Genomic DNA, 115,343 nt, shown 5'->3' on the forward strand with positions numbered 1-115,343 from the left:
TGCGCCACGGGGTCGACCGAGGTCATCCTGCACGGGAGGATCACGGGCAACACCCCGACCAGTCCCAGCACCGACGGGGGCGTGAAGGGCGGAGTCCACACCAAGCTGTGCTTCGACGCCGCCGGGAACCTGAGCCTGCTGCCTGGGCAGAGGTTCAAGCTCTGATCCACCACGGCTGAAGGTGGGCGCCCCATCGCCCGCCTTCGGTGTCAACGAGACGTGGCGAGGAGGTCCCCCGCAAGAGGACCTCGAGGGGCGGGGCTTCGGCCCCGCCCCTGCTCGCTCGGTCGAACGACTGCGTATGTCATGCACGGGGAAGGCGGGGGAACGACTGGGACCCCCGGCACGGTTGTCACCGTCCGGCTCTCAGCTCTGCCGTCTTCCCCGTGGGTGGCGTGATCACGCTCCACCAGGTCCGACTGCCCCTGGTCGGTTCCATATTCCGTCCTACGGAGTGGTGAGCGTGTCGGTGTCCCATGCCCACCGGATGGTTCGATCCTGCGTGGGCACCCGGGTCAACCCCCAGCTGCGCGCCTTCTCGCCCGCATCCCGGAGGGACCCGTCGAGACCGGTGACGGTCCCGTCGGCGTAGTACACGATGATCCGCATGAGTCCGGCCTCCTCGTCCCCCGGGAGGGAGGTGATGACACGCTCCACCAGGGGACCGAGGCCAGGTTGCGCGAACGCCTGGCGTCTGCCGCGCAGGGTCGACTGCATGCCTGCAGCACTCACGCGCGCACCCGCCGGCGATTCGCCACGCCCAGCAGCACGATGCCCGAGACGAGCAGGAGGCCGCCGACCAGCAGCGGCAGGCGAGGATCGAATCCAGTGACCGCAAGACCTGTCGGTGTGGGCGATCCCGACGCGCCCGGAACCGCCGTGCCGGAGCCGAGCCCGTTCCCGGTGGGTGTGGGGGCCGTCACGCCCGTGTTCGTGTGCGGCGTGGCGGTCACCGCCGCGCACGTCTGGGCCGTGATGGTGTTGTGGTCCAGCGTGACCGCGCCGTTGCGGGCCAGCAGCCGACCGTCGATGGTCGCCCCTGTCGTGGCGGTGATGGACGTCAGGGCGAGGACGCTCCCGACGATGTGCGAGCCGGTCCCGAGCGTCGCGGAGCTCCCGACCTTCCAGTAGACGTTGCACGCCGTGCCGCCGTTGAGCACGATCACGGAACTGCTCGACGCCGTGATGAGGGTCGACGACGCCTGGAAGATGAACACCGCAGCCGGGTCACCCAACGTGTTCAGCGTCAGGGTGCCGGTGAGCCCGAGGGTGGGACTGGTGTAGACGCCGGGGGTCAGGGTCCGACCGCCGAGCTCGGTGGCCACGGCCGTGGCGGGGCCGGCGCCGGCAGCAGTGTTGTAGCCGGTGGTGAGGTCCGTCTTGGCCTGCTGTGTCACCGCGTCGCCGACATGGTTGGTGCCGCCGAGTGTCACCGATCCGAACCCCGTCTCCGACGGGGTCGGGAACGTCCCGACGTCACCGGTGATCGTGGTCGGCCCCGTGTTCGTGATCCCCGCACCGGACAGGACGGCGAAGGACCCGGCGCTTCCCAGGCCGACCGGCGCTTGCGCGGCGTCGGCGGGGAGGCTGGGAAAGAGGACGGCCGTACCCACCACCACGACGGCCAATGACGCCAACGGAGCCAGGTGGTGATGCCCGCGCGGGCCGGAACGGATAGAGCGGTGTGGGCGATCGAGCCGCATGACGTACCTCATCACTGTCGGGAGAGGTCACGTCGAGCCAGGTGGCGGGTTTCCGATCCTCCGGAATCCTGTCCGAAACCAGGCGCCCCTCTCGGGGGGTCTGCCTGCTGATATCGGCACAACAGCGTGCCTTCTTGAGCAGGAGAGTGGAGCCTTGTCACGCGACAGGGGTGCCACGACCCCACCGACCGAAGCTTGCGGCTCCTTACGTCTTCGACCGGTTCCGGGCCGACAGCGCCCCTCTCACCGCTGCTCTGGTGGTCGACCGTCGACCCACAGCTGTTCCCGTGCATGGGAGGGCCGCCGCCTGTCACCGAGCCGAAGGGCACCGAAAGCTCCGGACAGGGGTGCATCTTTCCGTCCGATCAGTACCCACCTGAGCCGGCGCGGCGCATCCGCCAGGAGCAGCATGGCGAGGCCGAGCACGATGAGAACCCCGCCTGCAGCGACGATCCAACCGGTGGCCGCCCCGGGGCCGGTGAACGCCAAGACGCTCGACGAGGCCCGGACCACGGGCGACGCCGTCGACGACGGCCCCGCGGGGTCGCCCGTCGTCGAGGACGACGCCTTGGTGGCCGCCGCCGCGGTCGTGGTCGGGGACGTGCTCGTGGACGCCGTCGAAGTCGTGGCTCCGGGGCCGGCCGTGGTGGAGGTGCTCGCCGGGTCGGAGGTGGTGGTCGTGGCGCTCACCGGTGCTACGGGTTCGGTCGTGGTGGGCCCCGCCCCGGGCACCGGCGGCGTGGTGGTCGGCACCGGTGGCTGCGAGCCCGGGAACAGGATCGGGGCCGTGGCGCTGTCACCGGCCGCGTCGCCGTACCGGAGGCTGCAGGTCGCGCCGGCGGCCTGCTGGGCCGGCGTGGGCGGGCAGGGGTAGTTGGCGGCGTCCGCCGCCGGGTCCTGTCCGGCGCTGTCGGTGCCCGGGCATGAGGTGATGATGTCGGCCGACGAGCCGCACGGCGGCCCGACCGTGCCGGTGGCGACGGTGTAGGTGGTCGACAGGTCCCCGGTGGCGGAGGTGGTCACCAGGTTCAAGGTGGGCGCAGTGCACCCGACCGGCACGGCCGAATCGACCGGCGAGCCGAGCGACACCGTCGGCTGACCGGGGGTGTCGTTGCACTCCAGGACGTTGCCCGGGGAGCCGTCGGCGAATCCGCTGCCGGTCACCGAGACGCTCGTCCCGTCTTGCAGGTCGGTGAAGGGGCTCACGGTCAGCGTCGGCGCCCCCGTCACGCCCACGGTGGCGATCACCGGCGAGACGGGCGTGCCCACCGGGAACGTCGACACGATGCCCGTGGGCTCCGTGTTGTTGGGGTAGGCGGCGCACCGTAGCGTCAGGTTGCTCCCCGACACGACCAGGACCAGTTGGACGAACCCGTCCTGGGTGATGGTGATGGCACCTCCCGACGCCGTGAACGGACCGATGGTGGCAGCGGGTGACGGCAGTGTGAGGGGGACGCCGGTCGGGGGCACCGGCGACGGGATCGGGGCGTTCAGGTTCATCGTCCCGGTGGAGATCTGTGCCGGGGTGGCACCGCTGGCGTCGACGGTGGCCGTCGCCGTCCCGGTGATGGCGCTGTTGCCCAGCGCGGCTGCGGCCGAGGCGATGCTGGCCGGGATGGTGAGCGTGGTCTGGTAGCCAGTGAGGTTGAACTGGTCCCCGGGAGCCGGACCGGCCGGCGTGATCGTGCCCGTGGTGAGGACGTTGTTCAGGGCGATGTTACCGACCGGCGTGCCCGGGCAGTACAGCTCGTAGGATCCCGGCGGTCCGGGCGGCGGCGGCGGGGGAGGGATGGAGGTGGCGCTGCCCGTGGCGATGAGGGGATTCGTGTACCCGGTGTTCGGCTGGCGCAGGGACAGGCCCGTGGGCACGGTGTCGTTCACCAGCGTGGTGCAGAACAACCCGAAGCGATCGCCGAAGGCGGTCACGTCGAGGTTGGCGCCGGACGCCGACACGTCGATGGGACCACCGCCGGCGGTGAACGTCTCGGGTTGGGACCCCGGCGCCGGCGTGGCGGTGAACTGCACCCCCGAGGCCGGCACGGGCGACGGCAGGGTGACGTCGAACGACATGTCGTCGACGCCCGGGTAGGGGTACGGATACGGGCCCGGGTAGGGGTACGGGCCCGGGTACGGCCCGGGGTACACGACGGTCGTCGTGCTGGGTACGGGCCCGGGCGAGGTGGTCGCCGTCAGCGCCGGGGTCGGCGCCACCGAGATCCCGGGGCCGGGATAGCCGGCGAACTGCGTCCCGGTCACGTTCAGGAACAGCGACAGGTCCCCGCTCAGCGTGGTGAGCCCGAGGTTCTCGGCCTGCTGGGCCACGCTCTGGGGGATGGTGAACTGTGTCTGCAGGTTGGTCACCTGGAATTGGTCGCCCTCGTTCAGCGACGCCGGCGTGATGGACGCCGTGGTGACGACGTCGTTGAGGCCGATGTTGCCCACCGGTGTGTTCGGGCAGTACAGCTCGTAGGGGGCGCCCGGCGTCTGGTTCCCCGTCCCGGGATTCCCCGGCACCGAGGTCGTGGTCGTCGTCGTGGTCGGCGTCCCCGAGGCGCTGGCGGTGGCGATGATGGGCCGGATGGGCGTGGCCGCCGGTGGCGTGCCGGTGGAGCCGGAGGTGGCGATGCTGTCGTTCGGGAAGGCGGTGCACGACATCTTGAAGGCCTTGCTCGACAATTTGGCCACCACCAGGATCGACTGGTCCTGGGCGATCGTGATCGGCCCGCCGCTCGCCGTGAAGGGACCCACGCTGGTGGGCGACGACGGGATGTCGAGCGCCAGCCCCGTGGGGGGGACCGGGTTCGGTATGGGCAGGTCGAATCCCATCGAGCCCGTGGGCACCTGGGACTGTGTCGTCCCGTAGGCGTCCACCTCGCCGGCCGCCAGTCCGTCGAAGCTGCTGTTGCCGAGACCGGCGGCAGCGGCGACGTCACCCGACGGGACGGGGATGTCGGTCTGGTAGCCCGTCACCTGGAACTGGTCGCCCGCCGCCAGGGTCCCGGGCGAGACGGTGGCCGAGGTGGTCACGTCGTTGAAGACGAGGTCACCCACCGGCGTGTGCGGGCAGTACAGCTCGTAGGGCCCGGTGACCGCCCCCGCTGCCGATGTGGTCGTGGTCGACGGGCTCCCCGCGGCGGCGATGGCGGGCGACAGGGGGAGCCCCGGCGGGATCCCCTGGGCGAAGCCCGTCGGCAGGACGTCGTTGGGGTACGCCGAGCACTCCAGGGGAGGGAGCCCACCGGGAATGGCGATGTCGTTGAACGTCAGCGTGATCGACGACCCCAGCGACAGCGCGATGTTGCTGCTGGTGGCGGTGAAGGGGCCGATGGTCGCCGGCGTGGAGGGTACGGCGAGAGGCAACCCCGACGACGGGACGGGGGTCGGGATCGCCGTGGTGTAGGCGAGGGACCCGGTCGGCATCGACGTGGGCGTCGCACCATTGGCCACGATCGTGGCGGAGGCGGTCCCGGTGATCATCGTGTTCCCGACGGCGGTCGCCGCCTGGATGATGTCGGCCGGGACGACCAGGTTGGTCTGGAAATTCGTCAGGCTGACCTGCTGTCCGGGCGACGGCGACGCCGGCGAGAGGCTGCCGGACATGACGACGTCGTTGAACACCAGGTCGCCGATGGGCGTGTTCGTGCAGAAGAGCTCGAATGCCGAGGTGTCTGCGAAGGCGGGCGCAGTGAGGGCCTGCACGGTCACGCCGACAATCATCAACGAGCCGGCGAGGAGCGCGACGGCACCGGCCACACCGATGCGGGCGGCGACGACTGGAGAGCGTCCCATCGGACCCCCTGTTCGCTCGGACCGGACGCGCAAGACGCCGCGGGCCCCCCGTGTCATCGGATCAGAGTGCCCGCCCCGGAACATCCCCAATATTGAGGAAACGCTGGCAGGGTCCGACCGGTGTCGGTCCGTGGTGTGCCACTCCGAGCCTGCTCTCCCCATCGGGCCGGCCGCCGGCGACCGTGCCCAGGGATCGCGATCGACGGGAGGGGGCCGTGCCCTCGGGGTGCTTACGGGGCTCGGCCGTCGGTCCGGAGTCGATCAGCTCGACGGTGCACGTCGGCGCGTACCAGCGGCCGCCCCACGCGTACTACTTGCCCACGCGTACTACTTGCCCACGCGTACTACTTGCCCACGCGTACTACTTGTAGGTGAATTGGTCCTTCGGGACCGACGAGCTCGTGCCGAGGGGGGTGCTGACGGTGATGTCGACCGTCCCGATGATCCCTGCGGGTGCCTTCGCCAGAACGATCTTGCCGGAGATCACCCTGACATTGGTAGCCGGGTTGGGGCCGAAGTCCACCTCGGTCGTCCCCATGAGGTTATGACCGGTGATGGCCACGACCGTCCCACCGGCGGCGGGCCCGTGCCGGGGGGCCACGTGCGTGACGACCGGGGCCACGTTGGTGTACGTGAACTGGTCGCCGGTGGTCGGCACGCTCGTGCCCGCGGTCGCCGTCACGATGACGTCGACCGTCCCGGCCACGCCCGGCGGTGAGGTCGCGGTGATCAGGTGGCTGGTGATCACCGTGACGTCAGTGGCCGCATTGGCACCGAAGGCGACAGTTGTGGCCCCGGTCAGGTTGTACCCGCGGATCGTCACGGCGGTCCCGCCTGCGGTCGATCCCCGGTGGGGGGTGACGTGGGTGACGGCCGGCAAGGGCGACCTGTACGTGAACTGGTCCTTCGGCGTCACCAGGCTCGTGCCGAGCGGCGTCGTCACCGTGACGTCCACGGTCCCCGCACCGGCAGGCGCCTTCGCCGTGATGATGGTGTTGGAGAACACGGTGACATTGGTCGCCGGGGTGGTGCCGAAGTCGACCGCCGTGACACCGTTGAGATCCTTGCCGAGGATCGTGACCGTCGTGCCGCCCGCCGGACGGCCGTGGTTCGGGTCGACATGCGACACGACGGGCAGGAGCACCTGGTAGGTGAACCGGTCCTTGGTGCTCATCGCGCTGGTGCCCGACGGGGTGGTCACGGTGATGTCGACCGTGCCGGTCCCGGCGGGAACGGCGGGAGACTTGGCGATGATGATGTGATGCGACACGACCCTGAAGGTCCTAGCGGGCGTGCTGCCGAAATCCACGCCGGTGGCGCCGTTCAGGGCGGTCCCGGTGATGGCGACCGCCGTACCACCGAGCGCCGACCCGTGGCGCGGGGCGACGTGCTTGACCACCGGCGCGGCGGCCGCGGCACTGGCGACTCCCGGCGCCGCCGCCAGGACGATGCCGACTGGCAACACGATGACGGCCGCGCCCAATGCGAGCTTGCGAAACATGGCCCACCTCCCAAGAAACCCCGCTCATCATGGCCCGCCGGGGATGCAGTGTCCACGGCTCCGGACCACGAGGGGAACGTCATAACGCTTCCATAACAGTGGCTGGGAAGCTTCGGTGACGTGCCTGGGAATATCGAGACAATTGCCACGTCTCGTGCCGTGAGCACCACCATCGCGAGTCACGAGGGGCGCACGGCCCGGATCACGGCATCAATGGCTTCGGCCTCGCCGGCATCGGTCGCGACGGGTCGCCGCACCCGCTCGGCTCGCTCGACACGTAGGGACGGCACGAGGTCGTCGGCAACCTCCTCGGGCGTGAACAGCACGGACGCGTCCTGCGGGCCCCCGACACCTTCGGACAGGTTGGACGCGTCGTGACCGATGACAAGAAGGACACCGCCGGGTGCCAGTGCCGCCGCGACGTGTCCGAGCACCGTCCGGCGGCGGTCGGCGGCAAGGTGGAGATAGAGCACGATCACGAGATCGAAGGCGCTGGGCGGGGGTTCCCACGCCACGAGGTCCGCTTCGATCCACGTCACGTCGACCTGCCGGTCGGCCGCCAGCCGGCGCGCCTTGGCCAGGCCGGTCGAGGAGAAATCGACGCCGACGACGTCCCAGCCCCGCGAGGCCAGCCACACCGAGTTGCGACCTTCGCCGCATGCCACGTCGAGTGCGCGCCCGGGAGCCATCGACCCGACTTCCTCGACCAGGAACCGATTCGGCTCCGCCTTCCATATCAGTTCGTCGGTGCCGTACCGCTCGTTCCAGTCACTGCGGTCCACGATTCCTCCTCGTACGATATCGCTGTCCGTGCTCATCGCTCTCGGAATACCGGGTGGGAGATCCGGTTGACACTCGTGGCGGGATCTCCCGACGAGGGCTCGCATTCGAGGTGCCGCGTTGGCCCACAACCCAGGTAGCGCGTCGACGGGGGAGCTTCCCCGGGCGGCCTCGGTCCTGGCGGTGTGCGCTCACCCCGACGACGAGAGTTTCGGGCTCGGTGCAGTCCTCGCCGCATTCGCGGAGGCTGGATCGCGCACCGCGGTGATCTGCTTCACGCACGGCGAGACGTCGACGCTCGGCGCCGACGCCTCGGAGCTCGGCCGGATCCGCTCCGCAGAGCTGGCCGACGCCGCGGCCGAGCTCGGCGTGGGCCATGTGGAGCTCCTCGACTACCCCGACGGTGCACTGGCCCACCAACCCCTGGCCCCGCTCACCGAACACGTCTGCCGGGTGGCCACGCGGGTCGGGGCGGACCTCCTCCTCGTCTTCGACGAAGGCGGCATCACCGGGCACGCCGACCACGATCGAGCCACCGAGGCCGCGCTGCGGAGCGCTGAACACACGCACCTGCCGGTCCTGGCCTGGGCCGTGCCCGAACGAGTGGCGACCGCCTTGAACGCCGAGCTCGGCACCGAGTTCGTGGGGCGCGCGACGGAGCATCTCGACGTCGTGATCGAGGTCGATCGCCGGCGTCAGCACCGGGCCATCGCCCGGCACGAGAGCCAGGCGACGGACAACCCCGTCCTCCGGCGTCGGCTCGAGCTCCAGGGTGACCATGAAGCGTTTCGCTGGCTCCGGCCGCCCCGCCGATGACGGGCCACCTCCGCCCCGATCGGCCGGCGGAGCCGGCATCCCGCCCACACGCGGTCCCCCCTCGGGGGCGAGGCGCGTGCACACGGGCTCGCCCGCTGCGGTCAACCGACGGGGGTGGCGGTGAGCCTCGCCAACGCGGCGGTCAAGCGGGCGGCCGCATCGGCGGCCAGCTCGGAGAAGGCCGGACCGGCCATGAGCTCGCGTGGGTCGGCGATGGAGATCGAGGTCCTGCCGTCGTCCTCGCGTAGCACCACGTTGCACGGGAGCACCAGCGCCGCTGCGGGGTCGAGCTCCAGGGCCCGATGAGCGAGCGTCGGGTTGCACGCGCCGAGGATCTTCATCGGCGGGCCGTGCACGCCGAGTTTCGCCTCGAACGTGGCAGCCACGTCGATCTCGGTGAGGACACCGAAGCCCTCCGTCGCCAGGGCTCCGCGCACGGCTTCCTCGACGCGGTCGAGGGGCTCGTCGATCACGGCATCGATGGAGCGCACCGGTGCCGCCTCAGCTCGACCCGAGGCCGAGGTCGACCTCGATCTGCCGCCGTGGCTTGGCACCGACGCTGGCGGCAACCGCCTCACCGTCGCGGAACAAGGCGACCGTCGGGATGCCTTGAATCCCGTAGCGCGCCGCCACCGAACCGTTGGCGTCGACATCGACCTTCACCACCTTGAGCGAGTCGCCGTGCGCCGCGGCCAGGGCCTCGAGCTCGGGCGCAACGGCGCGACACGGGCCGCACCAGGCGGCCCAGAAATCGACGACCACAGGCACCGTGGCCTGCAGGACCTCGACGTCGAAGGTGGCGGGATCGTCTGCGTGGGTGATCGTGGACATGGTGGGAACGCTCCTCTCAGGCGAGCTTCATGAACATCTTCTGGACAGCGTCGATCGGATAGCCGTCTGCCTCGGCGTCCTCGGGGTGCTCGAGGCAGTAGGAGAGCCCGGCTGCCACCAGGCGGAATCCGGCCTGCTCCAGCGCCTTGGTGGCAGCCGACAGCTGCGCCACGACGTCGCGGCACTCACGACCTTCGCCCAGCATGCGGTCGACACCCTGGACCTGGCCGGCCACGCGGCGCAGCCGCTTGCGCACATCGTCGACGACATCCTCGGGCAGCTGCATCAAATCTCCTTCCGTCGCGCGTCCGGATTGCTCTCTGGCGGGGTCCGTGCGGGGCTCAGCCCGACACCGAGCAGCGGTTCGGGCCGACCTCGAGTGGTCGCAGGGCGGCCAGCGCCACATCGGCGCGACCCAAGTTCGCCTGCACGATCTCGACGTAGTTCGGCGGCCGGGGCGTGGAGCGGGCGGTCGCCCACGTCACGAACTCCGCCTCGTCGTACGACAGGGGGGCGAGTGCGCTGCGCAGGTCGCCGATCGACGCACCGACAGGGCGGTCGGGCCGCACGACGACGTCGCTCCCGTAGTGCCCCGGCAGCACGAGGACGTCGTCGGACATCGAGAGCACGCGGTCGTGGAGCGACCGGTACAGGTCGTGGGCGAACTCCTCGGCCCGCTCCGCCAGGTCGGGGCGGCCCACGCTCTCGACGAACAAGGTGTCACCGGACAGCGCCACCTGGTCGGAGACGACGTATGTCGTCGACCCGCGGGTGTGGCCGGGCGTGTGGACGGCGACGACACCGACGAACGCGCCGCCGGGAAGCTCGAACCGGTCACCGTCGCCGAGCGCCTCATAGGCGAACTCGAAGGGGTCGGCCGGATTCAGGTGCAGGGTCGCGTTCGCCTCTGCGGAGAGCAGGCGGGCGCCACTCAGATGGTCGGCGTGCAGGTGGGTGTCGAACACCCGGGTGATGCGCCATCCGTGCTCGTCGGCCAGGCGGATGTACACCGCCGTGTCGACCGACGGGTCGATGACGAATGCTTCGTCCCCAGCTCCCACGACATAGGACAGGCACCCCTTGCCGCGCCGGCGCACCTGGACGACACGCACGCCGTCGAGCTCGAGGGTCACCGAGTCGTAGACCAGGGCCCACGCCGCCATGCCGCCCGACAGGTTGGCTGCCCGGCGCCCGTCGTGGCTCAGCACCTCGGCCGCCGAGGACGACCGGTTTCCGGTCGCACAGACGGTGACGACCTCGCAGTCGGCCGGGACCTCGGCGATCCGGGCCGCCAGCTCATCGAGCGGGATGTTGACGGCGCCCGGGATCGACCAGGCGGCGAACTCACTCGGCTCGCGCACGTCCAGGACGAAGGGCTCGGCCGCGGTGCCCAGTCGGGCCGCCAGCTCCGCGGCTTCGGCGTCTCTGTACATCACCCACTCCTCGGCGGTTCGGGCCCTCGCGGACCTCGGCGGCACGATCACCGGTTGCAACCGGTACCCCAGGGGGTATATTCCGTGGGTACCACGATACCCCACTGGGTATCAGGTCGACGACAGGACCCGGGAGGCTTCACGTGGGCTGGTTGCGGAAGATGGCAGGCGGCGGTGCAGGAATCGGTCCCGGGGACGCCGATGTCCTCCTCCGTTCGGGCGCCGTCCTCCTCGACGTCCGGGAGCCCGCCGAATGGCAGGCCGGGCATGCCCCGGGGGCCCGGCACATCCCCCTCGGCGCCCTCACGAGCCGACTCGACGAAGTCCCGCGCAGTCAGCGGGTGGTGGTCGTGTGCAGGTCCGGGAGCCGTTCGGCCCGGGCGACGGCGCTCCTCGCCCGATCGGGGTTCGACGCCGTCAACCTGGAGGGCGGCATGCTGGCCTGGGCATCGGCCGGCCTGGCGGTGCACGCCCGCGACGCCTCGCCGGGAACGGTCCTGTGAGGCTCCTGCTCACCTTGCCCCTGGGCGTGCTCATCGGCCTCGCCCTCGGCGCCGTGGGCGGCGGAGGGTCGATCCTGGCGGTGCCGGCCCTCGTCTACGTGGTGGGGCTCGGCCCCAAGCAGGCCGTGACGACATCGCTGGTCGTCGTGGGAGTGGCCGCCCTCGGCGGCATGATCGGGCATTGGCGCGGCGGGCGGGTCGCCGTCGGGGCCGGGCTGTGGTTCGGCCTGGCCGGCGTCGCCGGCTCGTTGCTCGGGACGCGCCTGAACCGCGCCGTCGACCCCAACGTGCTCCTCGCCGCCTTCGCCGGTCTGATGGCGATCGCCGCGTGGCGGATGTGGGCGACGGCGCGTGGGCGTGACCGCCGCGCCTCCGGCCCCGCCACCCAACCTCCGGCCCACGCTGCCGCCTCGCCCGCCTCGCCCTTCTCACCCACGGAGTCGATGGTCGCCGGCGGCGGCCCGGAAGCGCTGCCGACGGCGTCGGGCGACCGTGCCCTCGCCATGGGCCGGACGTCCACCGGGGCGGTCCCGGCCGCACCCGCAACCCGTGTCCGCATGTCGACCGTGGCCAAAGTGGTCGTGGCCGGCTCGCTGGTCGGGTTCATGACCGGGTTCTTCGGCGTCGGTGGGGGCTTCATCATCGTGCCCGCGCTCGTGCTGGCCCTGCGCTTCGACATGCCGACGGCCATCGGGACCTCGCTCCTCGTCATCGCCGTCAACTGCGGGGTCGCGCTCACGTCCCGACTGGCGACGACCGGCGTGGTCTGGCACGTGGCCATCCCGTTCACCGTCGCCGGCCTGGTGGGCGCGGTCACGGGCAACCACATCGCCAATCGGATGCGCGCTCCGACCCTGGTGCGCTGGTTCGTCGTCCTTCTCGTCACCGTCGCCGCCTACACGCTGGCCCGCTCGGCCGCATCGCTCTGACACCGCATCGCTCTGACACCGCATCGCTCTGACACCGCGCCCCACCGTTTCCAACGACCCGACCCCTTCCGACGACCCGACCCCGGAGATTGAGGAGCCCCACCGTGGCACCGAACCAAGACACCCTGGCGATCGAACCCGCACCTCCGGCCGGCCCGACGGCCGCTCCGAGGCCGAAGAGGGGCCCGATGGCCCGCCTGGGGGCGTGGTCGGCCACGCACCTGCGCGCCGTGCTGCTGGTGTGGCTCGCGGTGCTCGCCGCCTTCGGCGTCTTCGCCCCCCAGGTCGAGCATGCCCTGGCCGGTGCCGGCTGGCAGGACTCGACGAGCCAGTCGGTCAGGGCCCGGGCCGTCATCGAGCGGGACTTCGCCGGCCTGGGCGCCACCGCTCTGCAGGTGGTGGTGGTCGACAGTCACCACCCGATCGCCACCGACCCTGCTGCCCGGGTGGTGCTGGCCAAGGTGACGGCGCTCCTCCACGCCGACCGCCGGGTCTCGGCCGTGGTGGCGCCTCGTCCCGGCAGCTCCCTGTCCGCCGACGGCAGGACCGGCATCGTGACAGCCGGTGCCGCCGCCGATGCCAATGCCATGGTGCGCGCCGCCGACGCGCTCGCCGGCCCGCTGCACCGGCTGTCCGAGCCGGGGCTCTCGGTCACCCTGACCGGTGACAGCGCGCTGTGGGCGAACTTCAACTCCGCCAACCGCAGCGCCATGCTCCGCTCGGAGATGCTCTCCTGGCCGGTCACGATGGTCATCCTGGCCATCGCCTTCGGCAGCCTCGTCGCGGCAGGGCTCCCCCTCATGCTCACGATGGTGGGATTGCTCGTCGCGGCAGGCGCTCTCGTCCTCGCCACGCACGTGGCGCCGGTGTCCATCTGGGCGCTCAATTTCGCCCTGATGTTCGCGCTCGCGCTCGGGATCGACTATGCGCTCTTCCTCGTGGTGCGGTTCCGGGCGGCCCTGGAGCGCCGGGGAGTGGGGCCCGACGACCGGGTCGGCGTCGTCGCCGCCGTGGCCGAGACCGTGGACACCGCGGGCAAGGCCGTCGCCTTCAGCGCCCTGACCGTGCTGGCCTCGTTGGCCGCCATCCTGCTCGTGCCGAGCCCCGCCTTCCGGTCCATGGCACTCGGCATCATGCTGTCGGTGGTGGCGGTCCTGGCCGCCACCCTGACGCTCCTGCCCGCGGTCCTCGGGCGCCTCGGAACCCGGATCAACGCCGGCCGCATACGGCTGCGGCGTCGTTCCCGGCCCCGGGGCCGGGGCCTCGACGCCCGTCTTCACGCCTGGGGCCGCCTCCTGTGGCGCCACCCCGTCCCGGCGGCGCTCGGCGCCCTCGCGGTGCTGCTGTTGGCGGCCGCGCCGGTTCTGGGGCTCCGGACGAACATGCCCTCGATCACCATCGTGCCGGCATCCGCCAACGCCCGGATCGGGTTCGACCAGGTCACCCGGGCCTTCGGCGCAGGCGCCCCGGGGACACTGCAGGTCCTCGTCCCGACCGGCCGCCGGCAGACCGCGCTGGCCACCCTCACCCACACCGCCGGCGTCGCCGGGGTCGTGCCCGGCCCGAGCCACGCCGGCTGGACACTCGACCAGGTCGTGCCGGCCACCGGGCCCTCGACAACCGCAACCGGGTCCACCATCGACCGGATCCGGAGGGAATTGCCGGCCGGCACCCTCGTCGGTGGGGCCGCGGCCGAGAACCACGACCTTCAGCAGTCGCTGACCGCCCACACTCCGCTGGTATTCGGGGTCCTCGCCGGGATCGGCTTCATCCTGCTTCTCATCGCCCTCGGCGCTCCACTGGTCGCCGCCGCCGGTGTCGTCATCACGGCCCTGTCGGTGGCGGGAGCATTCGGGGTGGCGCGCCTCATCTTCCAGGACGGGCACCTCTCCGGCCTGCTGAACTTCACGCCCCAGGGATTCGTGGACGCCTGGGCCCCGCTGTTCTTCGGGGCGATGGTCTTCGGTGTCGCCATGGACTACACGCTGTTCCTTCTTTCCGCGGCGAAGGAGAGCTACGAGACGCACGCCGATCCCGAGCACGCCATGGTGGGATCGGTCCGCACCTCGGGACGAGTGGTCCTGTCCGCCGCCGCCGTCATGATCGCGGTCTTCCTGACGTTCGCGCTGTCCGGGCCGCTGGCACCGAAGGAGATGGGCGTCATCCTCGCCGTGGCGGTCGCCCTCGACGCCATCGTCGTCCGCCTCGTCCTGCTACCCGTGCTGCTGCGCTTCGGGCACCACCGGAGCTGGCACCTGCCACGGTGGCTGGCGCGGATCCTGCCCCGTATCCGCTTCTCCCACTGACGCCCGTGGACCACGACGGCGCGTCCGGGAGCCGGCTGCTGATGCGGCGCCGCGTGCTTCGGTTGCCGGTTAGCCTTCCGACGTGAGCTTCTACCGGGAGCAGGTCCTTCCTCGCCTCGTCGACCGCGCGTGCGGAACGAGCGGCCTGCGGCGCTGGCGTGCCGGGGTCACCGAAGGGCTGACAGGTCGCGTCGTCGAGATCGGGTTCGGATCGGGCCTCAACGTCGAGTACTACCCGTCCACCGTCGACCGGGTCCTCGCCGTGGAGCCCGCCGCTGTCGCCCGTCGTCTTTCGAGCAAGCGCGTGTCCCGGTCGGCTGTGCCCGTCGACCATATCGGCCTGGACGGGCAGGCGATCCCCCTCGACGACGACAGCTGCGACAGTGCGCTCTCGACCTTCACGCTGTGCACGATTCCCGACGTGCACCAGGCGCTGGCCGAGCTGATGCGTGTGATGCGTCCCGGTGCCCGGCTCCACTTCCTCGAGCACGGGCTGGCGCCCGATCCCGGCGTGGCCGCCTGGCAGCGTCGGCTCGAACCGCTGCAGCGCCGCCTCGCCGACGGATGCCACCTCACCCGGGAGCCGGCTCGCCTGGTGACCGAAGCGGGGTTCACGATCGAGCACGTCGAGGAGCGGTACGGCAAGGGCCCGAAGCCGTGGAGCTGGTTCACGTCCGGGTTGGCACTGAAGCCCTGATACCCCCCTGTGACCGGGGCCGGACGGTCAGCGGGGGCAGCCGTCGGCTCAGCGCGCCCGGGGCGCCACCCGCTCGAGGAACAGGGCCCGGCGGGGGCAGTCCCGCACGGCGCGTTCGGCCAGGTCCGCCAGACGCGGCGGCACCGGGCCGGCGCCGATCACCGGAAAGCCCCACTCGTCGAGAGACACGACCTCGGGCAGCAATTCCGCGCAGTACCCGAAGGCGTCGCAGGTGACGGGATTGACGCGCAGGTGGACCTCGACGGCGGTGATGGGCACGGCGGCGTCACCTCCCCCGTGGTCGCCCGTGGCGCACGGCGTCGACGGCCGATGGCGGCACGGGGAGGACCGGCGCCGCGCTCCAGGCCCGGCACGGGCGGCGCCGGCCGTGCTCGGCGAAGTCCGTGGCGAACACATCGAGGGCACTGCGCACCATACGGACGACGCCGTCGGGGTGACGGCAGGCGCCCCGGCCCTCCACCTCGCCCAACCGGTGGCGGAGGCGGGCGAGGGTGTGGCGATCGCCGTCGGCGCGCGCCAGGTCGACCAGGTCCCCGGCCACGGCGTGCAGGCCGAAGATGCACGGCCCGCACTGCCCGGCGCTCTCGTCGGCCATGTACGTGGCCACACGTGCCGTCTCGGCCACACCGCACGACGAGGCCGGTAGGGCGACCAGCACACCGGCGCCCACGGAGGCCCCGACGGCGGCCAGGGGCCCCGGCGCGTACGGCGTGCCCAGGCGCTCGGGCGCCAGCCACGAACCACCGTACCCCCCGACCAGGACGCCGCCGACCGGCTGGTGGCCGACGCGGCGCAGGATGGCGTCGATCGTCGTCCCCAGCTCCACCTCGTAGACGCCGGGACGGTCCACCGCACCCGAGGCCGAGACGAGGCACGTGCCGGGCGCGTCGGGCGTGCCCACGGCGCGGAACCATTCCGGTCCGTGCCGGGCCACGAGGGCGACGTGGGCGAGGGTCTCGGCGTTGTGGACCAGGATCGACCGGCGCCCGACCGACAGGGGCACGCCCTTGGCCGCACGGAACTGGGGATGGGCGAAGCCCCCGGCGAGCCAGGCCGCCAGTGCCGACTCCTCGCCCGTGATGTAGCGCCCGGGCGGCCGCACCACACTGCCGGGTGTGCGCATCAGCCCGGCCGCCACGCGCTCGGCCAGCGCAGCGCGCACGCGCTGGGCGCTGTCGTCGCGGTCGTCGGCCACGCACACCGTGATCTCGCGCGCCGACACGGCCATGGCCACGAGCTCGGCGCCGTCGAGCACGAGGTGCGGGGCCACGTCGAGCAGCGCCCGGTCCTTGCGGCTGGCCGGCTCGCCTTCCATGGCGTTGACGATCACGGTCGGCCGTCCCCGGCGACCCTGGACCACGTCCCATTTCCGGGCCGTGGGAAAGCCGCCACCGCCCCGGCCGGTGAGCCCCGACGAGCGCACCGCGTCCACCAGGGCCGCCGACCAGCTGGCGTCGTGGCGGTGCGGGAGCGGCACCGGGCCGTGGGCGGCGACATGGCCGGCCAGGTCACGGCCCGCCTGGTGGGCGGGAAACACCCGAGCCGTCCACTGGCCGTCACGGGCGGGCGCCACCGCGCCGGCCGACCTACTGGCCGGCACCGAGACCCCCGTCGTCGCCGGTCCCCGTGGCGGAGACGAACGTGCCCGACACCTGCGAGCCGTTGATGGTCACGTCGACGACCAGGTCGAGGCTCGATGCCGCCCCGTCCCGCAGTCCCAGGACGATGCGCGCGCCGTCGAGCTGGACGATCTGGCCCCGGTACTGCGTCGGCGCGCCCGGCGAGCCGAAGGTCGCCCGGCTCTGGTCGAGCACGACGCCGCCCGACCCGTCGGGGGCGCCGTTCATCACGATGTCGAGGACGGCGGAGAGCGTGCCCGCGGTGCGGGCCCTGATCTCGATGCGGACGGACCCCCCTGCCTGGCTCTGCTGGGCCAGGGTTCCGGTGAACGAGGCCCGGTAGGGGGGCGCCGGCAGCGCCCCGGCGGCCGGGGACGCCGCGGCCGGGGACGACGTGGTCGGCGACGACGTGGCGGGGGAGCTCCCCGCCCGGACCACGGCCGCCGCCGGCTGGGCGTGGCCGAGCAGCGACCGCGGGGTGCCGGCCCGCGCCGCCCACCCCGGCCGCAACGGACCGGTGGCCGTCCACGCCGCCAACGTCAGCACCGCCACCACGCTCACCGCGCCGGCCGCCACCCGGGCGCCGACCTGGGCCCGGCGCGTCACGGCCAGGCGCCAGCCGATCGACGCCAGCACCGACCCCACGCACACCACGACCAGCGCGATCACCCACCGCAGGCGGGGGTCCGTGCCCGTGCCGAGGCCGTGCACCACGGCGAGCGGCCAGCTGGCGTAGGAGAGCCAGTGCAGGGCCCGCCACGTCCGGGGATTGATCCGCTGTCGCAGCAGGCTCGAGATGGTGACCGCCGCCAGCAGGTCGACGGCGACGGTCCCGAGCCCCAGCCACAGGCGCCGGTACGAAGACGTGAACGGCACGACCACCGACAACCACCCGATCGGCGCGTAGGAGTCCGACACCGTGGTGACCACGTGGAGGGCGAGGAAGACGACGGCGAGCAGCGAGATCCGCCGGTGCAGGTCCCCGACGGCGAAGCGCGGCCAGCTCACCGTCGCGAACCGCATCGACGTGAGCACACCCAGGACCACGGTGCCGGTGAGCAGCACGAGCGCCACGATGCCCGTGGCCCTCGTCGTGTACCACAGCAGCTGCGAGGACGTGACGGCCGTCACCACGTGCCGGTCACCACCCGGTGCCGCCCGACGCCACCACGGGGGCGCTCCTCGTAGGGGCGGGCGCCGGCGCCGATCCGGTGCCGGTCACGCCCGCGCCGGTGTTGCCCGTCGTACCGGTGGCGCCCGTCGCGCCGGTGGCGCCCGTCGAAGCGACGGCGGGCCCCGTGGCACCGGCCCCACCCGTGGCGGCCGATCCCGACGAGCCGGAGCGACCCGGGATCTGGTGCGCCACCACGCCGATGATGACGGCCACCGCCGCGGCGGCACCCGCGGCGGTCACGCGAGACGTCCGGCGGACGCGTTCGAACACCTCGCTGCGCTGATCGTGCCGCCCCATCCCGTAGTGGGACGTGGTCATCGGGCATCACCTCGCCCCCATCGTGCACGGCGCACCATGACCGCATCATGAAGATCCCCTGAGAGGTCACTGAGAGCCCGCCCGGTTCGTGGTCGGCCCGGCGCAACGCGGGCCGAGCGAGAGATCACCCATGTCGCGCCGGCGCCCTACGCGAAATGGGAGGGCCGAAGCCCTCCGATCTCGCAGGGGGAGTGCGTCACATGCTCCCGGACACGACCGTAGGCGCAGGGGCGCCCCGAGGGCCACTGACCGTGGGGTCAGCGCGCCGCTTGCCGATGTCCGCCCGGACGGGCACCCACCGACCGCCCCTCAGGGCCGGACGATGACCTTCCCGGCGTCGGGGTCGCGCTCGAGCCGGGCGAAGCGCTCGGGGAGCTGCTCGAGGCTCACGGTCTCGGTCACCATCGGCAGGGCGTCGATGCGATGGCTGTCGAGGGCGTCGAGGGTGCTCGTGAAGTCCTCGCGGCCGTAGTAGATCGAGAAGCGCAGGTCGAGCTCCTTCCCGATGGCCCAGAACGGGAAGATCTCGTCGGTCTGGGGGCAGATGCCGACGACCACCACGCGCCCGTCGACCGCCGCCATCTCGATGGCCTGCTCGATCAGGCCCGGGCGGCCGCTGCACTCCACGACGACGCTCGGGCCGCCCCCGGTGGCCTCGGCCACCGCTCCCGCCACCGGGCCGTCACCGGGGTCGACCACGGCCGTCGCCCCCAGGCGCAGCGCCAGCCGGCGTCGCAGGGCCGACGGCTCGCTCACGGCCACGGACGCCACCCCCGTCGCCCGTGCCCAGGCCACCGCGGCCAGGCCGATGGGGCCGGCACCGAGCACGGCCACCCGGTCCTGCGCCGTCACCTGGCCGCGCCGGAAGGCGCGCCGCACCACGGCGAGCGGCTCCACCAGCGGCTGTTCGTCGGCGCTCACGGCCGCGGGGAGCGCGAAGAGCTCGTCGCTGCGCACCGTCACGAATTCGGCGAACCCCCCGGGCCGTTCCAGCCCGATGAGCTGGAACTGGGCACAGTGGTCGGCCCGGCCCCCGATGCAGTACGGGCACCGCCCGCAGCCCGAGAACGGCCGCGCCACCACCGCCGTGCCGGTGGGCCACCTCGACGCATCGACGCCGTCGCCCACGGCGGCCACCTCGGCGGCGATCTCGTGGCCCAGCACCGCGCCGGGCTCGGCCAGCTGGCTGGCGAGGTGGAGGTCGCTGCCGCAGATGCCACAGCCGGTGACCCGCAAGAGGGCCTCGCCCGGCCCCGGCGAGGGGGTGGGCACCTCCGCCATCTCCAGGCGGGGCCGTTCGGCGCTGAGGACGGCGGCGCGCACCGGTCAGGCGCCGATGACCACGACGGGGGGATCGGAGACGCCGTGCTGCTCGGCGCAGGCCGCCAGGTAGAAGGGCAGGATCCCGTGGGCGTCGATCACGAGCTCGACGTTGCCCTCGGCGTCGAGGTTGAGGTTCGCCCCGTGGATGGCGAACCACACGTCGGTGTCCCCGTCGTTGGAGGCCGGGACGTGCAGGGTGTGCACCGAGCCCGCCGGCTCGTAGAGATAGGAGCCGGCCCGGTTCACCACGTCGGGGTACTCCTGGTAGAACCACGAGCCCGTCTGGGTGAAGGCGAGCACGTGCCCGGTGTGCTTGTGGGTCTGGATCGTCGTGTCGGGCGGGAAGTGGTTCCGCACGATCCACACGCCGTTGGCCAGGTCGACCTGCAGGAGCTGCAACGTGGCCCCGTCGCCGATGTCGACGAAGGGCAGCTCGTCCTGGCCCCGGTGGATGGCGGTGGGCGGCATGTCGGTCACGGTCATCGGACTACCTCCTGATGGTCACAGGTGCTGGTGCTCACGGGACTGGTTCCTCACGGGTGCGGGCCGTCAGCGACGCGCCCGACGATAGCGAAGGCGCGAACGCGCCGGTTCAGTGGAAGGCGACCACCCGGTCCGCCGACGCCGCCAGCAGCAGGCCCGCCCCCACGGAGGGGGTGGGGAAGTGGTTCGCCGGGGCCCCCACGGTCAGCTGCACGGCCACCCGCCCGTTCTTCTCGCGCAGCCCGTAGAGCACGCCGTCGCGGTGCAGCGTCCACACGAGGCCGCCGGCCACGATCGCCGGCCCCGTCGACCCGGTGCGCGTCCTCCACATCACGTGCACCGCGTCGTGGGGGGTGATCCGCACCGCCTGGAGGCCCTTCAGGCACGGGATGTACAGCGCCGTCGAGGTGACGGCCACGCCGCCGTCGACGGTGCTCCCGCAGAACGACCGTTTCAGGGAGACCTGGTGCCCGACGCCCCCGAGGTTGAAGGCGTTCAGGACGTAGGCCGTGCGCGACTTGCCGGCCTGGAACACGAGCCCGTTCCCCAGGATCGCCGGGGCCGAGGAGCCCAGGTCGGCGTCGACGGCGTTGTCGTTCTGCCACGTCGACGGCGTGAAGGACTGCAGGACGTGCAGCGCGGGCGAGAGCTCGATGACCGAGTCGCTGCCGTCGGGCGACGCCCCCGAGGTGTTGGAGCCGTTCCCGGTCGTGACCCAGATGTTGCCGCCCGGGTCCACGACGGGGCTGGCGCCGCCCATCCAGATGGCGCCCTCGTGGTTGCCGAGGGAGGCGTCCACCTCGAAGTCGGTGGGCGAGGCGCCCGTCTCGGGTGCCGAGACCAGCCAGCCGTGGTACGTCGAGCAGTCGCCGGCGTTGCCCCCGAAGGCGACGAGCACCGCACCCTGGTCGAGCGCCAGGGCCGGCCGCTGCAGCTGCGCCGCCGTGGTCGTGCCGGGTGGGTCGACGACCTCGTCCAGCAGCACGTTGCCGGCGGCCGTGCCCAGCCCGACCAGGTGATGCGTGATGGTGGCGCCGCTGAGCTCGTCGGCCACCACGAACACCTCGGAGCGCGCCGCGTCGATCACCGGCGTGGAGGTGATGCCGACCGTGGGCGAGATGTCGCCGCACGGCAGCGAGGTCGCCGGTACCGCGGTGCCCACCGACGTCGACCAGGCGACGGTGCCGTCGGAGGCGTTGAGCGCGTAGACGGTGTCGTTCTCGGTGGCGACGAGGACGAGACTGCCGAGAACCAGGGGCTCGCCGAAGAGCTGGCCGTCGAGGACCGGCGAGGTCCACGCCCGAGTGGGGTTGGTGAAGGTGGCGGTCGAGGGCGACACGCCCGTGCTGAGGGGATCGCCGTGGTACGTCGTCCAGTTCGTGAGGGACCCCGCCGCGGCCGGGCCCGCCGGGGCGGCCACCATGGCCGGCACGACGACGGTCGTGGCCAGCACGACGCCCCAGACCGGCGCCAGCCGGCGACGCACGTGTGGCCGGCGTGGGCCGGCGCCGTGCACCCGGCCCGAGAACGGCGGACGTCGCAGCATGACCCGCACCCCCCCCTCATGCGACCACCCGTGCCGGTGGCGGCGGGCGTTCATGCTAGGCCACGACACCGGTGGCGGCCCGGGCCCGAGGACCCGGTCAGGGAGCCGGCCCGCCCGAGGGGCTCGGGATGCCGTCAGGCCGCGTCGGGCACCTGGAACCCACGGGAGCGGGCGTCGTGCTCGGCGCAGTGGCGACAGTGGCTCACGGCGAAGACCGACCGGCACGACGCCACCGTGCGGTGCCGTGAACGGAGCAGATCACCGAGGCACCTGCGGCCCCGGGCCCGCTCTGTGCAGAACATGACGTCTCCGTCCTCGTGGACCAGGAGCACACCGCGGCAGGGGGTTTCGACCATCCTCGGAGTTGTCGGCGCGGCGGCGCCGCACGCGGAGAGGCGAGCGACCCGATCGTGAGGGCCCACGGACCCTTGACCGGTGTCCGGTGTCCGGTGTCCGGTGTCCGGTGTCCGGTGTCCGGGTCGGTGCCCGGGGACGCTCGGGGCTCTCAGCGAGCCCACAGCGGGCCGTCATGGCCCCGTAAGGAACGGGGCCCACACTGGAGAAGCACCGGCACCCCGCGAAGCCGACCGTGGCCGCGGACCCGCCTCCCGGTCACGGTCGCGCTTCGCCCCCGCCCCCCGACGGGGTTGTGCGTCGCGTGGTTGTCCTGCCCGGCCCCGTCCGTAGAGTGAGAAGGGTTCGCCCGTCGCCAGCGAGCACCCCGGACACCCCCGCTCCCGTCGGTGCCGTCGACCCCCGGCGTCGGGACGCACGGAGCGGCGCCCCGCGCACCATCGTCGGGGCGCTGTTCCAATTCGGGTCCAATTCGGGGCGGTAGCGTCGGCGTCCATGGCCGTCTACGCACTGGGGGACGTGGCGCCCCGGATCGACCCGCACGCCTTCGTCCACCCCGACGCCGCCGTGATCGGCGACGTCACCCTCGGGCCCGACACCACGGTGTGGCCCGCGGCCGTCCTGCGCGGCGACTACGGCACGATCGTGGTCGGCGCCCGCACGTCGATCCAGGACGGCACCGTCGTCCACGCCGGGCCGGGGTTCCCCACCCTCGTGGGGTCGGGGTGCGTGGTGGGCCATCTCGCCCATCTGGAAGGGTGCACCCTCGAGGACGAGTGCCTGGTGGGGTCGGGGGCCGTCGTCCTCCACCACGCCCTCGTGGGCACCGGCGCCACGGTGGGCGCCGGTGCCGTCGTCCCGCGCCAGATGCATGTCGCGCCGCACGGGCTCGCGCTCGGGGTCCCCGCCGTGGTGCGGCCGGACGCGTCGCGCATCGAGATGATCAAGTTGGCCGCCGCCGAGTACGTCAGCAACGGCCGACGCTACCGAGCCGAGATGCGTCGTATCGACTGAATCCCGCCGACCGGGACCCCGGACGGTCGACCCCGGACGGTCGACCCCGGACGGTCGACTCGGAACGTCAGCCGGGATGATCGTCCCTGTCCGGGCGTCCGCGCAGCACCACCGCCACCGGTGGGGCCGGGTACCCGCCCACACCGGGACGCCATCCGGCGGCCAGCTTCTGCTCGGCCGGGCCGCCGTCGGCCCACACGTGGCACGTGTTGCGCGAGAACAGCCCGGGCCGCTCGGTGACGGGGGCGTCGAGCGCCGCCCAGTCCCGTGCCTTGGCGCGGCACGAGGTGACGGCCTGTACCACCACCGGCCCGAGGGCGCGCGCCAGCTGGTCGAGGTGCGTGCACCCCGCTACGCCGCCGAAGCGCTCCTGCACGGCGCGCGTGTAGCCCCGGCCCACGCGCAGACCCACGAGGGTCGCGAAGTGGGGGGTGATCGACGGGCACTCGGCGTGCGGGAACCTGTCCATCGCCGCTTCGGCCGCGACGATGGTCTGGTCGTCCTTGCGCACCGCCACCCGCAGGGACAGGTCGTGGACGTGTTCGACCCCGCCGGCGCCCGCCGCCCACGGACGCTCGTCGCGCAGCCGGGCGAGAACGGACACCTCGTCTCCGTCTTCATAGGCCTCGAAGTCGATGGTGCGCCGGTGGATCGGGATGCGCTCGCCGCCACCCGGCCCCTCGTCGTCGTCGGACCCGCCGGTTCGGGCGGTACCCCGTGCGTCGTCGCCTGCTGCGGTCATGGGCGGATCTTGGCCGCACCCACCGCCGAGGCTCAAGGTGAGGTGGATCACCCTCTCGTAGAGGTTGAGACTTCGGAGGAGCCGCTGGTCAACGTGGGCGCCGTCTGCGGGCCGTCGAAACGGCGGCGGGCCCCGGTCCGTCGGGTCCCCGCCGTGCGACATCCGGGCCGACGGGGGGCGCGCCGACGGGAGCAGTTTCTCCTTGCGGCCCACGTGTCTTCCGGGATCGCACGCCTTCTTCCCGGGGACCGCGGCACACCTTCTTCCCGGGGACCGCGAACGGACGGGGCCACGGCCGCGATCCGCCCACGGTGACAGGCCCGTAACTACCCTGATGTCACATCTCGGGCTACGATGAACCTGCACCTGAGGTGGAGGAGGATCCCCGATGGCTCACCGCGCGTCGCAGGCCGCCCAACTGCCGGGCATGTCCGAGCCGATGCACGACGTGGACGGATTCCGCGGGCCGCAGGTGTGCGCGCTCGTCGGCATCTCCTATCGTCAGCTCGACTACTGGGCACGTACCGGTCTGCTGCGCCCGTCGATCGCCGACGCGCGGGGGAGCGGCACGCAGCGCCGCTACGCCTACACCGACGTCGTCGAGCTGAAGGTGATCAAGCAGTTGCTCGACGCCGGCATCTCGCTCCAGCGGGCTCGGCGCGCCGTGGAGTGCCTGCGCGGCGGGCTGGGTGCCGACCTGGCGTCTGCCAACCTCGTCCTCGTCGGCACGGACTCGGTACTGGCGCACAGCGACGGTGAGGTCGTCGACCTGCTGAAAGGCGGGCAGGGCGTCCTCAACATCGTCCCGCTCTCCGGTGTGCTCGAGGAGCTCGACGCCGCCATCCTGCGGATCGACCGACCCGACGCCGGGGCGCCACCCGCGGCCCGCTCGGTGGCGGCCGTCCGGGAGGCACGAGGCTGACCGTGGACGCTCCCCGGACGGACCGGAGGTCGGTGGGGGTGGTCTTCGCCCACGACTCGGAACGGCACTTCGCGGAGCTGCTCGCCTTCTACGGGGTGCGGTGGGAGTACGAGCCGGTGGAGTTCGTCCTGGAGTGGCACGCCGACGGCTCGCCCCGGGTGGCGTTCCGACCCGACTTCTACCTGCCCGACCACCGCTGCTTCATCGAGCTCACGACCCTCAGCCAGAAGCTCGTGACCAGAAAGAACGCCAAGGTCCGCCGCCTGCGGGAGCTGCACCCGGGTATCGAGGTGAAGCTGCTGTACCAGCGCGACTACCAGGCGCTGCTGGCCAAGTACGGCTTTACCAGGCCCTCCTCGCCCGCCGCCTAGTCTGACGGCGTGGCGCCTGCAGAACCGGCTTCGACCTCGGCCGACGCGCCCTCGCCGGCCGGCGGTGCGGCCGGGCAACCGCTGCACCGGTCGCCGCTGCACGACGCCCACGTGGCACTGGGGGCGAAGCTCGTGCCCTTCGGGGGATGGCTGATGCCGCTCGTCTACGCCGGCGGAACCATCGCCGAGCACACGGCGTGCCGACGCGACGCCGTGGCCTTCGACGTCAGCCATCTGGGCACGGTGCACGTCGCAGGGTCGGCGGCCTTCGAGCTCTTGCAGCACGAGCTCAGCAACGACCTTCGCAAGGTGGCACCGGGCCGCGCCCAGTACACCCACCTCCTCGACGACGCCGACGGCTCGGTGCTCGACGACATCATCGTGTGGTGGGTGGCCGACGGCGCCTTCGACGTGATGCCCAACGCCTCGAACACGGACCGGGTGCGCGCTGCCGTCGGGGGCGAGGACACCACCGCCGGTCGCGCCGTCGTCGCCGTGCAGGGGCCGTCGGCCCGCCGGCGGCTCGGGTCGGTGGCACCCGACGCCGCCGCCGTGCCCAGGTTCGGCGTGACGCACTTTTCGTGGGGCGGTGTCGAGTGCGTCGCCGCCGGTACCGGCTACACGGGCGAAGACGGCGTGGAGTGCGCCGTGCCCGCCGCAGCGGCGCCGCGCTTCTGGCACGAGGTCCTCGGCGCCGGCATCCTCCCCGCCGGCCTCGGGGCGCGCGACACGTTGCGGCTCGAAGCCGGCCTGCCCCTGCACGGCCACGAACTCGGGCCCGGCATCACGCCCCTGCAGGCCGGCCTGGGCTGGGTGGTCGGGTGGGACAAGGGCGACTTCCGCGGCCGGCGCGCCCTCGAGGCCGAGCGCGCCACCGGGCCCCGCCGGCTGCTGCGGGGCCTCGTCACCGACGGGCGCCGGCCGCCGCGCCAAGGGGCCGCCGTGCTGCAGGGGACCGCACCGGTCGGTGCGGTCACGAGCGGGAACTTCTCGCCGGTGCTCGGCCGCGGCATCGCCCTGGCTCTCCTCGACACCGCCGGCGCCGTCACCGAGGGGGACGACGTCGACCTCGACGTACGCGGCCGCCGGATCCCCGCCCGGGTCACCGCCCTGCCCTTCGTCCGGGCCGGCGAGGTGGCGGCCGGCGCCGAGGCCGCGTCATGAGCGGCTACACCCCGCACACCTCGGCGGAGATCACCGCCATGCTCGGCTTCCTCGGGCTGACGTCTGTCGACGAGCTGTTCGCCGTGGTCCCCGACGCCCTGCGCCTGGCCGGGGGACTGGACCTCGCCCCCGGGCTGCCCGAGCCCGACGTCGCCGACCGCATGCAGGACCTGGCAGCCGCCAACCGGCCCTGCGGACGCGACCTGGTGTGCTTCGCCGGCGCCGGCGCCTACGACCACGAGGTCCCGCCGGTCACCCGGGCGCTGGCGTCGCGCTCGGAGTTCGTCACCTCCTACACGCCCTACCAGCCCGAGGTGGCCCAGGGCGTGCTCCAGGCGGTGTTCGAGTTCCAGACCCTCGTGAGCCGCCTGTCGGGCATGGCGATCTCGAACGCGTCGCTCTACGACGGCGCGGCCGCCCTCGTGGAGGCGGTGAACCTGGCCGTGGGCGCCACCGGGCGCCAGGACGTGTGGGTGTCGCACGGTGTCAACCCCACCTGGCGGGAGGTCCTCGTCACCTTCGCCACCGGCACCGGGCACCGCATCCGCGACATCCCCTTGCGCGGCGGTGCGACCGACTGGGCCGCCACCGTGTTCGACGACGCCGACGACCACCATGACGCCGACGGCCCCGGCGCCGTGGTGGTCGCCTACCCGAACTTCCTCGGGTGCCTGGAGGACCTCGCCGCGGCCCGCGCCCTGTGCGACCGCACCGGCGCCCTGCTGGTCGTGGCGTTCGACCCGGTGTGCGCCGGCATCCTGCGCGCCCCGGGGGACTGGGGCGCCGACGTCGTGGTGGGGGAGGGACAGGCCCTGGGCATGCCTCTGAGCTTCGGCGGCCCCTATCTGGGGCTGTTCGCCTGCACGGCCGACCACGTGCGCCGCCTGCCGGGCCGCCTCGTCGGCGAGACCGTCGACGCCGAGGGGCGGCGCGCCTACGTCACGACCCTGCGCGCCCGCGAGCAGGACATCCGGCGCGAGAAGGCGACGTCGAACGTCTGCACCAACCAGACGCTCATGGCCGTGACCGCCGCCATCCAGCTCGGCTGGCTCGGCACGTCGGGGATCGCCGAGATCGCCCTCCGCTCGGCGCGCGGCGCCCGCTACTGCCGACAGGGACTGCTCGCCGTGGCGGGCGTGGAGCCGCTCACCACGGCCCCGGTGGTGCGCGAGTTCGCCGTGCGCCTCCCGACCGGGGCCGAGCTCCTGGTGGAGCGCATGGTGGACGAGGGCTTCCTCGCCGGCGTGGCGCTCGACGACAGCTACAGCGACGGGCGCGCCGACGCCCTGCTCGTGGCCGTCACCGAGCGCCGCACGCGCGCCGAGATCGACGCCTTCGTCTCCGCGTTCGAGAAGGCCGTCCGCTGATGGTCGACGACCTCGTCCCCGGCCCGGCCGCCGGCGGCCGGGCCGCCAGCGCGCCGCTGCTCGGCCGCGACACCGAGCCCACGTTGTTCGAGCTCTCCGAGACCGGTCGCCGGGCGTGGCAGCTGCGCACCACCGACGTGCCCGAGGTGGCGCTCTGGGACCTCGTCCCCGAGGAGCACCGGCGCACGGGGCCCGTGCAGCTGGCCGAGGTCTCCGAGCGCGACCTGGTCGGCCACTTCACGCGACTGAGCCATCGCCAGTTCTCCGTCGACCTCGGGGCCTACCCGCTGGGCTCGTGCACCATGAAGTACAACCCGAAGGTGTGCGACGCCGTGGCCGCCCTGCCCGGCCTGGCCGACGTGCACCCGGCCGCTCCCGCCTCGTGCATCCAGGGCTGGCTCGAGCTCCTCGTCGAGCTGGAGGAGGCGCTGTGCGAGATCACCGGCATGGCGGCCGCCACCCTGCAGCCCGCCGCCGGCGCCGCCGGCGAGCTGACCGGCCTGCTGCTCATGCGGGCCTGGCACGAGGCCAACGGCGAGCGACGGCACAAGGTCGTGATCCCGGACTCGGCCCACGGCACCAACCCGGCGTCGGTCACCCTGGGGGGGTTCGAGGTCGTGACCGTCCCGAGCGACGCCCGGGGCTGCGTCGACGTGGACGCGCTGCGGGCCGTGCTCGACGAGGACGTCGCCGGCATCATGCTGACCAACCCGAACACCCTGGGACTGTTCGAAGAGGACATCGTGGCCGTGGCCGACGCCGTGCACCACGTGGGGGGGCTCCTCTACTACGACGGCGCCAACCTCAACGCCATCCTCGGCGTGGTGCGGCCCGGCGACATGGGCTTCGACATCGTGCACCTGAACCTGCACAAGACCTTCGCCACCCCGCACGGCGGCGGGGGGCCGGGCGCCGGGCCGGTGGCGGTGTCGCCGCGCCTGGCGCCGTTCCTCCCGGGCCCCCGGCCGACGCGCCTCGGCGACGCGTCGTCACCGCACTACGGCTGGTCGACGCCTCCCGATTCCATCGGCCGGATCCACTCCTGGCACGGCAATGCCCTCGTTCTCGCCCGCGCCCTCACCTACGTGCTCGTCCACGGCAGCGACGGCCTGCGCGAGGTGGCGCAGCTGGCGGTGCTCAACGCCAACTGGTTGCGGACGCGGCTGTCGGCCACGTTCGACGCCCCGTACGACCGCCCGTGCATGCACGAGTGCGTCCTGTCCGCCACGTCACTCAAGCGGGACACCGGCGTGCGGGCGCTCGACGTGGCCAAGCGCCTCCTCGAGGAGGGCTTCCACGCCCCGACCGTCTACTTCCCGCTCATCGTGGACGAGGCCCTCATGATCGAGCCCACCGAGACCGAGAGCCTCCAGACCCTGGAAGCGCTGGCCGCCGCCCTGGAGCGGATCGTGGCGGGCGCCGCCACCCCCGCGGGAGCGCTCGAGGCCACCGAGGCGCCGCACCTCACGCCGGTCCGCCGGGTCGACGAGGCGCGCGCCGCCCGCCACCTCGTCCCGACCTTCGACGCCCGCCCGCCCGCCACCTGACGGCGCCGGGCCGCGGCTCAGGACTCGGGGGAGGAGGCCGGCTCGCGCTGCGCGGCGCGCTCGGCCTGGTGGTCCGAGATGGCCTGCATGATGGCCCCCCCCACCGCGCCGATGAACTCGGGGCGGTTCTCCGCCGCCCAGTCCCGGGACCCCCGCAGCGACGCCAGGGTGCCCTTGAAGTGGGGCACGACCTCCCGGGCGAAGAGCTCGTAGGAGTGCAGAGTGGCCTCACGGTCGGCCCACTCGTGCGCCATGAGGAGGAAGGTGCCGAAGCCACCCGACTGCTCGACCAGGCGCTCGATCTGCGCAACGGCCATGGCCGGCGTCCCGATGATGGCGAAGCCCGTCTCCATGAGGGCATCGACCATCTTGTCGGGGTCGAGAGTCCCCGGTGCCAGGGGCAGGGCCGCCACCCGCTCGAAGTAGTCCACCCACTTCGCCAGGCCGAAGCGGACATCGGCGCGCGCCTGCTCCTCGGTCTCGGCGACGTGCATCGGCCCCACCAGTCGCCAGCGGCTCCGGTCGACGGTCGTGCCGAACTCGGCGGCACGCTCCTCCATCACCTGCCAGTGCGAGCCCAGCACGTCGAACCCGCCCGCGGAGGTGGCGCCGATCGACAGGAGCGACAACCCGAACCGGCCCGCGGCGCGCGGCCCCGCCGGCGAGATCTGCGCCGCCACAGCCACCTCGAACCGGGGATGGGTGTAGGGCCGCAGCTGCAGGCGGGCGTCGCGCAGCGTGAACCACGACGCCTGGCGCGTCACGGGCTCCCCGCCGTCGAGCAGGGCCAGGATCGCCTCGAGCGACTCCTCCATCATGTCGCGCTGGTTCATGGGGTCGATGCCCATCATGAAGGCGTCCGACGGCAGCGCGCCGGGGCCCACCCCGAACATGACCCGGCCACGCGTCAGGTGGTCGAGGAGCACCATGCGGTCCGCCAGGATGAGCGGATGGTGGTAGGGGAGGGAGCTCACCCCCGTGCCGAGGCGGATGTGCTCGGTCCGCTGCGACGCCACCGCGATGAACACCTCGGGCGAGGCGATGATCTCGTAGCCCGCCGAGTGGTGCTCGCCGAACCAGGCCTCGTCGAAGCCGAGCTGGTCGAGGCGGACCACCAGCTCCAGATCGCGCTCGAGCGCCAGGGTCGGGCTCTGTCCCACGGGGTGGAACGGGGCGAGGAAGATGCCGAAGTCGAGGGGCCGGTCCATCCGCGAAGTCTACGACGGCCCGGCTGCACGCAGCCGGGCCGGATGGGATCGGGCCGGATGGGATGATGTGTGCGTGGTGCCGCCCGTCGTGGGTGAGGGCACGACGCGCCTCCCGACGTTCGTGCTGGGCGTGCTGGCGATGCTGCTGGGCTTCGCCGTGATGGTCCGGTGCGCGGTCGTGCTGTTGGTGGACCTGGTGGCGAGCCCGGTCCGGATGGGCGCCGCGGCGGGCGCCCACTGGCTGTCGGCACCCGGCCGGCGGGGCCGCGTCGGCGACGGAGAGGCACGCCCCCGACAGCGTCCCCCATGAGCATCAGGGCCAGCGGGCCCGGGGCCGGGGGCCGATGATCCACATCGGGTCTCCTCCCGCCGGAGCCGTCCCGGGGCGGACAGATCGACTATGATATATACCATGGCAGATATAGCCGGGAGTCGGCCGGCATCCGCGATCCGGGGAGTGCGGGGGCACGGCAGCCCGCCCCGGCGCCCGGCGCCCGGCCGCGGCGCTGATGCCCTCGCCCGCTACGAGCGCACCCGGACCTCGATCATGGTCGGCAGCGCGGTGCGCGCCGCCCGCCTGCGTGCCGGGGTCAGCCAGACCGAGCTGGCGGCACGGGCGGGGACCAGCCAGCCGGCCATCGCCCGCCTCGAGAAGGGGATGGTGTCGCCGACGGTGATCTCCCTGGACCGCATCGCCCGGGCCCTCGGCGCCGACCTCGTGATCGACTTCGAGCCCCAGCGCTGAGAAGCCCGGCGCGTGCTTCCCCTCGGTTCGTCCGCGGGGGCGCACCCGGCCATCGGCCGACGAGGGCGAGGGAGCCCGCGGGGGTCCCCCGACAGCGCGTGCGGACCGGGGCGGCTACGACAGTGCGCCCAGCCCCAGCAGCCACGCCAGGTTGCCGGCGTAGAGCTGGTCGCCGGCGCGACCGTCCATCGGGCCGGCCACGCGTTCGTAGTCGGCCACAGGACGGGCGATACCCTCGGCGTGCGGATAGTCGCTCGAGAACATGAACATGTCCTCGCCGACCTCGTCCACCAGCCGGCGAGGATTCTCGTAGCAGAACGCCGCCACCCGGACGTGGCGCCGGATGAAGTCGCTCGGCCGCTGCTCGAGCCGTGCGAGGGGCCGGCCGTTGAAGCGGGCATGGAAGTCGAACCCTCCGTCCAGCATCACGAGGAACCACCCGACCCACACCGACGAGAGCTCCATCACCCCGATCTTCAGGTCCGGGTGCCGGGCGAACACGCCGTTGATCGTCAGGTCCGTGAGAGCGACCGCCGGCGCGCTCCAGATGAACACCGACGAGAGCACCGGGGCCACGGGGTCGGGGTCCGCCTCGTACCAGGCGTCGTGGAACGGCTGGGGAAAGGCGGCCACGTGGAACACCGGCACGATGCCGTGGTCCACGAACGCCGCCCAGGCGCGGTCGAGGTCGGGATGCGACAACGGTCGTCCGTCGACGAGCGACGGCGCCATCATGGCCAGCCGCACGCCCGCGGCCGCCAGCGTGGCCAGCTCGTCCTCCAGCCAGTCGAGGGCGCGCAGCGTCACGTGCGCGACCGGGTACAGCCGACCGGCCGCGCCCCCGGCGACCTCGGCCGCCCACCGGTTCCACGCCCGCATGTTGGCCAAGGTCTCGGGCAGCCGGTCCTCGAGTGGCCGCTCCCACAGCAGCCCGTAGTTGGGGAACACCACGGACGCGTCCAGGCCGAAGTCGTCGAGCTGGCGGACACGGGCCTCGGGGTCCCAGAAACAGCGGGGGAGTGCCTCGTCGAAGGGGACGTCGGGTGGCTCGCCGCGTCGCACCCGTTCCCGGTAGGCGCCCATGGCGGTGACATCTCCTGGATGGTGGATCTCGGCCAGGTGGACGCGCCTGCCTCCCTGGACCAGCCACGGGTGCCCGAGGTCGTCGTCGACGATCCCGATGGCGTGGTGGCGGTCGGTCGGGTCCATGTAGCGCACCCACAGGTCACGGGTCTCGTAGAGGTGCGTGTCGGCGTCGATCCTCGTCCGTCGCACCAGGTGTCCCTCCGTGTCCGGGGCGGTGCACCCGGGGGTCGGCACCCACGACCGCCACCGCCGACCGCGATCCTCGCGCCCGGCGGTGACTGCTGCACGCAGACGGGGCCGCCGCGGGGATGCACTACCGTGGACCCGGATGCGCAAGACCGTCGTCGGGGTGGCCGTCACCCTCGTGGGGCTCACGGTCGGCGCCTGCGGGTCGTCGAGCACTGCGACGCCCACTGCGCACGTCGGTGACCTGGCGGGCAAGACGCCGGCGCAGGTCCTGTCGGCGGCGGTCGCCGCGGCCCGGGCCCAGCGAACCGCCCATTACGTCATGACCGCGCACAACGGCGGGCAGACCCAGACCATCAGTGGGGACGCCGGCCCCAGCGAGGGCCAGCAGACGGTCAAGCAGGGCACGCAGCAGATCAAGGTGGTCTACGTGGCGAGCGTCGCCTACGTCCAGGGCAACGCCGGCGGCCTGAGCTCGGTCATGGGCCTGAAGGCCGCCACCGCGAACACCTTCGCGGGGAAGTGGATCGCCATCCACAAGACCGACGGCGGTCTCTACAGCTCGATCGCCCAGAGCGTGACGCTGGTCAGCACCCTGACGCAGCTCGAGCCCAGCGGCAACCTGACCCTGACCGGGCTCGCCACCGTCGCGGGGCGGCAGGTGATCGGCGTGCGCGGCGGGCTGCCCGGCCAGGCCCAGTCGGGGGTGACGGGGTCGGCCACCTACTTCATCGCCACCACCCACCCCACGCTGCCGTTGCGCTTCAGTGGGCAGGTGAAGAGCGGCACGCAGTCGGCGCTCGACGACGGGTCGTTCAGCAAGTGGGGCGTTCCCCTGCACCTGAGCGCGCCGACGACGACGGTGCCGTTCTCGTCGATCCCCACGAGCTGACGGCCGCGGCCGTCGACGCCCGCCACGCTCCGGGTGCTGGTGACCGGTGCCGTCAGACCCGTGCAACAGACCGGTGCGGTCAGACCGGTGCGTTCAGACGGCGGCGGCCGCCGGCAGGGGAGCGGCGAGCCCGCGGCGGGGGAGGATGATGTCGTCGATGAGGCCGTAGTCCATCGCCTCGTGCGCCGTCATGAAGTAGTCGCGGTCGAGGTCCTGCTCGACCTGCTCGAGCGGGCGCCCGGAGTGATGGGCGATGACCTCGGCCATGCGGCGCGTCATCGACAACACCTCGCGCAGTTGGATCTCCATGTCGCGCGGCGCGCCGCGGGTCCCCGCGGAGCCCTGGTGGATCATGATCTTGGCGCTCGGGAGCGCCAGGCGCTTCCCGGGAGCGCCGCCGCACAGCACCATGGCGGCCGCCGACATGCCCATGCCGACGCACACCGTCGACACGTCGGGGCGGATGTGCTGCATCACGTCGTAGATCGCCATGCCCGCGTACGCCAGGCCGCCGGGGGAGTTGACGTACAGCGAGATGTCCTTCTCCGGGTCCTCGGCCTCCAGGTACAGCAGCTCGGCGATGATGAGGTTGGCGATCTGGTCGTCGACCTCCTGGCCGAGGAACACGATCCGCTCGCGCAGGAGCAACGAGTAGATGTCGAAGGCGCGCTCGCCGCGGGCCGACGACTCGAGCACGGTGGGGATGACCGACTGGAACGGGGCCACGGGATTCCTCCTCCTCGTCGCGGGTGGGCCCCACGATATCTCATTTGCGAGATATCACATTCGAGCTATGCTGGCCTCGGGCGTGGGGCACGAGGAGGTCCCGTGACGGCGCGTCGACATGAACCGGTGTTCCCCGGGTTCCGGGAGATGGCGCAGCGGCGCAAGGACCTCAGCGCCGAGCTGGTGACCAGGCGCCGGGCCATCGGTCTGTCGCAGACCCAGGTGGCGGCTCGCATGGGCACGTCCCAGTCCGCCGTGGCCCGGCTCGAAGCGGGGGAGGCCGACGTCCGGCTCTCCACCCTGGAGCGCTACGCCGAGGCCGTCGGCCTCGAGCTCGATTGGCAGCTGGGGGCGCCCCGACCATGACCGTGCCACCGGGCCCGGACGGCCGCGACGCCCCGTGGCGCCGGACGGCCCGTGACCAGCTCTTCGACCAGCGCGTCGTCTTCCTGTGGGGCCCGCTCGACGACGCCCACGCGGGGCAGCTGGCGGCCGAGCTCATGACCCTCGACGCCACCGGCGACGACCCGGTGCACCTCCACGTCGACAGCCCGGGCGGCTCCCTGGAGGCCGCCTTCTGCGTCATGGACGTCATCGACCTGCTGGGGGTGGAGGTCACGGCCACGTGTGTCGGCCAGGCGGCCGGGACCGCCATCGGCCCTCTGGCCGTGGCCCATCACCGCCGGGCCACCCCGCACGCCCGCTTCCGGCTGTCGGAGCCCGTCCTGGCCCACACGGGCACCTCGACGGACCTGGCGTCGTGGGCGGCCAGCCAGCACGACCAGTTCCGGCGGTTCTGCGAGCGGGTGGCGGCGGCGGTCGGGGGGGCACCGGAGGAGCTGGCGCGGGACCTGTCGAGCGGCCGTTCCCTCGACGCCGACGAGGCCCGCCGGTACGGCCTCGTGGACGAGATCTGCGGCCCGGTGGCACGCGTGTACCCGATGCCCGGCCGCCCGCTCGGCTTTCGCTCCCGGTCCTGACCGCCGCGGTGCGGGGGGGCGGGCCGAGGGCCCGGGCAACCCCTCTCGGCTCGACGACGCGACGACGACCCGTCATTTCGTGCCGGATTCGTGCCTAGTAACTTTACATAAGATACATTATCGGCGGTTCTGTGGGAGCAGCCGGCGTGAATCATCGGTGCGCCGATGTGCTGTTCCCACCGGCCTCCGGGGGCCGCCCCCGGGCCCCCGGGCCCTCGGCCCCGTGCAGCCGCGTGTCAGCTCGTGGCGAGATGCGCCCCGAACCACGCCAGGGTGCGCTGCCAGGCATCGGTGGCGGCGTCTTGCTTGTAGTCCGGACGGGCGTCGCAATGGAACCCGTGGCCGGCCTCCGGGTAGCGCACGATGTCGGTGTCCACGGGTGCGGCGGCCACGGCGGCACGCAGCTTCTCGACGTCCTCGACGGGGATCCCCTTGTCCTCGTCCCCGTACAGGCCGAGCCACGGGGCCTGCAGGTCGGCGGCCAGGTCGAGCTGGGACGCCATGCCGAAACGCCCCTCGGCGATGCCCCCGCCGTAGAAGGTCACGGCGGCCCCCACCCCGCGGCGCACCGCCACCAGGAAGGCCACCGTCCCGCCCATGCAGAAGCCGACCACCCCGGTCCGGGAGGGACCGAACCCGGCCTCGTGCAGATAGCCGAGGGCGGCGTCGACGTCGTTGAGGAGCCCCTCCTCGGACAGCCCCTGGAAGTGCGGCATCAGCTTGTCGAAGTCCCCGTAGCCCAGCACGGGGTCGCCGGTGCGGTGGAAGAGGTGCGGGGCCACGGCCCGGTAGCCGGCCGCCGCGAAGCGCCGGGTGACGGCCTCGATGTGATGGTTCACCCCGAAGGCCTCCTGCACCACGACGACCGCGCCGCGTGCCTCGCCGTCGGGCTCGACGTCGTACAGCCCCATGTCGCCGTCCGCAGTCGCCAATGTCACCGTCGTCGCCATCGACCCTCCTCGCCGTTGTGCCCGCGCCAAGGCTTCCCACGTGCACGCGCCGACCGACCCACGATCACGTACCCCTACGAAGGCTCGGCCAGCTCCTGGTCCATGGAGTCGAGCACCGACCCGACGAGGAGCCGACGACGAACCGGGTCCAGCGTCGGTTCGACAGCGTCCTCGCCCACACGCACACGGTACTCAGTGCCGGGGGACCCACATCGACCCACCACGCGTGTCCGGACGGACATATCATAATTGGTATTCCCTGCTGTCCGCTCCCCGGGGGCGCCCTCGGCACCGCGCCACGCCCCTCCCCCAGGGCCGGCGCCACCGCGCTCCTCGGTGGCTTAATCTGCCCGCGATGGCCACCGCCGTCTTCCTCCACGCCCACCCCGACGACGAGGCGATCCAGACGGGCGGCACCATGGCCCGCATGGCAGCCGACGGCCACCGGGTCGTCCTCATCACGGCCACCCGGGGGGAGCTCGGCGAGGTCCCCGACGGGCTGCTGGCGTCCGGTGAGACCCTGGCCGAGCGCCGGGCCCGGGAGCTGGCGGCGTCCTGCGACGTGCTGGGGGTGGCCCGCCACGAGTACCTCGGCTACGGCGACTCGGGGATGGTCGGTGAGCCCACCAACGAAGACCCGGCGTGCTTCTGGCGGGCCGACATCGACGAGGCCGCGGCTCGCCTGGCCGCCATCCTCGACGACGAGCGCGCCGACGTGCTCGCCACCTACGACGAGAACGGCGGGTACGGCCACCCCGATCACATCCAGGCGCACCGCGTCGGGCTGCGGGCTGCGGAGATGGCGGGGACCTCGCGCGTGTTCATGGCCACGATCAACCGCGACTACCTGCTCGAGCTGGCCGGGCGCGCCGACGAGATCGGCCTGCCGATGCCCGACGAGCAGCGCGACTTCCTGCACACCCTGGGCGTGCGCGGCCACCGGATCACCACCGAGGTGGACGTGAGCGGCTTCCTCGACCGCAAGCGCCGGGCCATGGAGGTCCATGCCAGCCAGATCGGTGACACCTCGTTCTTCCTGAGCATGCCGCCCGAGGCCTTCGCCGCGGTGTGGGGCACCGAGTGGTACGTCAGGGTCGGCGCCGTGGCGCCCCGGGGCGCCGCGCACCTCGAGGACTCGCTCCTCGGCCCGGCCCAGGGCTGATGGCGCCCGGCGGCGACGGCGACGGCGCCAACGCGCCGGGCATCGTCGCCGGGGAGCGCGACACCCAGCTGGCCTTCCTGCGCTATCTGCGCGCCGGCGTCGACCGCAAGCTCGAGGGACTGTCCGACGACGACGCCCGGCGCGCCCTCGTGCCCTCGGGCACCACCCTGCTGGGGCTGGCCAAGCACCTGGCTTTCGTCGAGGTGTACTGGGCGCAGCGGCGCTTCCTGGGGGCGCAGATCACCACCGACGGCGACGGGTTCGCGCTCGCCGACGACGACACCGTGGCCTCGGTGCGCCGCGCCTACGCAGAGGCCGCCCGACGCACCGACGACATCGTGGAGGCCTGCGACGACCTGGACCGGCCACTCGCCCGCGGCAGCCACGGCCTCACCCTGCGCTGGATGCTCGCCCATCTGGTGGAGGAGACGGGGCGCCACGCCGGGCACGCCGACATCCTGCGCGAGCTGCTCGACGGGGCCACGGGCCGCTGACGGCCGCTCCCCCGCCGGCCGCCTCCGTTCCCCCGCCGGCCGCCCCGGTCCCCCCCGACGCGACGGCACCGCCGCCGTGGCGTCAGCTGGCGGGGGCCAGCGCCAACGTCGCCGTCACGGTGAACTTCTGCTGGCCGCGGTAGATGGTGACCTTCACCTGGCGCCCCGACGCCGAGGCCTGCACGTCGTTGGTGAGCTCCTGGGCCGACCCCACCGCCTTGCCGTTGAACGCCACGACGACGTCGCCGGTCTTGATGCCGGCCGAGTCCGCCGGCGAGCCGGTCACCACCGACACCACCAGCGCGCCCGACGCCGGCACGAGCCCGTAGGCCTGCTGCTGCTGGGGCGTCTCGTCGGTCACCTCGACGCCGAGGTAGGGCTTCGACACGCCGGCGGTGCCCCCGCTGCGCAGGGTGCCGAGCAGGCCCTGGATGGTCGACGAGGGGATGGCGAAACCGATGTTCTGCGCCGGCGCGTTGCCCGTGCTCGACGAGGCGACCGCCGTGTTCATGCCCACCACCTGTCCCGCCGAGTCGACCAGGGGCCCACCGGAATTGCCCGAGTTGATGGCGGCGTCGGTCTGGATCATGTTGTGCAGCGTCTCGCCCGAGGTGCCCGTGTCGCCGGCCTGCACCGTGCGCCCGAGAGCCGAGACGATCCCCGACGTGACCGTGGGCGTGCCCGCCGACAGGCCGAGGGCGTTGCCGATGGCGATGACGGCGTCGCCGACCTGGAGCTTGGTGGAGTCCCCGAACGTCACCGCCTGGAGGTCGGCCGGCGGCGAGTCGATCTTGAGCAGGGCCACGTCGCTCGAGGGGTCGGCGCCCACGAGCGTGGCCGGCAGCGCGGTGGTCTGGCCGTAGAGGTTGACCGTGATGGTGGTGGCGCCCGAGATCACGTGGTTGTTGGTGACCACCTCGCCGGTGGTGGTGATGATCATCCCCGTCCCCTGGTCCTCGACCGGGCCGGCGCCGAAGAGCGCACCCCCGGAGGTTCCCGGGCCCTTGGCGTCGATGGAGACCACCTCGGGCAGGACGCTCTTCACGATCGTGGGGATCTGGGCGCCCCCGGCGAGCGCCGGCCCCGGCGACACCTGGCCGACCTTGACGGTGGGGGCGGGGCCGGAATTGCCGTTCCCCGTCCCGACGGCCTCGGCGATGCCCGCCCCGGCGGCCCCGCCGACGAGCGCGGCCACCACGGCGACCACCACCCATGACGGGGTGCGGCGCGCCGCCGGTGCCGGCGGCGCCGCCGGCGGCGCCCCCCAGGGCGTTCCCGGCATCGGGGGCGCGCCCGGCGTGACGGGAGGGACGCCCGGCGGCGGCCACCCCGGCGCCGGGGGCGCGTCGGCGGCCCGCCACACCGGGACGGTCGGGGTCTCGGCGGTGGGCGAGGCCCACGGTGTCGCGGGTGGGGCCGCGGGCGGCGTCCACGGTCCGCCCGGCACGGCCACGGGGGCGACGGCGGCGCCCGGTGCGCCCCCGGGCGTGGGCGGGGTCGGGGCGGGCGGCGACGCGGCGGGGGTGCCCTGCGCCGGCGCCCACTGCCCGGCCTGGCCGGGGATGGTCACGGGGGCGTCGAGGTGGCCTGTGGTGTCACCGAGCGCAGGGGGTGGGACGGGCGTCGACTCGGTGCCGTGGGCCGCATCGTCCTCGCGCCTGTCGTCCACGATCGCGCTCCTGTCCTCGGGCCGGGAATCGCCCGACCGGGCCCCTCGCCACCCGTCAGACTAGGGAACCGCTGCGGTCGATCGGGCGGGATTGGCCATATTCTCAGAACCTCCACAGCATCCGGACGACCTCGCGCCGGCGCTCTCACCCAGCAGGGTTCTCACGGTGTCGGCGCCGACGGTAGCGTGGGCGACCGGCATGTCTCGCAGAATCGACATCGAGCTCACCAGCAGCCGTGACGACGGCACGTGGACCTGGCGCGCCCCGGGGGCTCGCCAGCCGCGCGGAGCGCTCGACGGAGCCCTCCTCCCCGACGGCGCCAAGGTCGGCGACGTCCTGCGGGCCGACGCCGACTTCGACCTCGAGGGCATCGTCGTGACGTCCGTGCTGGCGCCCAAGGCCGAGGCGCGCCCCGAGCGCGTGGCGCGCATCGAGATCATCGGCTCCGGGCGCGACGCCGCGCCGGGCGGTGTCTCGGTGGTGCTGGCCCCCGGCGGGCGGCGGCGCGACGAGGGCGAGCGCGGGGCCCGCCCCCGGCGCGGCGGCCCGTCGCGCGGCCGCGAGGGACGCGGGGACGGCCACGACGGCGCCGGTCGCGACGACCAGCGCGGCCGCGGGCGCGACCTACCGGGCGCCCGCCCCGCACGCGAGGGCGGCGCGCCCCGTGGGGAGCGTGCCCCACGACCCGACGGGGCGGCGCGCGGCGACCGGCCCGAGCGCGGCGCCCGGCCCGAGCGCGGCGACCGGCCCGAGCGAGCCGGAGCCGGCGGTCGACCCGCTCGACCCGGGCGCGACGACCGGACGCGCCGGCTCCAGGTGGTGTCGACCAACCGCAACGCCGCGCTGGCCGAGCTGCGCCCCGAGCAGCTGCCGGTGGCGGAGCAGCTCCTGCGCGGCGGCATCCCCGCCGTCCGCCATGCCATCGAGGAGCAGAACGCCCGCGCCCGCTCCGAGGGGCGCGCCGAAGTGTCGCCCGAGCCCCTCCTCACCATGGCCGAGGAGCTCCTGCCTCGGATGAACCTGGCCGCGTGGAAGGACCGGGCCGTCGCCGCGCGCAATGCCGGCAAGGACGCCCCGCTGCGCGAGGTCCGCTCCGTGGTGGCGTCGGCGTCCACCGTCAGCCTCGACGACGAGGGCCGCGAGATGGTCGGCGCGCTGCGCGAGGCGCTCCAGGCCCGCGTCACGGCGCTGCGCGACGGATGGCTGGCGCGCATCGTCGCCGCCCTCGACGACGGGCGGGTGGCGGACGCGCTGCGCGTGTCGTCGCGCCCGCCCGAGCCCGCCGCCCGCGTGCCGGCGGAACTGGCCGTGCGCCTGGCCGAGGCCGCCGGCGGCGCCATGGCGCCCGGGCTCTCGGAGGCGGACTGGCTGGCACTGCTCGACGCCGTCGTCGACTCCCCCGTGCGGCGCACCGTGAAACCGGCGGGGCTCCCCGAGGGCGCCGGCGAGGAACTCCGTGTCGCGGCGCGACGCGCCGCCGGCATCGTGCCCGAGGTGGCCCGCCTGCTCGGGCTCCCGATCCCCCCGCCGCCCGGACCCCGACGGCCGACGGCGTCCGGCGTCCGCGGGTCGTGACCCGGCAGGCCTGACGGCCCGACGCGGGGGTCAGTCCAGGACGCCGTGCGCCCGGAGGAACTCCTCGAGCCCGTCCACGAGCGCCACCGCGGGCACCTCCGCCAGCGCTACCCACGCCACCGCGGCGGCGTCGTCCCCGGCGACCGGCGCGGGCGCGTCGCTCGGCACGTCGACCACGAAGTCGAGGATGACGAAGTGGTGGTCGGGCCCGATGCGCTCGACCCACCCGAGCATGGGCCCGCAGCGCACCACCACGCCCGTCTCCTCACGGACCTCGCGCTCGACGGCGGCGGCGAGCGCCTCACCGGGCTCCACCCGTCCGCCCGGCACCGTCCAGCGGCCGGCCTGGGGGGGGTTCGCCCGCTGCACCAGCAGGAGCCGGCGCTCGACGACCGCTACTCCCCCGACGGCCACCACCGGCCCCGCCCCCGACCCGGCCGGGGCGACGGGCATCGTCACCCCAAGAGCCGGTGCATCGTGATGAGGCGCGCCTTGAACCCGGCCGCCTCGAAGAAGCCCTTGGTCGACCGGTCGCCGGGCAGCGCGCTGGCGTCGACCCCCCGGCAGCCCGACGCCGTGAACCACGCCACGAGGGCGTCGAGCAGCGCCCGGCCCACGCCCACGCCGCGGGCACCCGCCGCCACGAAGCATCCGTCGACGATCCCGATGGAGGCCTCCCCCACGGGGTCCACCCGCCCGGTCGCCAGCCCCACCACGACATCGTCGATGGTCCCCACGAGCACCTGGCGACGGGGGTCGGCGAGCAGCCGGTCGAGCCCCCCCGGCCGCAGCAGCGCCTTGGCCAACAGGCCGCTCTCACGCCGCACGAAGAGCGCACCCCCGCGGGCCTCCTGGAGCTCGTGGAGCGCCTCGCGGCACAGCTCCGCGCAGCGGTCCCCGTCGTGGCGCGCCGCCGGGCGAGTCGCCTCCACGGACCCCCGCCTCGCGCCGGCCTAGGGCTGCGCGCCGTCCGCCCCGGTGAGCAGCTGCTCGACGCGGTGCAGGATGGTGCGCCGGTGGCGGTGGGTGGCCTCGTACGCACGCACGTCCTCGAGCTCACCGGGCGACAACCCTTCGAGGCGCTGCACCACCTGCGAGGCCGACAGGCTGTCGTAGCCGGGGATGGCGAGCGAGGGCGGCGGGCCGCTGCCGTTGACGGGCACGTGCCCCGGCGCGTGGTCCGGCGCACCGGGCCCGGGGGGAGGCACCGGTGCCTCGGCGGAGCGCGCCGGCGGCTCGGGCTCAGGTCGCGACACGGCGCCCGTGTCGCTCCCCGCCGCGCCGCGCCGCTCTCCGAGCTTCCCGAGTGTCTGCTCCACCTGGCGCCGGCCCATCTGGAACGCGACCTGCCCGACGAGGCGGGCGGTGTGCACCTGGCCCTCCAGGCGATGCCGGCCCTTCTCGACGAGCCCGGGGAATTCCTCGACGACGGTGACGGCCAGCCCGGCGGGGCCGAAGACCACCAGCTCGAGCAGGCGCTCCTTCGGGGACCGCTGCCCGGTCACCGTCCGCCCCCCTGCGGCCGGGCCGGGTCCGGGGCCACCGTCAGACGCAGTCGCGGCACATCCCCTTCTCCGGATCGGCCAGCTGGCTGGAGTGTTTGACCAGGAAGCAGGAGCTGCACACGAACTCGTCGGGCTGCTTGGGGAGGACCCGCTCGGAGATCTCGGAGCGGTCGTCGGGCTCGGCGACCTCCTCGTCCTCGGCCTCCTCCTCCTCGACGACCAGGCGTTCCTTGAGGATCTCGTCGAGGCTGGCCTCGACGTCCTCGTCGTCGACCTCCTCTTCCTCCTCCTCGCCCTCCTCGGGGACGACGGCGACCGGGACGGCGGTGGGCTCGACGGCATCGGCGTCCTCGGTGTCGACGTCCGCGCCGATGGCGTCGTCGTCGTCCTCGTCGACGAGGGCCTCGTCGAGGTCGTCCTCGTCGAGCTCCTCGTCGATCAGCTCCTCGTCGGCGAGGTCGTCGAGCTCCACGGCTTCGAGCTCGTCGGGCTCCGCCACGTCATCCAAATCGTCGGCCATTGCTGTGCGTTATTCCCTCTGGGTCGTCAGACGCCGCGGGAGCATACCGGTTCCCATCCGTCGCGCCGACACATCCCGGACGGCGCCCGGGGCGCCGGTCCGGGCCGGTGTGCCGGTGTCGCCCGGGGTGCGTGTTCCGGGGCGGCAGGGCCCGGGGACCTTTGGTGCCATCTCCACCTGCCGGCCACCGCCGGGGTGATGGTGGGACGTTCTCTACTCGGTCCCTCGGGCCACCCTCCGCCTCTCACAGCATCCCCCCCTCGCCACCCGCTCAGCCGGGAGACCGGCCGAGCAGCCGCAGGGGCGTCTGGGACTGGGCGCACAATACGCGCAGCGCTCGCGAGGTCTCAAGCGGCTCTTGCCCGCCGTCACCTGCTGGTTCCCCTATCGCCCCTGGTCACGGGGTGGAGGCCTTCGGCTCGTGAAAAAGTTCCCGCTCGGGCGGGGACGTGGCGGGGACGTGGCGGGGCGCGGCCCCCCGGCGCGGCGTCGGCGCGGCGGTGCGTCAGGTGGGCACGGCCGCCGACCGCCGCGCCTCGGCCCGCCGCTCCGCCCCGAGACGCTCGAGGTCGTGTGCGCCGTGGTCGACGTACGACATGGCCTCGGCGACGAGGCGGTGCCCGGCGTGCTCGGCGACCAGGCGGTGCATGTCCTGCGCGACGGCGCGGTACGCGGGGTGCCCCTGCTCCCCCGACCGCAGCTCCAGGACGTGCATGGCCTCGCGTGCGTTCATCTGCATGACGTAGCGGATCCGGAAGGCGAGCGCCACGGCGTAGGGCGCCTGCACCGGGAACGGCTGGGCCAGGGCGTCGTGGAGCTCCGCCGAGCGTTCCATGGAGCGCTCGTAGGGCTGGGCCAGGCCGGCCTCGGCGACCACGTCGGGCATCTCGAACCCGAGCCCGGGCCCCAGGCCCTGCCACTCGATGGTGAGCATGCGATGGCGCTGCAGGTCGCGAAACGCCCCGTAGTCCGACACCACGTCGAACCGGTACTCGGTGCGCTCGAAGGCCCGGCCCGGGCGGTGGCGGCGGTTGGACCGGTCCCCCACGTAGGCCCGCACGATCGACCGGCGCTCCTCGGCCCCGAGCGCCCGCACGCGGCGCAGGACCTCCTCGTCGGGCAGCGTGGTGAACGGGTAGCACATGGCCGCCACCACCTTGTCCTCGCCCTCGGGGTCCCAGTCGACGAGCCGCACGCCCGACACCTGCGAGCGCGGCGTGCCCTGGGCGTCGGGCCACAGTCGCCGGACCACGTCGTCGGTGCGCTCCCGGGTGTCGGCGAGGTACTCGGACCACACTCCCCCGCGCTCGGGCATGTCGACGCGCTGGAGGAACGACGGGATCACCTTGCGCAGCTCCTCGAGCATGAGGTCCGCGTACCGGCGAGCCTCGGGGAGCGGGTGGGCGCGCATGCGCAACAGCAGCATCTCGTAGGACTGGCCGGTCCCGTAGATGCCGACGTTGGAGAGCGACGCCGCGGGCAACAGCCCCCGCAGCGCGTCGAGCGCCTTGGCGCGGATCGACTGGCGGTAGACGAAGTCGGAGTCGCCGGCCTCCTGCGGGAAGCGCTTGCCGAGCCACGCCTGCAGCTCGGGCAGCGACGACCGGTAGGTGTCGAACATCCGGTCCATGTCGCCCACATAGCGCGCCCCGAGCGCCGACTCGAGCACGTCGGGGTCGCGGTGGTAGCGGTAGTGGCCCGTGGTCAGGCGGCTGTCGTAGGGGACGTAGCGCGTCGACTGCTCGAGGTACGCCATGAGCCGGCCCCACTCGAGCACCTTGGTCAGCACGTTCGACGCCTGCTCGCAGGCCAGGTGCACGCCGCCCAGCTGGGCCACCGAGTCGTCGCCGTACTCGAGGAACACCCGGTCGTAGAGCTCTTCGGCCCGCCGCAGCCCGACGGTGGCGTCCACCCCGGCGTCCCCGCTCACGTCCAGCTCACCGACGAACTCGTCGAGGAAGAGCCGGCGCAGGCTCTTGGCCGAGCGCGAGTAACGGGCGAACAGGGCGCCTTTGACGACCTCGGGCAGGTTGACCAGGGCGAACACCGGTCCGTCGACGTTCGTGACGTACCGGCGGAGGACCTCTACCTCGTCGTCGGTGAAGCGCTCCTCGGCGTAGGGGAACATGGCCCCGGCAACACTACGACCGGCCGCCGGGCGAGGTGGCGGACCCCGGTCGGCCTGCCCCGTCGCCACCTCCGGGGCCCGCACCCGCACCCTCGGGGCCCTCGCCGGGGGGCGGTGCGGCGTCGTCGGCGGCGATCAGCTCGGAGGCGACGGAGACCGCCACCACCCCCCGTTGGAGGGACTCGGCCGCCGCCCGGGCGGTCGCCGCGGTCTCGGGGCGGGGGCTCACCACGGCCAGCTGCCGCAGGAGGTCGACGAGCTGCTTGACGTTGCGCACGAAGTCGCCGGGGGCGAGCTCGGCCCGCTCGAGGACGTGCTCCAGGCGCTGCCCGCGGGCCCAGCGCCACGCCACATCGGCCAGCCCCTCGTCGGGCGCACGTGTGCGCGGCAGGTGGGCGGCCTCCTCCTCGGCGCGCAGGCGCTCGCCCAGGGCGGCCAGCGAGGCCAGGCGCGGCCGCAGCGCCCGCGGGGGGTTGGGCACGGCGGCCGCGCGACCCGGCCGGGTCTCGAACGTGCAGGCCGACACCACCGCCGCCAGGCCGGGCGCGTCCAGGCCGTCGAAGATCCCCGCCGTCAGGGCCTCGGCCACCAGGAGGTCGGACTCGTGGTAGATCGACGCCAGCAGCGCGCCGCGCGCCGTCAGCCGCCACGCCGCCAGCTCCACGTACCCGAAGCGGTCGAGCAGCCGCAGGGCCCGGTCCAGGCGCTCGGACAGGGCGTGGTGGTGGCGCTGGTCGAGGAACTGGGCGAAGGAGCGGTCCAGCACGAAATGGGCCTGGTCCACCGGGTAGCGGCGCACGAGGTTGACGGCGAGGTTGTACGTGGGCCGGAACGACGACCGCAGGTCGGGCGTGGGCGACGTGGCCAACGAGGCCGCCGCGGCCACCGACACGCCTGGGGACCACACGACCACGGCGTGGCCGACGGCGTCGAGGCCCCGGCGCCCGGCGCGCCCCGTCATCTGCGCGTACTCCCCCGACGTGAGCCCGCTGCGCCCGTGCGCACGGATCTTCGTGAGGCGCTCGATGACGACGGTGCGCGCCGGCATGTTGATGCCGAGCGACAGGGTCTCGGTGGCGAACACCACGCGGAGCAGCCCCGCGGAGAAGCAGTCCTCCACCGCTTCGCGCAGTGCGGGGATCATCCCGGCGTGGTGCGACGCCAGGCCGGCCTCGAGCCCGGCGGCCCACGGCCCGTACCCGAGCACGCGCAGCTCGTCGTCGGGGAGGCCCTCGGTGTGCTCTTCGCACCGGCGTCGGATCTCGGCGCGCTCCTCGGCGGTGGTGAGGCGGATCCCGTCGGACAGGCACTGGGCCACGGCGTCGTCGCAGGCCGCCCGCGAGAAGATGAAGACGATGACCGGCAGCATCGACAGGTCGTCGAGGGCCTCGACGAGCTCGCCACGACGAGGGCCCGCCAGGCGGGCGTGGCGCAGGCCCCCGGGGCGGCGCGCCATGCGGGTGACGCGCTGGTCGAGAGCGACGGCCTGCGGCGTCACCTTGCCCCCGGCGACCAGGGGGACCAGGTCGACGCGGCGGGTGCCCTTCTCGGCGATGGCCAGGTGCTGGCGCAGCTCCACGGGCCGGCGCTCCTCGACGATCACGTCCGTCGGCCCGCGCACGCTCGCCAGCCACGCCCCGAACTGCGCGGCGTTGGACACCGTGGCCGACAGGCACACGAACACGACCTCGGGCGGGGTCAGGATGAGCACCTCCTCCCACACCGAGCCGCGGTAGGGGTCCTGGAGGTAGTGCACCTCGTCGAGCACCACCAGGCCGAGGCGGGCGAGCTGCGGCGAGCGGGCGAAGAGCATGTTGCGCAGCACCTCGGTCGTCATGACGACGACGGCGGCGTCGGGCTGGTGCGACAGGTCGCCGGTCAGCAGGCCGACCCGCCCCGGCCCGTACACGGCGGCCAGGTCGCCGAACTTCTGGTTCGAGAGCGCCTTGAGCGGGGTCGTGTAGAAGGCCCGGCGCCGCTCGGCGAGCGCCCGGTCCACGGCGTAGTCGGCGACGACCGTCTTCCCCGAGCCGGTCGGGGCCGACACGAGGATCGACCGGCCGGCCTCGAGGACGTCGAAGGCGGCCTCCTGGAAGGCGTCGGGCCGGAACCCGAGCCGGGCCACGAAGGCGGCGCGCCGGCCGTCGTCCGCGGGGCTCGTCGTCACGGGGCTCGTCGTCACGGGGCTCGGCGCCTCAACGGCGCAGGAGCTTCCCGATGACGATCGACACCTCGTAGAAGACGTAGAGCGGCGCGGCCAGGGCCAGCATGGAGAACGGGTCGCCGCTCGGGGTGATGAACGCCGCGAACACGACGATGAGCACGATGGCCCACCGCCGCCACGACGCCAGGCGCTCGGGCCGCAGGACCCCGGCGAGCTCGAGCGACACCAGCACCACCGGGAACTCGAAGGTGAGGCCGAAGACCGTCATGAGCGCCACGATCAGGCCGAGGTACTTGTTGGGGTCGTAGATCTGCTGGAGCGACGGCCCCCCGACGTTCTGCAGGAATTTCAGCGCGTGCGGGAACGAGATATAGGCGAGGACCGCTCCCCCGCTGAAGAGGAGGATCGACGAGAAGATGAAGGGCAGGGCGTAGCGCTTCTCGTTGCGGTGCAGGCCCGGCGTGATGAAGCGCCACAGCTCCCACAGCACGATCGGCGACGCCAGGAAGAGGCCGCCGTAGGTCGACAGCTTGATGCGCAACGACAAGCCACCGAGCGGGTCGGTGACGTACAGCTTGCAGTGCCGTGGCCCCGCCACCCGGCAGTACGGCGACTGCAGGAAGTGCAGGATGTCCGGGTACACGATGAAGGCCACCGTGGCGGCCACGGCGAACGCGAAGACCGACACGAGGAGCCGTCGGCGCAGCTCGGCCAGGTGCTCGCCGAGCGTCATGGCATCGGGTGTCGGCCGCAGTGAGCGGCCGCGGAACGGGATCCGGAGTCGGGCGACCATGGGCGGGGCCGATGGCGCCGGTCAGTTCATGCTGGGGTCGTCGGGCACGGCCGGGAACGCGCCGGGCCCCGCCGCTCCCGCGGCCCCCGATGCCGCCGCCGGGCCGGTGGCCGTGCCCGCCGCGCCGGTGGCGGCCGACCCGTTGGCAACCGACCCGCTCGCAACCGACCCGTTCTCGGCTGCGGATCCGTTCGTCGACCGGTTCTCGGCCGCGGCGCCGCTCGCCGCAGGGGCGCCGTCGGCGCCCGGCGCGCCGTCGGGCGGCCCCGTGGCACCCGCCGCCACCGGGTCGGTCGCCCCGTCGGCCCCGTCGGCCGCGGCCCGCTCGTGCTCGTCGGCCAGGCGGTCGAGGAAGGCGAACGGCGACCGCACGGCCTGGGCCACTTCGTGCGTCGGGGGGAGGTTCGGGAACGTCCCGCGCACCTCGCTCTCGATCTTGCTGCGCCAGCCGCGCAGGTCGTGCCACGCCGCGCCCAGCTGGCGCGCCACCTGGGGGAGCTTCTCGGGCCCCAGGACGATCAGCGCGATGACGAGGATGACCAGCAGTTTCGCCGGGCTCAGGGACAACATGTCGGGCCAAGTGTAGGACCCTGGGCCTCCCTGAACCCGGCGGTCGCACCGGCGCCGGCGCGGCGCGCCCCCGGGCCGGCGTCAGCGCGCCGGGCGCCCGACGGGGGCGGGTGGCATCAGAAGAAGTGCAGCTTCGACAGCGGCCAGATCCGCACCACCACCCGGCCCACGATGAGCGACCGGGGGATGGGGCCGAAGTAGCGGCTGTCCTGCGAGTCCGAACGGTTGTCCCCCATCACGAAGTACTCGTTGGCGGGGACCGTCTGGGGCGTGATGCTGGTCGTGATGGTGCCGTGGACGAGCCACGGCTCCTTGAGCGGTTTCCCGTTGATGACCACCTGGCCCCCCGAGGACGAGATCCGCTCCCCCGGCAGGCCGATGACCCGCTTGACGAGGTCCTTCACCTCGGGGCCGGCGTTCTCGCCCGGGGGTTTGCCGAAGACCACCATGTCGCCGCGGTGCACCGAGTGGAGGTGGTAGCTCAGCTTGTCCACCAGGATCCGGTCGCCGATCATGAGCGTGGGCTCCATCGACGCCGACGGGATGTAGAAGGTCTGGACGACGAAGGTCCGGATGCCCACCGCCACCGCCACCGCCACCACCAGGACCAGGGCCCACTCCACGACCCAGCGGCCCCGGCGCGGGGGGCGCCGGTGCGGGGGCGGTGACGGGGTGCCGGGAGCCCCCGGGGCGCCCGGCGGCGGGGGGGGCGGCGAGACGAAGGGCCCGGCCAGGGTGGACTCGGCCGACCACGGGTGCGACGGCGGCGCCGGGGCCGGCGCCGGGGGCTCGGGGGCCGCCACCTGGGCCACCGTGCCGTTCTGCCCGAAGTCGCGGACCCACAGGGCGTCGAGGGAGCTCGACGACTGCGACGACTCGGGCGGGTCGGAGGCCACGAATTGTCGAGGCTAGTGGACGGCCACCCGCTATTTGCCCCCGCCCGGCCTCACAGGCTGGCGATCAGCTTCTCGACGCGCTCGTCGTGGGAGCGGAAGGGGTCCTTCAGCAGGACCGTCCGCTGGGCCTGGTCGTTGAGCTTGAGGTGCACCCAGTCGACCGTGAAGTCTCGGCGGCGCTCCTTGGCGCGCCGGATGAACTCCCCCCGGAGCCGGGCCCGCGTGGTCTGGGGTGGGCGGTTCATGGCCTCGCTGATGGCCGCGTCGTCGGTCATGCGCTCCATGCGGTCCCGGGCCTCCATGCGGTAGTAGAGGCCGCGGCTGCGGTTCACGTCGTGGTACTGCAGGTCGACCAGGGCGATCTTGGGGTGCCCGAGCGGCAGGCCGTGCCGGGCGCGGTACGCCTCGATCAGCTGGTGCTTGGCCACCCAGTCGCACTCACGCGCCAGGGTCATGGGGTCGGACTCGAGGCCCTTCAGGCAGTGCTCCCACATGTCGAGGGCGCGGTCCTCCTGGGGCGACAGGCCGTGCGAGTCACGGAAGCGCAGGGCCCGGGTGAGGTACTCGGCCTGGATGTCGAGGGCGCTCACCTCGCGCCCGTTGGCGAGGCGGACCTTGCGCCGGCACGTGAGGTCGTGACTGATCTCGCGGATGGCCCGGATCGGGTTCTCGAGGGTCAGGTCCCGCAGCACCGTGCCGGGGTCCTCCAGCATGCGCAGCAGGATGCTCGTCGACCCCACCTTGAGGTAGGTGGCGTACTCGCTCATGTTGGAGTCGCCCACGATGACGTGCAGCCGCCGGAACCGTTCGGCGTCGGCGTGGGGCTCGTCGCGCGTGTTGATGATCGGGCGGCTGCGCGTGGTGGCCGACGACACGCCCTCCCAGATGTGCTCGGCCCGCTGCGACAGGCAGTACACCGCCCCGCGGGCGGTCTGCAGGACCTTGCCCGCGCCCGAGAAGATCTGCCTGCTCACCAGGAACGGGATCAGCACCTCGGTGTAGTGGGCGAAGTCGTCGCGCCGGCTCGTCAGGTAGTTCTCGTGACACCCGTAGGAGTTGCCGGCCGAGTCGGTGTTGTTCTTGAACAGGTAGATGACGCCGCGGATCCCCTCTTCGCGCAACCGGGCCTCGGCCCCGGTGACGAGGTGGTCGAGGATGCGCTCCCCCGCCTTGTCGTGGGCCACGAGGTCGGTGATGGAGTCGCACTCGGGCGTGGCGTACTCGGGGTGGCTCCCCACGTCGAGGTAGAGCCGGGCGCCGTTCTCGAGGAAGACGTTCGAGGAGCGCCCCCAGCTGACGACACGCCGGAACAGGTAGCGCGCCACCTCGTCGGGCGACAGGCGGCGCTGGCCGCGCAGCGTACAGGTGACGCCGTACTCGTTCTCGAGGCCGAAGATCCGCCTGTCCATCGCACCCACGGTAGTGCCGGGCCCGTGCGCCGCAGCGTCTCCCGGGGCGCGACGGCGCAGGACGGGTAGCCTCTCGCGGTGGCCACACCGCTGATGGTCCACCTGACCACCGTGGGATCGACGTTCGAAGCCCGGGTGGTCATGGCGCGCCTGGGGGCCGAGGGCATCCTCACGCAGGTGCTCGGCGCCCGCGAGGGCCCCTATCCCCTGCCCGGGCCCGTCGAGGTGCTCGTCGTCGCCGACCAGGCCGACGAGGCCCGCGAGCTGCTGCTCGCCGACCAGGTGGAGGCGCTCTTCGACGAGGCGCAGGAGGACTCGCCCGGCGACCGCTGACGCCCCCCCCGGGGCGCCGCGCCGGCCCGGGCGGGCCGTGAGGCGGGAGGGCCTAGGCGGAAGGGGTCGGGGCGCCGTCCCCGCCGGGGGCCGCGCCGGCGGCGGCGCCGGCACCACGCCCACCGCGCGAGCCGCTCTTGCGGCCCCCGGCCAGGCGCTCGGCCAGCTCGCCGTGGCCGAGCCGGCGGAAGGCGCGGCGGCCCTGGGCACGCGACAGCACAGCCACCTCGAGGTCGTCGGGGGCGAGGGTGCGGTCCGGCCCGGCCAGCGCGGCGACGGCGGCGCGCAGGGCGGCGTCGAGCGCCCACCCGTCGGCGTAGGACCCGGCGAAGCGGTCCGTGATCGTCTCGGTCTCACCGCCCAGCACGGCGAAGCGGTCCTCGTCGGTGATCGTGCCCTCGTAGGCGATGTGGTACAGCTGGTCCGACTTGCCGTCGGCGCCGAGCTCGGCCACCAGGATCTCGACCTCGAGGGGCTTCATCTCGTGGGTGAAGACCTGCCCGAGGAACTGGGCGTAGAGGTTGGCGAGGGACCGGGCGTCGACGTCCTCGCGGCTGAAGGCGAAGCCCTTGGTGTCGGCGTGGCGCACGCCGGCCACCCGCAGCTGGTCGAACTCGTTGTACTTGCCGACGCCGGCGAAGGCGATGCGGTCGTAGATCTCGCTCACCTTGTGCAGCGAGCGCGACGGGTTCTCCGCCACCATGAGGATTCCGTCGTCGAACACGCACGCCACCAGGGACCGGCCCCGGGCGATGCCCTTCTGGGCGTACTCGGCGCGGTCCTTCATGACCTGCTCGGGCGCCACGTAGAACGGCATGGTCACGGCCCGCCACCTCCGATGCCCCGGCCCACGCCGCGCCGCTGCACGAGCGATGCGAAGCGGTCGGCCACCTCGGTGTCGCTCACACGGTCGTAGCCGCCGGCGGTCACCGTGGCCACCACGGGGAAGATGCCCCGCACCAGGTCGGGCCCGCCGGTGGCGGAGTCCTCGTCGGCGGCCTCGTACAGGGCCCGCACGGCCAGCTCGATCGACTCGTCTCGGGGCAGATCGGGGCGCCAGCCCAGCTTGATCGTGGTACGGGCGTCACGCCCGCCCGACCCCGTGGCCGCGTGGTCGGCCTCCTCGAAGTGGCCGCCGGTCACGTCGTAGGTGAAGATCCGCCCCAACCCGAGCCGCAGGTCGAAGCCGCAGTACAGCGGCACCACCACGAGGCCCTGCATGGCCATGGGCAGGTGCTCGCGCACCATCTGGCCCAGCTGGTTGGCCTTGCCCTCGAGGCTGAGGGCCACGCCCTCCACCTTCTCGTAGTGCTCGAGCTGGGTCTGGAAGAGCTTGACCATCTCGATGGCGGGCCCGGCGGCCCCGGCGATGGCCACCGCCGAGTGCCGGTCGGCGGGGAAGACCTTCTCCATGGCGCGGTGGGCGATGATGTTGCCCTCGGTGGCGCGGCGGTCGCCTGCCATCACCACGCCGTCGGCGTAGCGCAGCGCCACCACGGTCGTCCCGTGGGCCACGCCGGCCGTCACGGCGGCGACGTCCGGGCCGCGCAGCAGTGCCCCGGTGGGATCGGTACGACGGACGAGGGCGGCGAAGCTCGGACCCGGGTCGTCCCCGGGCGGGAACAAGGGAAGGCCCACCCGGCTACTCCCCCCCCTTCTGGACGTAGTTCCGGACGAACTCCTCGGCGTTCTCCTCGAGGACCTCGTCGATCTCGTCGAGCAGGTCGTCGAGCTCGGCCTTCAACTTCTCGCCCTGGGGGGACGGCGCCGGCGCCTCGGTCTCCTCGGTCGTCGTCTCCTCGCGCGTCGTCGGCGCCTGCTTGCGCTTCTGCTCCCGTTCGGCCATCAGTCCACTCCCTAGGCGCTCAACCGTGCCAACAGCTCCGACGGGGTGGCGCTGCCCTCGAGAAGCTCCTCCACGTGCTCGGCTGTACCACGTAGCGGATCCATCATAGGGACGCGCCGGAGGGGGTCGGTACCGAGGTCGAACACCAACGAGTCCCAGTTGGCGCTGGCGACAGACGACGCCCAGCGGCGCAGGCACTGCCCCCGGAAATAGGCCCGGGTCCGGCGGGGCGGCTCGGTGACGGCGTCGAGCACCTCCTGCTCCCCCACCAGGCGCTTGGTGTCGAGCCGCGCGAACAGCGACCGCTCGGGGCGCAGGTCGTGGTATTGCAGGTCGACCGCGGCGAGCCGGTGGTCGTCCCAGTCGAGCCCGTGGCGCTCGCGGTAGGCCTCGAGCAGCTGGAGCTTGGCGGCCCAGTCCACCCGGTCGGCCACGACACCGGGGTCGGTCTCCAGGCCGTGGAGCACGTCCTCCCACTGCTGGAGCAGCTCCTGGCCCACCGCCTCGTCACCCAGGCATGCCAGGCCGCGGTCCTCGGCGTACTTGCGGGCCAGGCCGAACAGCTCCCACTGCAGCGCCAAAGCGGTGGCGCTGCGGCCGTCGGCGAGGTCGAGCGCCACCGACAGCGTGGGGTCGTACGACACCTGCCGGATGGCCTTCACCGGGTTGGCGAGGGTCAGCTCGCGCCCTCCGAAGGCGTCGTCCTCGATGAGCGCCAGAACGAGCGCGGTGGTCCCCACCTTCAGGAAGGTGGCCGTCTCCGACAGGTTGGCGTCGCCCACGATGACGTGGAGGCGCCGGTAGCGCTGGGGGTCGGCGTGGGGCTCGTCGCGCGTGTTCACGATGGGGCGCTTCAGGGTGGTCTCGAGGCCGATCTCCTCCTCGAAGAACTCGGAGCGCTGCGACAGCTGGAAGGGGATGTCACGGCCGACGTTGGCCGGGGTCTCGGTCCCCACCTTCCCCGCGCCGGTGAAGACCTGGCGCGTGACGAAGTGCGGGGTGATGAGGTGGGCGATGCGGGCGAAGGGCACGGCCCGGTCCATGAGGTAGTTCTCGTGGGTCCCGTAGGAGTTGCCCTTGCCGTCGGAGTTGTTCTTGTACACGACGATCGACTGGCCCTCGGGGAGCACGCGCCGCACGGCCGCCATGGAGCGGCGCAGCACCTCCTCCCCCGCCTTGTCGTACTTCACGACCTCGAGGGGGTCCGCGCACTCGGGCGTCGAGAATTCCGGGTGCGCGTGGTCGACGTAGTACCGGGCCCCGTTGGTGAGCACGGCGTTCACGAGGTGCGTCTCCACCTCGGGGGGCATGGCGCCCTCGCGCGCGAATCCCCGGGCGTCGTTACCCGGCGACTCGTCCTCGAAGTCCCACCCCGCCCGGGCCAGATCGGACACGTATGCGTTGACCAGCAGCGACGAGGACGCCACGGGGTTGCCGTCGCCGCCGACGTGGTGGATGCCGTACTCCGTCTCGATCCCGCACACCTTCGCGACGGCCACGAAACCGACCCTAGTGCGTGGCGGCTGCGACGGCGCGACGCTCCCCGGCGGCACCGCTGCGCCACCGGGCGTGCGGGGCGCCGGGGCCGGCGGGGTGGGTGGACGGTGCCGGGTGGACGGCGCGGGACGCCTGTTTCCGGCGGGTCAGAGGTACTGGCCGGTGCCGACCCGCTCGATGGAACGACCGCCGCGGGTCTCCTCGGTGTCGGCCAGGAGGGTGCGCACGTACACGATGCGCTCGCCCTTCTTCCCCGAGATCCGGGCCCAGTCGTCGGGGTTGGTGGTGTTGGGGAGGTCCTCGTTCTCCTTGTACTCCCGGCGGATCGACTCCAGGAGGTCGGAGGTGCGCACGCCCTTCCCCTCCCCCGCGATGGCCCGCTTGATGGCGAGCTTCTTCGCCCGGCGGACGATGTTCTCGATCATCGCCCCCGACGCGAAGTCGCGGAAGTAGAGGATCTCCTTGTCGCCGTTCTGGTAGGTCACCTCGAGGAATTTGTTCTCGTCGTCGGCGCGGAACATCTCCAACACGGTCTCCTCGATCATCGCCTGCACGGCCTTGGCCGGGTCCCCCCCGCCCAGGCGGTCGACCTCGGCGCCGTCGAGCGGCAGGTCGGGCGTCAGGTAGCGGGCGAAGATCTGGGTGGCGGCCTCCTCGTCGGGGCGCTCGATCTTGATCTTCACGTCGAGCCGGCCCGGGCGCAGGATGGCCGGGTCGATGAGGTCCTCGCGGTTGGACGCGCCGATGACGATGACGTCGCGCAGGGTCTCCACCCCGTCGATCTCGGCCAGCAGCTGCGGGACGATGGTGGACTCGATGTCGGAGCTGATCCCCGTCCCCCTGGTGCGGAACAGCGAGTCCATCTCGTCGAAGAAGACGATGACCGGGACGCCCTCCTCGGCCTTCTCCCGGGCGCGCTGGAACACGAGCCGGATCTGGCGCTCGGTCTCGCCCACGTACTTGTTGAGCAGCTCGGGGCCCTTGATGTTGAGGAAGTAGCTGCGGATGTTGGCGTTGCCGGTGACCTCGGCCACCTTCTTGGCGAGCGAGTTGGCGACCGCCTTGGCGATGAGGGTCTTGCCACAGCCCGGGGGGCCGTAGAGCAGGATGCCCTTGGGCGCCGGCAGCTTGTACTCGTTGAACAGCGCCCGGTGCAGGTAGGGCAGCTCGACGGCGTCGGTGATGGCCTCGATCTGGGTGTCGAGGCCGCCGACGTCCCCGTAGGTGACGTCGGGGACCTCCTCGAGCACGAGCTCTTCGACCTCGGGGCGCGGCAGCTTCTCCACCAGCAGCTGCGAGCGCGTCTCCATGAGCACGGCGTCGCCGGCGCGCAGGTGCACGCTCAGCAGGTCGTGGGAGAGCTCGACCACCCGCTCCTCGTCGGCCCGGGCGTACACGATGGCGCGCCGGCCGTCCTCGAGGACCTCCTTCAGGGTGACGACCTCGCCCGAGTCCTCGCCCTCGCGCGCCAGGATCACGTTGAGGGACTCGTTGAGCACGACCTCCTGCCCGCGGCGCAGGTCGTGGGGGTCGATCTCCGGGTGGACGGCCACCCGCATCTTGCGGCCCGACGAGAACACGTCCACGGTGGCGTCCTCGTTGGCGTGGAGGAACGTCCCGTACGCGCTCGGGGGCTGGGTGAGCTTGTCGACCTCCTCCCGCAGGGCGGCGATGTGCTCCTTCGCCTGCTGCAGGGTGTAGGTCAGCTTCTCGTTCTGGGAGACGGCCTGAGCCAGCTGCCCCTTGGTCTCGAGGAGGCGCTCCTCGAGGGACTGCACCCGGCCCGGCCCCTCCGACAGGCGACGGCGCAGGATGCCGACCTCTTCCTCGGCCTGACGCGAGCGCTCGCGCAGGAGATCGAGCTCCTCGCGCAGCGCCAGCTGTCGTTCCTCCTCGGACTCGGCCGTTGGAACCACCTCCCGGGCGTGTTTCGGGGCCCTCGAGGGACCATACACCGGCCCCGGCGCCCGACGGCGCGCTCAGGGGCCCGGATGGCGCCTCGTGGACAGGGTACGCCCGCACCCGCCGGTACACTGGTTTTCCCGGGTGGAGCGGGTCGTGTCCCCGCCGCCGGTGGGTGTCCGTCCCGCCCGGAATCCGAGTGGGGACGCGGCCAGTTGACATCCCGAACAGGGCGTCGTTACGGTCCGGAGCCGGCGCTCCACATGATCGAGGAGAGGGCGAGAGCGAGCCGATGAAGGTCTGGATCGACCAGGATCTGTGCACCGGCGACGGGCTGTGCGAGGAGATCGCGCCGGCCGTGTTCACACTGCTCGACGACGGGCTCGCCTACGTCAAGGAGGCCGACCAGGTCCGCAACGACCCGGGCGGGTCGGCCGGGATGGCCCTCGTGCCCGAGGACCTCGAGGACGCCGTCACCGAGGCCGCCGAGGAGTGCCCCGGGGAGTGCATCTTCATCGAGCCGGGCTGATTCATCGAGCCGGGCCGATTCATCGAGCCGGGCTCATTCATCGAGCCGGGCTGAGCCGGGCACCGGCGGCTCGGGCCTCGTCGGGGGGCACCAGCAGCCTCGCCGTCGTGAGGAACCCGGTGTGCGCCACCATCCGGTGGTCGGGCCGCACCGAGCGCTGCTCCACGTGCCAGGTCCGGCGCAGCACCTCCGACGTCTCGGCCATCCCGAACGCGCTCGACGCCATGGCCTCGCGCAGGGTGGCCACCTGCGTGATCGACGGCAGGTAGGCGAGCAGGATCCCACCGGGGCGAAGCGCCCCGGTGGCGGGGCCCAGCACGCGCCACGGCTCGGGCAGGTCGAGCACGACCCGGTCGAGGTCGCGCTCCTCGATCCCCTCGTAGACGTCGCGCTCCTCCACGCGGTAGCGGGCGTCCGCGCCGCACCAGGACGCCACGTTGGCGCGCGCCCCGGCGGCGAAATCGGCACGGACCTCGTACCCGGTCACCTCGGCGCCGGCGCGCAGCAACGTCATCGACAACGCGCCCGACCCCACGCCCGCCTCCAGGACCCGCATGCCGGGCCCGATGTCCGCGGCGAGGAGGATGGCGCCGAGGTCCTTCGGGTAGATGACCTGCGCGCCGCGGGGCATCTTCAGCACCACGTCGGCCAGCGTCGGCCGCACCACCACGAACTGGCGCCCCGTCGTCGCCCCCACCGTCGAGCCCTCGGCGCGCCCGATCACGTCGTCGTGGGCGACGATCCCCGAATGGGTGTGGAACATGGCGCCGGGCGTGAGCGTCGTGAGGTACCGGCGCTCCTTGGGGTCGACGAGCAGGACGCGCTCGCCGGCCGACAAGGGGCCCCGGGCGGCGTCCGCGGCGGGCGTCACCCCCCGCCGGCGGCGGCGGACCCCGAGCCCCGCTCCGTCACCGCCACCACGAGGCGCTGGCCCGGCTCGACGCGCCCGCTCCAGACCACCTCGTCGCGCCGGCTGCGCGCCCGGCGCACCAACCACGCCGCCGCGGCCACCGCCAGCCACACGGGCTCGCCCCCCATGCCGCGCCGCGCCGCGCGCGACGTGAGCAAGCGCAGCACGCGGTCCACGGCGCGGGCTCAGACCCTGCGGATCTCGACGACGGCCGAGCGCGAGCGCCCCCGGCGTCGGCCGAGCAGGTACGCCACCAGCAACGCCAGCACCACCCCGGCCACGGCGCCGCCGACCAGCTTGGGCCGGGCCGCCTCGACCTTCTCGTCGATGCCGCCGGACATGTCGCGCAGCTTCGCCTCGAGGTCGTCGCGGGTGATCCTCGCCGTGGTCGCCATGGTCAGCGCCTCCCGTCGGTACGGTCGCTCCCGGCGGACTTCGCCCCCGGGCCCTTGGTGATCCTCCACGCCGCCAGACCCAGCACGGCCGTGGCCAGCGCGCCGGTGATCACGTACGGCAGCCAGCTGAGGTTGCCGGTGAAGGTCGACCCCGTCTCGGTCTGCAGGGCGCGCAGCGCCGCCAGCACCAGCAGGACCGACCCGGCCGCCAGGGCGATCGACCCGGCCATCCCGAAGGCGAGGAAGCGGCCCAGGCCCTTCAGGGGGCCGAGGGTCTCCTGCTTGGCGTAGTCGATGACGAGCTGGACGAAGTCCCCGCCCGTGGCCGTCAGCCCGCCGCCGCGCCCCGACCGCCCATCTTGACGTCCCGGCACCGACCCTCCTTCGCGAGCGTCCATCCTCCCCTGCCCGGACAAGTGTGGCAAGCACGCCCGTCCGGGGCGCGTGGCGCCGCCGCCCGGTCGCGTCCCGTCGCCGCGCTCGTGGCGGCTTCGTCGCAGCTCAGTCGCGGGGGGTGAGGAGGTAGGTGGAGCTGGCCTTGGCGACCAACCGCCCCTCGTCGTCGGCCAGCTCGGCCTCCACGAAGGCCACGCGCCGTCCTGCCGAGATCACCCGCGACGTGCACGTCAGCGTGCCCCCGGGGCGCACGGGGGCGAGGAAGCTCACTTTGAGCTCGGCGTTGGCGGAGTAGACCTTGCGCCCCTTCGCCCAGGTGACGGTGGCGGCGCCCATGGCCGAGTCACAGCACGCCGCCAGGAATCCCCCCTGGAGCACGCCGGCGGGGTTGGCGAACCGCTCGTCGGCGGGCATCGTCCACACCGTCGTCCCCGGCTCGGACTTGTCGACGCACACCATGCCGAGCGTCAGGTCGCAATTGGGCGGTACCTGCACCCGGGGATCGGCCACGGCGAGACGGTACCGTACGGGTCCCGTGGGCACGCCTCGCACCGACCGCTCCCCCGGCGCCCGCACCACCGTCGTCGGAGCGGCGGGCGTGGTGGCGGCCGACGGGCTGCTCGCCCGGGCCGAGGTGGTGGTGGAGGGCGGCGTCATCACCGACGTCCGTCCCGCCCGGGGCGCCGTGCCCGACGTCGTGCTCGCCCCGGGCTTCGTCGACCTCCAGGTGAACGGGATCGGCCCCGTCGACGTGGCCACGGCGTCGGGCCCCGACTGGGCCGCCCTCGACGCCGCCCTGCTGGCCCAGGGGGTCACCACCTGGTGCCCCACCCTCACCTCGGCGCCGCGCGCCGCCCTCGAGGACTCGCTGGCCCGGGTGGCCGCGGCGCGGCGGCGCCCCGCGGCGCGACGGCCCGACATCGCCGGGGCGCACCTGGAGGGACCCTTCCTGGCGCTCCCCGGCGCCCACCGCCCCGACTGCGTGCAGCGCGACGTGGACCTGCCGTGGCTCGAGCACCTCGGAGGCCTGGTGCGCGTCCTCACCCTGGCGCCCGAGCTCCCCGGCGCCGCCGCCGCCATCGCCCGGCTCAGCGCGCGGGGGGTGCTGGTGGCCCTGGGCCACTCGGCCTGCGACGCCGAGGTGGCGCTCGAGGCCGCCGCCGCCGGGGCACGCCTGGTGACGCACCTCGGCAACGCCATGGGCCCGTCCACCCCGCGCGCCCCGGGCCTCGTCGGCGCCGCGCTCGCCGACGAGCGGCTGACCGTGTCGCTCATCGCCGATCTGGTGCACTCGCACCCCGTGTTCGTGCGGGCCGCGTTCGCCGCCAAGGGGGCCGGCGGCGTCGCCCTCGTCACCGATGCGGTGGCCGCCACCGCGGGGACGGGACAGCCGCCCCGCCTCCCCGACGGGAGGCTGGCGGGATCGGTCCTCACCGTGCCGCGGGCGGTGTCGAACGTCGTGCACCACGGCGCCGCCACCCTGGCCGACGCGGTGGCCTCGGCCAGCACCACGCCGGCCCGGCTGCTCGGGCTGGGCGACCGCGGCGTCATCGCCCCCGGCCGCCGAGCCGACCTGGTGGCGCTGGCGCCGGGCCCCCCGGGGCGCGCCGGAGGTGGAGGACACGGCGGGGGTGGGGACGTCGGGCCCTGGACGGTGTCGTCGGTGTGGGTGGCCGGGGTCCGGGCCTGGCCGCCGCGGTAGCGGCCGGAACCGACGATAGGGTCGGCACCGATGCCCTTCGCGGCCGCCATGAGCGAGCACCCGCTCACGGCCCACGCCGTCGGGGAGGTCGCCGGCGAGGTGCTCGAGCGCATCGGCGAGCGCCCCGACCTCGCCGTGCTCTTCGTCACGCCACCGCACGCCGGCGCTCTCGAGGACGCCATGCGCACCGTCGAGGAGGTCCTGCATCCCCTGGTGGCGCTGGGCGGCGCGGCCCAGTCCGTGCTGGGGCCGCATCGCGAGGTGGAGCAGGGGGCCGCCGTGACCCTGTTCGCCGGGCACACCGGGCCCCTGGTGCCGGTGGTGCTCGACGCCGTGCCGGACGGCCCCGACGACGGCCTGGTGCTGCGCGGCTGGCCGGGCGAGACCCCGTTCGCGCCGCAGGCGCTCGTGCTGGTGGCCGACCCCTACAGCTTCCCGGCGGAGGCCTTCCTGCGGTGGGCCGACACCCACCATCCCGGGCTGCCCGTGGTGGGCGGCATGGCCTCGGCGGCACGCGGCCCCGGCGGCAACCGCATCGCCGTGGGCGGCCGCGTCCGCACCGCCGGCGCGGTGGGGGCGTTGATCGGCCCCGGGGCGACGGTGCAGACGGTGGTATCGCAGGGGTGCCGGCCCTTCGGCCACCCGCTCGTCGTGACGGCCGCCGAGCGCAACGTCATCGCCGAGCTCGCCGGGCGGCCCGCCATGGAGCGGCTGGTGGCCCAGGCCCACGACACGCTGTCCAAAGAGGAGGTGGCCCTCCTCGAGATGGGCGGGCTGCACCTCGGTCGGGTCATCGACGAGCACAAGGCGCAGTTCGGTCCGGGAGACTTCCTCGTGCGCACCGTCGTCGGCGCCGACCGGTCGACGGGGGCCATCGCCGTCACCGACGTCGTGCCGGTGGGCACCACCGTGCAATTCCATCTGCGCGACGCCGCCAGCGCCGACGAGGACCTCCATGCGCTCATGGCCGACCGGCGCGCCGACGCCGCCCTGGTGTTCACCTGCAACGGCAGGGGGACCCGGTTGTTCGGCGAGCCACATCACGACGTGCGCGTGCTGGCCGAGCATCTCGGGGCCGTCCCCATGGCCGGCTTCTTCGCCGCCGGCGAGCTCGGGCCCGTCGGAGGCCGGAACTTCCTCCACGGGTTCACGGCATCGGTGGCGCTGCTGCGCGACGCAGGTGGCGCCCCCGCGCCCCCCGGGGCGCCCGTGTAGGGCCCGCCCGCCACCCGCCGACCCCCTCCCCTGCCGATCCCGACGGATTCCGACCGGGGGCCCGCCGGCGGCACCCCCCGCCGGCGCGGCGATGACCGTCGGCATCACCGGAGGAGCGGGTAGGTTCTCACCGTGACCGACGCGACGCTCGAGCAGCTCGGGATCAACGTCATCCGTGGTCTCGCCATGGATGCTCCCCAGAAGGCCGACTCCGGCCACCCGGGCACGGCCATGGCGCTGGCGCCACTGGCCCACGTGCTGTTCACACGCGTCATGCGCCACGACCCCGCCGAACCGCTGTGGCCCGACCGCGACCGCTTCATCCTGTCCAACGGCCACGCCTCGATCCTGCTCTACTCCATGCTGTACCTCACCGGGTACGGGCTCACCCTCGACGACATCCGACAGTTCCGCCAGTGTGGCAGCAAGACGCCGGGACACCCCGAGGTACACCTGACCTCGGGCGTCGAGGTCACCACCGGACCGCTCGGGCAGGGCGTGGGCAACGGCGTCGGCATGGGCATCGCCGAGCGGTGGCTGCGCGCCCGCTTCGGTCCCGAGGTCGTCGACCACCACACCTTCGTCATCTGCTCCGACGGCGATCTCATGGAGGGCATCAGCCACGAGGCGGCGTCACTGGCGGGGCACCTCGGCCTGGGCCGGCTCGTCTACGTCTACGACGACAATCACATCACCATCGACGGCCCCACCGAGCTCGCCTACGACGACGACGTCGTCGAGCGCTTCGAGGCCTACGGGTGGCACGCCGAGAACGTGGGCGAGATCGCCAACGACACCGAGGCGCTCGAGGCCGCGCTGCGGCGGGCCATGGCCGTCGACGACAAGCCCTCCATCATCACGCTGCGCAGCCACATCGGATGGCCCTCGCCGCACAAGACCGACACCGCCGACGCCCATGGCAGCCCGCTCGGCGAGGAAGAGATCCGGGAGACCAAGGCGATCCTCGGCCTCCCCCCCGACGAGCAGTTCTGGGTCCCCGACGAGGTCGTCGGGCTCTACCGCCGCTGCCTGGCGCGCGGCGAGGACCTCCGCCGGGCGTGGCAGGCACGCTTCGACGCCTGGGACGGCGACAAGGCGGCCTGGGACGCCTGCCAGCGCGGCCGAGGGCTCGACGGGTGGGCCCACAAGCTCCCCGTCTTCGAGGCGGGGACGAGCATGGCCACGCGCGTCGCGGTGAACCGGTGCATCACGGCCACCGCCGACGTGGTGCCGGGGCTCGTGGCGGGCTCCGCCGACCTCACCGGCAACACCGGCATGAAGCTGAAGGACGGGGTCGAGCAGTCGGCCGGGAACCCGGGTGGGGCGCAGGTGCACTACGGCATCCGCGAGCACGCCATGGGCGCGGCGCTGACGGGCATGGCCCGCCACGGCGGGGTCCTGCCCGTGGGCGGGACCTTCTTCGTCTTCAGTGACTACATGCGGCCCTCGGTGCGGCTGGCGGCCCTGTCGGAGGCCCACGTCATCTACTCCTGGACCCATGACTCGGTCGGTCTCGGCGAGGACGGGCCCACCCACCAGCCCGTCGAACACCTCGCCGCGCTGCGGGCCATGCCCGGCCTGCGCGTGATCCGCCCCGCCGACGCCAACGAGTGCGCCCACGCCTGGCGCGTGGCGGTGGACGGCGAGGGCCCCACGGCCCTGGTGCTGTCGCGCCAGGCCGTCCCCGTGCTCGAGGGGACCGCCGAGGCCGTCGACGGCGTGGCGCGGGGTGGCTACGTCCTCGTCGACACGCCCGGTGACGCCGACATCGTGCTGATCGGCACCGGCTCAGAGGTCGCCGTGTGCGTCGGCGCGGCGCTCCTGCTCGCCGGCAAGGGTGCCGAGGGCGATGGCGGGCCGCCCGTGCGGGTCCGGGTGGTGTCGCTTCCCTCGTGGGACCTGTTCGCCGCGCAGGACGCCGACTACCGCGACGGGGTGCTGCCGCGCGGGCTCCCCCGTCTCGCCGTCGAGGCGGCGGTGTCGTTCGGTTGGGAGCGCTACGCCGACGACGTCGTCGCCATCGACCACTTCGGCGCGTCGGCCCCCGGCGCCGAGGTCCTGGCCAACTTCGGCTACACGCCGCAGAACGTGGCCGCCCGGGCGCGTGCCCTGCTCGCCCGTAGCCACGGTGCATGAACCGCTGACACCGACCGACGACCGGGCGCTCCGGCGCGACGCGCCCGGTGGGAAGGGAGCACCATGACCAGGCTGCACGACCTCTACGAGCAGCAGGGCCAGAGCCCATGGCTCGACAACCTGCGACGCGACTACCTGCGCGGCGGGCGGCTGGCCGAATTGGTGGGTGAGGGCATCCGGGGCGTGACGTCGAACCCCACGATCTTCGCCAAGGCCATCGAGGCCGGCTCCGACTACGACGAGCAGTTCCGCGACCTCCTGGCGGGCCACACCGTCGAGGCCGCCTACTGGGAGCTCGTCGTCACCGACATCCGCGACGCGCTGGCGGTGCTGCGCCCGGTGCACGACGCCTCCGACGGCGTCGACGGGTTCGTATCGCTCGAGGTGGCCCCGGCCCTGGCACACGACACCGAGGGCACCATCCGCGACGCGCGCCACTTCCACGAGCTCGTGGCCGAGCCCAACCTGTTCGTGAAGATCCCGGCCACGACCGAGGGCGTGCCCGCCGTCCGGGCCATGATCGGCGAGGGCCGCAACATCAACATCACCCTGCTGTTCAGCCTGGAACGCTACGGCGAGGTGATCGAGGCCTACCTCGGGGGGCTCGAGGACCTCGTGGCCGCCGGCTCGACCGACCTGTCCACGGTGCACAGCGTGGCCTCGTTCTTCGTGAGCCGGGTCGACACCGAGGTGGACCGCCGGCTCGAGGCCCTGGCCGCGGCGGCCGCACCGGGCCGGGCCGACGAGATCCTCGCCCTGCGGGGCACCGCCGCGGTCTCCCAGGCACAGCGGGCCTATGCGTTGTTCCGGGAGCGCTTCGCCGGTCCCCGCTGGGAGGCACTGGCGGCACGGGGCGCCATGGTGCAGCGGCCCCTGTGGGCGTCCACCTCCACCAAGAACCCCGCCTACCCCGACCTCGCCTACGTGGACACGCTCATCGGCCCCGACACCGTCAACACCATGCCTGACGACACGATCGCGGCCTTCCTCGACCACGGCACGCCGAAGCGCACCGTCGACGCCGACCCCGACGGCGCCCGGCGCGCCCTCGAGCGCATCGGGGACGCCGGCGTGGACATGGCCGACGTGGCCCGGACGCTCGAGGACGAGGGCGTGGCCAGCTTCAGCAAGTCGTTCGACGAGCTCGTGCAGTCGCTGTCCGACAAGGCCAACGCCCTGTCGGCGGGCAGCTGAGGGCGCTCGGTGGTCGATGACGCCCGGGCCCTGGCGCCGCGGCTGCTGGCGCGCGACCTCTCCCTGTGGCCCGACGGCAACGTGGCGCCCACCCGGCTGGGCTGGCTCGACGTGCCCCGACGCATGGCCGCCGAGGCCGCCGACCTCGCCGCCTGGGCGGCGGGCATCGAGCAGTCGACGGTGGTGCTGCTCGGCATGGGCGGCTCGTCGCTCGGGCCGGCGGTGCTGGAGGCTGTCCTCACCGCCACGGGGACGCCCGGCGGTCCCGGCGCCTCGCGGCGAAGGCTGGTGGTGTGCGACACCACCCACCCGGCGACGGTCGGATCGCTCGACCTGACCGACGCCTTCGTGGTGGTGTCGTCGAAGTCGGGCACCACGCTCGAGCCCAACGCCCTGCTCGCCCATGCCTGGTCGCAGATGGCGGACCCGTCGCGCTACGCGGCGGTCACCGACCCCGGCACGCCGCTCGCCGTGCTGGGCGCCGAGCGTGGCTTCGCCCGGTGCTTCGAGAACCCGCCCGACATCGGCGGCCGCTACTCCGTGCTGTCGTACTTCGGGATGGTTCCGGCCGCGCTCATCGGCTACGACGTGGCCGAGCTGTGCGAGCGCGCCCTGGCCGTCGACCTCGAGGAGGCGGTGGGGCTGGGCATGGCCATGGGCGAGGACGCCCGGGCCGGGCGCGACAAGGTGACCGTCGTGGTCCCCCCCGAGTACGCGTCCTTCGGCCTCTGGGTGGAGCAGCTCATCGCCGAGTCGACGGGCAAGCACGGCACGGGATGCGTCCCGGTCCCCACCACCGAGCCCGAGGACGGCCCCGACCGCCACGTCGTCCCGCTCCACCCCCAGGGGCCCGCCGGCCTCGGCGAGCAGTTCTTGCGCTTCGAGGTGGCCACCGCACTGTGCGGGCACGTGCTCGGCATCGACCCCTTCGACGAGCCCAACGTGGCAGAGTCGAAGAAGAACACCAACGACGTGCTCGCCCACCTCCCCCTACCCGAGGTCGAGGCGTCGCCGCCCGACGAGGTGCTGCAGTGGCTGGCGGACACGGCGGGGCCCGGGGACTACGTCTCGCTGCAGGCCTACCTCCCCTTCGGCCACGACGCCGAGCTCGAGGCGCTGCGCCGCACGGTGCGCGACCACCTCGGGGGACTCGCCACCACCGCCGGCTACGGCCCGCGCTTCCTGCACTCCACGGGCCAGCTCCACAAAGGTGGCCCCGCCAGCGTGGTCGCGGTGCAGATCGTCGACGCCCGCCCCATGCCGGCGGTGGCGGTCCCGGGCGCGGCGTACGACTTCGGGACGCTCATCGCCGCCCAGGCGATCGGCGACCACCGCAGCCTCCTGGCCCACGAACGGCGCGTGCTGCGCGTGGCCGTGTCCCGCCTCGAGGACATCGGCTGAGCAGACGGGGACGGGCGGACGGCCGGTCCGGCGCAGCGCGCCCCGGCACGAGCGAAAGGGATCGGCCATGAAGATCGGCATGGTGGGGCTGGGGAAGATGGGGGCCAACATGACCCAGCGCCTCGTCGAGAAGGGCCACCAGGTGGTGGCCTTCGACCTCTCGGACCAGGCCCGCGCCGCGGTCGCCGCCTCCACCGGGGCCGAGACCGCCGCCACCCTGCAGGAGATGGTGCGGGCGCTCGACCCCCCGCGCGTGGCGTGGGTGATGGTCCCCGCCGGGCCGCCCACGACGTCGACCATCGACACGCTGAAGGGCCTCATGCAGCGCGGCGACGTCGTGATCGACGGGGGGAACTCCAACTACAAGGAAGCCGCCCCCTCGGCGACCTCGCTCGCCGAGAAGGGCATCGGCTTCGTCGACGCCGGCACCTCGGGCGGCGTGTGGGGACTCGCCAACGGGTACTGCCTCATGGTGGGGGGCGACCCCGCCGTGGTGGCCACGTGCGAGCCGGTGTTCCTGGCCCTCGCCCCCGTGGGCGGCTACGCCCACGTGGGCCCCGTGGGCGCCGGGCACTTCGTGAAGATGGTGCACAACGGCATCGAGTACGGCCTCATGCAGGCCTACGGCGAGGGCTTCGAGATCATGCAGAAGGCGGACGAGTTCTCTCTCGACCTGCACCAGATCGCCTCGATCTGGCGGTACGGGTCGGTGGTGCGCTCGTGGCTCCTCGAGCTGGCCGAGCGGGCCCTGGCGCCGGGGGCCGGCTTCGAGCGCATCGAGGCGGTCATCGCCGACTCCGGCGAGGGCCGGTGGACGGTCCAGGAAGCCATCGACCGCGCCGTGCCGGCACCGGTCATCACGGCCTCGCTCTACCAGCGCTTCGCCTCACGCGACCGGGAGTCCTACGCGGATCGCCTGATCGCCGCGCTGCGCAACCAGTTCGGCGGCCACGCCGTGGTCACCGGGCCGGCCGGGGACGGGCCGGCCGGGGACGGGCCGGCCGGAGAGGCGGGCACGTGACCCCCGACGGCACCGCCGTCATCGAGGGCGTCGACATCGACGCCGAGGAGCCCGCCACCGAGTCCGTCCACGAGCTCGACGCCGTGGGGACACCACCGCCGCTGGCGCTCGTGGTGTTCGGCGCCTCGGGCGACCTGGCGTCGCGCAAGCTCCTGCCCGCCATCGCCGCCCTGGCCGAGCACGGCGCGCTGCCCGACGGGTTCACCGTCATCGGCGTGGCCCGCACCGCGTGGAGCGACACGCAGTTCCGCCAGGCGGCCCTCGACGCCGCCCCGTTCGCCGGGCCGACGTGGCACCAGGCCGTCACGCGTTTTCGTTACGTGGCGGGCGAGTACGCCGAGAAGCCGACCTTCGACCGCCTGAAGGAGGTGCTGGCGGAAGCCGACGCCACCATGGGCACCGCCGGCAACCGCGTCTACTACCTCGCCACCATCCCGTCGATGTTCGGGGCCGTGGCCCGCGCCCTGGCCGAGCACGAGTGCAACGTTCCCGGCCCGGGCGGGTCCTTCGCCCGGATCGTGGTCGAGAAGCCCTTCGGGCGCGACCTCGCCAGCGCGGGCACCCTCGACCACGACCTGCACGCCGCGTTCGACGAGAACCAGATCTTTCGCATCGACCACTACCTCGGCAAGGAGACGGTGCAGAACGTCCTGGCGCTGCGCTTCGGCAATGCCATCTTCGAGCCCATCTGGAACCGGCGCTACGTCGACCACATCCAGATCACGGTGGCCGAGGAGCTGGGCGTGGAGCACCGCGGCGGCTTCTACGAGACCGCCGGGGCCCTGCGGGACATCGTCCAGAACCACGTGATGCAGGTGCTCGCCCTCACCCTCATGGAGCCGCCCGCCACCGTCGACGCGCTGGGCATCCGCGACGAGAAGGTGAAGCTCCTGCGGGCCGTGATGGTCCCCGACGTCAACGAGGCGGTCATCAACTCGGTGCGCGGGCAGTACACCGCCGGCACCGTGGACGGCGAGCCCGTGCCCGGGTACCGCGAGGAGGAGGGCGTCGACGCCCGGAGCCGGACCGAGACCTTCGTGGCCATGCGTCTCGCCGTGGACAACTGGCGCTGGGCGGGCGTCCCCGTCTTCATCCGCACGGGCAAGCGGCTCCGCACGCGCGCCACCGAGGTCGTCCTCCAATTCCACCGGGTCCCCCACCTCGCCTTCGGTGGCCGGCTCACCCGAGACCTGCGGCCCAACCTGCTCCAGCTGCGCATCCAGCCCGACGAAGGGATCTGCCTGCTGTTCGGGGCCAAGGTCCCGGGCGAGGAGTTCCGCCTGCGGTCCGTCGCAATGGACTTCAGCTACGCGGAGGCCTTCCCCGGCACGACCGGCGGCGGCTACGAGCGCCTCCTGCACGACGTCATGATCGGCGACGCCACCCTGTTCATCCGCACCGACGAGGTGGAGCGCGCCTGGCAGATCTGCGACCCCTTCCTGGAGGCCTGGAGCCAGGACGGGGTGCCGCTGTCGCAGTACCCGGCCGGCACGTGGGGCCCGAAGGAGGCCGACCTGCTCCTGGCGCGCGAGCTGCGCCAGTGGCACCAGCCGTGAGCCCGGCGGCGGGCGGGATGCCAGGCGGGGTGCCGGGGGCCGTCGAGATCGTGGACGACCTCGACGCCGTGGCCGGCGCCTTCGCCGCCACCGTGGTGCGCGCCTACGGGGACCGTCCCGGACCGCGCTTTCGCCTGGTGCTGTCGGGCGGCCCCACGGCCCGACGCTGCTACGAGCGCCTGGCGGCGGTCGGGCCGGCCGGCGGGGTCGCGATCGACTGGTCGGCGGTGGACGTCCTCATGGGAGACGAGCGCTGCGTCCCGCCCGACGACCCCGACGCCAACCAGCGCCTGGTGCGCGAAGCCCTCGTCGACGCCGTCGGTGGCGTCGGATCGTTCCGGCCGATGTCGTGCGCCGAGGGGCCCGAGGTCTACGAGCACGTCATCGCCGCGGCGGGCGATCTCGACCTGGTGCACCTGGGCCTGGGCCCCGACGGCCACACGGCGTCGCTGTTCCCGGGATCGGCCGCGCTCGATGCGCCCACGGAGCGGCTCGTCGTTCGATCCACCGATCCCCAGGAGCGCAACCCGCACGACCGCATGACCCTCACGCTGGCCGCCGTCGCCCGGGCCCGCCTGGTCGTGTTCACCGTGTCGGGCGAGTCCAAACGCGAGGCCTTCACCGCGCTCTGCGCCGGCGCGGACCTCCCCGCGGCCCGGGTGCGCGCCCCGGCGGTGCACTGGATCGTCGACCGCGCCGCCACCGGGCCGGCCGGCGCACCAGCCGGCTCGCCATCTGGTGCGCCGGGCAGTGCGCCGGGCAGTGGCCGCTAAGGTGACCGCCGTGGCCGTGGACGACCTTCTCGAGGCCGCGACGGCCGACGTGCGGGCCGAGGCCCGCGCGCTGCGGGCGCGGGCCCACGGCACCAGGGTGACGTACTCGCCCAAGGTCTTCATCCCGCTCACGATGTTGTGCCGCGACCGGTGCGGCTACTGCACCTTCGCCAAGCCCCCGGCCCGGCTGGCCTCCCCCTTCATGACCCCGGACGAGGTCCTGGCCGTGGCGCGCGCCGGAGTGGCGGCGGGGTGCCACGAGGCGCTCTTCACCCTGGGCGAGGCGCCCGAGGGGCGCTACCCCGTGGCGCGCCGGTGGCTCGAGGACAGCGGGCACGCGTCGACGGTGGACTACCTGGCCGCCATGTGCGCGCTGGTACGCGACGACACGGGGCTGCTCCCCCACGCCAACGCCGGGGCCCTGTCGCACGAGGACCTCGCCCGCCTGCGGGCGGTGTCGGCCAGCCAGGGGATGATGCTCGAGTCGCTCGACCCCGACCTGGCCTGCCACCGGGGCGCCCCCGACAAGACGCCCGAACGGCGGCTGGCCACGCTCGAGGCCGCGGGGGAGCTGGGCATCCCCTTCACCACCGGCGTGCTCGTGGGCATCGGCGAGTCACGCGCCGAACGGGTCCGCGCCCTGGAGGCCATCGCCGACGCGCACCGCCGCCACGGGCACGTGCAGGAGGTGATCGTCCAGAACTTCCTCCCCAAGCCGGGCACGGCCATGCACGACCACGCGCCGTGCCCGCCCGAGGAGCTGTGGTGGTCCGTCGCCGTGGCGCGTCTGGTCCTCCCGCCCGAGGTCCACGTCCAGGCGCCTCCCAACCTCTCCGACGACCTGCGACCGCTGCTCGACTCGGGGCTCGACGACTGGGGCGGGGTGTCGCCGGTGACCGTCGACCACGTGAACCCCGAGCGGGCCTGGCCGGCGCTCGACGTCCTGCGGTCCGCCACCGAGGCGGCCGGGCTCACCCTGGCGCCGCGCCTCACCGTCTATCCCGAGTTCGCCCTCCACCCCGAGCGCTGGCTCGACCCGACCATGCGCTTCCCCGTGCTCGACCGCGCTGACGCCGAGGGGCTCGGCCGCGAGGACGCGTGGTGCTCAGGGGGGACCGAGCCCCCGCCCGTCCTGGTGGGTGCATTCCCATTGCCGGCGCCGCCCTCCGGCGCCGCCGAAGCGCCCGGCCCGGCCCGCAGTGCCGGGGGTGCGGTGGCCGAGGTGCTCGCCGGCGTCGAGCTCGGCCAGGAGGTCGGCGAGGACGAGATCGTCACCCTCTTCTCGGCGCGGGGCCCCGAGGTGCGCGCCGTCGCCGAGGTCGCCGACCGGGTGCGGATCGACGAGGTCGGCGACGTGGTGACGTGGGTGGCCAACCGCAACATCAACTACACCAACGTCTGCACCTTCAAGTGCCGCTTCTGCGCGTTCTCGAAGGGCCCGCTCTCGCTCAACCTACGCGGCGCGCCCTACCTCCTGGAGCTGAGCGACATCACCGAGCGCGTCGTCGAGGCCGAGGCGGCCGGGGCCACCGAGGTGTGCCTGCAGGGTGGCATCCACCCGAAGTTCGACGGGGACTACTACCTCGAGGTCATCCGGGCCGTGCGGGCCGCCTCCGAGCGGATCCACATCCACGGCTTCACCGCCCTCGAGGTGACCGAGGGCGCCCGGCGTCTGGGCGAGCCCCTGGTGGACTACCTGGCGCGGCTGCAAGAGGCCGGCTTGGCGACCCTTCCGGGCACGGCGGCCGAGATCCTCGACGACGATGTGCGCGCCATCCTGTGCCCCGACAAGATCGACACCGAGCAGTGGCTCGACGCCCACCGCGCCGCCCACAGCATCGGCCTGCGGTCCAACGTCACCATCATGTTCGGCTCGGTGGAGCAGCCGCGCTCGTGGGCACGCCACCTGATGCGCACCCGGGCGCTGCAACGCGAGACGGGCGGCTTCACCGAGTTCGTGCCCCTGCCCTTCGTGCACATGGCCGCGCCGATCTACCTGCAGCGCAAGGCGCGCCGCGGCCCGACATTCCGCGAGACGCTGCTCATGCACGCCGTGGGCCGGATCGCCTACCGGGGTTGGATCCCCAACATCCAGGTGAGCTGGGTCAAGATGGGCGCCGCCGGGGTGATCCAGGCACTGCGGTCGGGGGCCAACGACCTCGGCGGGACACTCATGGACGAGAACATCTCGCGCGCCGCGGGCGCCAGCCACGGCCAGCAGATGGACGAGGAGGGCTTCCGCGCCCTGGTCGAGCCCCTCGGCCGGACGCTCAGGCAGCGCACGACCCTCTACGGCCGCGCGCCCACCCCCTGCTGAGGAGGGCGGCGTGACCGTCGGGGACGCCGAGGCCGTGACGACCAGGGACGCCGGCCACGTGCCCCCCCTGGCGGCCGACACCGCCGGGCTCGACGAGCCCACCCCCGACGAGCAGCTCGACCCGGGGGAGCAGAACCTGGTCGACGAGTTGCTCGACTCGGTGGGCGTCACCGATCGCCGCGACCTGTACCGCTCGATCATCGGCACCGTCCTGCACCTCGCCGAGGAGCGGACCGACCCGCTCGACCTGAAGCTCGCGCGCGCCGCCATCGCGGAGATGGCCGAGGCCTTCCGCGTCTTCCGGCCCTTCCGGGTCGAGCAGAAGGTGACGTTCTTCGGATCGGCGCGCACGCTGCCCGACGACCCGCTGTACCTCCAGGCGCGCAGCCTCGCCGAGCGCATGGCACACCACGGGTGGATGGTCGTGACCGGTGCGGGCCCGGGGATCATGGCGGCGGCCATGGAGGGCGCCGGACGTGAACGCTCGCTCGGCGTCAACATCCGGCTCCCCCACGAGCAGGGCGCCAACGAGTTCATCGCCCAGGACCCCAAGCTGGTCGAGATGCGCTATTTCTTCACCCGCAAGCTCATGCTCATCAAGGAGTCCGACGGCTACACCGTGCTCCCCGGCGGGTTCGGCACGCTCGACGAGTCCTTCGAGCTGCTCACGCTGCTGCAGACGGGTAAGGCCCAGCCCGCCCCCCTCGTGCTGCTCGACGTCCCCGGCGGCACCTACTGGCGGGGCTGGCTGGACTTCCTCGACGACCAGGTGGCCTCGCGCCGGCTCGTCTCGGCGGAGGACCATTCGCTGTTCATGATCACCTCCGACGTCGACGAAGCCGCCGCCGAGCTCCTCGGCTTCTACCGCAACTACCACTCGTGCCGCTGGGTGGGCGACCTGCTCGTCGTCCGCCTGCGCACCGCGCCCACGCGGCCCCAGCTGGCGGCGCTCAGCCGCGACTTCTCCGACATCCTGACCGGCGGCACCATCCGGTCGACCAAGCCGCTCGGGCCCGAGCGCTCCAGCCGCGACCATCTGGACCTGCCGCGCGTGGCGCTGCGCTTCGACCGGGTGCACTACGGGCGCCTGCGGCAGCTGATCGACGCCCTCAACGCGCTCGCCGGCTGAGCCCGCCGGCGCCCCCACCCGCCGGCGCCCCCACCCGCCGGCGTCGCCACACCGGCGAGCCCCGTCAGTCGGTATCGTCGGCGCCGGGAGCGGCCCCGGTCGGCGTGCGCAGCAGCACCATCGCCTTCTCCACGGCGCGCCGCGCCCGGGTGAGGCGGCGCTCCTCGGCCACCACGGCCGGATCGGGCGTGCTGCCGCGCCCCGCCGCCGCCGTGGCGGTGCGCAACCGGTCGAACGCCAGGTCGCCCAGCTCCTCGGCGATGGCCTCCAACCGGTCGGCCAGGTCGGCGGTGTCCTCGACCCCCACTCCCCCGCCTCCCCGACCGACCGCCGTCACCCGTCGCGCGCCGGGAGGTCCACCTCGCGGATCTCCAGGGCGCCGCCGGCCGCCTTGGCGCGCAGCACCTTCTTGTCGAACTTGCCGACCGAGGTCTTGGGGATCTCGTCGGCGACGGCCCACCGCTCGGGCAGCCACCACCGGGCCACGCGACCCGACAGGAAGGCCAAGATGTCGGCCGGGTCCGGGTCGGCGCCCTCGGCCGGAACGATCACCACGAGGGGCCGCTCGTCCCAGCGGTCGTCGGGCACCCCGATGACGGCGGCCTCGTACACGCCGGGGTAGGCCATCACCTCGTTCTCGAGCTCGACCGACGAGATCCACTCCCCGCCGGACTTGATGACGTCCTTGGTGCGGTCGGAGATCTGCATGTAGCCGTGGTCGTCGAGGCTGCCGACGTCCCCCGTCCGCAGCCACCCGTCGTGGAAGCGGTCGGCGGAGGGATCGCCGTAGTAGGAGGCGGTCACCCACGGACCGCGAACCTCGAACTCCCCCACCGACCGGCCGTCGGTGGGCATGACCGCGCCCTCCTCGTCGACGACGCGCACCTCCACCCCGGCGATGATGCGCCCGGTCTTCGCCCGCCAGTCCATCTCCTGCTCGGGGGCCGCACCCTTGGGAGGTCGGCCGAAGGCGCACACGGGGCTGGTCTCGGTCATCCCCCAGCCCTGGATCATGGCGATGCCCCAGCGCTGCTGGTAGGCCTCCATGAGCGACCGCGGCACCGCCGCCCCTCCGGCGGTGATGAGCCGCAGCGAGGACAGGTCGACCTCGTTGGCCTGGGCATAATGCAGTAGGTCGTTCCAGATGGTGGGGACGCCGAGCGACAGTGTGGCGCCCTGCTCGCGCATCATCCTGGCCAGTGGCTCGGCCTGCAGGAAGCGTTCGGGGAAGAGGAGGTCGGTCCCCGCGAAGAACGCCGTGTACGGCATGCCCCAGGCATTGGCGTGGAACATGGGAACGATCACGAGGACGCGGTCGCGCTCACTGGCGCCCACGCAGTTGACGGTCATGCCGGCGAAGGCGTGCAGCCAGGTGGAGCGATGGCTGTAGACGACACCCTTGGGATTGCCTGTCGTCCCGCTCGTGTAACACATCGAAGCCGCCACGCGCTCGTCGAGCTCGGGCCAGTCGTAACCGGTCTCCTCGGCGCCGACGAGCTCGTCGTAGCGCAACGTCTCACCGAGCCCGGTGGTGTCGCCCTCCCCCACCACGATGACGTGCTCCACGGTGGTGCACTCGTCGCGTACCCGGGCGAACAGCGGCGCGATGGAACCGTCCACGATGACGACGCGGTCCTCGGCGTGGTTGACGACGTATGCCAGCTGTTCGGGGAAGAGGCGGATGTTGAGGGTGTGGAGGACTGCGCCCATCGAGGGCACCGCCAAATACGCCTCCAGGTGCTCCTGGTCGTTCCAGGCGAAGGTCCCGACCCGGTCCCCGGGCCCGACACCGAGCCGGCGCAGGGCCCGGGCCAGCTGCTCGGCGCGCGCCCCCACCTGGGAGAAGGTGGAATCCCGGTAGCCGTCGGGCTGCATCGTGACGACCCGGCTGTCGCCGTACACGGCCTGGCCGCGACGGAGGATGCCGCTCACCAGGAGGGGCCCGTCTTGCATCGTGCTCAGCATCCCCGGAGCATACCGGCGGGCCCGACGGGGAGGCGGGCCGTGCAATACCCTGACGTGCCATGGAACCTGCACGCGCCCTGGAATTCATCGGCCGCAACCACCGGGCCGTCCTGGCCACCACCCGCGACGACGGGGGCACACAGCTGTCGCTCGTGGCCGCAGGGGTCGACGGCGACGTGGTGGTGGTGAGCACCCGGGAGACCGCGGTGAAGACCAGGAACCTCCGGCGACGACCGCGTGCCACCGTGCTCGTCTTCACCGACGGCTTCTACGGCGACTGGGTGCAGGTGGAGGGCCCCGTGGAGATCGTGTCGCTCCCCGGGGCCATGGACGGCCTGGTGGCCTACTACCGCGGCGTGTCGGGTGAGCACCCCGACTGGGACGACTACCGCGCCGCCATGGAACGCGAGCGGCGCGTGCTGCTGCGGATCTCGGTGGAGCGCGCCGGGCCCGACCACACCGGCTGAACCCGCCTGACCCCGGCCGATCCTGCCTGACCCCGGGCGTCACCGATAGGGTACGCGGGTTGCCGCGGCAAGGGGCCCGCGACCGGCCGAGGAGGGCACATGGGGCGGGTCAACACGGTGCGCGGCCCGGTCGACGCCGACGAGCTGGGCACCACGCTCATGCACGAACACGTCTTCGTGCGCTCGCCCGAGGTGGCGTCGAACTGGCCCACCGGATGGGACCGCGCCGGGCGCATCGCCCAGGCGATCGAACGGCTCACCGAGCTCAAGGCGGCCGGGGTCGACACCATCGTCGACCTCACCGTCGTCGGCCTGGGCCGCGACATCGAGCTGGTCCAGGAGGTGGCCGCCCGGGTGGACCTGCACATCGTGGTCGCCACCGGCCTCTACACCTACAACGACCTGCCGCATTTCTTCGACTACCGCGCCGCCCCCTTCCGCCCCAACGGCGTCGACATCCTCGACGAGTACTTCCTCCACGACATCGAGGAGGGCATCGCCGGCTCGGGCGTCCGCCCCGGGATCCTGAAGTGCGCCACCGACAAGCAGGGCCTCACGCCCGACGTCGAGCGCGTGCTGCGCGCCGTCGCTCGCGTGCACCGCCGGACCGGACTGCCCATCTCCACCCACACCGATGCCGGCACACAGCGGGGGCTCGACCAGCAGCGGGTGTTCACCGAGGAGGGCGTGGACCTGCGTCGGGTGGTGATCGGCCACAGCGGCGACAGCACCGACCTCGACTACCTCGGCACCCTGCTCGAAGCGGGCTCGACGCTCGGCATGGACCGCTTCGGCGTCGACGCCTACTGCCCCACCGCCCAACGAATCGAGACCATCGCCCGCCTGTGCGAGGACGGATGGGCCCAGGGGATGGTCCTCTCCCACGACGCCGGGTGCCACATGGACTGGTTCGACGACGACTTCCTGCACCAGGTCCAGCCCAACTGGAACTTCCTGCACATCAGCCGCGAGGTCCTCCCGGCCATGCGCGAACGGGGAGTGAGCGAGGAGCACATCGACGCCATGCTCGTGGACAACCCGCGGCGCATCCTGGACCACGCCCCCGGCTACTGATGTGGACGACGCGGGTCGTCGGCTTCGGCGACGACCGGGTCCGAGGATCGCCCCGGGCGGCGGCGTGCATGTCTCCGACGTCGCCGGAGTCGGTGCCATGCGCCCGGGCGGCGTCGGGCCCCGGCACTACAGGCGGGCGTAGGTGCGCTCCTCGAGCTCGAAGTCCCGGGTGGCGTCGGCGTTGACCGACGCCTTGGTGGCGGCGATGGCGGCCAGGCAGTCCGCTGCGGTCACGTCGGCCTCGGTGCCCGACAATGCCCGCTCGAAGGCCAGCTGGGCGCTGCGTTGGGCGGCGAGGGCGAAGTCCGCCGGGGTGAAGCCCTCGGTGCGCGCCGCCACGTCCGCGGCATCGCACGCCGGCAGGAACTCGGCGGCCAGCTCGGCCCGCCCGTGCCGGTCGGGGGCCCCGATGGGGATGATGAGATCGAAGCGACCGGGGCGCAGCATGGCCGGGTCGATGGCGGCGATGGAGTTCGTCGCCATGATCATCAGTCGTCCGGGCCGGTCCTTGAACGCCGGGATGGCCTTCAACAGCTCGTTGACGATCGGTTGGCTGTCGGGCCGGGTGGCGCGCGCCGAGGCGATCTCGTCGGCCTCGTCGATGAAGCACACCAGACGGTCGACGCGCCGTAGGTCGTCGAGCGCGTCGCGTAGCGAGACAGCGGCCTGAGAGCCCTGACCGAGCAGCGAGGGGTGGAGCTCGACGAACGACCACGACAACCGCGACGCCACGGCGCGGGCGAACGACGTCTTGCCCGTCCCCGGTGGGCCGAACAACATCACCGCCGCCGGCGGGACGAGGCCGATCCGGTCGGCCAGGTCGGCGTGCGACAGGGGAGCCACGATGCGGCGCTCGAGGAGGTCTTTGGTCGAGGAGAACCCCTTCATCGATCCGAGCAGCCCGGGCGGGGGGAAGTGCCCGCCGTAGCGCTCCACGACGGCGAGCTCCTCGGGGACCATCGACGCCGCCCGGATGTAGAGGTGCAGCCCGTCGAGGCGGGTGAAGCCCTGGTTGGCGAAGGCCACCTCGCCGACCTGCCCCGGCTCGACGAGGGCGAGGAGCCGATGCGCGCCATGGTGGATGACCCCCTGGTCGAGCTCGCGCAGCAGCGCCGAGCCGATGCCGCGGTTGCGCCACTGCGGGTGCAACGCCAGGGCGAGGAGATGGGCGTCGGCCCCACACACACGCGCCACCGCCGCCCCCACGAGCCGACCCCCGGAGACGGCCACCGCGGCGGGCTGGTGCTCGTGGAGCGCTTCGACCACGTCGCTGCGGCTGTAGGCCGCCGCCGTCGCCGTGCCCGCGGCGTCGATCAGGCGCACGACGTCCTCGAACGGCGCGACGGGCTCGCGATGGTCGATGGACAGGACTCGCCACCCGGTGGTCATGGCGTCATTGTCCCGCGGCAACGGGCGTATTCACAACGGTTCGGGCCGGCCCGTCGACACAGGGCTCCTCCCGACTGCTCCCAGGGGACGACAAGAGCGATCGACCTCATCCCGGACCCGGGCTCCGGTGTCGCGCCGGACCTGCAGCTGCTCCACCAGGCGGCGCTCCCTGCGGCCGGCGCGCACCTCGAGGAGCCCGAGAGCCTGGTGGCGGCCCGGCCGGGCGGACCGGACGCAGATCGCGACGCGAGCCGCACCGTGGCTCCCGGGGCGCTGGGCACCGGCTGTCGACGGATCCTCCCGTCGGCGCGCGCCCGCGACCCGAGTCGGCTCGGCACCGGCATGGGACTGGCGGTGCCGAGCCCTGACATCGGGTCGTGTCGCCGCTGAACCGCTCGTTCCGACGACGAGAGGGAGTGTGGAGCACCGGGATCAACCTCGCGTCATCGGATGCTCAACATCTCCGCAACGACACGCCTGATCGACGCGATCGACGCGGCGGACCGATGGCGGCGCGACCAGCGGGGGCGGGGGCCGCTCGGTACGCTCAGAGGCTCCAAGCCCCGCACAGAGGAGCCGGTCGTGGCCGAATTCTCGTCCCATCCCCCCGGGACGCCTTCATGGTTCGACCTGTCGACCGCCGACCTGACCGGCGCCAAAGCCCACTCCTGCGCCCTCTTCGGCCGGGACGTGACCGATGGCGGTCCCGGGACCGGTGGGTGCTGCATTCTCCTGAAGGGCGGCATGTTCCTGAAGGGCGGCACGACCGTGGCCGGCGTGGGCCCGCGGCAGATGGAGGGCATGGCGCCGGCGTGGCCGACTTCGTGAGCGTGGACGACGCCGACGCCATGCCCGGCACGGCCTACACGGAGTGCAAGCGCGGCGGCGACACCGTCGGCGGCATGATGGACATGCCGGCTGCGATCCCGCCCCGGGTGCCGGCCACCCGGCGGGTCTCCTTCGCCGTCGTGAGCGACCGGTCCGGCGACGTGTTCGCGGTGACCACCGTGAACGCCGCCGCGTAGCAGGGCGCGCCGGCCACGGGATGCCGATGATCGGCGAGGACCTGCGCCGGGGGCGAGCGCCGGCGCGGGCCCGCCACCGGACGCCGGTGGCGGCGGGCCTGCTGGTGCTGGCGGTAGGGGTGCTGGCCCTCGGCCCGTACGCGGGCGGCGACGTGGTGCACGCCGACGACGAGGGGGACGCCCTCCCGAGCGTGCACGCCGGCGGGGTGCCCCTGGGTGTGTACGTGGGCCCCGGTGACCCCCGGTCGGTCGCCGACTTCGCCACCGCCACCGGCACCAGGCCCAGCCTGGCGTCGGACTACCTGCCGGGTGGTGACGGGTGGGCCGGCATGGTGATGCGGGCGCCGCTGGCACGCTTCCTGGCGCCGTGGGACGGCAGCCGGTACCGGCTCGTTCTCGGCGTGCCCCTCGTCCCGACCGCCCGGGGCAGGGCGGTCGGGACGCTGGCCGCCGGCGCCGCCGGTCGCTACGACGCCGAGTTCACCACGCTGGCCGAGTCCCTCGCCTTCTACGGCCAGGGGGATGCCATCGTGCGCCTGGGGTGGGAGTTCAACGCCCCGTGGTACCCGTGGGGGGTGGCGAACACCGCCGGCGCCGCCGACTACGCCGCGTACTTCCGGCACGTGGTCACCGCCATGCGCAGCGTCCCGGGCACCTCGTTCCGGTTCGTCTGGAACGCCACGCCCGGCCCCTCGCCGTTCGACCTCGCCGCCGCCTACCCCGGGGACGGCTACGTCGACTTCGTGGGCCTCGACCTCTACGACCAGATCTGGGGCATGCCCCAGGACCCCAACCTCGTGTGGTCGCACTTCCTGACCGAGGCGAACGGTCTGCGGTGGCTGTCGTCGTTCGCCGACGCCCACCACAAGGCCGCGGTGATCCCCGAGTGGGGCGTCACCATCCGCTCGGACGGGCACGGCCTCGGCGACGACCCGCTGTTCGTGGCCCGTATGGCGGGCTGGGTCACCACGCACGACGTCGCCTTCACGAGCTACTTCGGGTTCGACGCGCCCGACGGCCGGCACGACATCCTGGACGGCGCCTTCCCGAATTCCCTGACCGCCTTCGAGCACTCGTTCGCCACCGCCCACGCCGTCGCCGTCGCCGGCCCCGGCCCCGGCCCCGGCCCCGGCGAAGCGGACGTCAACCCGACACGAGCGTCGCGGTGATCGTCCCCTTCACGCCGGCAGGGCTCACGAAGTCCCCGATCATGTGGTGCGTGCCGTCGCGGGTGACGACGGTCGCCGTCCCCGTCTCCCGGCCGCTGCCGAGCGTCACGGTGAACGACAGCGTCGTGCCCGACACCTTGCCCGTGACGGACTCGACGCCCACCGGCGTGGCCACCGTCCCCGAGAACACCCCCGTCGTGCGGTTCTCGGTCGTGACGACCAGGCTCTGCGCCGAGAACGTCGCCTCGTAGGCGAGGAGCAGGTTCCAGGTGCCCCGGACGTCGACGGGCGCCGCTGCCGGAGGGGTCGTCGACGGGGTGGTCGTCGGGGCGGCCCTCGACGAGGTGAAGGGCCCGGCGTGCGTCACGGCCAGGGCTCCCGTCATCACCGCCAGGGCGGTCACGATGATCCCGGCGCGCGCCACGACGCTGGTCCGGCTCCCCTCGGGGTGACCCGACCCCGGCCCGGGCACCCGGGCGGGCGGCAGGGGGTGGCCGGGCGTCACGTCATGGTCGACGTCGTCATCGGGATGGAAGGTCCAAGCCGCACCGGGAGGCTCCTCGGCGGGGGGCGACACCGCGACACCCACGGGACGCCCGATCGACGGGCGCGACCGGGGCGCCCGTTGCACGCCCCCGGCATGGGTGGGCACTGGGCCGCCACCGGGCTCGTGGGCGCGCTCCGTCACCCCTCTGACATCGGCGGGCCCGGAGGCCGCCTTGAGCCTGGGGCCCGCGGGTCCCGTGCCTGGCCCGACAGGCGAGGGCCCGGCAGCCGGGCGTCAGGTGAGGGCGGAGGGAGCCGGCTGCCGGCCGGGCTTGGCGAAGCGCATGTGCAGGGCGATGGCCGCGCTCGTGACCGCCGCCCACCCGCACCACACCGAGGCGAACCCGTCGACGGTCAGCTTGGCGATGACGGCGATGGCGACGACGTTGACGAGGCCGAACAACAGGACGTGGCGGTACCCCGAGGCGAGCAGGGCGCCGCAGGTGGCCACCACGTACAGGCTGACGATGGCGAGCCCCCCGCCGAGCTGCAGCTCGTAGGCGAGATGGTAGGGATGCTCGCTCACCCCCACGGGCCCCCGCACCATGGCCGCGAAGAGCACCGCGGCGACGACGACACCGACGGCGACGAAGGGTGCCATGACCCAGCGGCGGCTGCGCGTCGGCTCGAGCTGCACGACCGCCAGCGGGACGAAGATCGGCAGCACGACGAAGGCGATCAGGAGGTAGACCCACAGCGCCACCCGGCCGACGTCGGACGGGACGTGGCCCTGCTGCCACCACCACACGAAGGCCTCGTCGAGCTGATGCGCCCCCAGGATCAGCGGCAGGGCCGCCATGGCCAGATGGCCACGGCGCCGGCGCACGTGGCGAACGGCGTCGACACCGATGGCACTGATGGCGATCCCACCGACGAGGTCGGCCTGCGGGGAGAAGCACACGCCGCTACGACCGGCTCCCTGTGGTTCGGTGGGTCATCGCTACCCGTCACGCTAGCCGGGGATCGCCCCGGCCCGGCGCAGGACACCTGCCGGTGTGCATCGGGCCCGGCGGGGCCGGCTGTCTCGGCTCCATGCCCCCGACGACAAGGGTGTCACCCGCGGCCTGACCCCGGGCGGTGGCCACGCCCGCTCAGCGCAGGGCGAGCTGGCCCGGCACGAGCGGTGCCGGCAGGGCCGTGTCCTCCATCAGCCAGCGGTCCACGCCGGCTGCGCACGACCGCCCCTCGGCGATGGCCCACACGATGAGGCTCTGGCCCCTCGTCATGTCGCCGCACACGAAGACGCCCTCGCGGCTGGTCTGCCAGCCGGCGTCACAGGCCACGTTCCCGCGGGCGTCGAGCTCGAGGCCGAGCTCCCCCACGATGCCCCGCCGCTCGGCACCGAGGAAGCCCATGGCGAGGAGCACGAGCTCGCAGGGGAGCTCGAACTCGCTGTCCGCCACGGGCTCGAAGACGGGGCGGTCGGCATCACTGCGCATCTCGACGCCGTGCCCGCGCAGCGCCCGCACCGACCCGGTGCCGTCGTCCACGAACGCCGCCGTGGTGACCCCGTAGACCCGCTCCCCACCCTCCTCGTGGGCGGAGGTCGTCCGGAACACGAGCGGCCACGTGGGCCAGGGGTTCTCGTCGGCGCGGCCGTCCGGTGGCTTGGGCATGATCTCGAGCTGGTGGACCGAGCGCGCCCCCTGCCGGTGGGCGGTGCCCAGGCAGTCGGCGCCCGTGTCGCCCCCGCCGATGATGACGACGTGCTTGCCCGCCGCGGTGACGGGCGCGGTGGCGAGCGCACCTTCGCGCACCAGGTTGGAGGGCTTCAGGTAGTCCATCGCCAGGTGGATGCCGGCCAGGTGCCGGCCGTCGACCGGCAGGTCGCGCGGCAGTGTGGCTCCGCCCGCCACCACCACGGCGTCGTACTGCGCCACCAGCTCCTCGGCCGGGACGACGCGTACGTCGGGGGCGCACGCCGCCCCGGGCCCGCGTCGCTCGCCCGGCTCGACGGGCTCGGCGTCCCCTCCGTCGGCGACCGCCGCGCCCACCGGGCCCGCCGGGTCTCCGACCGCTGTCGAGCACCGGAACTCCACGCCCTCGGCGCGCAGCTGCGCCAACCGGCGATCGAGCACCGCCTTCTCCATCTTGAATTCCGGGATGCCGTAGCGCAGCAGGCCGCCGGGCCGCTCCGCCCGCTCGTACACCACGACCCGGTGACCAGCCCGGGCGAGTTGCTGGGCACAGGCGAGACCCGCAGGCCCTGAGCCGACGACCGCCACCGAGCGGCCCGTCCGCACCGTGGGCGGCTGGGGAGCGACCCATCCCTCGGCCCATCCGCGCTCGGCGATCTCGAGCTCGATGCGCTCGATGGTCACCGGGTCCGAGTTGATCCCGAGCACACATGCCCCCTCGCAGGGTGCCGGGCACAGCCGCCCGGTGAACTCTGGGAAGTTGTTGGTGGCGTGCAGGCGCTCCAGCGCGTCGGGCCAGTCGCGGCGGTAGACGAGGTCGTTCCACTCCGGGATGAGGTTGCCGAGCGGGCACCCCTCGTGGCAGAAGGGGATGCCGCAGTCCATGCAGCGCGCCCCCTGGTCCACGGCGTCGGGCTCGGGGAACGACTCGTAGACCTCGCGCCAGTCCCGCAGGCGCACCGGCACGGGCCGGCGCGGCGGCAGCCGCCTGGCGAACTCCAGGAACCCGGTGGGCTTGCCCATGGCCGCTCTCCCCCGCCCGGCGCCTAGCCGTGCGAGGCGGCCATGACCGCCTCGTCCACCGACACGCCCTCGTCCACCGCCCGGCGCGTGGCCTCGAGGACGCGGCGGTAGTCGCGCGGCATCACCTTCACGAAGTCGCCCAGCGCCGCCCCCCACGACTCGAGCAGTCGGCCGGCGACGGCGGAACCGGTCTCCTCACCGTGGCGCGCCACGGTGTCGCACAGCCACTGCCGGTCCTCCTCGTCGAGCGGGTCCAGGTCGACCATCTCGAAGTTGACCCGCTCGGCGAAGTCCCGGCCGGGGTCGTAGACATAGGCGATCCCGCCCGACATGCCGGCCCCGAAGTTGCGCCCCGTCGGGCCGAGCACCACGACCCGCCCACCCGTCATGTACTCGCACCCGTGGTCGCCCACGCCCTCGACCACGGCGGTGGCGCCCGAATTGCGGACGCAGAAGCGCTCACCCACCTGGCCGCGCACGTAGCACTCGCCCGCGGTGGCGCCGTAGAGGATGACGTTGCCGGCGATGATGTGCTCCTCGGCCGCGAACGGGGAGGACTCCGGGGGCCGCACCACCACGCGGCCGCCCGACAGGCCCTTCGCCAGGTAGTCGTTGGCGTCGCCGTACAGGCGCAGCGTCACGCCCCGGGGGACGAAGGCGCCGAAGCTCTGCCCGGCCGAGCCGCGGAACGTGAGCGAGATGGACCCGTCGGGGAGCCCGGCGGCACCGTGGCGGGAGGTGATCTCGTAGCCGAGGAGCGTCCCCACCGTCCGGTCGACGTTGGCGATCGGCAGCTCCACCGACACCGTGGCGCCGTCCTCGATGGCGGGGCGGCAGGCCTCCAGGAACCGGTGGTCGAGCGCCTTGTCGAGCCCGTGGTCCTGCACCCGGCAGCAGTGCCGTTCGGTGGGCGGCCCTTCCTCGGGCTGCGCCAGGATGGGCGAGAGGTCGAGGCCCCTCGCCTTGAAGTGGTCGGTGGCCTCGAGCACGTCGAGCAGGTCGACGCGACCCACGGCCTCCTCGATCGAGCGCAGCCCGAGCGCGGCGAGGTACTCGCGCACCTCCTCGGCGATGAACTCGAAGAAGTTCTCCACGAACTCCGGCTTCCCGGCGAAGCGCTTGCGCAGCTCGGGGTTCTGCGTGGCGATCCCCACGGGGCAGGTGTCGAGGTGACAGACGCGCATCATCACGCACCCCGACACCACCAGGGGCGCAGTGGCGAAACCGAATTCCTCGGCGCCGAGGAGGGCGGCGACGACCACGTCCCGGCCGGTCTTCAGCTGCCCGTCCACCTGTACGACGATCCGGTCGCGCAGGCCGTTGAGCACGAGCGTCTGCTGGGTCTCGGCCAGGCCGAGCTCCCAGGGGATGCCGGCGTGCTTGATCGAGGTGAGGGGGCTGGCGCCGGTACCGCCGTCGTGGCCGGAGATCAGCACCACGTCCGACTTGGCCTTGGCGACGCCGGCGGCCACGGTTCCCACCCCGACCTCGGCGACGAGCTTGACGTGCACCCGGGCCTTCGGGTTGGCCGACTTCAGGTCGTGGATCAGCTGGGCGATGTCCTCGATCGAGTAGATGTCGTGGTGCGGCGGCGGGGAGATGAGCCCCACCCCCGGCGTCGAGAAGCGGGTCTTGGCGATCCACGGGTAGACCTTGTGGCCCGGCAGCTGGCCGCCCTCCCCGGGCTTGGCGCCCTGGGCGATCTTGATCTGGAGGTCGTCGGCGTTGACCAGGTACTCGCTGGTGACGCCGAAGCGTGCCGAGGCCACCTGCTTGATGGCGCTGCGGCGGAGGTCGCCGTTGTCGTCGGGGACGAACCGCTCGGCGTCCTCGCCCCCCTCCCCCGTGTTGGACTTGCCACCCAGACGGTTCATGGCGATGGCGAGCGTCTCGTGGGCCTCGGCGGAGATCGACCCGTAGGACATGGCCCCCGTGGCGAAGCGCGACACGATGTCGGCCACCGGCTCGACCTCGTCGACGGGCACGGCCGGCAGCACGCCCTCGCGCAGGCGCAGCAGGCCGCGCAGGGTGGCCAGGGCGGCCGACTGGTCGTCGACGAGGCGGGTGTACTCCTTGAAGATGTCGTAGCGCTTGGCCCGGGTGGCGTGCTGCAGCTTGAAGACGGTCTTCGGGTTGAAGAGGTGGACCTCGCCCTCGCGGCGCCACTGGTACTCGCCGCCACCCTCCAGCTCGCGGTGCGCACGCTCGGTCGGGCGGTCGTAGTGTGCCAGCCGGTGGCGCGCCGCGACCTCTCGCGCCAGCACGTCGAGCCCGACGCCGCCGATCCGGCTCACGGTGCCGGTGAAGTACTCGTCGACGACCTCGGGGGCGACGCCCACGGCCTCGAAGATCTGGGCCCCGGTGTACGACGCCACCGTCGAGACGCCCATCTTCGACATGATCTTGATGACGCCCTTGCAGGCCGCCTTGATGTAGTGCGACCGCGCCTGGCGGGGCGAGACCCCCTCGAGCAGGTTGCGGGCGATCATGTCGTCGATGGTCTCGAAGGCGAGGTAGGGGTTCACGGCCGACGCGCCGTACCCGATGAGCAGCGCGATGTGGTGCACCTCGCGAGCGTCTCCGGTCTCGACCACGAGGCCGACGCGGGTCCGGGACTTCTCGCGCACGAGGTGCTCGTGCACCGCCGCCGTGAGCAGCAGCGACGGGATGGGCGCCAGGCGGGCGTTGGAGTTGCGGTCCGACAGGATGATGACGTTCGAGCCCAGCGCGATGGCGATGCTCACCCGCCGGCGGACGTCCTCGACGGCCTCGCGCAGCGCCTCGCCGCCGCCGGACGGGTCGAACAACCCGTCGATGGCGAAGGCGTTGTAGCCGGGCGTCTCCCCGTGCTCGTTGACGTAGGCGAGCTTGGCGAGGTCGTCGTTGTCGATGACCGGGTTGGGCAGGATGATCTGGCGGCACGACGCCGCCGTGGGCTCGAGCAGGTTGCCCTCGGGGCCGAGCTTCGACCGGCCCGACGTCACCAGCTCCTCGCGGATGGCGTCGAGCGGCGGGTTGGTCACCTGCGCGAACAGCTGGGTGAAGTAGTCGAAGACGAGGCGCGGGCGCTCCGACAGCGCGGCGATGGCGGCGTCGTGGCCCATCGACCCGAGCGGCTCCACACCGCTCCTGGCCATCGGAGCCAGGATGAGGCGGAGCTCCTCGTCGGTGTAGCCGAACAGCTGCTGATGGGTCACCACCGACGCGTGCTGCGGGGTGAGCATCATGCGCGGTGGGAGGTCGTCCAGGGTGACCTGTCCCTCCTCGAGCCACTGGCCGTAGGGGTGCTCGGCGGCGAGCTGGGCCTTGATCTCGGCGTCGTCGACGATGCGGCCCTGGGCGGTGTCCACCAGGAACATCCGGCCGGGCTGGAGCCGCCCCTTGCGCACCACCACGGCCGGATCGATGTCGAGCACGCCCACCTCGGACGCCAGGACCACGAGGCCGTCGTCGGTCACCCAGTAGCGGGCGGGCCGCAGCCCGTTGCGGTCGAGCACCCCGCCGGCCACGGTCCCGTCGGTGAAGACCACCCCGGCGGGGCCGTCCCAGGGCTCCATGAGCGAGGCGTGGTACCGGTAGAAGGCGCGGCGCGCCGGGTCCATGGCGGTGTGGTTCTCCCACGCCTCGGGGATCATCATGAGCACGGCGTGGGGCAGGCTGCGGCCGCCCAGGTGCAGCAGCTCGAGGACCTCGTCGAACGACGCCGAGTCGCTGCCGTCAGGGTCGCAGACGGGGAACAACCGCGCCAGATCGCCGGGGATGAGGTCGCTGGCGAGCAGCGCCTCGCGGGCGCGCATCCAATTGCGGTTCCCACGCAGGGTGTTGATCTCGCCGTTGTGGGCCAGGTACCTGTACGGGTGCGCCAGCGGCCATGACGGGAAGGTGTTGGTCGAGAAGCGCGAGTGCACCAGGGCCAGGCCGCTGTCGAACGACGGGTCGGAGAGGTCGGGGAAGAACTCGGCCAGCTGGTGCCCGGTGAGCATGCCCTTGTACACGAGGGTCCTCGCCGACAGCGACGCCACGTAGGCGCCGTGCACCTCGTGCTCGACCCGCTTGCGCAGGCAGAAGGCGAGCCGGTCGAGGGCGACGGGGTCCGCCGCCGGCCACCCCGGGCGCGGCACCACCGCCACCTGGGCCATGCGGGGCATGGCGCGGCGCGCCGAGGCGCCCAGGCACGCCGGCTCGACGGGCACGTCGCGCCACCCGAGCACGGCCAGGCCCTCCTCGGTGGCGAGCTCCTCCACGCGGCGCTGCGCCTTGTCGGCGTCGCTGCGCTCCGCGGGCAGGAACACGGTGCCGACGGCGTACTCCCCGGGCCCGGGGAGGTCCACGCCCATGGCACCGGCCAGGAAGCCGTGGGGCACCTGGACCAGGATGCCGGCCCCGTCCCCGGTCGCCACCTCGGCGCCGGTGGCACCCCGGTGGGCGAGGTGCTCGAGGGCGGTGATCGCCTGGCGGACGAGCCCGTGGCTGCGCCGGCCGTGCAGGTCGGCCACCAGCGCGATCCCGCAGGCGTCGTGCTCGAAAGCGGGGTCGTACAGGGGCGCGCCGGGGTGGCGTGGAGCAGGCCTTCGGGAGGCAGGGCCCTTCGTTGTCGTCACGAGATCACTCCGTGGTCGCTCACGCGGAGGCGGGTCGCTGGCGCCCGGGACGACACTGGCCCTGCTGCAGCCCCCGTAGGATACCCCGCGTGTACGGGCCGCCTGCGCACCCACGCCGGTGACGGCCACGAGTCGCCCGCCGGCCGCGGCCGGCGACGACCGCCGCTACGACGTGGTGGTGGTCGGCGGCGGCGCCATCGGGCTGGCGACGGCCTGGACGCTGGCGGCGCGGGGCCTGGCGGTGGCGGTCGTCGACCCCGAGCCCGGCCGGGGGGCGTCGTGGGCGGCGGCCGGGATGCTCGCCCCCGTGAGCGAGGTCCATCACGGCGAGGAGCCCCTCTTGGCCCTGGCCCTGGCGGCGGCGCGGCAGTGGCCGGCGTTCGCCGCCGAGCTCGAGGCGGCCGTCGGGCGATCCGTCGGCTACCGGGCCACCGGGACGCTGGTGGTGGCGGTCGACGACGGTGACCGGGCCTGGACCGAGGAGCTCCTCGCCTTCCAGCGCGACCTCGGCCTCGACGTGCAGTGGCTCTCCGGGCGCGCCGCGCGCCACTTGGAGCCGGGCGTGGCCCCCGGCGTGCGCGGGGCCATCTGGGTGGCCGACGACCACCAGGTGCACACCCGCCTGCTCGTGGGGGCGCTGCTCGACGCCGCTGCCGGGGCGGGGGCCGAGCTGTGGAGGGACCGGGCGGTCTCGCTCGAGTGCGGCGGCGGCGCCGTGTCGGGCGTGCACCTCGCCGCCGGCCCCCGGCTGCGCGCCGGGTGCGTGGTGCTCGCCGCCGGGTGCTGGTCGGGCGGGCTCGACGGGCTCCCCGACGGGGCGGTGCCCCCGGTGCGGCCCGTGAAGGGCCAGATCCTTCGTCTCACCCCCACCGGCCAGGCGGGCACCGGACCGGCACCCGTGCTCGGCCGGACGGTACGCGGCATCGTGCGCGGCGCCTCGGTGTACCTGGTGCCGCGCCAGGACGGCAGTGTGGTGGTGGGCGCCACGATGGAGGAGCGCGGCTTCGACACCGCGGTCACCGCCGGTGCCGTCTACGAGCTGTTGCGCGACGCACACCGCGTCGTGCCGGGTGTCACCGAGCTCGTCCTCGGCGAGGCGCGTGCCGGACTGCGACCGGGCTCCCCCGACAACGCGCCCATCGTCGGGCGGCCCGCGGTGGCGGGCGTCGACGGCCTGGTGGTGGCCACCGGCCACTTCCGCCAGGGCATCCTCCTCACCCCGATCACCGCCCGGGCGGTGGCGGCCATCGTCGACGGTGCCGAGCCACCGGCGGAGATGGCGCCCTTCGGGCCGGGGCGATTCGCCGGCGTGGCGACGCGCGCCGGGCCCTGAGGCGAAGTGCCATGCTGGCCCGGTGGGTGAGCTCCGGATCGTGGTGAACGGCCAGGAGCACACCGTGGCGCCCGGTGCCACCGTGGCGGACCTGGTCCGCTCGTGGTGCGCCTCCCCCACCGGGATCGCCGTGGCACGCAACCGCGAAGTCGTGCCCCGCAGCGAGTGGGACAGCACGCCGCTGATGGCGCGCGACGTCCTGGAGATCGTGACCGCGGCGGCGGGCGGCTGAGATGGCCGCGGACCGCGCCGACTTCGTCATCGCCGGGCAGGCGCTCCGCTCGCGGCTGGTCCTCGGTACCGGCGGCATCGCCAGCCTCGAGGTGCTCGACGCCGTGGTCGAGGCCTCGGGCGCGGCCCTCGCCACCGTGGCCGTGCGGCGGGTCGACCCCGCGGCCCGCGGCGGGATCCTCGACGTGCTGCGGGCGCGGGGCGTGGCCGTGCTCCCCAACACCGCCGGCTGCTTCACCGCCGCCGAGGCCGTCCTGACGGCCAAGCTGGCCCGAGAGGCCTTCGACACCGACTGGGTGAAGCTCGAGGTGATCGGGGACGAGGACACGCTGCTGCCCGATGCCGTGGAGCTGCTCGACGCCGCCGAGCAGCTGTGCGACCAGGGCTTCGTCGTCCTGCCCTACACCAACGACGACCCCGTGCTGGCCCGGCGCCTCGAGCAGGCCGGGTGCGCGGCGGTCATGCCCCTGGGCTCCCCCATCGGCAGCGGCCTGGGCATCCGCAACCCCCACAACATCGCCCTCATCACCGAGGCGTCCATCGTGCCGGTGATCCTCGACGCCGGCATCGGCACCGCCTCGGACGCCGCCCAGGCGATGGAGCTGGGCTGCGCGGGCGTCATGGTCGCCACCGCCATCACCCGGGCGCGCGACCCGGTGCGCATGGCCGGCGCCTTCCGAGCCGCCGTGGAGGCCGGGCACCAGGCCCGGCTGGCGGGCCGCATCCCCCGCCGCCACCGGGCGCAGGCCTCCAGCCCCGTCGACGGGCTCGCGGACCTCTGACCTACGCTGCGGTCGTGGACCCCCGGGTGGCCATGACCATCGCCGGCTCCGACTCCGGTGGCGGGGCGGGGCTCCAGGCCGACCTGAAGACCTTCGCCGCCCACCGCGTCTTCGGCACCAGCGTGGTCACGGCCGTGACCGCCCAGAACACCGCCGCGGTGCTGGGCGTCCACGTGCTCGACCCCGCCTTCGTGGACCTGCAGATCGCCGCGGTCGTGTCGGACCTGCCCGTGGTGGCGGTGAAGACCGGCATGCTGGCGTCATCGGCGACGGTCGCAGCCGTGGCGCGGCGGGCGGCCGCCGGCGATCTTCCCGACCTGGTCGTCGACCCCGTCCTGGTGGCGTCGACCGGCCGACCGCTCCTCGACGACGACGGGATCGCCGCCTACCTCGAGCTGCTGCTGCCCCACGCCGCCGTCGTCACGCCCAACACGACGGAGGCCGCCCTCCTGGCGGGCCACGCCGTCGACGACGTGGACGCCATGGTGCGCGCCGCGCACCGCCTGGCGGCCACCGGGGCGCGGGTGGTGGTGGTCACGGGCGGCCACCTCGGCGGAGAGCACGCCCCGGACGTGGTGCTGCTCGACGGCACCGTGCACGTCCTGGAGGGACCGCGGGTGGTGTCGGGCAACGACCACGGCACGGGGTGCACGCTGTCGGCCGCCATCACCGCCCACCTTGCCCGCGGCGCGGCCGTGCTCGACGCCGTCACCCGGGCGAAGGACTTCGTGACGGCCGCGCTCGACGGCGCGGCCGGGTGGCACCTGGGCGCGGGCCACGGGCCGCTCGACCACTTCGGTTGGAGGGACCACGCCGGACCGTGACATGGCGCCGGGCGTGACATGGCGCCGGGCGTGACATGGCGCCGGGCCGGGCCGCCCCCCGGGGAGACGCGACGTGGCGGCGGGAGATGCGCACGGGTGCGGGACACGGGGGCGACGAGTGTGTCCCTCGTCGCCCCCGCTTCCCCCGCAGCTGCCCACGAACGTGGGCGATTCACCCCCCGAGACGCCGCGCCTCCGGTTTCACACCGAGGGCGCTCCCCCCCGACGGGACCCCCAGGGTCCCGGCGTCCGGGATACTGTACGGCGCGTCCTGCGGGGCCGTCAACGCGTTACGTCAATGTAGTTTCACTCTACGAGGTCGCAGGGGTTGTCGGCGCCACGGCCGCCGCCCGGTGCCGACCGACGGGCCCCGGGAGCGTCCTTGTACACTCGCCTGGCCACGACGGGCCCGTCCCCGTGGACCCCGAACGATGCCCCGCCCCGCCGACCGACCCGGTGTCCCCGACCCGACCCCCGGGGGAGCGGTGACCGTGGACGCCCGCGGCAACGGCCATGGCGAGGCCGACCGGCGGCCCCTGCCCGCCGCGCCCCGCCGGCGGCCCCCCGGACCGAGCACGAAGCCCGCTCTGGTCGTGCTGGGGTTGACGGTGTTCCTGTTCCTCCTGGGGGCCACGCTCGAAGCCGTGAGCGGACACCAGAGCCGACCGACCCCGGTACCGACCTCGATCGCCACCGCACGCGGTGCCGTGTTGCGGGCCGTGCCGGCACGCCCCTTGCTGACGGCCATCGTCTCGGTGGGCCAGCCGCCCGACGACCTGCTCGACGCCTTGGCCGTCCCCAGGGGCTCGGCGCCCGTGGCCGGCTCCACCACCGATCGCGGGGTCGAGCTCTACGACCGGTCACTGCGCATGGAGGTGGCCGCCACCCAACAGGACGTCATCGCGTTCTTCCGTGCCCAGCTGCCCGCACAGCACTGGCGGCGGCTCAGCCAGGGCCCCGACAGCAACGGGCCCGGCTACCTCATCCTGGAGCAGCACCCCGCCAGCGACGGCCACGAGTGGGAGATCGGGGTCACGGTGGCTCCCACCGTGTTCGGCGGCACGCCCTCGGCCACGTCGACGGCGGGTGCGGGCGCCTCGAGCACCGGCACCACCGCCTTCACGCTACGGCTCTTCGCCGTGTCGGACCAGAACTGACGGCCGCCGGGCGCCCACCAGCAGCGGCTCTTCGGTCTCGGCGGGATCCTCGGGTTCGCCGGCGGCGGCCGTGACCGGCTCGAAGGGGTCCACCGACTCCTCGCCGCGCAGCAGCCACGCCCATACGAAGAAGTCGACCGGGTAGAGCAGGTACCCGACGCGGGTGGCGGGGGCCAGGAGGATGGCGACGGTCATCACCCATCCCACCAGGCGCGCCAGGGCGGCCGGCGTGGTCGGCCGGTGGCGGACCAGGACGTAGCCCAGCACGAGGGCGCCCGCGGCCGCGGCCGTCACCGTGAAGGCCCGGTGGATCCAGGGGAACAGCGACACCACGATGTGACCGATCAGGGGGCTGCCGGCCGGGGACCGCACACCGGCCAGCCCCAGCGGGAAGCGCACGACGTTGTCGATGAACGCCGAGACGTTCTCCGCCGCGGTGGGCAGCACCGCCGGGATCATCACGCCGAGGATGCCGGCGAGCACCGCCAGCACCGGTCGCCGACCGCGCCGGCCGTGGCGATCGCGCGCCACCAGGAGCGCCAGGGCGGCGAGCGGCCACGCCGTGATCTTCATCGACGCCGCCACCCCCAGGGCCACCCCGGCCCACAGAGGCCGTCTTCGTTGCAGCAGGACAAGGCCGAGGAGCATCAGGGCGGCCACGGGGAGGTCGTCACCGCCGGTGGCGAGGGGCAGCGCCGCAGTGGGCAGCACGGTCATGCTCTGCAGCGCGAGAACGCGCGGACCGGTGGGGCCGCGGCACAGCGCCAGCGCGATCACGACCACCAGGATCGTGAACACGGAGAAGGCCACGCGGGCGTCGGTGAGGCGCGGCGACGCACTCGTGCTGCGGGGGCCGCCGAACAGCGACATGAGCGGGAGGTACGGGTTGTAGACGTCGTAGGCGGGCTGGCCCGGCGGCGCCTTGATGTGGGCGCGGGGGTCGATGCGCGAGTACGGGTCCTTACCGTGCACGAAGGCGTCGCCGGCGCGCTCCACCACCGCCACCTCGGGTTGGACGTGCGCGGTCCCCCCTGTGTCGGTGCGCCACAGCACCTCGAGCGAGAGCGGCATGAGCGTGGCGCCGAGCAGGACCACCAGGAACGTGACGGCGCGCGGTGTCGTCCAGTGCCAGGTGGCGATGGCCCGACCGCCCGCCGCGTCGACCGATGCCCGCCCGGCGGCCCCACCGGCGCCGGTACCGGCAGCAGTACCGTCGGCGGCGCGTGCGGCGCGCCGGCGCTCCCGGCGGGCCAACAGGGCCGAGGCCACCGCCCCGGCGACGTAGGGCCCCACCGCCAGCCTCCCCCACTGTTGGTAAAGGCTGATCGAGGCGAGCTGGGCCGTGCCGATGGCGAAGAGGGCGGACGCCGAGTAGAGCACGGCGTCCCGTTCCTCGGGGCTCCACGACGCCATCACCCGGGCACCCCGCCCAAGGAGGCCGGTGGACATGACCCCATGGTAGGCCCCTGCCGCCCACGCCAGGCCGACGGTCGGGACGGCCGACGGTGCGCGCCGTAGGCTGCAGCCGTGCCCGACGACCCCACGGCCCGGCTCGTCGGCGACGGCCCCACGGCCCGGCTCCCTGGCGACGGCCCCGGTCACGACGCCGTCGACAGCGGCTTCCCGGCCTTCGTCGTGCGCAACGACGGCGAATCCGTCGCCACCGGCGTGGAGGAGCTCCACCTCGGCGACCTGCCCGAGGGCGAGGTGCTCGTCGAGGTGGCGTGGTCGTCGGTCAACTACAAAGACGCCATGGTCACCGTGCCCGGCAACCGCGTGGCCCGGACGTCCCCGCTCGTCCCCGGCGTCGACCTCGCCGGGGTCGTCGTGGCGAGCGACGACCCCGACCTCGCGCCCGGGACGGCCGTCCTCGCCCACGGCGGGGACATCGGCGTGGCGCGCCACGGCGGTTACGCCCGCTACGCCCGGGTGCCCGCAGGCGTGGCCCTGGCGCTTCCCGAGGGGCTGTCGGCACGCGACGCCATGGCCATCGGCACCGCCGGCTTCACCGCCGCCTTGTCCGTCGACCAGCTCGAGCAGCACGGGATGCGCCCCGGGGAGGGCCCGGTCCTCGTGACCGGCGCCTCAGGTGGGGTCGGGTCGTTCGCCGTGGTGCTACTGGCGGCGCGCGGCTACGAGGTCGCGGCGAGCACCGGCAAGTCCGACGAGCACGATTGGCTGCGGGCGCTCGGCGCCGCCGAGGTCATCGGGCGCGACGACATCGACAAGGCCGGCGGGCGCGTGCTCGGGCCCGAGCACTGGGCGGGCGCCGTCGACTGCGTCGGCGGGGAGACACTGGCGCGGGCCCTGCAGGGTCTGCGGTACGGGGCGGCGGTGGCCGCCAGCGGACTGACCGGAGGGACCGCGCTCGAAACCACCGTGTACCCCTTCATCACCCGCAGCGTCGCCCTGCTCGGGGTGGACTCGGTGCGCACGCCCGTCGAGCGCCGGCGCCAGGTGTGGGGGCGACTCGGCACCGACCTCCGGCCCGCCCACCTCGACGACCTGATCGCCGCCGAGGTCCCCCTGCAGGGCGTGGCGCACGCGTTGTCCGACATCCTGGCGGCGCGCGTCCGCGGGCGGCTGCTCGTCCGGCTGGACGGGCCTCCATAAAGCAGGGCCGTGCCTGGGCCGGTCTGCCCACGGCCTGCGGCGGGGTCAGGCCTGCGGCGGGGCCAGGCCTGCGGCGGAGTCAGGCCTGCGGCGGGGCGGTGGTCTGCGAGGCCGCCGAGCCCGCCGCGAACACCGGGGACACCGTGACCGTGCCGCCGTTGCACACCATCATCTGCACCCGGACCACGTCGTGGTCGACGGCGTTGGGCGGGGTCACGTCGATCTGGGCGGCGGTGGGGCACGAGGTCTCGGTCCCCGTGGTCACGTCCGAGTACGCCAGGTTGAAGTACGCCGTCGCTCCCGGGTCGAGCACGACGGGCGTCGGGGAGATGTTCGTGAACTGATAGTTCCCGGCCCGCACCACCCGCGTCACCAGCTGCGTGCCCGAGGAGTCGAGCAGCTGCGCCCCCGGGAACCCGTTCATGGGACAGCTGGACGTCGTCGAATTGCGCATCCCGAACGTGAGCTCGAACGTCCCGGCCGCACCCTGGGAGCCGACCACCGTCGTCACCAGGGAGCTGGCCGCACAGGCCACGCCGCCGAGCACGCCGGTCGTCGTGGTTGTGGACGAGCCGGCGGAGGTCGCGCTCGTCGACGTCGTCGGGCCCGCCGTGGTGGTCGCGCCCCCGTTGCCCGGGGCGGCGGTGTGGCCCGACGAGCACGCGGAGAGACCCGCGGCCAGAGACAGCGCCGCCAGGGCGGGCAGCGCCGTGCGGAGGCGCATCAGGAGCTGAAGTCCTCGGGGCGGACCGTGTCGAGGAACTGGCGGAACTCGCCCACCAGCTCGTCGGGGGTGGACGGGTCGCCGTCCTCGTCCTCGTCGTCGGTGGGCAACAGGATCCCCTCGGAGTCCATGAGGTCGTCGGCCACGTACAGGGGGCTCCCGGTGCGCACGGCCAGCGCGACGGCGTCCGACGGTCGGCTCGACACGTTCAGCGTGGCGTCGCCGCGCTTGAGCTGGAGCTCGGCGAAGTACGTGGCGGAGCGCAGCTCCGTGATGACCACGCGCTCGAGGCTCGCGCCCAGTGCCTCGACCACGTCGCGCAGCAGGTCGTGGGTCATCGGCCGGGGTGTGGCGACACCCTGGATGGCGAACGCGATGGCGGTCGCCTCGGGCGCGCCGATGAAGATCGGCAGCGTCCTGCCGAGCCCGTCCGCCTCGGTGAGCAGGAGGACAGGCGTGTTGGACTGGAGGTCCACCCGCACAGCGCTCAGCCGCACCTCGACCATGACCTGCAACTTACCGCCCGTAGAGGGTGACAACATGCGCGTCGGGGTCGGTTTCGAGGGCCCGGGGGTCCCCGGCGGCGACGAACGGAAGGTTGCGGTAACGGCCTGCGAGGTCGAGCCCGTACCCGAGGAGCAGGTCGTCGGCGACCTCGAACCCGGTGAAGCGCAGCGGGACGGGCACGATCCGCCGCGTCCGGCGGTCGAACAACGTGCACACCTCGAGCGACGCCGGGCCCCGGCGCCCCAGCTCCCCCAGCACGTAGGTGCAGGTGAGGCCGGTGTCCACGATGTCCTCCACCAGGACCACGTGGCGGCCGTGGACGTCGTGGTCGAGGTCCTTGACGATCCGCACGCGGCCGGTGCCCTCGGTGTAGGTGGAGATGGCGAGGAAGTCCACCTCACAGGGGACCGTGACCTGGCGGGCCAGGTCCGCCAGGAAGAGGATGCTCCCCTTCAGCACCGCCACCAGGAGGACCCCGTCGGGATAGGCGTCGGACAGCTCCCGGCCCAAGCGGGCGACTCCTCCGGCCAGCTCCCGGCTGTCGTACAGGATCCGAGCGCCGCCGGGCCCACTCACCCCCCGGGCCCGGTCACCCGCCGAGCTGGTCGCGCAGCGTCGTGCGCAGCAGGACCTCGCGCAAACCCTGCCCGAGCCGGGACAACTCCGCCACCGCGTCGTGGGCCCGGTGACGCGCCTCGGGGTTCCGCTGCTTCAACAGCGGCAGGACGATCTGCTCGATGAAGCCCGCCTCGCGCTCGGCGGCGTGCTTGTGCAACCGCAGGTGCCGCGCCTCGACCCCGTAGCGCGCGAAGCCCGCGGCCAGGCGGGCCACCGCCAGCGCGTCCTCTTCGTAATAGACGACCCCGCCGACGACGCGCCCGCTCACCAGCCCGAAGGACTCCAGCTGCTGCACCGCCGGCACGTCCATACCGCTCGCCTGGGCGAGCTCGTCCACGGTCATGCTCGAGCCCGACAGCGTCGGCACGGCCGCCTCCCCCACCCCCGCAGGCGCGGCGCCGGTGGCCCCCCGTGCGGGCGGGGTCGGTGACGGCCCCGGCGCGGCTCCCGCCGGACCGCCGCCGCCGGCACCCGCGCCGGCGAGACCTTTGGCGCCGGCCACCCGGCCGGGGGCGGCGGGGCGCGGCGACCCGGCCCGGGCGCCCCCCGACGCGTCGTGCGACACCGAGGCCCGCGCCCCGGTGGTCGGAGGAGCCGCCACGGAGGCGCCGGCGGTGCCCGTGGCGCCGGCGCCGGCCGGGACGCCACGAGCAGCGCCCCCCGACGCCGGCGGCGCCGTCGTGGTCGTCGCGGAGGCGGCCGTGCCGGCCGGAGTCGGGGCCGAAGCCGGGGTCGCGGCCGAAGCCGGAGTCGAAGCCGGAGTCGGGGCCGAAGTCGACGCCGGGGCCGAAGCGAGGGATCGCGCGCCGGCCGCCCGGCCGACGAGGACCGGCGCGGTGCGCTCGGCCGGGCCCCGCTCGGTGCCGACCGGGTCGGCGCCACACCCGTTGCCGTCGCCGGTCACCTCCTGCTCGAGCCGGCCCTTGATCACCTTCAGCGGCAGGAAGTGCTCTCGCTGCTGGCGCAGCACCCACCGCAAGCGCTCGACGTCGTGGTCGTAGAACTTCCGGTACCCCGACGGCGTGCGCTCGGGGTCGACGAGCCCCTGGCTCTCGAGGAAGCGGATCTTGGAGATGGTGACGTCGGGGAACTCCTGACGGAGCAGCGCCAGCACGTCGCCGATCGACAGGTACGTCCGGCCGCTCACCGCCTGGTCCTCCATCGGGCGCTCACTCGTCGGCCGCCGCCAGGTAGACAAGCTTGAATTTCCCGATCTGCACCTCGTCGCCCGAGGACAGCACGGCCTCCTCGATGCGCTCGCGGTTCACGTACGTGCCGTTGAGCGAGCCCACGTCGCGCACGGTGTAGCCGCCGTGGCTCTTCTGGAACTCGGCGTGCCGGCGCGACACGGTGATGTCGTCGAGGAAGATGTCGCTCTCCGGGTGCCGCCCGGCGCGCGTGACGTCAGAGACGAGGTCGAACCGGGTGCCGGCGTTGGGGCCCCGCTTGACGACGAGCAGCCCCGCGCCGCTCGGCCGGTCGGGCATCGGCACGCTGAGCTCCTCGTCGCCCGACTCGCCCTGGGCGTCGACGGGGTGCAGCGTCACGGTGGCGTCCGAGGACCTGGCAGTGAGCACCGCGCCGCACGACGAGCAGAAGTTGGCGCCGGCCGGGTTGCGATGCCCGCAGTTGTTGCAGAACACGCCGTCCACGCTAGTCCGTCCCCCGAGCCGGTCCCGCCTCGGCCTAGGCCGAGATGAGCGCCGTGTAGGCCGCCGCATCGAGCAGGCCGTGGAGCGCGCCGGGGTCAGCCGGGGTGATCTCGCCGATCCACCCCTCCCCGTAGGGGTCCGTGTTGAGCAGCTCGGGCGCGTCCGCCAGCGCACCGTTCACGGCGGCGACGTCCCCACCCACCGGCGCGTAGATCTCCGACACCGACTTCGTCGACTCGACCTCGCCCAGCGCGCCACCCGCCTCCACGTGCGCTCCCACGGCGGGCAGGTCGACGAAGACCACGTCGCCCAGCGCGTCCTGGGCGTAGTCGGTGATGCCCACGCGCACCTTGCCGTCGACGAGCAGTGCCCACTCGTGGTCGGTCGTGTACCTCCGGTCGTCGGGCACGTGCATGGCCGGGACCCTACCGCAGACCCCTCCGCGCCGCTGGGGCCGCGCCCGGCTCGGCGCGCCGCGGCCTCAGCGCATCAGCTGGCGGATGCGGATGGCGTGCTCCTGGGCCCGCGCCCGGGCCTCGGCCTCGCTGGGGGCCTCCGCCCAGACGTGGGTGATGGGCTCCTCGGGGTCGGGCACCACCAGCGTCCACCCGTCGGCCTCGGGGAGCTTGACGCCGTCGACGAGCACCACGTCGCGACCCTGGGCCCGCTCCACCGTCGTGCGCATGACCATCCCCTTCTGCTCCCAGGGGGTGACGATCTCCTCGTGCACGATGTGGACGGCCGGCAGTCGGCCCGCCAGCTTCGACAGGCGCTCGTCGCTGCGGGCCAGCATGGCGAGGAGGTGGACGAGCGTCGCCACGGCGTCGAAGGCCGGCAGGAAGCGCGGGAAGATGAACCCGCCCAGCTGGCTGGCGGCGAACGTGACGCCGCCGGTGTTGGCGACCTCCATGAGATGGGTCGCCGAGAGCTTGGTCCACAGGATCTCGGCCCCGGCGTCGGCGCAGATCTTCTCGGCGGCCATGGGGGCGGCCACGGGCAGCGCCACCTTGGCGTGGCGCGTGGACGAGACCACCAGGTCGAGCAGCAGGAGCAGCATCTGGTCGTCGGTGAAGACCCGGCCCTCGTCGTCGACCACCGTGAGGTGCTCACCGCCGGGGTCGATCACCGCGCCGATGTGGGCGCCCGAGGCCCGCACCAGGTCGGCCACGCGACCGGCGGCCGCCTGCCGGTCGCTCGCCATGACCGCGGCGGTGGCGGCGTAGGGGTTCACCACGAGGACGTCGGCGCCCAGCTTGGCGAGCACATTGGGCATGACGAAGCTCGTCGTCCCGAAGGAGTAGTCGAGCACCATCTTGAACCCCGCCCGGGCGATGCCCTCCACGTCGACGACGTCGGTCAGCGCCGCGGTGTAGAGCTCGAGTGCCCGCGGGGCGAAGCCGATGTCGCCGATCTCCGACGCCAGCGCCCGGCGGAACTCCTCACGGTGGTAGAGGCGCTCGATCTTGCGCTGGGCGGCCTCGGCGATGTCGATACCGTCCTGGTCGAAGAACCGGATGATCACCGACTGGGTGTCATGCTCGAACAGCCGGACCGTGATGCCGCCCAGGCTGCGCCCCGAGCGAGCCTGGAACCGGGTCACCGGCACGGTGGCCACCTCGAGGTCATCCACGTTCACCCCGGCGGCGTTGAGGCCCACGATCATGGCCCGCTTGAGGACGCGCGCGGCCCGCGACGTGTCGCGCGAGGCCGTGATGGTGCTGCCCTTCTCGAGCGTGCTCGCCCACGCCATGGACAGCCGCATGACGAGCTCGGGGCTGATGTCCACGTTGGCGAGGCCGGTGATGCCCAGGCGCCCGAACAGCGTCCGCGCCCCGCGTGACTCCCACACGATCGAGGTGTTGACCGTGGCGCCGGTCTCCACGGTCTTGAACGGGTAGACCTTCACGCCCGACTTGATCACCGCGTGGGCCCCCACGAAGGTCTCGTCGCCGAGGACGACCCCCTCCTCGCAACGAACCCCCTGGCGCAGGTCGCACGACCGGCCGAGGACGCAGCCGTCGAGGCGCACGCCGGCGCCCAGGAAGGCGTTGTCGTGGACCACGGTGCGCTCGAGCGAGGCGTTGTCGCCGATGCGGACGTTGGCGCCGATCACGCAGTACTCGCCCAGGACGACGTCGGCGCCCACGTAGCAGTTGTCGCCGATGATGGCCGGGCCCCGCACCTGCGCCGAGGGGTCCACCTCGGCCCCCTTGCCCAGCCACACCCCGGGGCGCAGCGGGAAGCCGCCGACCTGGACGGCGACGTTCTCGTCGAGGATGTCCTGGTGCGCCTTGAGGTAGGCGTCGAGCGTCCCGACGTCCTCCCAGTAGCCACCGGCCACGTAGCCGAAGAGGGGCTTCTCGGCGTCGAGCACGCCGGGGAAGACCTCCTCGGAGAAGTCCACCGAGCGGCCCTCGGGGATGAAGTCGAAGATCTCGGGCTCGAGCACGTAGATCCCGGTGTTGATGGTGTCGCTGAACACCTGACCCCAGGTGGGCTTCTCGAGGAAGCGCTCGATCGACCCGTCGTCGCGCGTGATGACGATGCCAAATTCGAGCGGGTTCTCCACCGCCTTGAGGGCGATGGTGGCGAGGGCCCCCTTGGACTCGTGCTGGCGGACCAGCGCCGTCAGGTCGAGGTCGGTGAGGACGTCACCCGAGATGACCACGAAGCGCTCGTCGAGCTCGTCGCGGGCGTTGCGGACGGACCCGGCGGTACCGAGCGGCGTCTCCTCGGTGGCGTACACCATGCGCACGCCGAACTCCGACCCGTCGCCGAAGTAGCTCCGGATGGCGTTGGCCATGAAGGCCACCGTGACCACGATGTCCTCGAACCCGTGCTGGCGCAGCAGGGTCACGACGTGCTCCATCATCGGCCGGTTGGCCATCGGGAGCATCGGCTTGGGCTGGTTGGAGGTGAGCGGACGCAGGCGCGTGCCCTCGCCGCCCGCCATGATGACGGCCTTCATGGGAGCACCACGGCGACCCTACCCCGCCGCCATCCGCCCGGCGCGTCCCCGGGCGAGCGCGCGCCGGGCCACGGGCACATAGGCGGCCGCGGCGATCCAGGCCAGGGCCAGGCCGGGCACGGCGCACAGCCACGCCACCACCCCGATCGGCTGCTGCCACCCGGCGTGGCCGTGGGCCAGCAGGAAGGTGGGATAGGCGACCATGAGCCCGAAGGTTCCCGCCTTGCCCACCCACAGGACGTCGATCCGCTCGGCGCCGAGGCTGGCGAGCACGATCACCGCCCCCGACACGAGCGCCTCGCGCGTCAGGGTCACCACGCCGAACCACAGCGGCACGGCGCCCGCCACGATCACCGAGATCACCGCCGTCCCGACGAGGACCCGGTCGGCGGTGGGGTCCAGGACCTTCCCGAGGGTGGACTCCTGGTGCCAGTGCCGGGCCACGAACCCGTCCACCCAGTCGGTGGCGCCCAGCACGGCCAGCAGGACGGCGGCGGCCGTCTGGTGGTGGGCCCCGAACAGCAGCCACACGAAGACCGGCACGCAGGCCAGGCGCACCATCGTGATGGCGTTGGGGACCGTGAGGACCCGGTCGGCCCCGGCCTCCGCCCCCTCGTCCGGTCCGGTCACGACCCGCAGTCTACGGGGCGCCCTCCCCGGGCCCGGGGTGGCGCGCGTCGCCGTCGGGGGGCGTCGTCGGGGCGTCGGCGGCGGTCACCGGGCGTGCCCGGCGCCCTCGACGCGGTCGCGCCGCGGGCGCTGCGGTGCGTCGGCGTCCTCGGCGATCTCCCGGGCGCGCGCCCGGTACCGGCGGGCCTTGGCCTCGAGGTCCCGCATCATGGCGCCCAGCCGCTCCTGCTTGGCCCGCACCACCGATCGGAGCCGGGCGTTGATGGCGGTCGCCTCGGCGAGGATGTCCTGCCGGCGCCCGGCGTCCGTGCCCCCGTGGAACTGCCGGCGCAGGTCCGCGAGCTGGTCATCGGCCCGGAGGATCTCGCCGATCTCGCCGAGGTCGAAGCCGAGCAGCGACTGCAGCTCCCGGATCCGCAGCAGCCGGGCCACGTCCTGCTCGCGGTAACGCCGCGCCCCGCCCGCCGAGTGCCCGGCGGGCACGAGCAGCCCGAGCTCCTCGTAGTAGCGCAGGGTGCGGGACGAGACCCCGGCACGGGCCGCCACCTCGCCGATGCGCAGGAGGCCGGCGGGAGACGCCTCGGCCTTCGGCTCGGGCCGGGTCTCGGGCCGGGTCGTGGGCCCCGGCCGCGGTTCGGGCCCGGGCGCCGTCACCGAACCCCCTCGGCCCCCACGAGCGCCGCCACGTCGGGCGCCGCCGGCGGCTCCCCGAGGCCGCCCGCGCCGGGCTCGGCGCCGGTGCGGGCCGCGCCCTGCCGGGGGTCGCCCGCCCACAGGCTGGCCACTCCGGCCAGCGCGCACAGGAGCGCCGACGCGCTGAAGGCCACGATGAGGCCACGGTGGAAGGGCGCCGCGATCAGCGACGGGAAGAAGCGCCTGCCCGTCACCACGGCGGCGTGGACGGTGCCGATGTGCGCCAGCACCTGCGGCCCGAGCAGCGTGCGGATCGGGTTGTCCCCGAGGAAGGCGGCGAACAGGGTCCCCACCGGCGGCAGCGACGACACCCGGTGGGCGGTGGCCGTCGGCACGCCCTGGGCCTGCAGGCCGTGGAGCATGGCGCCGGGAAGCGTGGCGGCCAGGCCGACGATCATGAGCGAGAAGAAGATCCCGATCGACAGCACGAAGCCGGAGTTCATGAACGTCGCCCGCATGCCCGAGGCCGCGCCGCGCTGGTCGGCGGGGACGGCGTTCATCATGGTGGTCGTGTTGGGAGCCGAGAACAGGCCCACGAAGACCCCGTTGGCGAGCACGAGCGCGGCGAAGCCCGGGTAGCTGAAGTCGATCGGCAGGAAGAGCAGGGCCACGAAGCTGGCAGCCGCCCCGAACATCCCGACGGTCGAGAACCAGCGTTGCCCGTAGCGGTCCGACAGGCGCCCGGCGAGCGGGCCCGAGGCCAGATACCCGATGGAGAGGGGCACCATGTAGACGCCCGACCACAACGGGGTCGATGCGAACGAGTAGCCGTGGAGCGGGAGCCAGATCCCCTGCAGCCACAGGACGAGCATGAACTGCAGGCCGCCGCGTCCCATGTTGGACAGCAGGTTGGCCACACCCGCGCCCGTGAAGGCCCGGATCCTGAAGAGCGACAGGTCGAGCATCGGCGCGGCGACGTGCCGTTCGACCACGACGAACAGTGCCAGCACGGCCAGGCCCCCGCCGAGCTCGGCGAGCACCCACGGGCCCGCCCACCCCATGGAATCGCCCCCGTGCGGCATGAGCCCGTAGGTGAGCCCGATCATCACGAGCACCAGGCCCACGGCGAAGGTGGCGTTGCCCCACCAGTCGATGCGGGCGGGCGAGCGCTCGCCGGTGTCGCGCAGCTTCAGGTACGCCCACATCGTCCCGGCCACGCCGAAGGGGACGCTCACGAGAAAGACCCACCGCCAGTCGACGGCCGACAACAGGCCACCCACGAGCAGGCCCAGGAACGACCCGGAGATCCCCGCCACGATGTTGATGCCGAGCGCCATGCCCCGCTCCCCCAGGGGAAAGGCGTCGGTGATGATGGCCATGGAGTTCGCCATCAGCAGCGCGCCCCCGATCCCCTGCACCACGCGCAGGGCGATGAGGACGAGGGCGCCCTTCGACCCCGATACCGGCGAGGCCGCCAACGCCATGGACGCCAGGGTGAACACCGCGAACCCGGCGTTGTACATGCGCACGCGGCCGAAGAGGTCGCCGATGCGTCCCAGCGTCACCACCAGGACGGCGCTCACGATCATGTAGCCCTGCAGCAGCCACAGCAGCAGGCCGATGTTCGACGCCTGGAGCGGGTCGACATGGATGCCCCGGAAGATGGCCGGCAGCGAGATGATCACGATCGAGGTGTTCAGCATCGCCATGAAGACGCCGAGCGTGGTGTTGGAGAGCGCCGTCCACTTGTACCGGTCGCCGTGTGCCCCCACCCCGGCGGCCCCGGCGGCCCCATCGACCCCGGCCGGCTTGGCGGCAACGCCGCGCTCGTGTGTCCGGGCGTCCTCCACGACCGGAAGTTTACGTGGACGTGAACTTCGGCCACACCTCGTCGGGGGTGGGCACATCGGTGTCCGGGGGTCCCGACCCGTGTGCTACGCAAGGTCGTGCCCGATTTCCGACCCTTCGCCGGCCTCCGCTACGACCGGGCCGTGCCGCTCGACAAGGTCATCGCCCCGCCCTACGACGTGGTCGGCCCCGACGAGCGCGCCGAGCTGGCCGGCCGGCACCGGGCGAACGCCATCCATGTCGAGCTGCCCGTGGAGGACTTCCGGTCGGGCCTCGACAAGTACCAGGCCGCCGCGCACATCCTCGACGCCTGGCGCCAGGAGGGCGTCGTCGTCCCCGACCCCTGGGCGGCCTTCTATGCGTACCGGATGACCGTGCCCGGCGTGGGGACGACGACCGGGGTCATCGGCGCTCTGGCGTGCGAGCCCGAGGGAGGCGACATCCTCCCCCACGAGCAGACCATCCCCAAGGACAAGAGCGACCGGCTCGACCTGCTGCGCGCCTGCCACGCCAACCTGTCCCCCATCTGGGGCCTGTCCCTGTCAGCGGGGCTGGCGGCGGCCTACCAGCCCGAGGGGCCACCCCATGCCGAGGCCGTGGACGACGCCGGGGTGATCCACGGGCTGTGGGTGCTCGACTCGCCGGCGGTGATGGAGCGGATCATGCGCGCCGTCGCCGCCGCGCCGGTGGTCATCGCCGACGGGCACCACCGCTACGAGACGGCGCGGGCGTACCAGGCCGAGCGGCGGGCCGCCCGCGACGGCGCCCCGGGGGACTACGACTTCGTGATGGCGTTCGTGGTCGAACTGGCCGAGGGCCAGCTGTCGGTCGGCCCCATCCACCGGACGCTGACAGGGGTGCCCCCCGAGGTCGACCTGGCCGAGGTGTTCGGCCGTTGGTTCGACATGGTCCACGCCGGGCCCCTCGACGAGCAGGTGGTGGAGGCCGTGGCGGAGTCGGGCGCCCTCGCCCTCGTGACCGACCGTGACGTATGGCTGCTCACCCCGCGCGAGCAGACCTACGCCGAGGCGGGCTCGGACCTCGACTCCAGCGTGGTCGCCCTGGCCACGGCGGCCATCCCCGAGGCGGCGGTCACCTACGTCCACGACTGGCACGCGGCGGTCTCCGCCGTGGCCGCCGGTGGCGCCCAGGCGGCGCTGCTGCTGCGCGCCGTCACCGTCGACCAGATCTCCGACTGGGCGCACGCCCGTCAGCGGATGCCACCGAAGAGCACCTACTTCCACCCCAAGCCGCGGACCGGCATGGTGTTCCGGCCGGTGGAGGGCTGAGCGCTCCCACCCGGGGCGCGGCCCGTGACCCGGAGGCCCGACGGCCCGAGGAACGAGGGCGTCGCGACGTGCCCCCTTGCCGCAGCGGGCCGGCTGCGACTCACGCCGCGAGCGCCCTGTTCCTGCCCCCCCTGAAAGGCACAGGATCACGCCCGCCTGGACAGTGACTCCGAGTGCCCATGGGGGTATCGGCCGGACACGGAGCGCGGTTGAGGATGTCGGGGTGGGACCTCGGTCCCGTTTTCGGTCCCGGCGGGGCCCTCTACTGCGCTGCGGCGCCCTCGACGGTCCAGGTCCCGCCCGAGCGCAGGAGGGCGGACAGGTCCCCGGGGCCGCGGCGCTCGTGGGCGGCGAGCAGCTGCGCCGACATGGCCTCGCCGTATTCGGTGCGCTCCACGGCACGGAAGACCCCGATGGGGGTGGGCTCGAAGGGGCCGCGCGCCAGGCGGCTGAGCTGGAACGCCAGGCCGGGCTCGTCGCGCTTCTCGTCGTGCACGAGGAGGGCGTCCTCGCCCACGTCGGCGACCTCGGCGATGCGCAGGCGGCCGTCGGGGCCCATGACCACGCCGTGCTGCTGATCAGAGCCGAACCGGATGGGCTCCCCGTGCACCAGCGGGATCATGTTGTCGGCGCGGACGTCACGCCCGGTGATCTTCTCGAAGGCGCCGTCGTTGAAGACGTTGCAGTTCTGGTAGATCTCGACGAAGGCAGCGCCCTTGTGGTCGTGGGCGCGCCGGAACATCTCCTGCATGTGCTTGCGGTCCATGTCGTGGGTGCGGGCCACGAAGCTGGCCTCGGCGCCGAGCGCCAGGCTGACCGGGTTGAAGGGGGTGTCGAGCGAGCCGAAGGGCGTGGACTTCGTCACCTTGCCCTGCTCGGAGGTCGGCGAGTACTGGCCCTTGGTGAGCCCGTAGATCTGGTTGTTGAACAGCAGGATGGTGATGTCCACGTTGCGGCGCAGGGCGTGGATGAGGTGGTTGCCCCCGATCGACAGCGCGTCGCCGTCGCCGGTGATGACCCACACGTCGAGGTCGGGTCGCGTGACGGCCAGGCCGGTGGCGACGGCGGGTGCCCGGCCGTGGATGGAGTGCATGCCGTAGGTGCTCATGTAGTACGGCAGGCGCGCCGCGCACCCGATGCCGGACACGAAGACCGTGTTCTCGCGACGCACCCCGAGGTCGGGCAGCAGCATCTGCAGCGCGGCCAGGATCGAGTAGTCCCCGCAGCCCGGGCACCAGCGGACCTCCTGGTCCGAGGTCCAGTCCTTGCGGGTCGTCACCGGGATCGTCGTATCGGTCATCAGCTCGCCACGTCTTCTTCCGCCGCCGCCGCCGCCGTGGTGGTGGTGGTGGTGGTGGTGGTGGTCGTCGTCGTGTCGACGCCGAGCATCTCGAGGACGGCCTCCTCGATCTCGGCGGCCCGGAACGGCACACCCTGCACCTTCGACAGCGTCTTGGCGTCGACCAGGAATTCGGCGCGCACCAGCTTCGCCAGCTGGCCGAGATTGGCCTCGGGCACGAGCACGTGGTCGTAGGCCCGCACCACCTCACCGAGGTTGGCCGGGAAGGGGTTCAGGTGCACGAGGTGGGCGTGGGCCACCGACAGCCCCCGGGCCCGCACCCGGCGCACGCCGGCGGCGATGGCCCCGAAGGTGGACCCCCATCCGAGGACGAGCACGGGCGCCCCGCCCTGGCCGTCCACGTCGTCCACCGCGACCGGCGGGATGTCGGCGGCGATGCCCGCCACCTTCCGGGCCCGCAGGTGGACCATGTGCTCGTGGTTGACGGGGTCGTACGAGATGTTGCCCGAGCCGTCCGCCTTCTCGAGGCCGCCGATGCGGTGCTCGAGACCCGGCGTGCCCGGCACGGCCCAGGGCCGGGCCAGGGTGGTCTCGTCGCGGAGATAGGGCCAGAACACCGGCGTGCCGTCCTCGGCGGTGTGGTTGGGCTCGACGGCGAACTCCACGTGCAGGTCGGGCAGGGCGTCGACCTCGGGCAGGCGCCACGGCTCGGAGCCGTTGGCCAGGTAGCCGTCGGACAGCACGATCACCGGGGTCCGGTACTTCACGGCGATGCGCACGGCCTCGACGGCCACCTCGAAGCAGTGCGACGGCGTCATGGGGGCCACGATGGGCACGGGAGCCTCGCCGTGGCGGCCGAACATGGCGTGCAGCAGGTCGGACTGCTCGGTCTTGGTGGGCAGGCCCGTCGACGGCCCGCCCCGCTGGATGTCGATGACGAGGAGCGGGAGCTCGAGGCTCACGGCCATGCCGATCGACTCCGACTTGAGGTCCACGCCGGGGCCGCTGGTCGTGGTGACGCCGAGGGAGCCACCGAAGGCGGCCCCGATGGCCGCCCCGACGCCGGCGATCTCGTCCTCGGCCTGCAGGGTGCGCACACCGAAGTGCTTGTGCTTGGAGAGCTCGTGGAGGATGTCGGACGCCGGGGTGATGGGGTACGAGCCGAGGAACAGGGGCAGGTGCGCCTGGTGGGCGGCGGCGATCAGGCCCCACGCCAGGGCGGTGTTGCCGGTGATGTTGGTGTAGACGCCCGGCTCGAGCAGCGCCGGGCGGACCTGGTAGTTCGACTCGAACAGCTCGGCGGTCTCGCCGAAGTTGTACCCCGCCCTGAAGGCCCGCGTGTTGGCGTCGAGCACCAGGGCGTCGGCGGCGAAGCGCGTGGCGATCCACTCCTGAGTGGGCTCCACCGGGCGGCTGTAGAGCCAGCTCACGAGCCCGAGGGCGAAGAAGTTCTTGGAACGCTCGGCGTCGCGGGGCTTCACCCCGGCCGCCTTGGCCACCTCCATGGTCAGCGACGTCATGGGGACCTCGTAGACCTTGTAGGCGGCGAGGGTGCCGTCGGTGAGCGGGTTGGTGGCGTAGTCCGCCTTGTCGAGGGCGCGTTCGTCGAAGGCGTCGACGTTGACGATCAGGGTGCCGCCCTTGGGGACCGCCGCCACGTTCGCCTTGAGGGCGGCCGGGTTCATGGCCACCAGGACGTTGGGGGCGTCGCCCGGGGTGAGGATGTCGTGGTCCGAGATGTGGACCTGGAAGGCCGACACGCCGGCCAGGGTGCCTGCGGGCGCCCGGATCTCCGCCGGGAAGTCCGGAAGGGTCGCCGTGTCGTTCCCGAACAGGGAGCTCACCGAGGTGAACTGCGTGCCCGTCAGCTGCATGCCGTCGCCGGAGTCGCCGGCGAAGCGAATGACCACCCGGTCGAGCTCGGTGGTCTGATGGTGTGTCGCGGTGGACACGTCGTCCTCCGTCTCTGCGGACCGGCCGGCGCCCCCGACCGTCCATCCGGTGCGGGGAGCGCGTCGCCGTCGAAGCTTCGAAAGCGAGCATACCGCCACCGGGGCCCCGCTCCGGGACCCCCGGTGGCGGCGCTTCTATGCGATCGTGACCGCCGGGTCGAGGAAGACGTCCTGCACGGCGTGGAGCAGGGCCACGCCGTCGGCCATGGGTCGCTGGAAGGCCTTGCGGCCGACGATCAGCCCCGTCCCGCCGGCGCGTTTGTTGATCACGGCCGTGCGCACCGCCTGGGCGAGGTCGTGGGCACCCTTGGACTCGCCGCCGGAATTGATGAGCCCGATGCGGCCGGCGTAGCAGTTGACGACCTGCCAGCGCGTCAGGTCGATGGGGTTGTCCGTCGTGAGCCGGTCGTAGACGAGCGGGTCGGTCTTGCCGAAATTGAGCGCCGTGTACCCGCCGTTGTTCTCCGGCTGCTTCTGCTTGATGAGGTCGGCCTCGATGGTGACCCCGATGTGGTTGGCCTGGCCGGTGAGGTCGGCCGCCACGTGGTAGTCGGCGTCGGCCGTCTTGAAGGCCGGGTTGCGCAGGTAGCACCACAGCACCGTGAACAGGCCGAGCTCGTGGGCCTCGGCGAACGCGACACGCACCTCCTGGAGCTGGCGGTCGCTCTCCTCGGACCCGAAGTAGATGGTGGCCCCCACGCCGATGGCGCCGAGGTCGGCGGCCTGGCGCACCGACCCGAACATGACCTGGTCGTACTGGCTCGGGTAGTGCAGGAACTCGTTGTGGTTGATCTTCACGATGAACGGGATGCGGTGCGCGTAGCGCCGGGCGACGACGCCCAGGCCGCCGAGGGTGGTGGCGATGGCCGAGGAACCCCCCGCGAGGGCCAGCTCCACGAGGTTGGCGGGGTCGAAGTACGCCGGGTTCTTGGCGAAGCTGGCGGCCGCCGAGTGCTCGATGCCCTGGTCGACGGGGAGGATGGACAGGTAACCGGTCCCGCCGAGGCGCCCGTGGCCGTACAGCGTGGCCAGGTTGCGCACCACGGGGATGGGGCGGTCGGTGCCGAGGACGACCCGGTCGATGAAGTCGGGGCCCGGCAGGGACAGCTCCTCGGCGGTGATCCCCGTGCACGAGTGGGAGAGCAGGCCCTTGGCCTCCTCGCCGAGCAGTGCCTCGATGTCGGTGGCCACGGGCGTTCGCCTCCTGGGGAGTCGGGTCTGGGTGCGTCGCGATGCCGCCGCGGCAAGAGCGGCGATGCCTGGAGCCTACCGTTCATCATTCCCGGGTCCCAGGTCCGAAAGGCCCCTTGGCACCGGTCCGACCCCTCCGTTCGGGCCCGCCGCGGCTCTAGGGGGCGTCGGCCAGCGCCTTCAGCGCCCGCTCGAGGCCGGCGTCGTCGACGTCGTGGTGGGTGACGAGCCGCACCACGCCGGGGCCGATGGTCCCGGCAAGGACGCCCTCGCGCCGGAGGTGCTCCACCACTCGCTCGGGGGCGCGGTGGGCGAAGGCCACGATGTTCGTTTGAACGTGCGCCGGGTCGCACCCGCAGTCGGGCCAGCGCTCCGCCACGGCGTGGGCCAGGCGCTGCGCCCGGGCGTGGTCGTCGGCCAGCCGCGCCACCATGGTGCGCAGGGCCACGAGCCCGGCGGCAGCGATGACGCCCGCCTGCCGCATGCCGCCCCCCAGGCGCTGACGCTCGGTGCGCGCCGCCTCGATCACGTCGGCGGGGCCGGCGAGCAATGAGCCCACCGGAGCGCACAGGCCCTTGGAGAGGCACGACATCACCGTCGTCACCGGCGCCGCCAAGCGCGCCGCGTCGACACCGGTGGCGACCTCGGCGTTGAACAGCCGAGCGCCGTCCATGTGCACCGGGAGCCCGGCGCAGGCGGAGACCACGGCCTCGAGCGCGGCCAGGGTCCACGGCACCCCGCCCGCGGGCATGTGGGTGTTCTCGACGCAGACGAGCCCGGGCCGCGGGTGGTGGTGGGAGGCGGCCTCGATCGCCCAGGCCACGTCGGTGACGGCCAGGGTCCCGTCGGCGTCGTCGACGGGGTGCAGCTGCACGCCGGCGTTGGCCGCCGCCCCGCCGGCCTCGTAGATGACCACGTGCTGGCGGCGCCCGGCGACGACGAGGTCGCCCGGCCGGCACAGGGTCCGCAGTGCCACCTGGTTGGCCATGGTGCCCGAGGGGACGTAGAGCGCGGCGTCCTTGCCGACGCGCGCTGCGTAGGCCTCCTCGAGGGCGTTGACGGTGGGGTCGTCCCCGTAGCCGTCGTCGCCCACCTCGGCGTCGGCCATGGCGCGGCGCATCTCCGGGGTGGGGCGGGTGACGGTGTCGCTGCGCAGGTCGACGAGGCCGTCGGCTCCAGCGGGCGCGGCCGACGGGGACATGGGTCGATGCTACCCAGGGGTCGCGGCCGGCCCCCGGCGCCGGGGGCGGGGGCGGCGCGGCGACCCCAGGGCCAGGAGGCGCTCGGCGGCGTCGGCCGTCTCGGCGTCGACCGCCACCACGCGGGCGAAGAGGTCGCGAGCGCGCGGCACGTCGCCGGCGCGCTCGTAGAGGTCGGCCAGCAGGTACCACTGCCGGACGTGGCGGTCCCCGGGGTGGCGCAGGTTCCGGGCCGCGCCGGCGGCAGCGAGGAGGACGATGGCGTCGTCGAGCCTGCCCTGTCCGGCCATGTCCGCCGCCATGACCAGCCGGCCCTCCACGAGCACGTCGGCCGGCGGGGACGAGGTACGCAATTCCTTCCACAGGGCCTCGACGCGCCGGTGGTGGCCCATGGCGCGTTGGCAGTCCATCAGGACGGGCAGCTGGGCGGGGTCGTCGCCCGAGAGGCTTCGTGCCGCGGTGAGGTGCTTCACCGCCTCGCGCCAGCGCCCCAGCCGGTAGCACACCAGGCCGTGCAGCTCGCGGGCGGCGGCCGACTCGGGCACCTCGTCGGCCAGGGGGCGGGTGATCCGCGCCGCTTCGGTGTAGCGGTCGCGCTCGTAGGCGCGTGCCGCGGCCGCCATGCGCCCCGCCAGCCGCTGGGCCTTGGCGCGCCCGACGGCACCGGCGAGCTCCTCCACGACGTCGCTCGGAATAGCCTCGTCAGACGACACGGACGCCGGTGACGGGCGCCCCGCCGACGCCGCGACACGGTCCGGACGTCGTCGGCCGGGTCGCGCGCCTCGCTCGGGCTCGTCCGACGCCACACCGTCGAAGACCCAGACCTCCTCGATCCATGGTGAGCGCGGGTGCTGGCCCCTGTCGGCTCGGGCGGCGTCCCGGCGGTCCGCCGGCGTACCCCCGGCATCCTCCCCGAGCACTCGGACACCCTTGCGGGCGACGCTCCCCCACCGCCGGGCGGGTCCTTCCGGGGACGTCGGGGGCCGGCGGCCCGGCGGGCGGGGGGCCCGGGACGGCGGCGTGGCGGACGTCGGGGGCCGGCGGCCGGGCGGGCGGGGGGCCCGGGACGGCGGCGTGGCGGACGTCGGGGGCCGGCGGCCCGGCGGGCGGGGGGCCCGGGACGGCGGCGTGCGAGGCGCGCCCGAGCTCATCGACGGGGCGCCGGACCGCCGGGTCGGTTGGCGCGGCGGCGTCCCGTCGTCCCTCGGGTACCGCCTTCCTGCGCCTTGTGCCCGGGCACGCCCGTCGCTGCGTGGCGCACTGCCGCGCTCGGGGCGCTCACCCCCGCGACCAGCATGTTCACCCCCGGAAGCACCGGGGTTGCGGGGTCTTCCGGGGGTCGAACGGCCTGGAATTCGGGCGGGCGCCGCCCCGCTCGACGCGTCGCCGCTTCGTCCGCGGCTCGCCTGTGGGCGCCCGCTGCGGGAACCCGCCGGTCGCCGGGGACGGCCCGATGCTGCGTCCCGGGGCACATGGGGAGCATACCGATCGCCGGCGGGTCGTCCGCCCCGCCCTGAGCGCCTGGCCCGATCGCCGGTGAGATGTCGAAACGTCCCGGCGCGGGACCCGCGCGCGGGGATCAGTGCGAACCCCGACGCACGGCGTTAACGTTCCCGTCACGGCGGTAACGCTCCCGTCACAGCGGTAACGTTCCCGTCACGGCGTTAACGTTCCCGTCACAGCAGGGGCGGACACGCAACAGACCGAGAGCGAGGGAGAAAGCAGAACATGCGACGACTCACGAAGGTGGCACACGCTTCCGTCGCGGCGCTCGCCGCCGCCCTGCTCCTGGCGGCATGCAGCTCCTCCAGCAGTTCCTCCACCGGCACCACCGCGCCCTCGTCGTCCTCCGGCGCGGTCAGGGGCGGAACGCTCAGCCTCGTCGGGCAGGGCGACGTCGACTTCATGGACACCGCCGACGGGTACTACGACGTGACCTACATGCTCGAGCGCACGTTCACGCGTCAGCTCTACACCTTCCCGACCGCCCCGACCCTCGCCCAGCAGATCACTCCGGTGCCCGACCTCGCCACCGGGATGCCGACGGTGACCAACGGCGGGAAGACCTACACCATCACGATCCGGCAGGGCGCAATGTGGGACACGAGTCCGCCCCGCCAGGTGACCGCTGCCGACGAGGTCCTCGCCATGAAGCGCCTCTGCAACCCGGCCAGCCCGACAGGGGCCCCGGGGTATTTCGAGAGCACCATCGTGGGGATGGCCGCCTACTGCACCGCCTTCGCCAACGTCGGGACCGACGTCACGAGCATCAAGAACTACATCGACTCGCATGACATCGCCGGCGTGAAGGCCACGGGCCAGCGGACCGTCCAGTTCACCTTGACACAGCCTGCTTCGGACTTCATCGACATCCTCAGCCTCTATTTCTCCTCCCCGACGCCGGTCGAGTACCTGAACTACGTGCCGGGCGGTCCTGAGCAGGCACAGCACACCATCTCCGACGGCCCCTACAAGATCTCGAGCTACGTCCCGACCTCGTCGATCGCCCTGGTGCGGAACCCGGCGTGGAAGGCCTCGACGGACCCGATCCGCCACGCCTACGTCAACGAGATCAAGGTCACCGAGGGCGTGGCCACCGCCACGGCAGCCATCCAGCAGGTCCAGGCGGGCACCGCCGACATGCTGTGGGACCAGATCGTGCCCACCGCGCAGCTCGCCGGCATGGTCGCGAGCCACGACCCCAATCTCGTGATCGGGCCGGACGGCAACAACTTCATCACGATCAACCCCTATGTCGCCATCAACCTGCAGAGCCCGAACAACGGAGGGGCGCTCAGCAAGCTGCCCGTGCGCCAGGCTCTCGAGTACGCATTCAACAAGGTCGCCGTGAGCCAGATCTACGGCGGTGCGGCGATCTCCAAGCCGCTCGATCAGGTCATCCCGGGCGGGAGCGTCGGCAACATCGCGGGGTACAACCCCTACCCCACCAACGGCGACCAGGGTGACCCCGCCAAGGCGAAGCAGCTGCTGCAGCAGGCGGGCTACTCCCCGGGCCAGATCACGCTCAAGCTCGTGTACCGGACGAACACCGTCCACCCGCAGGTCGCCCAGACCGACCAGGCGGCCCTGCAGGCAGCCGGCTTCAACGTGCAGCTCATCCCGGTGACCCCGGCCAACACCTTCTACACCAAGTACCTGGAGAACCCGACGGCATCCAAGGCCGGTCAGTGGGACATCGCCGAGGCGGGCTGGATCCCGGACTGGATGGGCAACAACGGCCGCGCCGTGATCTCTCCCCTGTTCGACGGACGGACCTACGGGCCGAACACCCAGGACTACGGCGACTACAACAGCTCGGTCGTCAACGCCGACATCGACAAGGCGCTGGCCGCCACGTCGACCGCGACGGCCAAGACGTACTGGGAGGACGCTGCCAAGCAGGTCATGAAGGACGCGGCCGTCGTCCCGCTCGGTGCCCAGAAGACAGCCACGTACCACTCCACGCGGGTGCATGGCTGTGACTTCTACTTCGTCAACCAGAACTGTGACATCGCCAACGTGTGGCTGCACTGATCGCCACGGCGAGGTCTGACATCGCCACCGCGACGATCGATTTGGCCTAACGTCGGTCCGACCAAGGACGGACGCGGACCTGTGTCGATGCCGTTGCTGGAGGTTGAGGATCTCAGGGTTTCGTTCCCCACCCCCGACGGCGTCGTGCACGCCGTGCGGGGAGTCGGCTTCGTGCTCGACCGGGGTCGCACCCTCGGTGTCGTCGGCGAGTCCGGGTCGGGAAAGAGCGTCGCGACGCAGACGATCGTGGGCCTGACCCAGGGGGCCCGCGTGTCGGGTCATGCCAGGTTCGAGGGAG

110 protein-coding genes (1 of these 110 running past the window's edge) are annotated in these 115,343 nt (G+C 73.2%); 45 read left to right on the forward strand and 65 right to left on the reverse strand.

Annotated features, from left to right (window positions below):
• Window positions 1-447: 447 nt before the first annotated feature.
• The 5 genes from VMV22_01425 to VMV22_01445 form a co-directional block, all read right to left on the reverse strand.
• A complete protein-coding gene (locus VMV22_01425) occupies window positions 448-732 on the reverse strand; it encodes a hypothetical protein (GenBank protein HUY20978.1) in 285 nt (94 codons plus the stop codon).
• Window positions 729-1,619 (reverse strand): ice-binding family protein, encoded by an 891-nt coding sequence (locus tag VMV22_01430; GenBank protein HUY20979.1) that lies wholly within the window; start codon window positions 1,617-1,619, stop codon window positions 729-731. The genes VMV22_01425 and VMV22_01430 overlap by 4 nt, the downstream gene beginning before the upstream one ends.
• A gap of 327 nt (window positions 1,620-1,946) precedes the next feature.
• Entirely contained in the window at window positions 1,947-5,492 is a 3,546-nt protein-coding gene (locus VMV22_01435; GenBank protein HUY20980.1) for a hypothetical protein, read from the reverse strand.
• 361 nt (window positions 5,493-5,853) lie between these two features.
• Window positions 5,854-6,993 (reverse strand): IPT/TIG domain-containing protein, encoded by a 1,140-nt coding sequence (locus VMV22_01440; protein HUY20981.1) that lies wholly within the window; start codon window positions 6,991-6,993, stop codon window positions 5,854-5,856.
• Window positions 6,994-7,172: 179 nt separating this feature from the next.
• Window positions 7,173-7,880: a class I SAM-dependent methyltransferase gene (locus tag VMV22_01445; GenBank protein HUY20982.1), complete on the reverse strand. Its 708-nt coding sequence runs from the start codon at window positions 7,878-7,880 to the stop codon at window positions 7,173-7,175.
• 13 nt (window positions 7,881-7,893) lie between these two features.
• On the opposite strand from VMV22_01445, the gene VMV22_01450 reads away from it, so the two are divergent.
• Window positions 7,894-8,589, forward strand: a complete 696-nt coding sequence (locus VMV22_01450; GenBank protein ID HUY20983.1) for a PIG-L deacetylase family protein — start codon at window positions 7,894-7,896, stop codon at window positions 8,587-8,589.
• 101 nt (window positions 8,590-8,690) lie between these two features.
• Here VMV22_01450 and VMV22_01455 read toward each other — a convergent pair whose 3' ends face one another.
• Genes VMV22_01455 through VMV22_01470 form a run of 4 tightly spaced genes read right to left on the reverse strand, consistent with a single transcriptional unit; the run spans window position 8,691 to window position 10,853 of the window.
• The gene (locus VMV22_01455) at window positions 8,691-9,080 is read right to left on the reverse strand and encodes a DUF302 domain-containing protein (protein HUY20984.1); all 390 of its coding nucleotides are present in this window, start codon (window positions 9,078-9,080) and stop codon (window positions 8,691-8,693) included.
• Between the two features lie 10 nt (window positions 9,081-9,090).
• The gene (trxA, locus tag VMV22_01460) at window positions 9,091-9,420 is read right to left on the reverse strand and encodes a thioredoxin (GenBank protein HUY20985.1); all 330 of its coding nucleotides are present in this window, start codon (window positions 9,418-9,420) and stop codon (window positions 9,091-9,093) included.
• Between the two features lie 16 nt (window positions 9,421-9,436).
• A complete protein-coding gene (locus VMV22_01465; GenBank protein ID HUY20986.1) occupies window positions 9,437-9,706 on the reverse strand; it encodes a metal-sensitive transcriptional regulator in 270 nt (89 codons plus the stop codon).
• A gap of 55 nt (window positions 9,707-9,761) precedes the next feature.
• The gene (locus tag VMV22_01470; protein ID HUY20987.1) at window positions 9,762-10,853 is read right to left on the reverse strand and encodes an MBL fold metallo-hydrolase; all 1,092 of its coding nucleotides are present in this window, start codon (window positions 10,851-10,853) and stop codon (window positions 9,762-9,764) included.
• A gap of 161 nt (window positions 10,854-11,014) precedes the next feature.
• On the opposite strand from VMV22_01470, the gene VMV22_01475 reads away from it, so the two are divergent.
• The 4 genes from VMV22_01475 to VMV22_01490 all read left to right on the forward strand — a co-directional run bounded on the left by VMV22_01475 (window position 11,015) and on the right by VMV22_01490 (window position 15,288).
• Complete coding sequence (locus VMV22_01475; GenBank protein ID HUY20988.1) at window positions 11,015-11,356, forward strand: rhodanese-like domain-containing protein; 342 nt, start codon at window positions 11,015-11,017, stop codon at window positions 11,354-11,356.
• Window positions 11,353-12,285 carry a sulfite exporter TauE/SafE family protein gene (locus VMV22_01480; protein ID HUY20989.1) on the forward strand — a complete coding sequence of 311 codons (933 nt, stop codon included), beginning with the start codon at window positions 11,353-11,355 and terminating at the stop codon, window positions 12,283-12,285. Before VMV22_01475 ends, VMV22_01480 begins: the two co-directional genes overlap by 4 nt.
• Window positions 12,286-12,473: 188 nt before the next feature.
• Window positions 12,474-14,591 carry an MMPL family transporter gene (locus VMV22_01485; protein ID HUY20990.1) on the forward strand — a complete coding sequence of 706 codons (2,118 nt, stop codon included), beginning with the start codon at window positions 12,474-12,476 and terminating at the stop codon, window positions 14,589-14,591.
• 82 nt (window positions 14,592-14,673) lie between these two features.
• Window positions 14,674-15,288, forward strand: a complete 615-nt coding sequence (locus VMV22_01490) for a class I SAM-dependent methyltransferase (GenBank protein HUY20991.1) — start codon at window positions 14,674-14,676, stop codon at window positions 15,286-15,288.
• 48 nt (window positions 15,289-15,336) lie between these two features.
• On the opposite strand, the gene VMV22_01495 is transcribed toward VMV22_01490, so the two are convergent.
• The 7 genes from VMV22_01495 to VMV22_01525 form a co-directional block, all read right to left on the reverse strand.
• Window positions 15,337-15,567: a ferredoxin gene (locus VMV22_01495; protein ID HUY20992.1), complete on the reverse strand. Its 231-nt coding sequence runs from the start codon at window positions 15,565-15,567 to the stop codon at window positions 15,337-15,339.
• Window positions 15,568-15,574: 7 nt separating this feature from the next.
• Window positions 15,575-16,846, reverse strand: a complete 1,272-nt coding sequence (locus tag VMV22_01500) for an NADH-ubiquinone oxidoreductase-F iron-sulfur binding region domain-containing protein (GenBank protein ID HUY20993.1) — start codon at window positions 16,844-16,846, stop codon at window positions 15,575-15,577.
• Between the two features lie 49 nt (window positions 16,847-16,895).
• On the reverse strand, window positions 16,896-18,059 hold the full coding sequence (locus VMV22_01505; GenBank protein HUY20994.1) for a ferric reductase-like transmembrane domain-containing protein: 1,164 nt from the start codon (window positions 18,057-18,059) through the stop codon (window positions 16,896-16,898).
• Between the two features lie 10 nt (window positions 18,060-18,069).
• Complete coding sequence (locus tag VMV22_01510; protein HUY20995.1) at window positions 18,070-18,420, reverse strand: hypothetical protein; 351 nt, start codon at window positions 18,418-18,420, stop codon at window positions 18,070-18,072.
• Between the two features lie 309 nt (window positions 18,421-18,729).
• Window positions 18,730-19,743: an alcohol dehydrogenase catalytic domain-containing protein gene (locus VMV22_01515; GenBank protein HUY20996.1), complete on the reverse strand. Its 1,014-nt coding sequence runs from the start codon at window positions 19,741-19,743 to the stop codon at window positions 18,730-18,732.
• Between the two features lie 3 nt (window positions 19,744-19,746).
• Entirely contained in the window at window positions 19,747-20,226 is a 480-nt protein-coding gene (locus tag VMV22_01520; protein HUY20997.1) for a 2,4'-dihydroxyacetophenone dioxygenase family protein, read from the reverse strand.
• 109 nt (window positions 20,227-20,335) lie between these two features.
• Complete coding sequence (locus VMV22_01525) at window positions 20,336-21,772, reverse strand: PQQ-binding-like beta-propeller repeat protein (protein ID HUY20998.1); 1,437 nt, start codon at window positions 21,770-21,772, stop codon at window positions 20,336-20,338.
• 849 nt (window positions 21,773-22,621) lie between these two features.
• Between VMV22_01525 and VMV22_01530 the strand changes: the two genes are divergently transcribed.
• Window positions 22,622-23,140 carry a gamma carbonic anhydrase family protein gene (locus VMV22_01530; GenBank protein HUY20999.1) on the forward strand — a complete coding sequence of 173 codons (519 nt, stop codon included), beginning with the start codon at window positions 22,622-22,624 and terminating at the stop codon, window positions 23,138-23,140.
• A 67-nt stretch (window positions 23,141-23,207) separates the two neighbouring features.
• Here VMV22_01530 and VMV22_01535 read toward each other — a convergent pair whose 3' ends face one another.
• Entirely contained in the window at window positions 23,208-23,882 is a 675-nt protein-coding gene (locus VMV22_01535) for a DUF2889 domain-containing protein (protein HUY21000.1), read from the reverse strand.
• A gap of 388 nt (window positions 23,883-24,270) precedes the next feature.
• Between VMV22_01535 and VMV22_01540 the strand changes: the two genes are divergently transcribed.
• The 5 genes from VMV22_01540 to gcvPB are packed head-to-tail and all read left to right on the forward strand — an operon-like array spanning window position 24,271 to window position 29,253.
• The gene (locus VMV22_01540) at window positions 24,271-24,804 is read left to right on the forward strand and encodes a MerR family transcriptional regulator (GenBank protein HUY21001.1); all 534 of its coding nucleotides are present in this window, start codon (window positions 24,271-24,273) and stop codon (window positions 24,802-24,804) included.
• 2 nt (window positions 24,805-24,806) lie between these two features.
• A complete protein-coding gene (locus VMV22_01545) occupies window positions 24,807-25,175 on the forward strand; it encodes a hypothetical protein (GenBank protein ID HUY21002.1) in 369 nt (122 codons plus the stop codon).
• A 9-nt stretch (window positions 25,176-25,184) separates the two neighbouring features.
• Window positions 25,185-26,339 carry a glycine cleavage system aminomethyltransferase GcvT gene (gcvT, locus tag VMV22_01550; GenBank protein ID HUY21003.1) on the forward strand — a complete coding sequence of 385 codons (1,155 nt, stop codon included), beginning with the start codon at window positions 25,185-25,187 and terminating at the stop codon, window positions 26,337-26,339.
• Entirely contained in the window at window positions 26,336-27,706 is a 1,371-nt protein-coding gene (gene gcvPA / locus VMV22_01555) for an aminomethyl-transferring glycine dehydrogenase subunit GcvPA (GenBank protein ID HUY21004.1), read from the forward strand. Before gcvT ends, gcvPA begins: the two co-directional genes overlap by 4 nt.
• Window positions 27,706-29,253 (forward strand): aminomethyl-transferring glycine dehydrogenase subunit GcvPB, encoded by a 1,548-nt coding sequence (gene gcvPB, locus VMV22_01560; GenBank protein ID HUY21005.1) that lies wholly within the window; start codon window positions 27,706-27,708, stop codon window positions 29,251-29,253. The genes gcvPA and gcvPB overlap by 1 nt, the downstream gene beginning before the upstream one ends.
• A 17-nt stretch (window positions 29,254-29,270) precedes the next feature.
• On the opposite strand, the gene VMV22_01565 is transcribed toward gcvPB, so the two are convergent.
• Window positions 29,271-30,461 carry an LLM class flavin-dependent oxidoreductase gene (locus VMV22_01565; protein ID HUY21006.1) on the reverse strand — a complete coding sequence of 397 codons (1,191 nt, stop codon included), beginning with the start codon at window positions 30,459-30,461 and terminating at the stop codon, window positions 29,271-29,273.
• Between the two features lie 73 nt (window positions 30,462-30,534).
• Between VMV22_01565 and VMV22_01570 the strand changes: the two genes are divergently transcribed.
• On the forward strand, window positions 30,535-30,771 hold the full coding sequence (locus tag VMV22_01570; protein HUY21007.1) for a hypothetical protein: 237 nt from the start codon (window positions 30,535-30,537) through the stop codon (window positions 30,769-30,771).
• Window positions 30,772-30,873: 102 nt separating this feature from the next.
• Window positions 30,874-31,206 (forward strand): helix-turn-helix transcriptional regulator, encoded by a 333-nt coding sequence (locus VMV22_01575; GenBank protein HUY21008.1) that lies wholly within the window; start codon window positions 30,874-30,876, stop codon window positions 31,204-31,206.
• 114 nt (window positions 31,207-31,320) lie between these two features.
• Here VMV22_01575 and VMV22_01580 read toward each other — a convergent pair whose 3' ends face one another.
• On the reverse strand, window positions 31,321-32,481 hold the full coding sequence (locus VMV22_01580; protein ID HUY21009.1) for an amidohydrolase family protein: 1,161 nt from the start codon (window positions 32,479-32,481) through the stop codon (window positions 31,321-31,323).
• Window positions 32,482-32,620: 139 nt separating this feature from the next.
• Between VMV22_01580 and VMV22_01585 the strand changes: the two genes are divergently transcribed.
• Window positions 32,621-33,370 (forward strand): hypothetical protein, encoded by a 750-nt coding sequence (locus VMV22_01585; protein ID HUY21010.1) that lies wholly within the window; start codon window positions 32,621-32,623, stop codon window positions 33,368-33,370.
• 93 nt (window positions 33,371-33,463) lie between these two features.
• On the opposite strand, the gene VMV22_01590 is transcribed toward VMV22_01585, so the two are convergent.
• Window positions 33,464-34,096 carry an ATP-dependent Clp protease proteolytic subunit gene (locus VMV22_01590; GenBank protein ID HUY21011.1) on the reverse strand — a complete coding sequence of 211 codons (633 nt, stop codon included), beginning with the start codon at window positions 34,094-34,096 and terminating at the stop codon, window positions 33,464-33,466.
• 102 nt (window positions 34,097-34,198) lie between these two features.
• Here VMV22_01590 and VMV22_01595 point away from each other — a divergent pair, with 102 nt between their 5' ends.
• Window positions 34,199-34,462, forward strand: a complete 264-nt coding sequence (locus tag VMV22_01595) for a helix-turn-helix transcriptional regulator (GenBank protein HUY21012.1) — start codon at window positions 34,199-34,201, stop codon at window positions 34,460-34,462.
• Window positions 34,463-34,464: 2 nt separating this feature from the next.
• Window positions 34,465-35,076 (forward strand): ATP-dependent Clp protease proteolytic subunit, encoded by a 612-nt coding sequence (locus tag VMV22_01600; GenBank protein ID HUY21013.1) that lies wholly within the window; start codon window positions 34,465-34,467, stop codon window positions 35,074-35,076.
• Window positions 35,077-35,312: 236 nt separating this feature from the next.
• Here the strand turns inward: VMV22_01600 and VMV22_01605 are convergent, their stop codons facing one another.
• Entirely contained in the window at window positions 35,313-36,026 is a 714-nt protein-coding gene (locus VMV22_01605; GenBank protein ID HUY21014.1) for a dienelactone hydrolase family protein, read from the reverse strand.
• Window positions 36,027-36,381: 355 nt separating this feature from the next.
• On the opposite strand from VMV22_01605, the gene VMV22_01610 reads away from it, so the two are divergent.
• Window positions 36,382-37,188, forward strand: a complete 807-nt coding sequence (locus VMV22_01610) for a PIG-L family deacetylase (GenBank protein HUY21015.1) — start codon at window positions 36,382-36,384, stop codon at window positions 37,186-37,188.
• Window positions 37,188-37,682, forward strand: a complete 495-nt coding sequence (locus tag VMV22_01615; GenBank protein ID HUY21016.1) for a DinB family protein — start codon at window positions 37,188-37,190, stop codon at window positions 37,680-37,682. Before VMV22_01610 ends, VMV22_01615 begins: the two co-directional genes overlap by 1 nt.
• An 82-nt stretch (window positions 37,683-37,764) precedes the next feature.
• On the opposite strand, the gene VMV22_01620 is transcribed toward VMV22_01615, so the two are convergent.
• Entirely contained in the window at window positions 37,765-39,351 is a 1,587-nt protein-coding gene (locus VMV22_01620; protein HUY21017.1) for a trypsin-like peptidase domain-containing protein, read from the reverse strand.
• Between the two features lie 199 nt (window positions 39,352-39,550).
• Here VMV22_01620 and VMV22_01625 point away from each other — a divergent pair, with 199 nt between their 5' ends.
• Window positions 39,551-40,927: a hypothetical protein gene (locus tag VMV22_01625; GenBank protein HUY21018.1), complete on the forward strand. Its 1,377-nt coding sequence runs from the start codon at window positions 39,551-39,553 to the stop codon at window positions 40,925-40,927.
• Window positions 40,928-40,957: 30 nt separating this feature from the next.
• Here VMV22_01625 and VMV22_01630 read toward each other — a convergent pair whose 3' ends face one another.
• The 10 genes from VMV22_01630 to pafA form a co-directional block, all read right to left on the reverse strand.
• The gene (locus tag VMV22_01630; protein HUY21019.1) at window positions 40,958-41,380 is read right to left on the reverse strand and encodes an NUDIX domain-containing protein; all 423 of its coding nucleotides are present in this window, start codon (window positions 41,378-41,380) and stop codon (window positions 40,958-40,960) included.
• A 2-nt stretch (window positions 41,381-41,382) separates the two neighbouring features.
• Window positions 41,383-41,859 carry a GNAT family N-acetyltransferase gene (locus VMV22_01635; GenBank protein ID HUY21020.1) on the reverse strand — a complete coding sequence of 159 codons (477 nt, stop codon included), beginning with the start codon at window positions 41,857-41,859 and terminating at the stop codon, window positions 41,383-41,385.
• A gap of 21 nt (window positions 41,860-41,880) precedes the next feature.
• Window positions 41,881-42,432 carry a hypothetical protein gene (locus VMV22_01640; protein HUY21021.1) on the reverse strand — a complete coding sequence of 184 codons (552 nt, stop codon included), beginning with the start codon at window positions 42,430-42,432 and terminating at the stop codon, window positions 41,881-41,883.
• Between the two features lie 40 nt (window positions 42,433-42,472).
• A complete protein-coding gene (locus tag VMV22_01645; GenBank protein HUY21022.1) occupies window positions 42,473-42,952 on the reverse strand; it encodes a DUF4193 family protein in 480 nt (159 codons plus the stop codon).
• A 505-nt stretch (window positions 42,953-43,457) separates the two neighbouring features.
• Complete coding sequence (locus VMV22_01650) at window positions 43,458-45,080, reverse strand: FAD-dependent thymidylate synthase (GenBank protein ID HUY21023.1); 1,623 nt, start codon at window positions 45,078-45,080, stop codon at window positions 43,458-43,460.
• Between the two features lie 13 nt (window positions 45,081-45,093).
• Window positions 45,094-47,262, reverse strand: a complete 2,169-nt coding sequence (locus VMV22_01655; protein ID HUY21024.1) for a DEAD/DEAH box helicase — start codon at window positions 47,260-47,262, stop codon at window positions 45,094-45,096.
• Window positions 47,263-47,275: 13 nt separating this feature from the next.
• On the reverse strand, window positions 47,276-47,977 hold the full coding sequence (tatC, locus tag VMV22_01660) for a twin-arginine translocase subunit TatC (protein HUY21025.1): 702 nt from the start codon (window positions 47,975-47,977) through the stop codon (window positions 47,276-47,278).
• A gap of 81 nt (window positions 47,978-48,058) precedes the next feature.
• The gene (locus tag VMV22_01665; GenBank protein ID HUY21026.1) at window positions 48,059-48,607 is read right to left on the reverse strand and encodes a twin-arginine translocase TatA/TatE family subunit; all 549 of its coding nucleotides are present in this window, start codon (window positions 48,605-48,607) and stop codon (window positions 48,059-48,061) included.
• Window positions 48,608-48,723: 116 nt separating this feature from the next.
• Complete coding sequence (gene lepB, locus VMV22_01670; GenBank protein HUY21027.1) at window positions 48,724-49,503, reverse strand: signal peptidase I; 780 nt, start codon at window positions 49,501-49,503, stop codon at window positions 48,724-48,726.
• A 50-nt stretch (window positions 49,504-49,553) separates the two neighbouring features.
• The gene (pafA, locus tag VMV22_01675; GenBank protein ID HUY21028.1) at window positions 49,554-50,912 is read right to left on the reverse strand and encodes a Pup--protein ligase; all 1,359 of its coding nucleotides are present in this window, start codon (window positions 50,910-50,912) and stop codon (window positions 49,554-49,556) included.
• Between the two features lie 78 nt (window positions 50,913-50,990).
• On the opposite strand from pafA, the gene VMV22_01680 reads away from it, so the two are divergent.
• Complete coding sequence (locus VMV22_01680) at window positions 50,991-51,245, forward strand: DUF2007 domain-containing protein (GenBank protein ID HUY21029.1); 255 nt, start codon at window positions 50,991-50,993, stop codon at window positions 51,243-51,245.
• A gap of 52 nt (window positions 51,246-51,297) precedes the next feature.
• Here the strand turns inward: VMV22_01680 and prcA are convergent, their stop codons facing one another.
• The 5 genes from prcA to arc all read right to left on the reverse strand — a co-directional run bounded on the left by prcA (window position 51,298) and on the right by arc (window position 56,504).
• Window positions 51,298-52,062 (reverse strand): proteasome subunit alpha, encoded by a 765-nt coding sequence (gene prcA / locus VMV22_01685; protein ID HUY21030.1) that lies wholly within the window; start codon window positions 52,060-52,062, stop codon window positions 51,298-51,300.
• A 2-nt stretch (window positions 52,063-52,064) separates the two neighbouring features.
• Complete coding sequence (prcB, locus tag VMV22_01690) at window positions 52,065-52,883, reverse strand: proteasome subunit beta (GenBank protein ID HUY21031.1); 819 nt, start codon at window positions 52,881-52,883, stop codon at window positions 52,065-52,067.
• Window positions 52,884-52,887: 4 nt separating this feature from the next.
• The gene (locus tag VMV22_01695) at window positions 52,888-53,091 is read right to left on the reverse strand and encodes a ubiquitin-like protein Pup (protein ID HUY21032.1); all 204 of its coding nucleotides are present in this window, start codon (window positions 53,089-53,091) and stop codon (window positions 52,888-52,890) included.
• A gap of 11 nt (window positions 53,092-53,102) precedes the next feature.
• The gene (dop, locus tag VMV22_01700; protein ID HUY21033.1) at window positions 53,103-54,590 is read right to left on the reverse strand and encodes a depupylase/deamidase Dop; all 1,488 of its coding nucleotides are present in this window, start codon (window positions 54,588-54,590) and stop codon (window positions 53,103-53,105) included.
• Between the two features lie 144 nt (window positions 54,591-54,734).
• Window positions 54,735-56,504: a proteasome ATPase gene (gene arc, locus VMV22_01705; GenBank protein ID HUY21034.1), complete on the reverse strand. Its 1,770-nt coding sequence runs from the start codon at window positions 56,502-56,504 to the stop codon at window positions 54,735-54,737.
• Between the two features lie 278 nt (window positions 56,505-56,782).
• Here arc and VMV22_01710 point away from each other — a divergent pair, with 278 nt between their 5' ends.
• Window positions 56,783-57,019 carry a ferredoxin gene (locus tag VMV22_01710; GenBank protein ID HUY21035.1) on the forward strand — a complete coding sequence of 79 codons (237 nt, stop codon included), beginning with the start codon at window positions 56,783-56,785 and terminating at the stop codon, window positions 57,017-57,019.
• 37 nt (window positions 57,020-57,056) lie between these two features.
• Here VMV22_01710 and VMV22_01715 read toward each other — a convergent pair whose 3' ends face one another.
• The 5 genes from VMV22_01715 to VMV22_01735 form a co-directional block, all read right to left on the reverse strand.
• The gene (locus VMV22_01715; GenBank protein ID HUY21036.1) at window positions 57,057-57,890 is read right to left on the reverse strand and encodes a tRNA (adenine-N1)-methyltransferase; all 834 of its coding nucleotides are present in this window, start codon (window positions 57,888-57,890) and stop codon (window positions 57,057-57,059) included.
• Complete coding sequence (locus VMV22_01720) at window positions 57,887-58,105, reverse strand: hypothetical protein (protein HUY21037.1); 219 nt, start codon at window positions 58,103-58,105, stop codon at window positions 57,887-57,889. The genes VMV22_01715 and VMV22_01720 overlap by 4 nt, the downstream gene beginning before the upstream one ends.
• Before the next feature lie 9 nt (window positions 58,106-58,114).
• Window positions 58,115-58,324 carry a hypothetical protein gene (locus VMV22_01725; protein HUY21038.1) on the reverse strand — a complete coding sequence of 70 codons (210 nt, stop codon included), beginning with the start codon at window positions 58,322-58,324 and terminating at the stop codon, window positions 58,115-58,117.
• A 2-nt stretch (window positions 58,325-58,326) separates the two neighbouring features.
• On the reverse strand, window positions 58,327-58,698 hold the full coding sequence (locus tag VMV22_01730) for a hypothetical protein (protein ID HUY21039.1): 372 nt from the start codon (window positions 58,696-58,698) through the stop codon (window positions 58,327-58,329).
• Between the two features lie 127 nt (window positions 58,699-58,825).
• Window positions 58,826-59,230: a PaaI family thioesterase gene (locus VMV22_01735; protein HUY21040.1), complete on the reverse strand. Its 405-nt coding sequence runs from the start codon at window positions 59,228-59,230 to the stop codon at window positions 58,826-58,828.
• Between the two features lie 25 nt (window positions 59,231-59,255).
• Between VMV22_01735 and VMV22_01740 the strand changes: the two genes are divergently transcribed.
• The 10 genes from VMV22_01740 (at window position 59,256) to VMV22_01785 (ending at window position 73,164) form a co-directional block, all read left to right on the forward strand.
• Window positions 59,256-60,422, forward strand: coding sequence for an amidohydrolase family protein (locus VMV22_01740; protein HUY21041.1), 1,167 nt, complete (start codon window positions 59,256-59,258; stop codon window positions 60,420-60,422).
• Window positions 60,423-60,452: 30 nt separating this feature from the next.
• A complete protein-coding gene (locus tag VMV22_01745) occupies window positions 60,453-61,637 on the forward strand; it encodes an FIST N-terminal domain-containing protein (protein HUY21042.1) in 1,185 nt (394 codons plus the stop codon).
• A gap of 132 nt (window positions 61,638-61,769) precedes the next feature.
• Window positions 61,770-63,773: a transketolase gene (tkt, locus tag VMV22_01750; GenBank protein ID HUY21043.1), complete on the forward strand. Its 2,004-nt coding sequence runs from the start codon at window positions 61,770-61,772 to the stop codon at window positions 63,771-63,773.
• Window positions 63,774-63,836: 63 nt separating this feature from the next.
• A complete protein-coding gene (tal, locus tag VMV22_01755) occupies window positions 63,837-64,967 on the forward strand; it encodes a transaldolase (GenBank protein ID HUY21044.1) in 1,131 nt (376 codons plus the stop codon).
• 9 nt (window positions 64,968-64,976) lie between these two features.
• On the forward strand, window positions 64,977-66,368 hold the full coding sequence (locus VMV22_01760; protein ID HUY21045.1) for a hypothetical protein: 1,392 nt from the start codon (window positions 64,977-64,979) through the stop codon (window positions 66,366-66,368).
• 67 nt (window positions 66,369-66,435) lie between these two features.
• Complete coding sequence (gene gnd / locus VMV22_01765; protein ID HUY21046.1) at window positions 66,436-67,389, forward strand: decarboxylating 6-phosphogluconate dehydrogenase; 954 nt, start codon at window positions 66,436-66,438, stop codon at window positions 67,387-67,389.
• Window positions 67,386-68,945 carry a glucose-6-phosphate dehydrogenase gene (gene zwf, locus VMV22_01770; protein ID HUY21047.1) on the forward strand — a complete coding sequence of 520 codons (1,560 nt, stop codon included), beginning with the start codon at window positions 67,386-67,388 and terminating at the stop codon, window positions 68,943-68,945. Before gnd ends, zwf begins: the two co-directional genes overlap by 4 nt.
• On the forward strand, window positions 68,930-69,718 hold the full coding sequence (gene pgl / locus VMV22_01775; protein HUY21048.1) for a 6-phosphogluconolactonase: 789 nt from the start codon (window positions 68,930-68,932) through the stop codon (window positions 69,716-69,718). Before zwf ends, pgl begins: the two co-directional genes overlap by 16 nt.
• 10 nt (window positions 69,719-69,728) lie before the next feature.
• Complete coding sequence (gene cofH / locus VMV22_01780; protein ID HUY21049.1) at window positions 69,729-72,035, forward strand: 5-amino-6-(D-ribitylamino)uracil--L-tyrosine 4-hydroxyphenyl transferase CofH; 2,307 nt, start codon at window positions 69,729-69,731, stop codon at window positions 72,033-72,035.
• A 10-nt stretch (window positions 72,036-72,045) separates the two neighbouring features.
• On the forward strand, window positions 72,046-73,164 hold the full coding sequence (locus VMV22_01785) for a TIGR00730 family Rossman fold protein (GenBank protein HUY21050.1): 1,119 nt from the start codon (window positions 72,046-72,048) through the stop codon (window positions 73,162-73,164).
• 64 nt (window positions 73,165-73,228) lie between these two features.
• Here the strand turns inward: VMV22_01785 and VMV22_01790 are convergent, their stop codons facing one another.
• Both VMV22_01790 and VMV22_01795 read right to left on the reverse strand, forming a co-directional pair.
• Window positions 73,229-73,471 carry a hypothetical protein gene (locus VMV22_01790; GenBank protein HUY21051.1) on the reverse strand — a complete coding sequence of 81 codons (243 nt, stop codon included), beginning with the start codon at window positions 73,469-73,471 and terminating at the stop codon, window positions 73,229-73,231.
• A gap of 26 nt (window positions 73,472-73,497) precedes the next feature.
• Complete coding sequence (locus tag VMV22_01795) at window positions 73,498-75,129, reverse strand: long-chain fatty acid--CoA ligase (GenBank protein ID HUY21052.1); 1,632 nt, start codon at window positions 75,127-75,129, stop codon at window positions 73,498-73,500.
• Between the two features lie 59 nt (window positions 75,130-75,188).
• Between VMV22_01795 and VMV22_01800 the strand changes: the two genes are divergently transcribed.
• Both VMV22_01800 and VMV22_01805 read left to right on the forward strand, forming a co-directional pair.
• Window positions 75,189-75,596, forward strand: a complete 408-nt coding sequence (locus VMV22_01800; GenBank protein HUY21053.1) for a PPOX class F420-dependent oxidoreductase — start codon at window positions 75,189-75,191, stop codon at window positions 75,594-75,596.
• A gap of 99 nt (window positions 75,597-75,695) precedes the next feature.
• Entirely contained in the window at window positions 75,696-76,670 is a 975-nt protein-coding gene (locus VMV22_01805; protein HUY21054.1) for a hypothetical protein, read from the forward strand.
• A gap of 126 nt (window positions 76,671-76,796) precedes the next feature.
• Here the strand turns inward: VMV22_01805 and VMV22_01810 are convergent, their stop codons facing one another.
• Window positions 76,797-78,059: a bifunctional GNAT family N-acetyltransferase/ATP-binding protein gene (locus VMV22_01810; GenBank protein ID HUY21055.1), complete on the reverse strand. Its 1,263-nt coding sequence runs from the start codon at window positions 78,057-78,059 to the stop codon at window positions 76,797-76,799.
• Between the two features lie 582 nt (window positions 78,060-78,641).
• Between VMV22_01810 and VMV22_01815 the strand changes: the two genes are divergently transcribed.
• Genes VMV22_01815 through VMV22_01825 form a run of 3 tightly spaced genes read left to right on the forward strand, consistent with a single transcriptional unit; the run spans window position 78,642 to window position 80,253 of the window.
• The gene (locus VMV22_01815; GenBank protein ID HUY21056.1) at window positions 78,642-78,887 is read left to right on the forward strand and encodes a hypothetical protein; all 246 of its coding nucleotides are present in this window, start codon (window positions 78,642-78,644) and stop codon (window positions 78,885-78,887) included.
• On the forward strand, window positions 78,872-79,084 hold the full coding sequence (locus VMV22_01820) for a hypothetical protein (protein HUY21057.1): 213 nt from the start codon (window positions 78,872-78,874) through the stop codon (window positions 79,082-79,084). Before VMV22_01815 ends, VMV22_01820 begins: the two co-directional genes overlap by 16 nt.
• 26 nt (window positions 79,085-79,110) lie before the next feature.
• Window positions 79,111-80,253, forward strand: a complete 1,143-nt coding sequence (locus tag VMV22_01825; protein ID HUY21058.1) for a glycosyl hydrolase — start codon at window positions 79,111-79,113, stop codon at window positions 80,251-80,253.
• On the opposite strand, the gene VMV22_01830 is transcribed toward VMV22_01825, so the two are convergent.
• The 4 genes from VMV22_01830 to gltB form a co-directional block, all read right to left on the reverse strand.
• A complete protein-coding gene (locus VMV22_01830) occupies window positions 80,228-80,842 on the reverse strand; it encodes a hypothetical protein (GenBank protein HUY21059.1) in 615 nt (204 codons plus the stop codon). The two genes, VMV22_01825 and VMV22_01830, sit on opposite strands and share 26 nt — an antisense overlap.
• 192 nt (window positions 80,843-81,034) lie before the next feature.
• A complete protein-coding gene (locus VMV22_01835; GenBank protein ID HUY21060.1) occupies window positions 81,035-81,700 on the reverse strand; it encodes a DUF6629 family protein in 666 nt (221 codons plus the stop codon).
• 190 nt (window positions 81,701-81,890) lie between these two features.
• Window positions 81,891-83,459 carry a glutamate synthase subunit beta gene (locus VMV22_01840; protein ID HUY21061.1) on the reverse strand — a complete coding sequence of 523 codons (1,569 nt, stop codon included), beginning with the start codon at window positions 83,457-83,459 and terminating at the stop codon, window positions 81,891-81,893.
• A 23-nt stretch (window positions 83,460-83,482) separates the two neighbouring features.
• Window positions 83,483-88,060 (reverse strand): glutamate synthase large subunit, encoded by a 4,578-nt coding sequence (gltB, locus tag VMV22_01845; protein HUY21062.1) that lies wholly within the window; start codon window positions 88,058-88,060, stop codon window positions 83,483-83,485.
• Window positions 88,061-88,178: 118 nt separating this feature from the next.
• Here gltB and thiO point away from each other — a divergent pair, with 118 nt between their 5' ends.
• The 5 genes from thiO to VMV22_01870 all read left to right on the forward strand — a co-directional run bounded on the left by thiO (window position 88,179) and on the right by VMV22_01870 (window position 92,387).
• Complete coding sequence (thiO, locus tag VMV22_01850; protein ID HUY21063.1) at window positions 88,179-89,393, forward strand: glycine oxidase ThiO; 1,215 nt, start codon at window positions 88,179-88,181, stop codon at window positions 89,391-89,393.
• Window positions 89,394-89,415: 22 nt separating this feature from the next.
• A complete protein-coding gene (gene thiS / locus VMV22_01855) occupies window positions 89,416-89,625 on the forward strand; it encodes a sulfur carrier protein ThiS (protein ID HUY21064.1) in 210 nt (69 codons plus the stop codon).
• A gap of 1 nt (window position 89,626) precedes the next feature.
• Window positions 89,627-90,406: a thiazole synthase gene (locus VMV22_01860; protein HUY21065.1), complete on the forward strand. Its 780-nt coding sequence runs from the start codon at window positions 89,627-89,629 to the stop codon at window positions 90,404-90,406.
• Window positions 90,407-90,420: 14 nt separating this feature from the next.
• Complete coding sequence (gene thiD, locus VMV22_01865; protein ID HUY21066.1) at window positions 90,421-91,230, forward strand: bifunctional hydroxymethylpyrimidine kinase/phosphomethylpyrimidine kinase; 810 nt, start codon at window positions 90,421-90,423, stop codon at window positions 91,228-91,230.
• Between the two features lie 431 nt (window positions 91,231-91,661).
• Window positions 91,662-92,387, forward strand: a complete 726-nt coding sequence (locus VMV22_01870; GenBank protein HUY21067.1) for a hypothetical protein — start codon at window positions 91,662-91,664, stop codon at window positions 92,385-92,387.
• On the opposite strand, the gene VMV22_01875 is transcribed toward VMV22_01870, so the two are convergent.
• A complete protein-coding gene (locus VMV22_01875) occupies window positions 92,355-93,836 on the reverse strand; it encodes a glycosyltransferase 87 family protein (GenBank protein HUY21068.1) in 1,482 nt (493 codons plus the stop codon). The two genes, VMV22_01870 and VMV22_01875, sit on opposite strands and share 33 nt — an antisense overlap.
• Before the next feature lie 78 nt (window positions 93,837-93,914).
• On the opposite strand from VMV22_01875, the gene VMV22_01880 reads away from it, so the two are divergent.
• Entirely contained in the window at window positions 93,915-95,000 is a 1,086-nt protein-coding gene (locus VMV22_01880) for an acryloyl-CoA reductase (GenBank protein HUY21069.1), read from the forward strand.
• Between the two features lie 79 nt (window positions 95,001-95,079).
• Here VMV22_01880 and VMV22_01885 read toward each other — a convergent pair whose 3' ends face one another.
• The 10 genes from VMV22_01885 to VMV22_01930 all read right to left on the reverse strand — a co-directional run bounded on the left by VMV22_01885 (window position 95,080) and on the right by VMV22_01930 (window position 104,582).
• Complete coding sequence (locus VMV22_01885) at window positions 95,080-95,724, reverse strand: DUF4232 domain-containing protein (protein ID HUY21070.1); 645 nt, start codon at window positions 95,722-95,724, stop codon at window positions 95,080-95,082.
• Window positions 95,724-96,230 carry a bifunctional nuclease family protein gene (locus VMV22_01890; GenBank protein ID HUY21071.1) on the reverse strand — a complete coding sequence of 169 codons (507 nt, stop codon included), beginning with the start codon at window positions 96,228-96,230 and terminating at the stop codon, window positions 95,724-95,726. The genes VMV22_01885 and VMV22_01890 overlap by 1 nt, the downstream gene beginning before the upstream one ends.
• A gap of 10 nt (window positions 96,231-96,240) precedes the next feature.
• Window positions 96,241-96,807 carry a hypoxanthine phosphoribosyltransferase gene (gene hpt, locus VMV22_01895; protein HUY21072.1) on the reverse strand — a complete coding sequence of 189 codons (567 nt, stop codon included), beginning with the start codon at window positions 96,805-96,807 and terminating at the stop codon, window positions 96,241-96,243.
• A gap of 13 nt (window positions 96,808-96,820) precedes the next feature.
• Complete coding sequence (locus VMV22_01900; GenBank protein ID HUY21073.1) at window positions 96,821-97,996, reverse strand: MerR family transcriptional regulator; 1,176 nt, start codon at window positions 97,994-97,996, stop codon at window positions 96,821-96,823.
• Between the two features lie 22 nt (window positions 97,997-98,018).
• Complete coding sequence (locus VMV22_01905; GenBank protein ID HUY21074.1) at window positions 98,019-98,501, reverse strand: FHA domain-containing protein; 483 nt, start codon at window positions 98,499-98,501, stop codon at window positions 98,019-98,021.
• Window positions 98,502-98,535: 34 nt separating this feature from the next.
• Window positions 98,536-98,916, reverse strand: a complete 381-nt coding sequence (gene gcvH / locus VMV22_01910; protein HUY21075.1) for a glycine cleavage system protein GcvH — start codon at window positions 98,914-98,916, stop codon at window positions 98,536-98,538.
• Window positions 98,917-98,982: 66 nt separating this feature from the next.
• A complete protein-coding gene (locus tag VMV22_01915) occupies window positions 98,983-101,469 on the reverse strand; it encodes a sugar phosphate nucleotidyltransferase (GenBank protein ID HUY21076.1) in 2,487 nt (828 codons plus the stop codon).
• A gap of 18 nt (window positions 101,470-101,487) precedes the next feature.
• Complete coding sequence (locus VMV22_01920) at window positions 101,488-102,099, reverse strand: CDP-alcohol phosphatidyltransferase family protein (GenBank protein ID HUY21077.1); 612 nt, start codon at window positions 102,097-102,099, stop codon at window positions 101,488-101,490.
• A gap of 84 nt (window positions 102,100-102,183) precedes the next feature.
• Complete coding sequence (locus tag VMV22_01925; protein HUY21078.1) at window positions 102,184-102,753, reverse strand: MerR family transcriptional regulator; 570 nt, start codon at window positions 102,751-102,753, stop codon at window positions 102,184-102,186.
• Window positions 102,750-104,582 (reverse strand): MFS transporter, encoded by a 1,833-nt coding sequence (locus tag VMV22_01930; GenBank protein HUY21079.1) that lies wholly within the window; start codon window positions 104,580-104,582, stop codon window positions 102,750-102,752. Before VMV22_01930 ends, VMV22_01925 begins: the two co-directional genes overlap by 4 nt.
• A 96-nt stretch (window positions 104,583-104,678) precedes the next feature.
• On the opposite strand from VMV22_01930, the gene VMV22_01935 reads away from it, so the two are divergent.
• A complete protein-coding gene (locus tag VMV22_01935) occupies window positions 104,679-105,869 on the forward strand; it encodes a DUF1015 domain-containing protein (protein ID HUY21080.1) in 1,191 nt (396 codons plus the stop codon).
• 262 nt (window positions 105,870-106,131) lie between these two features.
• On the opposite strand, the gene VMV22_01940 is transcribed toward VMV22_01935, so the two are convergent.
• The 5 genes from VMV22_01940 to VMV22_01960 form a co-directional block, all read right to left on the reverse strand.
• Window positions 106,132-107,169, reverse strand: coding sequence for a 2-oxoacid:ferredoxin oxidoreductase subunit beta (locus VMV22_01940; protein ID HUY21081.1), 1,038 nt, complete (start codon window positions 107,167-107,169; stop codon window positions 106,132-106,134).
• On the reverse strand, window positions 107,169-109,121 hold the full coding sequence (locus VMV22_01945) for a 2-oxoacid:acceptor oxidoreductase subunit alpha (protein HUY21082.1): 1,953 nt from the start codon (window positions 109,119-109,121) through the stop codon (window positions 107,169-107,171). The genes VMV22_01940 and VMV22_01945 overlap by 1 nt, the downstream gene beginning before the upstream one ends.
• Before the next feature lie 135 nt (window positions 109,122-109,256).
• Complete coding sequence (locus VMV22_01950) at window positions 109,257-110,312, reverse strand: class I fructose-bisphosphate aldolase (protein ID HUY21083.1); 1,056 nt, start codon at window positions 110,310-110,312, stop codon at window positions 109,257-109,259.
• Between the two features lie 157 nt (window positions 110,313-110,469).
• A complete protein-coding gene (locus tag VMV22_01955; protein ID HUY21084.1) occupies window positions 110,470-111,513 on the reverse strand; it encodes a GntG family PLP-dependent aldolase in 1,044 nt (347 codons plus the stop codon).
• Between the two features lie 9 nt (window positions 111,514-111,522).
• Entirely contained in the window at window positions 111,523-112,224 is a 702-nt protein-coding gene (locus VMV22_01960) for a tetratricopeptide repeat protein (protein HUY21085.1), read from the reverse strand.
• A gap of 1,033 nt (window positions 112,225-113,257) precedes the next feature.
• Between VMV22_01960 and VMV22_01965 the strand changes: the two genes are divergently transcribed.
• Together VMV22_01965 and VMV22_01970 are read left to right on the forward strand one after the other, a co-directional pair.
• The gene (locus VMV22_01965; GenBank protein HUY21086.1) at window positions 113,258-115,045 is read left to right on the forward strand and encodes an ABC transporter substrate-binding protein; all 1,788 of its coding nucleotides are present in this window, start codon (window positions 113,258-113,260) and stop codon (window positions 115,043-115,045) included.
• Window positions 115,046-115,132: 87 nt separating this feature from the next.
• Window positions 115,133-115,343, forward strand: partial view of an ABC transporter ATP-binding protein gene (locus tag VMV22_01970; protein ID HUY21087.1) — the start only. Its footprint extends 917 nt past the window's final position; only the first 211 of its 1,128 coding nucleotides appear in the window; its start codon is at window positions 115,133-115,135; its stop codon lies off the right edge, out of view.

The sequence above is a fragment of the Acidimicrobiales bacterium genome, assembly GCA_035531755.1.
Taxonomy (GTDB): domain Bacteria; phylum Actinomycetota; class Acidimicrobiia; order Acidimicrobiales; family UBA8190; genus DATKSK01.

Excerpts from the sequence above, each read along its gene's own strand:
- VMV22_01435 (HUY20980.1), bottom strand. The coding sequence starts at position 5,492 with ATGGGACGCTCTCCAGTCGTCGCCGCCCGCATCGGTGTGGCCGGTGCC.
- VMV22_01440 (HUY20981.1), bottom strand. The coding sequence starts at position 6,993 with ATGTTTCGCAAGCTCGCATTGGGCGCGGCCGTCATCGTGTTGCCAGTC.
- gnd (HUY21046.1), top strand. The coding sequence starts at position 66,436 with ATGAAGATCGGCATGGTGGGGCTGGGGAAGATGGGGGCCAACATGACC.
- VMV22_01525 (HUY20998.1), bottom strand. The coding sequence starts at position 21,772 with ATGCTGCGACGTCCGCCGTTCTCGGGCCGGGTGCACGGCGCCGGCCCA.
- VMV22_01665 (HUY21026.1), bottom strand. The coding sequence starts at position 48,607 with ATGTTGTCCCTGAGCCCGGCGAAACTGCTGGTCATCCTCGTCATCGCG.
- VMV22_01695 (HUY21032.1), bottom strand. The coding sequence starts at position 53,091 with ATGGCCGAACGGGAGCAGAAGCGCAAGCAGGCGCCGACGACGCGCGAG.
- VMV22_01725 (HUY21038.1), bottom strand. The coding sequence starts at position 58,324 with ATGGCGACCACGGCGAGGATCACCCGCGACGACCTCGAGGCGAAGCTG.
- VMV22_01615 (HUY21016.1), top strand. The coding sequence starts at position 37,188 with ATGGCGCCCGGCGGCGACGGCGACGGCGCCAACGCGCCGGGCATCGTC.
- pafA (HUY21028.1), bottom strand. The coding sequence starts at position 50,912 with ATGGACAGGCGGATCTTCGGCCTCGAGAACGAGTACGGCGTCACCTGT.
- VMV22_01575 (HUY21008.1), top strand. The coding sequence starts at position 30,874 with ATGGCAGATATAGCCGGGAGTCGGCCGGCATCCGCGATCCGGGGAGTG.
- VMV22_01645 (HUY21022.1), bottom strand. The coding sequence starts at position 42,952 with ATGGCCGACGATTTGGATGACGTGGCGGAGCCCGACGAGCTCGAAGCC.
- VMV22_01465 (HUY20986.1), bottom strand. The coding sequence starts at position 9,706 with ATGCAGCTGCCCGAGGATGTCGTCGACGATGTGCGCAAGCGGCTGCGC.
- VMV22_01840 (HUY21061.1), bottom strand. The coding sequence starts at position 83,459 with ATGGGCAAGCCCACCGGGTTCCTGGAGTTCGCCAGGCGGCTGCCGCCG.
- VMV22_01530 (HUY20999.1), top strand. The coding sequence starts at position 22,622 with ATGGCCGTCTACGCACTGGGGGACGTGGCGCCCCGGATCGACCCGCAC.
- VMV22_01565 (HUY21006.1), bottom strand. The coding sequence starts at position 30,461 with ATGGACCGGCCCCTCGACTTCGGCATCTTCCTCGCCCCGTTCCACCCC.
- VMV22_01520 (HUY20997.1), bottom strand. The coding sequence starts at position 20,226 with ATGACCGTGACCGACATGCCGCCCACCGCCATCCACCGGGGCCAGGAC.
- VMV22_01630 (HUY21019.1), bottom strand. The coding sequence starts at position 41,380 with ATGCCCGTCGCCCCGGCCGGGTCGGGGGCGGGGCCGGTGGTGGCCGTC.
- VMV22_01825 (HUY21058.1), top strand. The coding sequence starts at position 79,111 with ATGATCGGCGAGGACCTGCGCCGGGGGCGAGCGCCGGCGCGGGCCCGC.
- VMV22_01445 (HUY20982.1), bottom strand. The coding sequence starts at position 7,880 with ATGCGAGCCCTCGTCGGGAGATCCCGCCACGAGTGTCAACCGGATCTC.
- gcvPA (HUY21004.1), top strand. The coding sequence starts at position 26,336 with ATGAGCGGCTACACCCCGCACACCTCGGCGGAGATCACCGCCATGCTC.
- VMV22_01585 (HUY21010.1), top strand. The coding sequence starts at position 32,621 with ATGCGCAAGACCGTCGTCGGGGTGGCCGTCACCCTCGTGGGGCTCACG.
- VMV22_01805 (HUY21054.1), top strand. The coding sequence starts at position 75,696 with ATGGGGCGGGTCAACACGGTGCGCGGCCCGGTCGACGCCGACGAGCTG.
- VMV22_01625 (HUY21018.1), top strand. The coding sequence starts at position 39,551 with ATGTCTCGCAGAATCGACATCGAGCTCACCAGCAGCCGTGACGACGGC.
- VMV22_01510 (HUY20995.1), bottom strand. The coding sequence starts at position 18,420 with ATGACCACGTCCCACTACGGGATGGGGCGGCACGATCAGCGCAGCGAG.
- gcvH (HUY21075.1), bottom strand. The coding sequence starts at position 98,916 with ATGCACGTGCCCGACGACCGGAGGTACACGACCGACCACGAGTGGGCA.
- VMV22_01535 (HUY21000.1), bottom strand. The coding sequence starts at position 23,882 with ATGACCGCAGCAGGCGACGACGCACGGGGTACCGCCCGAACCGGCGGG.
- VMV22_01650 (HUY21023.1), bottom strand. The coding sequence starts at position 45,080 with ATGTTCCCCTACGCCGAGGAGCGCTTCACCGACGACGAGGTAGAGGTC.
- VMV22_01795 (HUY21052.1), bottom strand. The coding sequence starts at position 75,129 with ATGCTGAGCACGATGCAAGACGGGCCCCTCCTGGTGAGCGGCATCCTC.
- VMV22_01610 (HUY21015.1), top strand. The coding sequence starts at position 36,382 with ATGGCCACCGCCGTCTTCCTCCACGCCCACCCCGACGACGAGGCGATC.
- VMV22_01915 (HUY21076.1), bottom strand. The coding sequence starts at position 101,469 with ATGAAGGCCGTCATCATGGCGGGCGGCGAGGGCACGCGCCTGCGTCCG.
- VMV22_01870 (HUY21067.1), top strand. The coding sequence starts at position 91,662 with ATGCCCCGCCCCGCCGACCGACCCGGTGTCCCCGACCCGACCCCCGGG.
- VMV22_01710 (HUY21035.1), top strand. The coding sequence starts at position 56,783 with ATGAAGGTCTGGATCGACCAGGATCTGTGCACCGGCGACGGGCTGTGC.
- VMV22_01800 (HUY21053.1), top strand. The coding sequence starts at position 75,189 with ATGGAACCTGCACGCGCCCTGGAATTCATCGGCCGCAACCACCGGGCC.
- VMV22_01540 (HUY21001.1), top strand. The coding sequence starts at position 24,271 with ATGGCTCACCGCGCGTCGCAGGCCGCCCAACTGCCGGGCATGTCCGAG.
- VMV22_01745 (HUY21042.1), top strand. The coding sequence starts at position 60,453 with ATGCCCTTCGCGGCCGCCATGAGCGAGCACCCGCTCACGGCCCACGCC.
- VMV22_01875 (HUY21068.1), bottom strand. The coding sequence starts at position 93,836 with ATGTCCACCGGCCTCCTTGGGCGGGGTGCCCGGGTGATGGCGTCGTGG.
- tal (HUY21044.1), top strand. The coding sequence starts at position 63,837 with ATGACCAGGCTGCACGACCTCTACGAGCAGCAGGGCCAGAGCCCATGG.
- VMV22_01955 (HUY21084.1), bottom strand. The coding sequence starts at position 111,513 with ATGTCCCCGTCGGCCGCGCCCGCTGGAGCCGACGGCCTCGTCGACCTG.
- prcA (HUY21030.1), bottom strand. The coding sequence starts at position 52,062 with ATGCCGTTCTACGTGGCGCCCGAGCAGGTCATGAAGGACCGCGCCGAG.
- VMV22_01470 (HUY20987.1), bottom strand. The coding sequence starts at position 10,853 with ATGTACAGAGACGCCGAAGCCGCGGAGCTGGCGGCCCGACTGGGCACC.
- tatC (HUY21025.1), bottom strand. The coding sequence starts at position 47,977 with ATGACGCTCGGCGAGCACCTGGCCGAGCTGCGCCGACGGCTCCTCGTG.
- VMV22_01885 (HUY21070.1), bottom strand. The coding sequence starts at position 95,724 with ATGCGCCTCCGCACGGCGCTGCCCGCCCTGGCGGCGCTGTCTCTGGCC.
- gcvPB (HUY21005.1), top strand. The coding sequence starts at position 27,706 with ATGGTCGACGACCTCGTCCCCGGCCCGGCCGCCGGCGGCCGGGCCGCC.
- VMV22_01810 (HUY21055.1), bottom strand. The coding sequence starts at position 78,059 with ATGACCACCGGGTGGCGAGTCCTGTCCATCGACCATCGCGAGCCCGTC.
- trxA (HUY20985.1), bottom strand. The coding sequence starts at position 9,420 with ATGTCCACGATCACCCACGCAGACGATCCCGCCACCTTCGACGTCGAG.
- VMV22_01475 (HUY20988.1), top strand. The coding sequence starts at position 11,015 with ATGGCAGGCGGCGGTGCAGGAATCGGTCCCGGGGACGCCGATGTCCTC.
- VMV22_01890 (HUY21071.1), bottom strand. The coding sequence starts at position 96,230 with ATGGTCGAGGTGCGGCTGAGCGCTGTGCGGGTGGACCTCCAGTCCAAC.
- VMV22_01605 (HUY21014.1), bottom strand. The coding sequence starts at position 36,026 with ATGGCGACGACGGTGACATTGGCGACTGCGGACGGCGACATGGGGCTG.
- VMV22_01940 (HUY21081.1), bottom strand. The coding sequence starts at position 107,169 with ATGACCGATACGACGATCCCGGTGACGACCCGCAAGGACTGGACCTCG.
- VMV22_01485 (HUY20990.1), top strand. The coding sequence starts at position 12,474 with ATGGCCCGCCTGGGGGCGTGGTCGGCCACGCACCTGCGCGCCGTGCTG.
- VMV22_01860 (HUY21065.1), top strand. The coding sequence starts at position 89,627 with ATGGCCGCGGACCGCGCCGACTTCGTCATCGCCGGGCAGGCGCTCCGC.